This window comes from Azospira sp. APE16, assembly GCF_047901315.1.
Taxonomy (GTDB): Bacteria; Pseudomonadota; Gammaproteobacteria; order Burkholderiales; family Rhodocyclaceae; genus Azospira; species Azospira oryzae.
The window spans coordinates 3583103-3694205 of record NZ_CP179682.1; the positions used below are offsets into that span (position 1 = coordinate 3583103).

Below are 111103 nucleotides of genomic sequence, written 5' to 3' on the forward strand. Positions count from 1 at the left end.
GATCCGGGTACCCATCCACAGCCCCCTGCACTACAACAATCTGGAATGCCTGGAAGACGCCATCCTCGCCGGCCAGGGCATCGGCATCCTGCCCGACTTCCTGTGCGCCCCGGCCCTGGCCGACGGCCGCCTGATCCGGGTGCTGCCCGACCACGAACCCCAGGTCCGCTTCGGCCGCCACCTCTACGCCTGCTACACCCCCAGCCGCATCCGCCTGCCCAAGGTCAAGGTCTTCCTGGCAGAACTGGAAGCGGCCCTGACGCCGGTACCGCCGTGGCGGCAGGGGCGGAAATGAAAAAGGCCAGTCGCGGAGGACTGGCCTTTTGAGTATCCGGTGGAGCGGGCGATGGGAACATCATCGTGTCCCTAACTCGTTGATTGATAACGAGTTTTCCGCACTCGGCGAACCGAGATGGGCATAATTATGGACTGAAAAACCACCCTTGGTCAACGCACGCTCCGAGCAGGTCCAGTGCGAGCCATGGACAGCCAGCGATTGCCAATGTACCCGAGCACTCAACGTCACGAGGCCGGTTCATCTCCCTTTGGCAGGAACTCCTCGCGGGCGCGCTGCAGAAACCGCTTCATGGGCTCAGAGGGTTCGGCGCTGCGGCGCAGCAGGTAGGTGGACAGCATGGGCGGCGTGCCGGCCAAGGGGCGAACGGTTATGTCGGGGCGGTTCAGGGTCTGCACCTGCGAGGCAATGGCGAAACCTAGGCCATAACCGGCACCGACCAGAGTCAGCATCACGCCTAGGCTCGTCACCTGATCTACCAGCTTGAGCGGCTTGGACGCACCTTGAAGCACCGCCTGGATCTGGTGGTGGCAGCCCGATCCCGCGTCCGGATGGCACAGTACCAACGGAAACTTCAAGGCTTCATCCAATGGCACTTCCGCGTGCGCCAACAAGGGGTGGCGCACGGGCACAATCACCGACAGAGGATCGGTCCACACGGGCTCGGCGACAAGGCCTTCGCTCACCGCGTCCGACAGCGCAAAGCCGATGTCCAGCAGATCGTTGTGCAGGCCCTTGAGCTGCTGCGCGCCAGCAAGGTGGCAATGTGGGGCTGCGCCAAGCTGTCGCAGATGGCGATGCGCAGATAACCCTGATAGCCCTGCGCCGCCGCCTTTGCGGCACTCACCGCCTGCTCCACGGTGGCCAGCACACGCCGGCACTCACCGAGGAACACTTGACCGGCCCAGGTCAGTCGCGTCTAGTGCGCGCTGCAGTCGAACAACTGCACGCCGAGCGTGGCTTCGAGATTGCGCATTGCGCGCGACACAGGCGATTGTTCTACGCCAAGGCGCTCGGCCGCTCGCGCGAAATGCAGTTCTTCCGCGACCGCAACGAAATAGCGCAGTAGTCTGAGTTCCAATGCGGCCTCCTGTTTGCCTCGTTCCTGGCCTGCGTCCACCTCATGCGGATTGCGCCTCGCTTTCTCCTTCGATGATTGGCAAGAGGTTCCGGCGTTGCATGCTTGCCTATTCGGATAGGCAGATCGCATCCGAAAATTACGGAGGTTGAGGCGGAACGCTACCTGGCCGAAGACCTGAGAACCTCAATCGCCGCGACGCTGCACTACCGCCTGACCCACAGGTTCAGTTCAATCAATTCCCGGGTTGCAGCTCCACACGCACCTCGCGCGATTTGCCGGCCCGTTCCACTGACAAGACCACCACATCGCCGACCTTCCTGTCGTCTAGCCGCGCGAGCAGCTTAGCCACATCGTCCGTCGCCTTGCCATCAACACCGATGATGCGGTCGCCGGGCACGATGCCTTGTGGGGTAATCTCGACCCCAGCGAGCCCGGCTTTGTGCGCTGCCGAGCCGGGGGTGACACGCAACACGAACACGCCCTTGCTTCCCGTCAGCGCAAGCAGGCGCTGATTGAGCTGTTCGTCCACCTCGATGCCAAGCGCCGGGCGGATGTATTTGCCGGTCTTGATGAGTTGCGGCACTACCCGCATGACGGTGTCCACCGGCACGGCAAAACCGATCCCAGCCGAGGCGCCGGAGGGGCTGTAGATCGCCGTGTTGATGCCGATGAGCCGCCCCGCCGAATCGAGCAAGGGGCCGCCCGAGTTGCCGGGGTTAATGGCGGCGTCGGTCTGAACCAGGTGATCAATGGCCGGGCCGCCCGCTTCTCCCGGTAACGAGCGGTCGAGCGCGGAGACGATGCCGGTGGTGAGCGTCCAGTCCAAGCCAAAGGGGTTGCCGATAGCAAACACCTTCTGTCCTACCTTGAGGTCGGCGCTGGTGCCGACCGGCACGGCCGGCGGGCGCTTGAAACCGACGCCGATCTTGAGCACGGCGATGTCGTGCGCTGGGCTCGTCGCCACCAGCGCGGCCTGGTAGTCGCGGCCATCGGCGAGTTTGACCGTGGCTTCGGACGCGCCCTGGATAACGTGGAAGTTGGTGACGACGTGGCCGGCGTCGTCCCAGATGAAGCCCGATCCCGTGCCACGAGGCACGGAGAAGACATTGCGCGTCCAGACGTCGCGCACCAGCTGCGCGGTGGTGATGTAGACCACCGAGGCGCGTGATTTTTCGAACAGTTCGATGGTGGCCTTTTCGTCCGCCGCCAAGTCGCCGCGCGCCGTCACGGTGCGCTCTGCCGCCTCGCGCGGACTGAACCAGGCCTCGATGGCGGGCAGGAACTGCCACAGCAGCATGAGCGCAGCAATGCAGGCGGTGATGAAGAGCCAGCGCCGGATGAAGGGATCCGGTGCGGGGCGTGGATACGGGTTAGGGTAGGCCATGAGAAGTCTCCTGTTGAAAGGCAATCAGCGCCATAGCCCGCTCGGGCGCCAGCGCGGCGGGCGCGGCGTCACAGCGGATTCCGGCAAGAAATGGGGCGCGTGAAACGGCAAGGCTGTTGCTGGTCCAGGCGCCAACGTCAGCAGGCGTGAGATGCGATCTTGCGTTGCCGGATGGGTGCGCAACCAGGAAGGCTCGGGATTGCCCCATCCCGGCCACAGCCAGGCACGCCAGGAGCGACTGACCCGCTCGATCTTCGCCAGCGCGGACGCCAGCCCTTGCGGGTCGCCGGTCAGTTCCGCCGCGAGGCGGTCAGCGTCGAACTCACGCACGCGAGACAAGCCGAGCTGTGCGAGCAGGGCCAGCTGGGGCGAGGCGGCCAGCAGAAGCAGTCCAGGCCAATTGACCGCCACCGCGCCGGCCAGCAGTGCGGGCAAGCTGAACACAATAGCGATCTGTCCGACCATAGCCAGCAGGCTCGTGAGGCGACTGACGGAATCCGCCAGCCCCATGACACGCAGATCCTCATTAGCGATGTGCGCGACCTCGTGCGCGAGCACACCCGCCAGTTCGCGCGAACTCAGGTTGCGCAGCAGGCCATCGGTAAGGGCGATCGATGCATGCTGCTTCGAGCCGGTGGCGAAGGCGTTGACGACGGCACTTGGCACGTAGTGCGGCACCGGCGTGGCGGACAAACCGGCACGGGCGGACAGCTCGCGCAACAGGGCCCAAATCTCGGGGGCTTCGTGCGGGTACAAAGCCCGTGCGCGGTACAGGCGCAAGGTCAAGACGGATGCGGCTGCCGGTTCCAGCAACAGCGTGCCTGCAACTGCAAACAGCGTGAGCCACAGGCCGCTTTCCCCGAACAGCAGGCTTCCTGCGGCGGCTGCGATCCCGACCAGGGTCAGGATCAACAGCCCGGTCTGCAGGCGGTTGAGCCAGCGGTGTTGCAACAACGCCGCGCGCGGGTCATTGGGATGATGACGGATCATGCTCAGATGTCTCGGCGGAGCGGTCGTCGCGCTCGCGCAGCAGCCAGTAGGTCGCACCCAGAGCCAGCGTGGCGCCTGCCAGCGCGGCTATCTTTGCGGGGCTCGCCTCGGGGTCGAGGATCACGAACTTGCGCGCCAGCGCGATCAGGCCGATGAGGATCACGGTCTTGACCTGGATGATGCTGTCCCGACGCAGCGCCACGCGCACGATGGAATGCTTGAACTCCATCGCGATCAAGAGCGTCATGATCATGCCGAACACACTCTGGAATACCTTGTGATCCAGGGGATTGAAGGCATCGAGGACCAGCAGCGTGAAGACGATGGCGATGAGCTGGAACAGCGACACCACGATGATGACGGCAATTACCGCCGACAGAACGAGGGCGACGACCTGCTCGAAGCGCTCGTAAACCGTCATCAACCGCCACTGGGAGCGCATCTCGTCAAGGGTCGTGTGGCCAGATTCTTTATGCATAAGCGTTGCTCTCTCTTTCAATGAAACGTTAATGGAACGGGGAGTCCGAGAAGACGACTCGATTACAACTGGATTGCCGAGGCAATTGCGAAGCCACCCAGCGCATAATGTCCTGCGCGCCCGTGGCGCCGCCGATGGGTGGATCAGCCTCTTGCACGTCAACCCTTTGTCCCATGCATGGCATCAATCCGGCTTCTGGTCTGGCGGCAGCAATCCCAGCAGATCCGCCTGCAAATGTTGCAACTTGTCGATGCCAGCCCTCAATGCCTCGACACGGCCGGCATTTTTCATTTCACTCAGGGTGTGCGCTAACTGCTGGATGCTCTGATGCAGGACATCGACCTGATCATCAGGATCCTTGCCGAAGAACGTAGGGCGGCCACTTTGATCCCGCCAGTATTGGAGTGCTTCGGGTTGAGGCGGCACTTGGGTCTTACCTGACAGATAGTCGATCATCTGGGAAATCCAGACCCGGTGGTCGGCGTATGTGAACGGCACGGGCAGCGCGGAGCGACTGTCAGGTTTGAATCCCTTCCAGGATAAGGGTACCTGCCAGGTGTGTAGCCATTGCTCGAATTCATGCGCCGGCATCGGATGCCCGATGGCATAACCCTGGCCCCACTCGCATCCCAGACGCAGCAGCATTTCACCATGCTGAATGGATTCGACTCCCTCCGCGATGCAGTTCCTGCCAAACGACCTTGCCAGTGCCAGTAGCGCATCCAGGATGGCGATATCGTCCGGATCCTCGAGCATGTCGCGTATAAAACCTTGGTCGATCTTGAGCAGGTGCGCGGGCAGGCGCTTCAGATAGGTCAGCGATGAATAGCCGCTGCCGAAATCGTCGAGGGCAAAACGCAATCCCATCCTCTCGCACAGCGCCATCAACTGAGACACTTGAACGAAGTCCTCCACGGCGCTGGTTTCGAGGATTTCCAGTTCAAGGTCTTGCGGCTGGGCGCCGGGATGTCGTGACAACATACCCCGTAGATGCATGATGAAGTCCGGTTGCAGCAAGTGCCGCGCACCGATATTCACGCTGATCGGGACATGAAGGCCGGCCTTGCGCCAAACTTCGATCTGGGTCAGCGCAGCCTCGATGGTCCATTTCCCCACGTCAATCCCGAGCGGATGGTTCTCAATGATGGGTATGAAGGAGGCAGGAGATAACAAGCCACGCGTCGGATGTTGCCAGCGGATCAAGGCTTCGGCGCCCAGCACCTCACCGGTGCGCATGTTGACCTTAGGTTGGAAATAAAGCAGAAACTGCCCATTGGCAAGTGCATTCTCTATGCTGTCAAATCCTTCGTGACGGGTGCGCAGCGTACGATCCTTCTCCGTATCGAAAACGTGATATCGATTCTTGCCGGCTTGCTTGGCACGATACATAGCCTGATCTGCCTGCCGCAGCAGTTGGTCGGCGTCGATATCTTCGCCTTGCGGGTAGTAGCTCACACCGATACTCGCGCTCACCTCGCACAGTGCGTCACCAATCGGTACGGGCTGTGCAGCCACCTCGATCAGGCGATCGAGAATCGGTACGCTGATGGAAATATCCGGCAGGTCGACCAGAATAGCGACAAACTCATCACCACCAAGACGGGCCAAGGTATCGTCTTCGCGCAACACCTGCGTCATACGCCTGGACAGGACGGAAAGCAATTTGTCGCCGACTCCGTGGCCGTGCTGGTCGTTGACCTTCTTGAATCCATCCAGATCGATGAAGACAACCGCCAGGTGCATGCCACGCCGACGTGTCTGACGAATGGCCTGCTTAAGGCGGTCTCCAAGCAATAGTCGATTTGGCAAGCCGGTGAGCAGGTCGTAATGAGCAACGCGTTCAAGCTGTTGCTGGTTCTCCTTCACCGCTGTGATGTCGGAAAACATGGCTGCGTAATGCTCGATATTGCCCCGCATATCCGGGACTGCACTGATCGTCAGCAGCGCGGCAAACTGACTGCCGTTCTTGCGTCGGCACCAGAGCTCTCCGTGCCAATAGTCGTGCTCACGCAGAGCCTGCCAAGCGGTCTGATAGAACTCATCGTCATATCGATCGGACTCGAGCAGACGAGGTGTCTGACCCATTACTTCCTCCCGCGCATAACCAGTGATCACGGAAAACGCCCGATTGACGTTGACAATGTGGCCTTGAGCGTCCGTAACGAGGATGCCCTCTCCTGCGTGCTCAAAAACTTTAGCCGCAAGGCGAAGCTCTTCCGCGGATCTTCTGCGTGAGGTGACATCATGGATATAGCCGTGCCAGAGGATGCTCCCATCAGGCATCGCTTCAGGCGACGCCTCGCCTTCGACCCAGATCACCCGACCGTCTGGAAACTGCACTCGGTACTCGTCATGCCAAAGCGCGAGTGACTGCCCCGACGCCTGTATGGTTTCATGCACACGGTCGCGGTCTTCAGGATGGAGCGCAGCGAACGCAGGAGTGGCATCTTCAACAACATCCTCCGGTGCAACCCCGTATATTTCCTGTATCCTCGCGCTGGCATAAGGGAAGTGCGAGCTACCGTCTGGACGAAGACGGTATTGGTAAAGCATACCGGGAACGTGGCTGGCCAACTCTTCTCGCTGTCGGCGCATCGAGTTCAGCGCCTGCTCGACCCTCTTGAGATCGGTGATGTCCTCTACCGTCCCGTCTGCCGCTCTGGGCCGACCAGAGGCGTCGCCCTTGAATGTTGCCCGCAGGTGTATCCAGCGAACCTGCCCTCCGCTGACGATGCGATACCGCAGATCAAGGGACTTTCCGCACATGGCAGCATCCCATGCCCTATCGAAGAGGGGGCGGTCTTCAGGGTGAATGCACTGCAGGAATCGCTCGAAGGCTATTGGCGCACCAACATCCAGGCCGAGCAGGCGGCAGGCTTCATCGGAGCAAGTGAGGAGTTGCGAGCCAAGATCGAGATGCCAACTGCCAAAGTGGGCATTCTGGTTAATCTGGCCACAGTGTCGGGCTGAGATTTGAGGAGTCTCGTTCAAAGGTGACGCTCCTTATGGGTGAAACAGAGGTTCCAAAGTTTCTGCAATTGGGAACGCATTTCGTCAAAGATTGTGTGGTTGGGGTCGCTATGCATCGCGGCTACGCACTTTCTTCAAGGATCGAACAACTGATAAGCAGGGTGGTTTGCGCCGGGTCATTGCGGCAAGCGGGATGTCACCCAGCGCATAATGTCCTGCGCGCCCATGGCGCCCGCCTGACGTGCAACCTCATGTCCCCCTCGGAACAAAATCAGGGTTGGAATGCTGCGAATACCGAACTGGGCGGCCAGGTGAGGCTCGGCCTCGGTATTTACCTTGGCCAACCTCACCTTGGGTTCAAGCAGGGAGGCTGCCTGCTCGAACTGCGGCGCCATCATCTTGCACGGCCCGCACCACGGCGCCCAAAAGTCAACCAGCAGCGGCAGGTCACTGCGCTCCAGATGACGGGCGAAGGTCGCTGTGGTCAGATCAATGGGTTCTCCGGTGAACAGCGGGTGCTGGCACCGCCCGCAATTGGGCTTCTCTGCCAACTTGTTGGCTGGCACGCGATTGATGGATTGGCAGTGTGGGCAGACGATATGAATGCTGTCACTCATGAGGTGGCTCCTTGGGACACAGAGGAAGTAATGGCTCCGGCAGTTGGGCCGCTGTGACATGGGGATTCGAGCTGTAGCCCTTGCGTCAGTTGCCGGATGCTGTATTCATCCAGCGTTTCCCGTGCGAGCAGTTCGCGCGCGCACCGCTCCAGCACTTCTCGGTTAATTTCGAGAATTCGGTATGCACGATCAAACACACCCATCACGATGTCACGGATGGCTTGGTCGATGCGTGTCTGAGTCGATTCGGCTACCCGGCAGCCACCCTGTACCAGTTCAGGCGCATCAAGAAAACGCGGCCTCTGTGCCTCAAAAGCAACGTACCCCAAGCCCTCATCCATGCCGAAGCGCGTAATCATGTCGCGGGCGATGTCGGTGGCCCGCGCGAGATCGTCTGAAGCCCCTGTGGACAGCTCGCCAAACACGAGCTTCTCAGCCGCGCGCCCTCCCAGGAGCACGGCGATCTTGTGCTCCAGGTCGGCACGTGTCATCAGAAATCGGTCTTCGGTGGGCCGCTGCAGGGTGTAGCCGAGTGCACCGATGCCACGCGGAACGATTGAAATCTTGTGTACCGGATCGGTGCCGGGCAGCGCCAGCGCCACCAGCGCATGCCCCATCTCGTGATAGGCCACGGTTTCCCGCTCCTTCGGATTGAGCACACGGTTCTTCCTTTCCAGGCCGGCCACGATGCGCTCGATGGCGGCGGTGAAGTCTTGCAGTTCCACAGCCTGCGCCTTGCGCCGCGTCGCGTTCAGCGCTGCTTCGTTCACGAGATTGGCCAGATCAGCGCCGGAAAAGCCGGTGGTCAGCGCCGCCACCTGTTCCAGATCTACACCGTGGGCCAGGGTGATCTTCTTGACATGGACCTTCAGGATATCCAGGCGACCTTTCTTGTCGGGACGGTCCACCAGCACCTGACGGTCGAAGCGACCGGCGCGAAGCAAGGCCTGATCGAGGATCTCCGGCCGGTTGGTGGCTGCAAGGATGATCAGCCCGACCGAGCTGTCGAAGCCATCCATTTCGGTGAGCAACTGGTTCAGCGTCTGCTCACGCTCGTCGTGTCCACCGATCGGTCCTCCGACACCGCGCGCGCGGCCCAGCGCATCGAGCTCATCGATGAAGATGATCGCCGGCGCCTGCGCACGCGCCTGTTCGAACAGGTCGCGCACACGGGCCGCACCCACGCCGACGAACATCTCGACAAACTCTGATCCGGAGATGGAGAAGAAGGGCACCGCCGCCTCGCCGGCAACAGCCTTGGCCAGCAATGTCTTGCCGGTGCCCGGTGGGCCGACCAGCAACACGCCCTTGGGAATGCGCGCCCCGAGCCGTCCATACTCCTGCGGATTCTTGAGGAAATCGACGATCTCAACCAACTCCGCCTTGGCTTCATCGACGCCAGCGACATCGGCAAAGGTCACGCCAGTGTTCTTCTCCATGAATACCTTGGCACGGCTCTTGCCGATGCTCAGGAAGCCACCCATGCCCTGCTTCTCGGCGAAGCGGCGGAACAGGAAGAACCAGACGCCGAAGAAGGCCACCGCCGGCAGAATCCAGGAGAGCACATCACGCAGCCAGGTGCTTTCCACCACCCGCGCATAGGGCACGTCGTACTTGGACAGCCGCTCGGCCAGGTCGGGTTCGACACGGGTGGCCACGATGGTGGTCTTGCCCCGGCTGTCCGGCGATTTCAGGCGCCCGGTGACCGTGCGGTCCGACACCAGCACTTCGGCGACGCGCCCCTCGGCCAGCGCCTTCTCGAATTCGCTGTAGGGCACGGGCTCGACGGTCTTGGCCGCCTGCCAGTAGTTCTGCAGCGTCAGCAGCAACAGGCCGGTGACGATCCAGTAGCCAATGTTCCATTGATCTTTCTTTTCCATGGGCAATGTTCCTCGCAAGTCGTGTCGCTAGAGAATGGGGGTGAACAGACGGGCCACCCCGTCGCGCAAGCGGATGGCCAGCGGGCGGGCGCGCAACGCCTTCGCCGATATCTCGCCCGACGCATCACGAGCGGCATCAAAAAGGGATGACAGCCGCGTAGACAACGCGGTGTCGTACACTTCCACATTGAACTCGAAGTTGAGGCGCAAACTGCGCGCATCCCAATTGGCCGAACCCAGGCAGCACCACGCTCCGTCTACCAGCATCAGCTTGCTGTGGTCGAACGGGCCAGGCCGTTCGAAGATGCGCACACCGTGCTCCAGCACCTGCCAGTAGTGGGCGCGCGCGGCCCATTGCACCGTGGGATGGTCGCCGTTTGCGGGCGTCAGCACGTCGATACGCACGCCGCGCAACGCGGCCGTGCTTAGCGCCGCGATCATCGGCTGATCGGGGACGAAGTAAGGTGTCCAGATGCGCACCGAATGCTTCGCGGCGCTCAAAGCGCCCATGAAGGTCCAGCGCATCCGGTCCAGGGCCTCATCGGGACCGGCCTCGATGCCGCGCGCCCAAGAGGTTCCTTGCTCATCAGCCGTTACGGGCGGTTCGCCCCAGTAACCCTTGCTGAGCCGCTCGCCCGTGGTATCGCACCAATCATCGGTGAAGCACCGCATCAGATGCGCAATCACCGGCCCGCGCAGACGAAAGTGCAAATCGTGACAGGCCTGGCCCGGCGCATCGGGCCGCCAATACGGGCTGAAGATGTTCATGCCGCCGGTGAAACCCGTCTTGCCATCGATCACCAGCAGCTTGCGGTGATTGCGCAGATGCGCGCCATACAGGCGCGCGGGAATCAACGTCGGGTTGAACGTCGCCGCCGGAACGCCGGCGCGTTGCAAGGCGCGGTAGGCGCTGCTGGGCGTCCACCGGGCATAGACATCGTCGATCAGCACCCGCACTTGCACGCCGCGCGCATGGGCCCGGCTCAGCGCATCGACGAACTGCGCCCCGATGCCTTGGCTGTCGAAGATGTACGAGGCCAGGGCGACGCTGTGCCGCGCCGATTCGATGGCAGCGAGCATGGCCGGGTAGGCCTGCTCGCCATCGACAAGCGGCTCGATGCGGTTGCCGTCGGTCAGCGACTGGCCGGTGGCGCGTCCCACCAGGTGGGCCAGATCGGCAAGCGGCGGCGATACAGCCTCGGGCATCGTGGGCGAGAGGTCCTGCCGAACAGCAGGATCTGCCCCCGGGAAGAGCCGCCGCGCCCGCCGCTGGTAACGGTTGATGCCGAACAGCCCATACAGCAGCGAACCGCCCAGCGGCAACAAGGCGATCAGCAGTACCCACAGCGTGGCCGATCGAGGGTCACGCTTGTAGATGACCGCGTGCCCCGCCGTGGGGACAGCGACCGCGAGCGACACGAGGGTGGCTGCCCATGTCAGCCCGTTGGGGTCGGACACGACAGCCCCCATCGCTCAAGATTCGCCGCCCGCTGACTTCTTCTTGCGCGCAGGCTTGCTCTCGTCGCTCGGCGGCGCCTCGGCCACGTTCGCGGCAACGGGCTTCTCATGCTCGGCCGGCTTCGCGGGCGGCTCCTTGCGCTCGAAGACCACCCGTTCGGCCTTGTCATCCCAGCGGGCGCTGGCGTGATCGGCCTTGCCGATGCCACCACCGAGCATCTCGCGTGCCAGCGCGGTTTCCAGCTCGCTGCGGATCAGCCGCTTGAGCTCGCGCGCGCCGAACTCGGGTTTGTAGCCTTCCTCCGCGAAGTGGTCGATCAAGGTCTGGTCGAAGGTCAACGTCACGCCCTGGCTGGCGGCGTTGCGGGCCACACGATCGAGCTGCAGGCCGACGATATGGCGGATCTCCTCCTTGCCCAGCGCATGGAAGACGATGATCTCGTCGATGCGGTTGATGAACTCGGGGCGGAAGTGTCCGCGCAGCACGTCCATCACTTCGGACTTGGTCTTCTCGTATTCCTCGCCGGCGGCGCTACGGGCCTTCAGCCGACGCTGGATGATGTCCGAGCCCAAGTTCGAGGTGGCGATGATGATGGTATTGGTGAAATCCACCACCCGGCCCTTGCCGTCGGTGAGCCGCCCGTCGTCGAACACCTGCAGCAGGATGTTGTAGACGTCGGGGTGAGCCTTCTCGATCTCGTCCAGCAGCAACACGCTGTAGGGCTTGCGACGCACCTTCTCGGTGAGCTGGCCGCCCTCGTCATAGCCCACATAACCCGGAGGCGCGCCCACCAGGCGTGCCACGGTATGGCGTTCACCGTACTCGGACATGTCGATGCGCAGCAGCGCACCTTCATCGCCATAGATCGACTCGGCCAGCGCCTTGGCGAGCTCGGTCTTGCCCACGCCGGTCGGCCCGAGGAACAGGAAAGTAGCAACCGGCTTGCTGCCCTCGCGCAGGCCCGCCCGCGACAGCCGCACGGCATCGGCCACCGCGCGCACCGCTTCGTCCTGGCCCACCAGGCGCTCGTGCAGCCGCTGCTCCAGATGCAGCAGCTTCTCGCGTTCTTCCACCGTCAGCTCGTTGACCGGAATGCCGGTCAGGCGCGAGACGATCTGTGCGACATGCTCGGCCTTGACTTCGGCGCTGCCCGAGGCGCGCTCGCGTTCCCATTCCTCGACGAGCTTCTTGAGTTCAGTCTCCTTGGCCTCGATGCGCTTGCCCAGCTCGGCGGCCTTGTCGTACTGCTTGCGCGAGGCCACATAGTCCTGCTCACGCCGCAGCTGGTGCAGTTCGGACTCCAGCTCTTGCACCGCCACCGGGCGGGCCGTGGCTGACAGCTTCACGCGTGCGGCCGCCTGGTCAAGCAGGTCGATGGCCTTGTCAGGCAAAAAGCGCGCGGTGATGTAGCGGTCCGACAACTCGGCGGCGGCGATGATCGCATCCTCGGTGATGCTGACCTTGTGGTGCGCCTCGAAGGTGTCACGCAGGCCGCGCAGGATCATCATGGTCTGCGCTACCGTCGGCTCGGGCACCATCACCGGCTGGAAGCGACGCTCCAGCGCGGCGTCCTTCTCGATGTACTTCTGATACTCGTTGAGCGTGGTGGCGCCGATCAGGTTCAGTTCGCCGCGCGCCATCATCGGCTTGAACACGTTGGCCACGTCCAGCCCGCCTTCGCCGCCACCCTGGCCTGCACCGACGATGGTGTGCACCTCGTCGATGAAGAGAATCAGCTCGCCCTGGTGCTCGGTCACTTCCTTGAGCACCTTCTGCACGCGCTCCTCGAACTCGCCGCGGTACTTGGCGCCTGCCACCATGGCGTTGATGTTGAGTTCGACCAGACGCTTGTCGCGCAGCGTCTCGGGCACTTCGCCGGCGACCATCCGCTGCGCCAGCCCTTCGACAATGGCGGTCTTGCCGACGCCGGGCTCACCGATCAACACCGGGTTGTTTTTCTTGCGCCGGGCCAGCACCTCGATGGTGGTCTCGATCTCCTGCGCACGGCCGATGACTGGATCGAGTTTGCCCTCGCGCGCCATCTTGGTGAGGTCGCGCGAGTATTTATCCAGCTCGGGCGTGTTGGTCGGCGTCTCGGCGCGGCCATCCTCGGCCCCTTTGCCGACCACCTTGCTTACCTGCTGGCGCAGCGCTTGTGGCGTGAGGCCGTAACGGCGCAGCAGGTTGGCCGCCAAACCTTCGCCTTCCTCGGCGAGCCCGATCAGGAAATGCTCCGGCCCGACATAAGAGTGGCCGAGTTCGTTGGAGGCCACGAAAGCACGGCTGAGCGCGTCCTTGACCCGGGGCGACACGCCGATCTCGCCCTCGAACGGCTTATCGCCGCGCTTGGCTTCGGATTCGATCTGGCGCTTGAGGTCATCGACCTTGATCTTGAACTGCCCCAGGATGGTCTTGACCACGTCGCTGTCGGATAGCGCCAGCAGCAGGTGTTCGGTATCGACTTCGGCGCGCCCGAACTCTGCAGCGTGTCGGGCGGCCTCCTGCAATAGGGCCTCGGACTGTTCGCTGATACGGCTGGCGAGCCCACTGCCGCGACGGCGCGCGGTGCCCGTACCGGCCGGGGCGGGTTCGCCGAACGAGGCATCGACGACCTCGTCGGTATCGGCCGCCATGGACGGTGCGTCGTCACCGATGCGGAAGAAGTCGCTGCCAAGGAAGTCTTCGAACAGCCCGCTGCGCGAGCCGAACAAGGCTTCCAGCGGTGAGACGGTGCGCTTTTGCTGGCGCACCAGTTGGCGATAGTGATCGTCACACAACAGCATGGTGCTATGACGACCATTGAGATTGGCTTCCACCCGCACCGTGGCGGGCTGGCCGCAGACCTGGCATTGTTTTCTGGCCATGCTCATGCTCCTTGAGAGGACTGATTTGACGAGACGCCGAAGGTCACGGCGCCTCGCCATTCACTTGGTTTTTCTGTAGAGAACTAGCCGATCGGCGTCAGCCGTTGATCGGGATCGAGCGGCCCTGCTTGGGCGCACTGGCCTCGCGCTTTTCCATCGTGATCGTGAGTACGCCGTTCTTGAAAGCGGCCTTGATCGTGTCCTGGTTGGCATCGGCCGGCAGGTTCAGAGCGCGCTGAAAGCTGCCGTAGGAGCGCTCCACCCGGTGGAAACCGCCGTCTTTCGTTTCCTGCTCCTGACGCTTTTCACCGCGCACCAGCAGCACGTCGTTGTCGAGCGTGATCTGGATGTCTTTTTCCTCGACGCCGGGTACTTCCAGGGCGATCTTGTACTGCTTGTCGGTCTCCTGGATGTCCAGCGCCGGCTTCAGCATGCCCGGCCAGTCCGACGGCCAGCGTGGCATGGCCAGCGTCGGGAAACCGAAGCCTCGAAACGCGTCGTCGAACAGGCGGTCGATCTCGCGATGCAATTGCAGGATGGGACTGACGGGCCCACCCGCCACCGGCAGGTCATTGCGCTGCACCGGCAGCGAGGCAGTGCTCTGTTGTTCTTCCTGCTCCTTCTTGAACCAGTTCCAGGGAGCCAATTTCTTGAAATCAATGTCCATGTCACACCTCCAGAAGAAAAATTGAAGACTCTCGCTCACTCCGTTTGCCTGCGGCGACGGACAGCGCGCCCAGACGACACGGAGTGTTCCGCTGACTTTGGCTGCTCATCTGTGCGTATCACCTCCTTCTTTCTGCCTGCTTGGATCTGATCATTGATCCATCGATCGATTTCACTTTGACGAAACCGCCACGTCCCGCCGACCTTGAAGGCCGGAATCTCCCCGTGCGAGGCGAGCCGGTAAAGCGTCCGCTTGCCGACTTTCAAGTAGGCAGCCAACTCGTCGAGTGTGAAGATCGCCTGCTGGTGCGCTGTCATACCACCCCCACAAGTTCCGTCGTCACGCGGCCTCGCCTGAGGAAATTCTTGCAAGACTTTGCAAGATATTGCGCTTAACATGCCGAAAGTCAAGAGTCAACATCCAGCGATCTGCTGGCCGATTGATGTGACTCAATCGTAAGCAGCCAGGAAACAAATGTTGGCTGCCACCGCGATGGTGCTCCCCAAGCCATCAATCTGCAGCCATGTGAAAGGGGAAGTCCATGAACGAGATTGCCCGAGTCGGGGTGGATCTGGCCAAGCGGGTTATCTAGGTGCATGCGGTGGATGCGCGCGTGGGGGTTGCCAAGGCGCTGGCCGCTGACAAGTTTGCGGCCTGGTGCGCGGAGCTGCCTCCCGGCTGCCTGGTGGCCCTGGAGGCCTGCGGCGGTGCGCATCACTGGGCACGCAAGCTGCGCGGCTATGGGCTGGATGCGCGGCTGATTGCAGGCCACTTCGTCACGCCCTACCGCATGGCCGGTAAGGGACGCAAGAACGGTGCGGCCGATGCCGCAGCGATCTGCGAGGCGGCAACCCGCCCGCACATGCGCTTCGTGCCGGTGAAGCCGCCGGCGCAGACGCTGCTGACCAGCCATCAGCTACGCAAACCTCCCGATTCACTCACGCAGCTGATTCCTGCTTGCCTAGGGACGACCATGTAAGCGGCAGATGGTCGGAGTCCTTTGCGACCAGCACCTACGCGAGCAGCCCGGAGGTGGGGATGCCCTTGGCGATGATCTCCGCCGGGACCGGCGCCTGGGTCAGCGTTCGGCACCTGTGCGCAGGTCCACTTGCCGTGGATGTGGCACTCGACCGTGAACACGCCCGGCGTGTAGTCCAGCTTCTCGCTGATGCGCTTGAGCGCACAGCCGCACGCGCAGCGGGTGTTCTCGGGCTCGTGGTGGCAGTCCACGCGCGGCAGGTCCGCCGGCAAGGCGGTGCGCTTAGGCATCGCGCCAGGCGTAGCCGGCGGCTTCTTCTTGCCCAGCAGTTCCTGGAGCTGCGCCTCAGCCGCGGCAAGGTCGGCGTCCAGAGCCTCGTCGAACAGCGCGCGTTGTTCGGCATCGAGCTGCTCGCTCTTCTTGCCGAACTTCAGGCGTCGCAGCTGGGCGATCTCGAACGAGAGCTTCGCCGTAGGCGCTGACATGGGCGAAAAGCATCCGAGCATCACCCCCCAGGATGGCTCTCATCTCGATACAGAGGTGAATCCTCCGCACTATTCGGCTCCCTACGATGATATGGACTGATCACATCGGTAGGGAGAAAGCATGAACTTACGCCATCTTCGCTGCTTCATCGCCGTAGCCGAGGAACTGCACTTCGGCCGGGCTGCTCGACGGCTGCACATCGAACAGTCTCCACTGTCGCGCACGATCCGCCAGATGGAGGCGGATTTAGGGGTGCCGCTGCTCAACCGCTTGCCACGCAGTGTTCGTCTCACACCGGCGGGACAGGTCTTCCTCGAAGAAGCCCGGCGCGTACTGCTGGCCTTCGAGCAAGCGCAGACCAAGGCACGCGCCGCAACGAACCAGCGGAACACGCTGCGCATCGCACTATCTGGTGACATGGGGCAGGCCCGCTTGTCGGCGTTGCTTGCGCTTTGCCGCGAGGAGGCACCACAGGTCGGCATTCGGATATTTGAAACGCCACTGGCGCAGTTGGTGACTGGACTGCGCAACGACTTGTATGACGCAGGTTTTGCATTGGCTGGTGAAATGGACGCCGGCATCGTCGCCATGCCGGTGTGGCGAGACCCGCTGGTGGTGGCTTTGCCCGCCAGGATGGCGGACATGGCCGGCGGCCAGGCCGGGTGGGATCAGCTCGCCGAAGGTTTCGCGCTGCGCGATGCGGTGAGCAGCACCGATGCGGTGTCCGCCGTCGAGCAGGCCGAATCGAACAAGGGCAACAACGGCGTGCCCTGGGTGGGCGGCGGCAATGCGGGCGGCTCGGGCCAGGGTTCCATCAAGGTGGTCGGCGACGTGACCCGTGCCGGCTACAACCTGCTCAACAGCCGCGGCGTCAGCGACACCTCATCCATCCCGCGCGCGTCCTGCGGCAACCGGCTGACCTGCCAAACCTGGTCCTCGCCGCAGGCCGCAGCGGACTTCGCAACCCGCGTGCTCGGCGAGCGCGAGCAACGCACCTGCGAGACCTGCACCAAGACGCAGACCACGCCTGGCGTCGGCCTGACGCCGGTGATCCAGGAAGAGTACGAGACCAAGCTGCAGGCACTGCAGGGCCTCGTGACGGGCTCGACGCCGATGACGGTGGCAAACCTCGAAGCCGCCGGCAGCAACTCGCTGCCGATCACGCGCGGCGTGATCGAGGCGCTGCGCGACGAGCCCGATCAAGACCTGCTCGGCAAGCGCCTGGCGTCCGAAGCCGCGCTGTCGAGCGTGCTGGAGAAGGCCCTGCTGTTGCAGCGCACGCTGCTGACCGGCAAGAAGGAGCCGAACGTCGCCGCCAACGAGCTGGCCGTGAAGGCGGTCGATCAGGAGAACAACGCGCTGGAGAAGGAGATGAACAACCTCAAGACCGAGCTGGAGCTGCGGCGCACGCTGGCCGGCAATTCGGCGATGGCGATCGTGCAGCGCCACGGCACCCGCGCTGCGGGCTCGCGCGGCATCTTCGAGGGCGACACGACGCGCGACCGGCTCAAGGAAGTGCAGAAGCCGCGGAGCGGGCCATGACCAGCCGGGCCTGGCTGCGGCCGGCACGGCTGCTCGGCCGCCGCGTCGGCATCGTGCTGCTGTGGGTGCTGCTGGTGGCGGGCATCGCGGTCGGCGTGAACGTCGTCGGCCTCCACATCGTCGGCAGCATCGACGGCTGGGAGCAGTGGCTGCGCGAGCACTCGGGCCACTTCCTCGTCTGGCGGCTGCTGCTCTACGCGGCGACGGCCTACGGCTGGTGGTGGATGCGTCGGCGCCTGCGCGAACGCGAGCCATTGGCCGAGACCCATCAGCGCCTGCTGCGCGCCGAGATCGCGGCCGTCGCCACCCTCGTGCTGCTCGAAGGCAGCCAGCTACTGCGCAATGGCTGAGCCCCGGAGAACGCCATGACGCTCAACACAACGGACTACCTGGAGTATTACCTGACCCTGGTCGGGTGGATCGTCAGCAACGGCATCTGGAACATCCTCGTGGCCAGCGGCGTATTCGCGCTGCCCTTCGTGGTCATGGTGGTGCAGGAATGGCTGCGCGCGCGGGCCGAGGGTGCGGACGAGGGCAACAAGGGGGTGCTGTCATCGATGCGCATCGAGAACCGCGTGTGGGTGGCGATCGTCGTCATCCTGTTCGCCGGCATCCCCTTCATTCCGGTCGACCTCAGCACCATCAAGTTCGACACGACGCGCTCCGCGCAATGCCAGGTCAGCGTCCCGCAGCCCACCGACACGGGCTGGTCGAACGCCTACACCACGCTCAACAACCAGAGCGCGCTGGTGCCGGTGTGGTGGTTCTTCATGCACGCCATCTCGAAGGCGGTGGCGGGCGGCGCGGTGGCGGCCATCCCCTGCGGGACGGATCTGCGTCAGATGCGCATGGGCGTGGATGCCACGCGCATCGATGACCCGGTGCTGGCCCAGGAGGTCGGCGACTTCGTGCATGACTGCTACGGCCCCTCGCGCGCCAAGCTGTTCATGTCTCGGCCCACGCTCTCCGACGAGCAGATGAATGACGTGACCTGGATCGGTTCGAGCTACTTCCTGAACAACGCGGGCTTCTACGACACCTACCACTCGAACACGCCACGCACGGCCTGGCCCTACGACGCGACGCGCGATGCGGGGCTGGCCCAGGTGGATAGCGGCGGGGGCTACCCCACGTGCCGGCAGTGGTGGTCGGACGGCGGCAGCGGCCTGCGCGCGCGCCTGCTGGCCCAGGTCGATCCCGACCTGCTGACGCGCATCGGCCGCTGGGCGGGCTTCCTGTCGCAGAGCGAGGTGAACGACTCGGTGATCCGCGCCGTGGTCTCGCCGCGGCAGCAGAAGATGAACCAGGGCTCGGTCTACACCGACTACGGCGGCCAGATCGAGAAGACGCTGCCCAACGTCGTGACGCGCGGCGCCGGCGACCTGGGGCTGACCATGGGCTCGCTGGGCTTCTTTCCGGCGATGGACGTGGTACGCCAGGCGCTGCCGATGGTGCTGTCGCTGCTCAAGATGGCGCTGGTGATCTGCATCCCGCTGGTGCTGGTCTTCGGCACCTACGAGCTGAAGGCGCTGGTCGCGGTGAGCTGCGTGCAGTTCGCGCTGTTCTTCGTGGACTTCTGGTTCCAGCTCGCGCGCTGGCTGGACAGCACGATCCTCGACGCGCTCTACGGCTGGGGGTTCGGCGCGAACCGGCCGCACAGCAACTTCGATCCGCTGATCGGCCTGAACAACGCCTTCGGCGACATGCTGCTGAACTTCGTCATGGCGACGATGTTCATCGTGCTGCCTACCTTCTGGGTGGCTGCGCTGGGCTGGGTAGGCGTGCGCGCGGGAACGGCAATTCAAGGGCTGGCGGCAGGGGTGCGGGTGTCGCTATGAAAGCAGCGAAGTAACGCCTCTAGGCTTGCTCGTCTTCTGGATCGTGGGGGTCGATCCGGTAATCGTCATGGGTGTAGAGGCCGTACCCGGCAGGGCCGTATCGCCATTCCGGCTTGTGTTCCTCGTCGTAGCTCCCATCGTCGTTGCGGACTACCCAGGCGCCGACCAGCGCGAACGCAAGCAGCAGTGCCAGCCAGAACGCGGTGTAGAGCAGGACACCGATCGCAGCGAGCTTGACGGCCAGCAGCGCGGCCTTGGCAATGCCAGGCGCCCATCCCCGCGCGAGCAGCCAGCCCTGCGCCCGCCGATCCAGACGCGCGCAGCCTCTCCACGCCCGGCCCAGTGTCCGGCCGAGGCGTTCTGCGAAGGTGGTCTGTGCGGCGGTCTTCATGGTGGCTACCTCATGTTCATCCTGTCGTGTGGCTGTGATCCCTGTCCGTGTCGCGATTGAAACCTGTGCTGTTCTTCAACCGCGGTCTAGTCCTTGTCTGCTGCGCGCCAGTCGGCCTGGCTTGCGGCCACCAGCGCCGCCCAATCGTCCGGCGGGTTGCCGCGTCCCAACATCTTCTCGAACACCGCATAGGGGTCGGACTTGCTGCCCGCCGACCGCAAGGTCTGCTCGTCGTTGACCCAGGCGAACACGATCGCCTTGGCCTTGGAGTCGTAGCGGAAGAACAGCCGGAACCGCCTCCCGATCTTCGCGCGCCGCCAGTGCCGGTAGGCCGGCCCCAAGGTGTTGCCCTGGCGGAATTCGTCGCGCGCAGGATCGCTCGGCACGACATCCATGATCAACTGGCTCAACGCCCGGAACAGCTTGACGTTGGCGTTGCTCTCGAACCCCTGCGGGTCGTTCTGTTCGGCCCGTTCCGCGGCCGCGTGCAGCTTGCGCAACTGCTCGATCACGCCCTCATGGAACAGGAGCGTCCAACCGTGCCGCTGCATCAGAGCGCCACTTCGCCTTCGATGTCTTCATCGAGGTTCACCGCGTGGTGCGCGTTGGCCAGCATGGCCCGCGCCAGATCGTCCGGCAGGGACTGGACGTGCCGTCCGGCCCGGATGTCCGCTTCCAGCAGCCCCAGGAAGGCGCCGATGGCCGGGTCTTCATGGTCGGCGTCGGCGCGGGTCACGACGACTTCGCCGCCGCGCAGGTCGAACGCCACCTTGCCGCCGGTGTCCACGCCCAGCGCTTGCCGGATGGACTTGGGCAGCGTGATCTGACCCTTGGAGGTCAGCGTCGCGACTTCGTGGATTTCGGGCATGGCGGCACTCCTGATGGCAATGCCTGGATAGTAAGGAAATTTCCTTACCTTGTCAATCTGGGTGTGCATGGTGCTCCGTCAGGTCGATGAAACGGCTCCATCGTACGGGCGGCACAGCCAGCCTTCCCGCATCAATCCGACTTGGGCCAAACCCGCATTGGTTGTGGTTCGGCAGGCGTCGTTGCCCTATATCCAAAGGTTTCCGTAAAGGCCAAAGGGCTGGGGAAGGGGCAAGGGAATGGGGCCAAGGGGAAAGGCCCTACCCGAAAAGGCCAAAAGGCTCTCCCGACCGGCCCGCCGTCCGGGGTTCGCCATGCTCTCGCTGTTCCAACGCAAACGGGTGCCACCTGCCGCCAGTGCGCCACCGCCCAAACCTCCCGCCGAGCCCGGCAAAGGGCTGATGCGGCCGGAGCCGGCCGCATCGCTGCTGGCGATGCCGCGCCGGCAGAAGCTGCTGGAACACATCTGGCAGCGCACCTCGCTGTCGCGCCGGCAGTTCGCCACGCTGTACCTCGCCCCGCTGGAACGCTACGCCGAGCTGGTCCAGCAATTCCCCGCGTCGGAGGCCCATCACCACGCCTATCCGGGCGGCATGCTGGACCACGGCCTGGAGATCGTCGCCTACGCGCTCAAGCTGCGGCAGTCGCATCTGCTGCCCGCCGGCGCCACGCCGGAGGCGCAAGCCGCCCAGGCCGAGGCCTGGACCGCAGGCACCGCCTATGCGGCGCTGCTGCACGACATCGGCAAGATCGCGGTCGACCTGCACGTCGAGTACGCGGACGGCACGGTCTGGCATCCCTGGCACGGCCCGCTGCGGCGGCCGTACCGCTTCCGCTACCGCAGGGAGCGCGAATACCGGCTGCACAGCGCCGCCACCGGGCTGCTCTACGCCCGGCTGCTCGATCCGGGCATCTTCGACTGGCTCGCCGACTACCCCGACCTGTGGGCCGCGCTGCTGTACGTCCTGGCCGGCCAGTACGAGCACGCCGGCATGCTCGGCGAACTGGTCGTGCAGGCGGACCAGGCATCCGTCGCCCAGGAACTCGGCGGCGATCCGAGCAAGGCCCTGGCAGCGCCCCGGCACGCACTGCAGCGCAAGCTGCTCGATGGCCTGCGCTACCTCCTGAAGGAAGAATTCAAGCTGAACCAGCCCCAGGCCTCGGATGGCTGGCTGACCCAGGACGCGCTCTGGCTGGTGAGCAAGACCGTCTCGGACAAGCTGCGCGCGCATCTGCTGTCGCAGGGCATCGACGGCATCCCGGCCAGCAACACGGCGGTGTTCAACGTGCTGCAGGATCAGGGCATCGCCTTGGCCACACCGGACGGCAAGGCGATCTGGAAGGCCACCGTCACCAGCGATGCCGGCTGGTCGCACAGCTTCACCTTCCTGAAACTGTCTCCGGCCATGGTCTGGGATGCGGCCGACCGGCCGGCGCCGTTCGCGGGTCGCGTGCAGGCCGACGAGGAACAAGGGGCGCCGACGCCACAGGCACCGGCATCCGAACCGCCAGGCTTGGAAGGCGCCGACACGGCGCCACCAAGCATCGCGCCGACCGTCCCTATGCCCACCGACAACGGCGTGGCTGCGCTGCTCGATCTGCTGAGTGACACGGCCCCACCCGTAGCGCCGGAGGCCCCGAGCGAACCCGAGCCTGCCTCGCCACCGGCGCCTACGGTGCTGCCGCAGATAAGCCTCGCGCCATTTCAGGATCGGCCGGAGCCATCCGGCGAGCATTTCATGGCCTGGCTGCGTCAGGGCATCCAGACGCACAAGCTCATCGTCAACGACGCCAAAGCCTTGGTGCACAGCGTCGCCGGAACGGCCTACCTGGTGAGCCCCGGCGTCTTCCAGCGCTATGCGCAGGAACATCTGCAAATCGCCGCACTGGCGAAACCGGAGAACCTGGAGGGATGGCAGTGGGTGCAGAAGCATTTCGAGAAGCTAGGCCTGCACCGCAAGCAAGCCAGCGGGCTGAATGTCTGGACCTGCGAAGTCACAGGGCCGCGCAAATCCAGGCGACTGCACGGCTACCTGCTGAGCGCTCCCGAAGCGCTGTTCCAGGAAATGCCTCCGGACAATCCATACCTGCGCCTCCTCGCCGAGGCCGTAAAGCGCGAAAATTCAGCCGCCGGTAATAAGAACGACAACGAACAGGGGTAGACAAGGAGCCACGGCGCGGGCCGGCTTCAGTCCGCTGATTTAGGCGGAGCCGTCTCTGCCAGCTTGGCTTCAGTCAGCGCCATCAAGTGGGCAGAACTGCATTTCAGCGCACGGGCGATTTTGAGAATGAGGGGGAGCGTGGGGACATGCTCGCCACGCTCGATCTTTCCCATGTGCGAACGCTCGATTCCTGACAGATGAGCCAGCGTTTCCTGGGCGATGCCTTGACTGGTTCTTTCTTCGCGCACGGAGGCCCCAAACGCGATGGCTGGTTCCGCTTCGTAGGTTGTTGTGCCGGTGAGCTGGCCTCTTTGAATCGAACGCTTTTGCATTGCCAAAAGCGTCGAGGATTGACACGATATAAACCACGTTAAACTTAACTCAAGAGAAGCGACTTCATCGGTCGCCGCGAGTTCACTGCCTGGGGGAACTGGACGTGAAATCGAGCGATGCCTCCACTGAAATCCGGGGGGCTGTGCTCGGCGAGTGGGTGCCTTCACCGCTTGCCGACTTGCTGGCGTTGCAGCGCGCCGAAGAGCCAGAGACCGCCACCGCCTTGATCGGATGCAGTGCCACAGCGCAGGCGCAGGAACTGCCGCACGATAACTTTGACTTGGCCCTGTCCACAGCCGCCTGGGAGTGGCCAGGCTGAGTGTGCGAGCCGTTGTGGCATGACTCGCTGGCAGTCGCCGTCGCCAAGCGCTCGCACCTGCTGTCCTACCGTGAAGTGCCTCGCCAAGAGCTGCTCAAGCAGCCGTTGATCTGCGCGCAGTCAACGGCCGACGAGCCGTGGCGCGCGGTGGCGCATGGCCTGGTCGAGGATGCACCGCAGGGCCATGAGCAGACCGTCAGCACCTTCGACATGGCGATGACGCTCGTCTCCGCGGGCTACGGCATTGCCGTCGCACCCGCCGCGAGACTGACCTGCTACCTGCGTCGCGGCATCGCCGCGCGGCCATTGGCTGGCGCACCCATCATCGTGATGGCCTACCTGCTTCGCCCGTCCTCGTCCTTGACCGAGCCCCAGGAAAGATTCGCCCGCCGCGCGCGCTCCGTGTCCTGAGACAGGGGCGCGCACTGCTGGGCGCTGGCGCGCTACGCAAACGCCACCTGCAGCGGGGACCACTCGCTTTCCTTCACCGTCGTGCTCACCGCCATGATGATCTTGTCGAGATTTGTGGCACTGACGCTTTCCAGGGCCGAGCGGCCGCGCAGCTTCGCGCGCGGCTGCAGGAGCGCGTTGTAGATCTGCCAAGGGTCGGCGCCCCTGGTCAGCTTGAGGACCGCCTGGATCAGCGCGTGCTTGACCGGATCGAGATGCCAATCCGGCACGCGCTGACCACGGTTGCCCAGGTTCAGCGCCAGCAGGTTGCCGGCCTTGATCTCGTAGCTGATCCACCGGCGGGACTTGCCCGCCATCTTCGCGTACTCGGCGACTGGCAGGTTGTGCGGTGCCTCGAAGACATCGACCAGTTCCATCCGCTGGCGCTGTATGTCGGACAGCGGTTCCTCCATGACGGAACGCGGCAACGGCACTGCGGGCAGCCGATGCGTCTCGGCTGACACCAGTGGCATCGCGTCTCCCGGCCTGGTCACGATCAGGAGCGGCGCCGACGCGGCCGCTGGTTTGGGTGGCGCACTCGCGGCTTCCTGATCCGAGAGGACGGGCACGCCCTCCAAATGAATGGTGAGCGGCATGCTCGCTGCCTCGACTATGTTCTGCTCGAAGAGATCGAGCCGGTCGGCCCAATCCTGCATCATCCGCCGCCGCTGCTCGACGTACTCGGCGTGGTTGTAGGTGGCACTGACCTTGTTGGGATCGACGTGCGAGAGTTGCGCGTCCACCCACACCTTCGGGTAGCCGATCTCGTTGAGCGCGGTGGACATCGTGCCCCGGATGCCGTGCCCGGTCAGCAGGTCGCGATAGCCCATGCGCTTGAGCGCGCCGTTGAGCGTGTTCTCGCTCATGCGCTTCTTCAACTCGCTGTCGTGGCGGAACAGATAGTGCTGGGCCGGTTTGAGCTGTTCGAGCAGGTGCCGGACGATCTCGATGGCCTGCACCGACAGCGGCACGATGTAGGGTGGAATGTCCTTGGGCAACTGGCGCTTCCTGCGCATGTCCACCTGGAGCTGCTTCACGACCTCGGGCGGGATGATCCAGAGGCCCCGATCGAGGTCGAACTGATCCGGCGTCGCCAGGCGCAGCTCGCCCGTGCGCACGCCGGTGAATAGCAGCAGCCGCAGACCGAGCTGGGTCTGCAGCCGGCCACGATACTTGCGCAGGCGCTGCAACAGCTTCGGCAACTCGGCCATGCGCAGGAACGGGTTGTGGTTCACCGGGGGCAGCGGCAGCGCCACCACGTCGAGGTCGGAAGCCGGGTTCTGCTCCAGGCCCGGCACGACCACCAGCGCGTAGCGGAACATCTGGTTGAACCACGTCCTGACTTTCTCGGCGACGGAGAGCGCCTTGCGCCGCTCGATCCTGGCGATCACTTCCAGCAGGTCAGGGCGTTTGATGTCGTAGATCGAGCGCTTGCCCAGCAAGGGCAGCACATCCTTGGCGAAGACGCGAGGGAGGATCGAGAGGGTGGTCTGCCGGCCCTTCTTGAGGCCGAGTTCGCGGTGGGCAAGCCACTTCTTGTAGATCGCCTCGAAGGTGTTTCACCGGCGAGTTTGACCGCGGCGCGCTTTTGCTTGCGGTGAAGGCGCGGGTTGATGTCCTTGGCCACCAAGGCGCGCGCCTCGTCACGCAGGGCGCGTGCCTCACGAAGGGAGACCTCGGGATAGGTGCCCAGCGACATGCGCTTGGGCTCCTTCATCCAGTAGTAACGGAAGTGCCAGCTCTTGCTGCCCGTGGCCGTCACGGCCAGGGAGAGACCATCGATGTCTGGAAGTGTGTAGGCCTTGCCGGTGGCTTTGGCTTGGCGGACCACCAAGTCTGAGAGTGCCATGCTCTAGCTCCTGAACATGAGTCAGGAACCAGATGCTTAACCCATCGACCTCAGCGCCCTAGCAACAATCCGGAAGCCGTCGTGCCCGCAAAAATGGACACAAAAATGGACATAAACGTCGTGGCTTCAGGTGGATTTCCGTGGAGCCCACTGGAACATCGAGGTGTCGAAAACTCAACCAGAATCAACGACTTACGATGCCTCTTGGACTTCCTCAGAATTCCCTGGAACGATGCAGTGGAGCGGGCGATGGGAATCGAACCCACGGCTCTAGTCGGGTAAGGAGGTGACCTCGCGGCCACCCCCTCCCCTAAGAACCGTACGTGCAAGTTTCCCTGCATACGGCTCAAGCAACCCTTAAACACCCCTACTGAAACATAGAGATGCCGGCAGGGCCGTAGTTCTCAAGTACGTGGTGTTGCCTGTGACAATTCGGATGTAGCAGAACCAGATTGGTTAGCTTGTCCGAACCCCGTTCAGATCGTTTGATTATGTGGTGAAGGTGCCACCCAGTATCTCTCGTGATCCTTTGCTTGCATATGGGGCATGAGCCTTCCTGCCACCACCACAAGAAACGAAGCTTGCGGCGCCCCTCGAGTGTCTTGTCCATCTTCTGTGCCAGCCGTTTGGAAAAGTACTCGTCACACATTGGGTCGTATGGATTTGCTTCACCTTTGATCTTGGTATGGGGCCGTTTCCGGTACTCCACCAAGTTCGGGAGCAGCTTGTCCTTATCCGCAAATCGCCAATTGCGCCCCTTGAGGCACTTGAAGTAACGCTGTTTGATCCACCGCCTACCTTTTTGGGGATGACGACGGCACGCCCAGCGCCACAGTGCTTGCCAGATTTGATGATCACATCTTGCAAACGTCTGGGATGCCATTTGACTTCGATGATAGTTGGCCCAACCCCTGATAACAGGGCTCAGCTTTTCGATCACTTCTGTTTGTGAGGCTCCCTTCCGTTCACGCAGCAGGTTGCGGATTTTCCCCAGAAACGCTTTGACATTCTTCTTCGATGGTTGAGTAAACAACATTCGATTGAAATGCCTGACGTTCCACCCCAAGAAGTCGAAGCCCTCCGTCACGTGAGTGATTTTGGTTTTCTTCTCCGAGAGGATGAGGCCCCGAGTGGCTAGGAATTTCTCCACCAGAGGTTTGACCTTCTCTTCCAGGTACTCCTTCGAGCTACCGGTGATAATGAAGTCGTCCGCGTATCGCACTAGATTGACTTTGGCTTCACGACTATCTCGCACTGTTCTAAACAGCTTGGTCAGTTCGTGTTGCAGCCCATCCAGTGCCAGATTCGCCAAAACCGGGGAAATGATGCCTCCCTGTGGCGTCCCTGCTTGCGTCGGGAAGAGTTTTCCCGTTTCGATGAACCCTGCTTTCAACCACTTCCGAAGGATGCCTTTGTCCATACAGACATTGGCAACCAGCCAGTCGTGGCTGATGTTGTCAAAACAACCTTTGATGTCCCCCTCCAGCACCCATTGCGGGGAAGCTTTTCGTCCAAGCACATTGCGTACTTGTTCGATGGCATCCGCAGTGGAGCGCTCACGTCTAAAACCGTATGAATGGGGATCACCGATGGTTTCGGCTACAGGATCCAGCGCCAGTAAGTGCAGCGCTTGCATCGCACGATCGCGCATAGTGGGTATGCCCAGAGGGCGTTTGTCACCATTTGCTTTCGGGATATAGATGCGACGTAGAGGTAGCGGCCGGTATCTCCTACTGCCGAGATCGACTACCGCGTTCCACTTCGCGTCCGGCGTGTCCCAGGTTTGCTTATCCACCCCAGGAGTTTTCCGGCCTTGATTCTCCGTCACCCTTTTCACAGCCAGAGCTTTCGCCCCGGTGGATTTGGTTAGGAGTCGTTGCAGGGCGCGAACCTTCCGCCATTCCCCTGCTTTTGCTGCCTTCGCAATTCTTGCCTGTAGCCTCGCGACAACTTGATAAGCCTTGACCCATGAAACATCGTGCCAAGACTGCCAAGCTGTGGAGGCGACATCACAATCGTGTTGACTTGCGTCCATATCAACCTCCGGTTGAATGGAGCGGGTGAAGGGAATCGAACCCTCGTATGCAGCTTGGGAAGCTGCCGTTCTACCATTGAACTACACCCGCTCTGTCCCGGAAGGGATAGACGCACTTCTCCCCAGGCCGGGGATTGTACATCATTCCCGCCGGGTGCGATTTACAGACCCGTCTTGCGACAGATCACCAGATGGAAGTCAGCACGCTTTCGCGTCAGGGCAATCGTTTCATCCCCTATCCCCACCATTACAGTGAGGCATTCGCTTTTTCCATCATCCTCTACCCACTACAGCAGCAGATAACCTTGCGATCATCCTTGTCTGCCAAATTGGCCAGACGCTGTGTTGGGCTTACCTCGTTCCATATAAGTAACAGAGTTGGGAAGGTTCCGCTTTTTCGCCGGTGATACTACGTCAGCGTGCCTGCACCAAGCAGACAGACATCCGATCACATGCCGTTTTGGCAGGGCCCGATACTGCAAGTTGTGTTTGGCCCATCAAGCTTGACGACGTTTATTAGCGGTTCACTTACGTTAACCAACCAACTCAGCCTAGCGCCTCATCCGGGTACAACTCCCGAAATCACGCCAGGCCCCTCGCGGGGTATGACGTACCCCTTAAGGTGGCTACATTGTCGGAGCGCTTAGCACCTCACCGTTACCAGTGACGCACCGCTCTTAGGCTACCGAGGGCTGAACCCCGGGTCCCGTACTCTCATTGCTAGAGTGGGACAATTACTCATACGGCCTTCGCCGTTCCTCACCGCAATGGTTCGGATTTGGTACTGCTGCGTTTTGCACAAACCCCACCGCAATGGTGGTGATCCCGCAATGGGATCGGCGTGGTGCAAGGCTACAGCTCACCTTCGACTCGAGTCGCACGCTTGGGAAGCTAGGGTATTACCATTATACGACGCCCGCTCGGGCTGATTTGGCGGCTCCGGGAGCGGAACCGAGGTGGCATTCTACGCCGCCGCCTGCCGCAGGGGCAACCGGCGGGGTACGAAACTCAATCGGCCAGGCGGCGGTAGCGGCCGCCCTGGAAGACGAGGGGGGGCTGGGCCGGGTCCTGGGCGAAGCGTTCGACCTGGCCGATGAAGATGAGGTGGTCGCCGCCAGCATGGCGGGCGACGTTGGCGCATTCGAAGCTGGCGCAGGTGCCGGCCAGTACCGGGGCGCCGCCCAGGCCGGGCTGCCAGGCAACGCCATCGAACTTGTCTTCGAGGCGGGAGGCGAAGCGGTTGGAGACTTCTTCCTGCTTCGCTGCCAGCACGTTCACGGCGAAGTGGGAGGCACTCTCGAAGATGCCCAGGCTGGGGGAGTTGGCGGAGAGGCTCCACAGCACCAGGGGCGGCTCCAGGGAGACGGAATTGAAGGAGCTGACGGTGAGGCCCACCGGGGTGCCGTCGGCAGCCATGGCGGTGACCACGGTGACGCCGGTGGCGAAGCCGCCCAGGGCGTTGCGGAAGGCGCGGCAGTCGAAGGGGGCCGGAGTGGCGGCGGCGTCGCTGTCGCAGGTGTTGCAGGGCAGGTCGAGGGCGGAGTTTTGGCTGGAAGTCATGAAGTCGTCGGAGGCGGGCTGCGTGCTAACATGCGCGGACTTTTTGCCGTCCGGGGTGGCGCCGCTGTGGCGGTCTGCCCCTGCAATGCCCTTATTTTCAAGGAAGTGATGCTATGAGAATCGGAACGCCCCTCTCCCCTTCGGCCACCAAGGTGATGCTGCTGGGGGCGGGAGAACTGGGCAAGGAGGTGATTATCGCCTTGCAGCGCCTGGGTGTCGAGGTCATCGCCGTGGACCGCTACGCCGATGCGCCGGGCATGCAGGTGGCCCACCGTTCCCACGTCATTTCCATGACCGACGGGGCCGCCCTGCGCCGCCTCATCGAGCTGGAGAAGCCCCATCTGGTGGTGCCGGAGATCGAGGCCATCGCCACCGACACCCTGGTGGAGATCGAGGCCGAGGGCCTGGCCCAGGTCATTCCCACGGCCCGGGCCGCCAAGCTGACCATGAACCGGGAAGGCATCCGCCGCCTGGCCGCCGAGGAACTGGGCTTGCCCACCTCACCCTACCGCTTCGCCGACTCCCTGGCCGAGCTGCAGGCCGCCATCGACGGCACGGGGGAGGAGAAGGGCATCGGCTATCCCTGCGTGGTCAAGCCGGTGATGTCCTCCTCCGGCAAGGGCCAGTCCCTGCTGAAGGGCCCCGCCGACGTGGAGAAGGCCTGGAACCATGCCCAGGCCGGCGGCCGGGTGCAGCAGTCCCGGGTCATCGTCGAGGGCTTCGTCAAGTTCGACTACGAGATCACCCAGCTCACCGTGCGCGCCGTGGGCAGCTCGGGCCAGGTGGAGACCTTCTTCTGCGAACCCATCGGCCACATCCAGGTGGACGGCGACTATGTGGAGTCCTGGCAGCCCCAGCCCATGAGCGAGGCGGCCCGGGAGAAGTCCCGGGAGATCGCCGAGAAGGTCACCAGCAACCTGGGCGGCCGCGGCATCTTCGGCGTCGAGCTGTTCATCAAGGGCGACCAGGTGTGGTTCTCCGAAGTCAGCCCGCGCCCCCACGACACGGGCCTGGTGACCCTGACCAGCCAGCGCCTCTCCGAATTCGAACTGCACGCCCGGGCCATCCTGGGCCTGCCGGTGGATGCCAGCCTGCGCACTCCCGGCGCCTCCGCCGTCATCTATGGCGGCCTGGAGGAACAGGGCGTGGCCTATGAAGGCGTGGCCGAGGCCCTGCAGGTGCCCACCGCCGACCTGCGTCTGTTCGGCAAGCCCGAGAGCTTCAAGAAGCGCCGCATGGGCGTGGCCCTGGCCACCGGCGGCAGCATCGAACAGGCCCGGCAGCGGGCCAGCCTGGCCGCCAGCCGGGTGACGCCGGTTTCCGGCAAGCCCGCCACCAAGAAATAAGCGGGCCGTAACGCAATGGATACGGGCCAGTGGCTGCTCCCTACCCTGGGGGCCGCACTGGCCCTTCTTCTTGGCCGTGCCGGCCTGCACTGGGCCATCCGGCGCGGTCTGCAGGCACCCATGGTCCCGGAGCTAGGCAGTCCGGGCGACCTGGGCCTGCCCTTTCGTGAGTGCGCCATCGCCGGGCCCCGGGGCAAGCGCCTCTTCGCCTGGATGATTCCCGCCGCCACTGCCGCCGCCCCCACGGTGGCGGTGCTGCACGGCTGGGGCGGCAACGCGGAAATGATGCTGCCCCTGGCGGCGCCCCTGCACCGGGCCGGCTACGCCGTGCTGCTGCTCGACACCCGCAGCCACGGCCGCAGCGAGGCCGACACTTTCGCCTCCCTGCCCCGCTTCGCCGAAGACCTGGAAGCGGCCCTGGACTGGCTGCCCGGCCAACCGGAGGCGGATGGCCGGCGCCTGGCGGTGCTCGGCCATTCCGTCGGTGCCGGCGCCGCCCTGCTGGTGGCTTCCCGCCGCGACGGCCTGGCCGCCGCCGTCAGCGTCGCCGCCTTCGCCCACCCGGCGGCCATGATGCGGCGCTGGCTGCGGGCCCTGCACATCCCCTACCTGCCCCTGGGCTGGTACATCCTGCGTTATGTGGAGCGGACCATCGGCCACCGCTTCGATGCCATCGCCCCCATGCGCAGCATCGCCCGGGCCCGCTGCCCGGTGCTGCTGGTCCATGGCGACGCCGACGACACCGTGCCCCTGGCCGAAGCCCGGGCCATCCTCGCCGCCCGGGGCGACACCGCGGCCGAGCTGCTGGTGGTGCCCGGCAGCCACGACAGCTACGGCGAGGTGGAGGAGCAGATGCCCCGGCTGCTGGAATTCCTGGCCGCCCATCTCCATCCGGGCGAAGCGGGGCCGGCGGCTCCCGGCGCCAGTTAGTCCGTCAGCGCCCGGAAGATGCGCCGGTAGGCCTGGCGCATGGCTGCCAGGGCCTGGGGCCGGGGCTCCCGGCCGCTGTAGCTGACGATGTCGAAATAGCCCGTCAGTACATGCAGGTCCTCGGCCAGATCCGGGTAGCGGCGGTGCAGCTGGCGCCCATATTCCCGGGGGCCCTGGGCGGCGGCCCGGGGCTCGCCGTAGTAGGCGAAAAGCCGTTCGGCGGCATGGAAGTACTGGCGGATGCCGCGCCCCCCTGCCCCGTGGCGCCCGCCCAGGCCCAGGCGCAGATAATCGAGGCGGGTGCGCAGCCAGGCCAGCGGCCCCGTCTCCCGCGCCAGCAGCCAATAGGCCAGCACCAGGGCCAACAGCAGCAGCGCCAGCAGGATCTGGACCACTTCCTGCAGGTGCTCCTGCATCCATTGCTTGAAGCGCTCCCACCAGTCTTCCACCGCCTCGCAGGCCGGGGCCGTGGCCTGCGTCAGCTGCTCCAGCCAATCCGCCAGATGGTTGATGGCGCTGGCCTGCCACTCGGGCATGCCGGGCCGGCGGGCGGCCAGGCGCATTTCTCCGGGACCGGGCCAGGCGGAACGGAGCGGACCGGCCTCCCCGGCGCCGCCCCCGCCACTGCCGCCGGCTGCCCCATGGCCACCGCTGCCGCCCCCGGCGCCGCCGCCGGCCGGACTCTCGCCCAACTGCACCCCGCCGGGCAGACCGTGCTTCCAGGAGAGGTCGGCCCAGGAAACCTGGGGCGTGATGGCATAGAACAGGCCCGCCAACCCCAGGATCACCAGGGCGGCGGTCACCGCCGCCAGGCCCTGGCCGGCAACGCGGCCATCGCCCAGGGCCAGGGCCTGGACCTGGCGGGAGCGGCGATCCACCTGCTCCGCCACCAGGCTCAGCACCACCGCCAACACATAGGGCAGCAGATAGAAGAGCATGGTCCAGTCGGCCCGGTAGTGGGCGGCGGCAAACAGCACCAGCACCGCCGACACCAGCAGGCCCATGTAGAAATGGCGGCGGCTGACACTGATGCAGTTCTGCGCCGCCTGCATGCCGCACAGCAGGTAGAGTCCGCCCCGGGGCATGCCCCAGACGGGCAGGAGAATGAGGAAGAAGAGCACCCCGGCCATGACCAGCACCGCCTTCTGCCAGCCCCGGCCCAGCTCGCTGGCCACGCCCTGCTGGCGCCAGCCGAGGAACAGGGTCAGGCCGAACAGCAGGGCCCACAGCGTCACCTCGAAGCCGAAATGGCCGTACTGGATGTCGAGGAAGCAGTTGCACATGACCCCCAGGGTCAGGCAGGCGTACAGCCCCAGGTAGGCGGGGCCGTAGGTGAGGGGCGCGGGGGCGGCGGCAGGACGGGTCATGGATTGAACAGGGCCAGCAGATCATCGCCCCGGCGCACCGGCAGCACCCGGGCGCCCAGTTCCATGAGGCCGCCGGTCAGGCCGTCGCTGCCCCAGGCGGTGGCGCCGGTGAAGCTTTCGGGGACGAAGCGCAGGGCCAGCAGATGGGCGCCCCGCTGCCGCAGCTGGGCCAGGGCCCCCAACGTCGCCTGGCCGCCCCCGGGCACGGCCGGCTCGTTGTGGAAGCTGATCACGGTCTCCCCCGGCGTCAGGGCCGCGGCGGCCTGCTCCAGCACCTGGGCGTAGGGCGTGTCGCCGTCCGCCGCCACCACGGCGAGGGCATCCAGCATTTCCTGGAAGTGCAGTTCGCCGCAGCCGGCGGCGATCTCCAGGGGCTGCCGGCCGGCGCCCAGGAGCCGCACCGGCAGGCCGTTGCCGGTGGCGTAGCGGGCCAGGGAGGCAGCGATGCGCACCGCCACCTCGAAGCTGGAATCCCGGCCCCGGCCCAGTTCCAAGCCGGCCTGGCAATCCAGCACCAGGCACAGGCTGGCGGAGGCCAGGGGTTCGAATTCCCGCACCATCAGTTCGGCATTACGGGCGCTGCTGGGCCAGTGGATGTGGCGCGGGTTGTCGCCCCGGCGGTATTCCCGCAGGCCGCAGAACTCGCTGCTGCCGGCCCCCTCCGGCAACTGCAGGGCGCCCCGGTGGATCAGGGTGGGCGTGCCGCGCAGGGGCAGGGCGACGATGGGGAAGATCCGGGGATAGATGACCAGGGAGGTGAGCCCGGCGTTGCGCCCCTGGCGGGCCTCGGCCAGCCCCAGGGGAAAGCTGGAGGCCAGGCCCACCGGGCCGAGCTGGTAGCGGCCACGCTTTTCCGCCTGCAGGGTGACGCTGAACTGGCGCGTGCCGCCCCCCGGCACCCAGGCCACCTGGCCCAGCACCACCTCGGCCAGAGGCGCGCCAGCCGCCGCGCCGACGAAGGGCAGGCGGTCCACCAGTTCCACCATGAAGCGGGGCAGCAGGCCCCGGTTGTGCACCGTCACCGTCAGTTGCAACGGCTCGCCCTCGGCGGCCCGCACCGGGCCGCTGCGCTCCGCCGCCAGACGGCGCACCAGCCAGTGGGGCCAGACCACGCCGGCCGCCAGGGTGGCGAGGAACAGGGCGGCCACAGCCCACAGCAGGGCCTGCACCCGGTTGAGGGCGGCTATGTAGGCCACCAGGGTGAGACCGGCCAGAATCAGGGCGCGCCGGCGCCGCCCCAGCCAGCCGGCCAGGGGCCGGCCGTCGAACGCCAGGGGCAGGGGCGTCTCCGGCGCCCGGGAGTCGCTCATACGGGGGCCGGCACCTGGTTCAGGATGTCCGCCAGCACCGCTTCCGCATGGCGTCCCTGGGCAGCGGCCTGGGGCCGCAGGATGAGGCGGTGGGCCAGCACCGGCCGGGCCACCGTCTTCACCAGCTCCGGGCTGACGTAGTCGCGACCCTGCAACAGGGCCAGACCCTGGGCCGCCCGGCACAGGGCCAGGGTACCCCGGGGACTGGCGCCCAGGCGCAGGTCCGGATGGACCCGGGTGGCCGCCACCAGGCGGGCCACGTAGTCGGCCAGGGAATCTTCCACATGCACCTCGCTCACCGCCTGGCGCGCCGCCAGCAGTTCCGCCTCGCCGAGCACGGCCTGCAGCCGCTCGATGGGATGGCCGTGGGCCTGGGCGCGCAGGATGCGGGCTTCCTCCGCCGCACTGGGATAGCCGGTGGACAGGCGCATGAAGAAACGGTCCAGCTGGGCCTCGGGCAGCACGTAGGTGCCGGCCATCTCGATGGGGTTCTGGGTGGCCAGGACCATGAACACGGCTGGCAGGGGGTAGGTGTGGCCGTCCACGCTGACGTGGAATTCCTCCATGCACTCCAGCAGGGCCGACTGGGCCCGGGGCGTGGCCCGGTTGATTTCGTCGGCCAGGAGGATGTTGGTGAACACCGGGCCGGGGCGGAATTCGAATTCCGTGGTCTTCTGGTTGAACACCGGCACCCCGGTGACATCGGAGGGCAGCAGGTCCGGCGTGCATTGCAGGCGCTTGCAGTCGAGGGCCACGGACTTGGCCAGGGCCCGGGCCAGCATGGTCTTGCCGGTGCCCGGCACGTCCTCCAGCAGCAGGTGGCCGCGGCAGAGCAGGGTGACCACGGCCAGTTCGATCACCGGGCGCTTGCCGATGATCACTTGTTCCACGTTGTCGATGAGGGTCTGGATGGTCTGCATGAGGCGGCAGCGTTCATGTCGTTGGAATGGGCCGCAGTGTAGCCCGCCGGCATGGCCCCGGGCAATCCGGCGGCGGGCGGTAGAATGGCGCCCTTGAACGCTTTCCCATCAGTCCCGAGCAGCCCGTGCCCAAGACCGCCCCCGATCCCATCGCCGAATTCGCCCCCCGCCTGATCGCCTGGCAGAAGCGCCACGGCCGCCACGACCTGCCCTGGCAGCAGACCCGGGACGCCTATCCCATCTGGCTCTCGGAAATCATGCTGCAGCAGACCCAGGTGACCACGGTGATGCCCTACTACGCCCGCTTCCTGGCCGAGTTCCCGACCCTGGCGGACCTGGCGGCGGCGCCCGTGGAACGGGTGCTGGAGCTGTGGGCCGGCCTGGGCTACTACGCCCGGGCGCGCAACCTGCACGCCTGCGCCGTGCGGGTGATGGCGGAACACGGCGGCCGCTTCCCCCGGGAGCCGGAACGCATCGCCGAACTGCCGGGCATCGGCCGCTCCACGGCGGCGGCCATCGCCGCCTTCGCCTACGGGGTACGGGGCGCCATCCTGGACGGCAACGTCAAGCGGGTGCTGTGCCGCTGTTTCGGCGTCAGCGGCTTTCCCGGCAACCCCAAGGTGGAGAAGGGCCTGTGGCAGCTGGCCGAATCCCTGCTGCCCCACGGCCCGGGCGAGATCGAGATCTACACCCAGGGCATCATGGACCTTGGGGCCAGCCTGTGCAGCCGGGGCAAGCCCAGCTGCGCCATCTGCCCCATGCAGGAAATCTGCGTCGCCCGCCGCGAGGGGCGCCAGGAGGAACTGCCGGAGGCCCGGCCGGGCAAGGTCATCCCGGAGCGCCGGGTGACGGCAGTGATCTTCAGCGACGGCCCGCACCTGCTGCTGCAGCGCCGCCCCCCCAGCGGCATCTGGGGCGGCCTGCTGGCCCTGCCCGAGCTGGCACCGGGGGAAAGCGCGGCCAGCCTGGCCCTCGGCCTGGGCCTGCAACTGCAGGCGGAGCAGGCCCTGCCGCCGATCCGCCACACCTTCACCCACTTCCGCCTGGAACTGACGCCCCTGCTGTGCCAGGTGGCACCGGTAACCACGGCTGGGGAGCCGGGCTGGGAATGGCTGCCCTGGCAGGACATGGCCACGGCGGCCCTGCCGACGCCCCTGCGCAAGCTGCTGCAAGCACCGCTGTTCTAGTCTGGGCGCCGCTTCCCGGCCAGCTCCCGGTCAGCTTTCGTCAGTTCAATCTATTAACTAGTGCATAACGGCGGGGCCTGGGGGCGTGTTAAAAAGCGCCCGGCTTCGCGGTGCAGGGAGGTGTTCATCCGCGAGGCTTTCCAATAACAAACAAGAAGCATCGCCGAGCCTTTCATGAAAAATTTCCCGTTATCCAGGCAGATCCTGGTGGCAGCCGCCATTGCCGTGGCCGTGATGGTTGCCGTATTGAGCAGCGTCGTCACCTACCTGGCCCGCGAGGCCGCCATCAAGCAGACCGAGCAGTCCCTGCAGGAGCAGACTGCCCTCATCGTCACCACCCTGGAATTCGCCCAGGAGACCCTGAAACTGCGGGCCCTGGACAACCTGCGGGTGTTCGAGCGCTCCCTGGACGGACACATCCGGGCCAGCGGCCGCAGCATCGCCACCGGCAAGGAGCAGCTGCCGGAACTGCTGCTGGGCAATACGCCCATCAACGGCAACACCCCCCTGCTGGAGGCCTACCGCAAGGCCAACCCGGGCCGGGAGCCGTCCTTCGTCATCCGCAGCAGCGAGCGCTACTACCGGGGGGCCACCCTGCTCAAGAACGCGGCCGGCGAATCCCGCAACGGTGAGGCCCTCTCCGACAAGGAGGAGTACGTGGCCTACCTCAACCGGGGCGAGCCCTACGCCGGCACCATCCAGCGCAACGGCAAGATGTACGCCCTGGCCGCCATGCCGATCAAGGACGACAGCGGCAAGGTCCTGGGGGGCATCACCCTGCGCCTGGACGCGGAGGACAACATTGCCCTGCTGAAGAAGAAGCTCTTGGGCCTGACGGTGGGCAAGAGCGGCTACCCCTACATCATTTCCCAGCCCTACGGCGACCAGACGGAGAGCGTCTACATCATCCACCCCACCCTGGAAGGCAAGAAGACCGGCGAAGCCGGCCCCATGGCCAAGCACGTCACCGACCTGCTCAACGCCAAGCGCAACGGGGTGGTGGAATACAAGTGGAAGGACAAGGAGGGCCGGGAGCGGGACAAGATCGTGGTGGTCAAGGAACTGCCCGAGCTGCACTGGATCGCCGCCATCGGCTCCTGGACCGACGAATTCACCGAAGACACCCTGGCCCTGCGCAACCAGGTGCTGGCCCTGGCCCTGGTGCTCGGCGTCGCCCTCATGCTGGCCATCGCCCTCCTCGCCCAGCAGCGCCTGAAGCCGGTGACCGCCGTGGTGGAAGCCGCCAACCGCCTGGGCGAAGGCGACCTGTCGGTGCAGCTCCGGGGCGCCGAGGTAAGCCGCAACGAGGTGGATGTGCTGTCCCGCGCCCTGGGCCAGGCGATCACCGCCATCCGTGGCCTGATCGCCAATCTGCAGAGCACCAGCCAGACCCTGAACGGCACCGCCGCCGAAATCTCCGACGCCTCGGGCGAACTCAACGGCGCCACCGCCAGCCAGAGCGAAGCGGCCGCCTCCATGTCGGCTTCCGCCGAGGAGCTTTCCGCCAGCATCCACCTGGTGGCCGAGAGCGCCCAGGCGGCCCTGGCCCTCACCGAAGAGGCACGCCAGGTGGCCGACTCCAGCCTGGGCACGGTCAGCCAGGCGATCAGCGCCATGGGCCAGACCGCCGATGCCGTGCGGCATTCGGCAGAGCAGGTAGGCGAGTTGGGGCGTCGTTCCCAGGAAATCGAGCACGCCCTCTCCGCCATCAAGGGCATCGCCGAACAGACCAACCTGCTGGCCCTCAACGCCGCCATCGAGGCGGCCCGGGCCGGCGAAGCGGGGCGCGGCTTCGCCGTGGTGGCCGACGAGGTGCGCAAGCTGGCGGAACAGTCCGGCCATACCGCCCAGGAAATCTCCAGCATCCTCTCCCAGGTGGGCGTGGGCGTGAACACGGTGCAGGACACCATCGCCCAGGCCGTGACCCGGGCTGCCGACTCGGTCCAGGCCTCCCGCCAGCTGGAGGAGGCCCTGACCCGGGTTTCGCAGCGCTCGGCCCAGGTCAGCAACGCCATCCAGGACATTGCCGGCGCCACCCGGGAACAGTCCGGTGCAGCCCAAAGCATCGCCCGGGAAATCGAGCAGGTGGCCAGCATGGCCGAAGAGACCGGCTATGCCGCCCAGGCCAATCTGGAGCGGGCCGCCAAGCTGGTGGCGGCTGCCGACAATCTGCAACGGGACACCCAGCGCTTCAGCCTCTGAGGCATGTCTGTGCTCCCGACCAAGCCCGGCTCCGGCCGGGCTTTTTTGTACCGGTCCCGGGAACGGCGGCCAACCGGCGGCGCCTGCAACAGCCCCGCCCGGCAAGGCCTGCATTGGTGCGGGATGCCGGCCATTCTTGACAAATCCCAATAGAATCAATATAGTGCGCACATCGCCGCTTCGCGGCGTTATTTTTTTCAGTCGGTCCCTTACCCGCCTCCCCTCTGCTGAGGCGACTGCCCTTCCCTCCAACCGGGCCGACTGCGGAGGCGCTTCTGCCGCCTCCCGATTTCTTGAACCCCACTGTCACCGTATTCGCGTCCCGAGGTTGTCGACGCGGTGGCCACAGGAAAGGAGAGAGAGCGCATGTCTTCCACCTTCTCGCTCAAGTACATGTCCCGGCGCGTCAGTTGCGCCTTCAACCTGCTGCAGGTCTGTCTGGTGGTGGCCGTCCTGGCCCTGCTGGTGACGGCCAGCCCCTTGTTCGCCGAAAACGCACTGAACGGCGCCGAAAACACGGCCGAAACCGAAACCGAGGCCGGCGTTGCCGCCGCCGAGGTGATCCAGGCCCCGGCCCTGGCCGCCGTCGCTCCCGACCCCGCTGCCGACGAGCCCCTCAGCCCCCGCATGCGGGCGGCCCTGGGCTATGTGGCCCAGCGTTACCGGGTTTCCGCCGATGCCCTGCGTCCCATTTTCCACGCCGTGCAGAGCACCAGCCAGGAACTGAGCCTGGACCCCCTGCTGATCGTCGCCGTCATCGGCGTCGAATCCCGTTTCAATCCCTTCTCCCAGAGTGTCATGGGCGCCCAGGGCCTGATGCAGGTGATCCCCCGTTTCCACAAGGACAAGCTGCCGGCCAACGCCGGCAAGGCGCCCCTGCTGGACCCGGTAACCAATGTGCGGGTCGGTTCCCTGGCCCTGGAAGAGGCCATCCGCCGCAACGGCGGCCTCATGGAAGGCCTGCAGCAGTTTGCCGGCGCCACCCGGGACGAGGACCAGACCTACGCCACCAAGGTCCTCTCCGAGAAGCAGCGCCTCGAGGATGCGGCCAACCGCCGCCTCGGCCGCGGCTGAGGCCACGCCGTCCCCACCCCACCGGGCCTGACCTTGCGTCAGGCCTTTTGCATTGGGGCGTGCCTTTCTTCAGGCTCAGGTCGCCGCCGGCCCCTTTTTATCCACCAGGCCGATGCTGAGCCGGGCCAGGCCGATGCCCAGGGCCAGGGTGACGAAGCCGGCGCTCCAGCCGCCGACCCCGTGCCGGCCGAAGGCGTCCAGGGCCATGCCGAAGGCCACCGGGCCGACGAAGCCGCCGGCGAAGCCGATGCAGGCGTAGAGGGCCAGGGCCTTGCCGCGCCGGTCCGGCGGCGTTTCGGTGAGCAGGCCGGCGGTCATGGCGGCCGAATCCAGGTTCATGGTGGCGGCGTAGGCCAGCAGCAGCACCATGGCCCACCAGCCGTGGCCGCCCACATTGCCCATCAGCGCCACCAGCAGGGCCATGGCGGCGGACAGGTTCATCACCCGGCGCAACCAGACGGTGCGGCCCCAGCGATGGGCGCCCTCGTTGCCCAGGATGCTGGCCGGCACGGCGAGGAAGGTGGCCAGGGCGGCGACGATGCCCGGAGCCGCCGTCAGGGCCGAGGGCGTCTGCAGGTGGGACCAGGTGAGGTAGGCCACCAGCCAGGAGCGGAAGCCGAACAGCTCCCAGTTGTGGCCGCAGTAGGCGCCGCAGAAGGCCAGGATGCGCCGGTCCCGCAGCACGCTGCGCCAGCCGCCGTCGCCGCTGCCGGCGGCAGTGGCAGGCAGCTTGGGCGGCAGGGCGAAGGCGATCAGGGCCACGGCGGCAGCCACCGCAGCAGCCGCCAGGGCAAACAGCAGGGGCCAGGGCAGCAGGCGGCCCAGGCCTTCCAGCAGCAGGTAGGAAAGGCCGGCGCCGGTACCGAAGGAAGCGGTGTAGAAGGCCGTGCCCCGGGACTGGAAAGCCACCGGCAGGCGGTCGGTAAGGGCCCGCAGGCCCGGCATGTAGGTGCCGGCCAGGCCGAAGCCGGCCACCAGCCAGCACAGCAGGCCGGGCACGAAGCCCCGGGCGAAAAGGGCGAAGGCGGCCAGGGCCAGGGCGGAGAGGCTGGCCGCCAGGAGGTAGATGCGGCGGGCGTCGTAGCGGTCGGTGAGGCTCACCAGCAGGGGCACGGCGGTGATGTAGCCGAGGAAGAAGACGCCGCCGAGCCAGCCGCCCTCGGTGGCGGAGAGCCCCCATTCGGAGGTGAAGGTGGGCAGCAGGGTCGGCACCAGGGCGAAACCCAGCATGGTGAGTATCTCGGCACCGCAGCAGAGCAGCACCAGACGCCAGGGGAAAGCGGCAGGAACGGTCACGGCGACGACGGGGGCGCCCTAGGACACCAGGCCCTTGGGCGCCAGATACTTGTAGAGGATCTCCAGGCGGGACACCGGGTCTTCCAGTTCCAGCAGCTTCTGCTGGGCCAGGGGCTGCACCGGCATGACCTCGGACAGGCGGTAGCCGACCCAGCTGGCGTCGTCGAAGGCGTGGGGCGGCGGCAGGCGCTCCGGCCCCAGGTCGGCGGCGATCTGTTCCAGCAGGGGCACCAGGGGCGCCAGCCCTTCCGGCACCGGAGTGAAGGGCGCCTCCTCCAGCACTTCCACCCGGGCCCGCAGCAGGCCGTCGGCCTGGGTTTCGCGTTCCAGGATGCGGAAGCGGTGGTCGCCGGCCACGGTGAGATGCAGGATGCCCAGCTGGGGCATGTCCCACTGGCGGATGAAGGCCAGGGTGCCGACCCCGTGGGGCGCCGCCGGGGCGCCCACTTCCTTGCCCTCGGCGATGAGGCAGACGCCGAAGGGCCGTTTGTTCTTCATGCAGTCGCTGGCCATGTCCAGGTAGCGCTGCTCGAACACCTTGAGGGGCAGCACGCCGCCGGGAAACAGCACCGTGTGCAGGGGAAAGAGGGGGATTTCCAGCACCTCGGGGGCAGCCTGGCCGGCGGGTTCCTTGCCCAGCAGTCGTTCCAGCCAGCCCATCAGCCCTCCTCCCCGGCTTCGCCCCAGCGGGCCATGAGCCGGTGCGGCACCGCCAACTGGTCGAGGATGCGGGCGACGACGAAATCCACGATCTCCTGCACGCTCTGCGGGTGATGGTAGAAGCCCGGATTGGGCGGCAGAATCACCGCCCCGGCCCGGGACAGGCGCAGCATGTTCTCCAGGTGGATGGCGGAAAAGGGCGTCTCCCGGGGCACCAGCACCAGGGGCCGGCGCTCCTTCAGCACCACGTCGGCGGCCCGCTCGATGAGGTTGTCCGAGAGGCCCTGGGCGATGGCCGCCAGGGTGCCCATGGAACAGGGGCAGACCACCATGGCGTCCGGCGGATTGGAACCGGAGGCCACCGGGGCAAACCATTCCTCCCGCCCGTACACCTCCAGGCGCCCCGGCAGGTCGGCATGGTGCTGGCGGAAATAGGCCGCCACCTCCTGGGGCCGGGAGGGCAGCTCCAGGTCCATCTCCTGTTTGGCGACGATCTGGGCAGCCTGGGAGTAAAGCAGCTGGACGCGGCAGCCGGCGGCAAGCAGGCATTCCAGCAGGCGCACCCCGTAGGGCAGGCCGGAGGCGCCGGTGAAGGCGAGGCAGACGGTCTTAGACATGGGCGGGCTCCGCGGCGGCCGCTTCGGCCGCCAGGGGGGTGGAGAGGAAACGGGCGGCGATGAGGCCGTTCACCGTGCCGAAGAAAAGGGCGGCGCAGGCGAACAGGGGCGCCAGGAGAAAGACCCCGTCATGGGGGATGAGCCAGGCCCGGGCCAGGAGGATCTGCCCGGCCATGTGGGCGAAGGCGGCAATCACCGACAGGCTGACCGGGCCGAACCAGCGCCCCGGCAGGTGCCGCGCCGCCCCCAGGGCCAGCAGGCTGAACAGGGCGCCGGTGGCGGAAAGGAAGAAGCCGGGGGCCAGGAACTGGCCCAGCAGCAGGCTGCCGGCCAGCACCCGCAGGCCCGTCACCCAGGCAGCAGCCCGCCAGCCGCAGCGGGCCAGGACGATGAGGGTGACGATGTTGGCCAGCCCCGGCTTGACCCCGGGCAGGGGCGTGGGAATGGCGGCGTCGATGAGGGAGAGGCCGATGGCCGCCGCCGCCAGGCGGGCGATGCGGTGGTCCTCGGCGCTGAGGGGAATGCGCAGCACCCGGCGGCGGTCCGCGTCAGTAGCTGAGGGAGTCATAGGCGGAAGTGCGGCCGGCGATCTGCAGGCTGACGTGGTTGGGGGCGCAGATGGCGATCTCGCCGGGACGGGCCAGCCAGCCCTGGCGCACGCAGTACTGGCGCGGCCCGGGGTCGGCGGCGACGCGGGCCCGGCCGGGCTCCACGGCAATGACGGTACGGCCCAGGGGGCCGGGCACTTCCAGGGTGCGGCGCTGTTTCAAATCCACTTCGGCAAAGACCTGGCCGCCGCTGCGCACCACCGCCTTTTCCGCCGCCCCGCCCTGCCAGGCCAGGGGAAAGAGGCCGGCGCAGAGCATGGCCCCCAGGCCCAGGGTAAGCCAGTCGCCGGGACGCAGCAGGTGGCGCCATTCCTGCCAGCGCTGGCCCAGGGAGGGAGCGGCCGCCGCCGCCGGCTCACTTGGCGGCATCGGACAACTGCCGGTGACGCAGCAACACCCGCAGGCCGTCGTTGCCGCCCTCGTCTTCGCCGTCGCGGAACTGACGGGCCAGCCACTCGGCCAGGTACACGGAGCGGTGCTGGCCACCGGTGCAGCCCACGGCCACCGTCAGATAGCTGCGGCTGTCGCGCACATAGCTGGGCAGCCACTGGGAAACGAAATGGAAGATGTCCGCCGCCATGCGGCCCACGTCCTCCTGGGCTTCCAGGTAGTCGATCACCGGCTGGTCGCGGCCGGTGAGGGGGCGCAGGTCCGGGTCGTAATGGGGATTGGGCAGGCAGCGCACGTCGAAGACCAGGTCCGCGTCCAGGGGAATGCCGTGCTTGAAGCCGAAGGACTGGAACAGCAGGGTCAGGCCGTGGCTGGCGTCGGCGGCGATGAACTGGCGCACCCAGTCGCGCAGGGTGGCGGCCTTGAGGTCGCTGGTGTCGATGTGGTGGCCGAGCAGGGCGATCTCTTCCAGCAGCTCCCGCTCCTCCCGGATGGCCTCCACCAGGGTGCGGGACTCGGTGGCCAGGGGATGGCGGCGGCGGGTCTCGGAGAAGCGCTTGAGCAGGGTCTCGTCCTTGGCGTCGAGGAAGAGGAAGCGCAGCTCCACCTTGGCCTTGAGGCTATCCAGCAGCCGCGGCAGCTCCCGGATGCCGGCGCCGCCGCGCACGTCCATGGCCACCCCGACCTTGCTGTAGCCCTGGGCGGAAAGGGAGTCGATGAGCTGGGGCAGCAGCTCCGAGGGCAGGTTGTCCACGCAGTAGTAGCCGCCGTCTTCGAGGACGTTGAGGGCGATGGACTTGCCGGAGCCGGAGAGGCCGGAGATGAGGACCAGATGCATGGGGTGGAGAGCAGTCGGAAGGCGGATGGATAAAGGGCGGGCCGGCGCGGGCGCCCGGTCCCCGGAGCATAGCGGCGGGGGCTTTCGCGATCAAGCCGGGGCGGCATACACTGTTGGGCCCCGGTTCGATCACCGACCGTCACGCAAGTTCATCGCCATGCACCTGCTCAGCATTCCCTTCCTGCCCGAACTGACCGCCCTGCGCCGGGACATCCACGCCCATCCGGAACTGGCTTTCGACGAGAGCCGCACCGCCGACATCGTGGCCCGGGAACTGGAACGCTACGGTATCGAGGTGCACCGGGGCATCGCCAGAACCGGCGTGGTCGGCGTCCTCAGGAACGGCAGCTCCAAGCGCGCCATCGGCCTGCGCGCCGACATGGACGCCCTGCCCCTGGAGGAGAAAAACGAATTCCCCCACCGCTCCCGCCATGAAGGGAAGATGCACGCCTGCGGCCACGACGGCCACACCGCCCTGCTCCTGGGGGCAGCCCGCTGGCTGGCGGAGCAGCGCAACTTCGACGGCACCGTGGTCTTCATCTTCCAGCCCGCCGAGGAGTCGGAAGGCGGCGCCGCCGTCATGATCGAGGACGGCCTGTTCGAGAAATTCCCGGTGGATGCGGTGTACGGCCTGCACAACTGGCCCGGCATTCCCCTGGGGGAGATGGCCATCATGCCCGGCCCGGTGATGGCCGGCACCTGCGCCTTCGAGATCGCCATCCGCGGCCACGGCTGCCACGCCGCCATGCCCCACCAGGGGGTGGACCCCATCGTCGCCGGCAGCCAGCTGGTGCAGGCCCTGCAGACCGTGGTCAGCCGCACCCTGCATCCCTGTGAATCGGCGGTGGTCTCGGTCACCCAGTTCCACGCCGGCTCGGCCTGGAACATCATTCCCGACGACGCCATCCTGCGCGGCACCATCCGCACCTTCAAGCCGGAAGTGCAGGAAACCGTGGAGCGGGCCATCGAGCGCCTGGTCAGCGGCGTCGCCGCCGCCACCGGGGCCCAGATCGGCGTCACCTTCGACCACCGCTATCCGCCCACGGTCAATTCCGGCCCCGAAACCGAAGTCTGCCGCCACGCAGCCCGGGCCGTGCTGGGCCACGAGCGGGTCATCACCGACGCCCTGCCCTCCATGGGCGCCGAAGACTTCGCCTACATGCTGCGGGAAAAGCCCGGCTGCTACGTCTGGCTGGGCAACGGCCCGGGCACCGGCGGCTGCACCCTGCACAACCCCCACTACGACTTCAACGACGAGGCCCTGGCGGTGGGTATTTCCTACTGGGTCAGCCTGGCCGAGACCGCCCTCAAGCCGGTCTAGGCCGCCGCCCCGTCCTGGCCGGCGCGGAAGACCACGTAACGTTCGCTGATGAACTGTTCGAGGGCCCCGGTCAGATCATTGCCGGACAGGCCGGATGCCAGTTCCCGGGCCCGGGCGACAAACTCATCCTGAGCGATGCCGGCCCCCTCGGCCAGTTGCAGCCACAGGGAACGCTGGGGCGTCACCGCCTCCGTCACTTCGGGCATTTCCAGTCCTTCCTGCTGCCAGCGGGTCTTCCAGCCGGCCATGGGGTCCCAGACCCGGGGCGTGTCGTCCCCGGCCGCCGGCTCCGCTTGCGGCTGATCCGCCATCAAGACACCCATGGCTCGGGAAATGTCCAGTTCGCGCTGGGCGTCGGCTTCGGTCATGGGCGCCTTCCAGCCGTCGATCTGGACCTTCATCGACAGATTGAGCAGGCGGTTGAAGCGGGCCTGCTTTTCCGGGTCCGGATTGTTGTGCCCGATTTCCTTCATCTCCTGGCGGAACTGCTGCAACAGGGCCTCGTTCTCCGGCAGCAGGGGCAGGTTGGCGACGCTGTCCGGCAGATAACTACCGCCGGAGGCCGGCTGACGCTGCTCCAGCCGGGCCCGGGCTTCGGCCATGATGTCCTCGGGAAAGTCCCGGCTCATCCAGTAGTCCGCATCCGGCAGCTTCAGACCCTGGCCGGCGTCATTTCTTGCCACCTCCCGGGCGGCGCTGGAAATGGTGACGCTGGCACTGGCCGCCGCTGCCGCCGGGGTGGAGGCGGCCTCTGCGGTATCCCGCTGGCGGCCCAGGGCTGCGGCGGAAATACGGCTAATGCCGGCATAGCCGCTGACTGCGGCAAGGGCAGAGGTGGTGCTCATCGATCGTCTCCTGGCGGCGCGGCAAAGTCTGCCGCGGGGTGGCTCATGCCCAGCTTCCATGCAGAAGCCATGCCAGAAAGGTAAAGTTAGGTTAACGCGCCACCAGCCAACCCTCTTCCTCCTGCAGCACGCCGGCCCGCAGCAGGTCGGCGGTGAGCCACTCCGCCGTTTCCTCCTCGTCCATGGCCAGGTAGCGGGCGGCCACGGAGCGGGGGAAGCTGAGGCTGGCGATGAGGCCCGGCAGTTCGCGGCGCTGTACCCGGCGCTTTTCCAGCAGGTAGAAGACCAGCATCACCTTGAGAGCGTGACGGGCCAGGCGTTCGATGGAACTCTCGAAGCCGGCCAGGCGGGAATAGGCCCGCTCGAAGCTTTCGCCGATGTCGGCAAAGGGGGCGCCGTGGCCGGGAATGACCGCCCGGATGGGCAGGGCGGCCAGCATGTCCAGGGTCTGGCGGGTGGTGCGCAGGCCGTCGCCTCCCAGCAGTTCGGCGAAGATGACGCCAAAGCCGTCCTGCCACAGGGCGTCGCCGGAGATGAGGATGCCCTGGTCGGCATTGAAATAGGCCAGGGCGTCCATGTCGTGGCCGGGCACGGCCAGGGCCTGCCATTCCAGGCCGCCCAGGGTCAGCCGGTCGCCGGCGGCCAGAGTGGCATCGTGCTGGAAGCGGGCCGCCTGCTGGCCCAGGGGCGAGAGCAGCAGGGCCTCCTCGTCCCACTCGGCGATGGTCGCCGCCATGCCGGCGGGCACCAGCACCCGGCAGCCGGTGGCGTGCTTGAGGGCGGCATTGCCGCCGATGTGGTCGGAGTGGGAGTGGGTGTTGATGAGGCGGGTCAGGCGGCGGCCGTCCAGGGCCTTTTCCACCAGGGCCAGAGTCTGGGCGGCGTGGGTGACGTAGCCGCTGTCCACCAGGGCCGCTTCTTCATCCTCGATGCAGAGGACGTTGTTGGAGGAGAGCCAGCCCCGCTCCAGCACCAGCAGGGAAGCGGGCAGTCGGGGCGGCGGCGCCACGGATCGGGAGGATGCCATCAGTCGCTGCCCGGGCCGAGTTCGGCCTGCACATTGGCCGGCAGGGGCGCCTCCGGCTCAGCCGGCGGCAACGGCTGGGGGACCGGCACCGGCTCCCCGTCGCCGAAAATCTCGGCCTCGCTGCGGCCGCAGCCGATGCAGTAGCCGTCCTCCATGGTGCAGATACCGATGCAGGGATTGTCCTGTTCGCTCATGGCAGGCTCACTGATGGCCGCTGCCGGCGGCAGCAGCTGGGGATTCCTGAGCCTGCCGGCGCGCTTCCACCGCGGCCAGCACGGCCAGGCGCGCTTCGTCCGCAGCGCCGGCCCAGGCGGCGATTTCCTCCAAGGTGCGCAGGCAGCCCCGGCACAGGCCGGAGGCGGCATCCATCTGGCAGATGTTGATGCAGGGTGAGGCAACGGCCATGACAGTCTCGTCCGACAAAAAAGGGGCCGGGGTAGACCCGGCCCGCTACGGGGAGTTCCGTTTCAGCCGGCGCACTTGGCCAGCAGGGCCCGGGCGGCCTTGGAGGCGGACTCCCGCCCCAGGTGGGCGGAAATGAAGGCGCCGGCTTCCACCAGCCGCTGCAGGTCGATGCCGGTGCTGATGCCCAGGCCCTCAAGCAGATAGACCACGTCTTCCGTGGCCACGTTCCCCGAGGCGCCCTTGGCGTAGGGGCAGCCGCCCAGGCCGGCGACGGAGGCGTCGAACACCGCCAGGCCCATCTGCAGGGAAGCGTAGATATTGGCCACGGCCATGCCGTAGGTGTCGTGGTAGTGGCCGGCAAGCTTGTCCATGGGCACGTGGCGGGCGCAGGCCTCCAGCAGGCGGGAAACGCTGGCCGGATTGCCGACGCCGATGGTGTCGCCCAGGGAGACTTCGTAGCAGCCCATGTCGTAGAGGATCTTCGCCACTTCGGCGGCCTTCTCCGGCGCCACGGCGCCCTCGTAGGGACAGCCGACGACACAGGAGACGTAGCCCCGCACCTTGATCTCCAGGGCCGAGGCGGCGGACACGATGGGCTCGAAGCGCTTCAGGCTTTCGGCGATGGAGCAGTTGATGTTCTTCTGGGAAAAGGCCTCGGAGGCGGCACCGAAGATGGCCACCTCGGTGGCCCCGGCCTCCACCGCCGAGTCGAAGCCCTTCAGGTTGGGGGTCAGCACCGGGTAGGCGACCCCGGGCTGCTGGCGGATGCCGCGCAGCACCTCGCTGTTGTCCCCCATCTGGGGCACCCACTTGGGGGAGACGAAGGAGGTGGCCTCCACCGCCGGCAGGCCGGCGGCGGCCAGGCGTTCGATCAGTTCGATCTTCACCGCCGTGGGCACCACCTGCTTTTCATTCTGCAGGCCGTCCCGGGGGCCGACCTCGACGATCTTGACGTGGGTGGGTAGGGGCATGGTCAGTCTCCGCTAGGGTCAGGCCGGCTGGGGCGAAAGGAAGGCCTCGCCGGAATCGCCCCTGGGTCGCCGCTCCAGCAGGCCGCCAGCCGTGGTGGCCGGCAGGGGACGATGGAAGTAATAGCCCTGGTAGGCGGTACAGCCCAGGGCGGTGAGGAATTCGAGCTGTTCCCGGGTCTCCACCCCTTCGGCCACGGTGGCGCAGCCCAGCACCCGGGACAGGGACAGGATGGATTTGACGATCAGGGCCTTCTTCTCCTGGCCGGGCAGGTCGGCGATGAAGGAGCGGTCGATCTTGATGGCGGAGACGGGGAACTCGTTGAGCTTGGAGAGGGAGGAATAGCCGGTGCCGAAGTCGTCGATGAGCAGGGCGAAGCCCCGCTCCCGCAGGGCCTGGGCATTCTCCACCGCCAGCCGTTCGTCGCGGATGAGGCCGGTCTCGGTGATCTCGATCTCCACCAGGGCCGGCGGAATGTGGTGCCGGGCCAGGGTCTCCCCCAGGCGGTGCACGATGTCGGGACGGACGATGTCCAGGGCCGACAGGTTGATGGCCACCGGCAGCAGGCGGCAGCCTTCGCCCTGCCAGCGCTGGAGCTGGCGGCACACCTGCTCCAGGACGAAATCGGTGAGGCGGTGCATGAGGCCGGTGCGCTCCGCCAGGGGAATGAACTCCGCCGGGCTCACCGCCCCCAGGCGCGGATGCTGCCAGCGCAGCAGGGCCTCGAAGCCCAGCACTTTGCCGTCGGCCAGGCACTTGGGCTGGTACACCAGCTCCAGGCCGCTGTCGTCCAGTTCCCGCAGGGCCAGTTCCATGTCCAGCTGGCGGTGGTGGCGCTGCTCCATTTCCTGATCCAGCACCGCGACGCTGCCTTCGGGCAGGTTGCGCGCCAGCTCCAGGGCCGTCTGCACCCGCTGCAGGGCCTCGTCCGCCCCCTCATCCAGCCGCGCCGCGGTGACGCCCACGGCCACCGGCACCGGCACCGCCAGGCCGCTGTCGGGCAGGGCCAGCTCCCGGGGCAGTTGCTGCAGCAGGCCCCGGGCCCGGGCTTCGGGCGCCTCCCCCGGCTCCAGGGGCAGCAGCAGGGCGAAGGTCACCCCGGCGGTGCGGGCCAGGAAGGCGTCGGCCGGCAGGTGCTCCGCCAGGGCCTGGCCGTAGGCCCGCAGCAGGGCGTCGCCGATGGCCGGACCGAGGCGGTCGTTCACCGCCCGCAGATTGGTCAGGCGCAGGTTGAGCAGCGCCCAGGCCCGCTCCTCCCCCGCCTGGCCCAGTTCCTCGAAACGCTGGCGCAGGTATTGCCGGTTGGGCAGGCCGGTGAGGGTGTCGTGCAGTTCCAGGTAGGAGGCGTTGGCGGCGCTGCGGGCCAGGGCCAGCTTGGCTTCCCGCAGGGGGGTGTCGTCCCGCAGGATAACCAGGAAATTGCCGTCGTGCTCCAGGCGCCGGGGCTGCACCGTGACCCAGCGCAGCTGGCCGTCGGGGCGCCGCACCTGGCGCTCGCCCCCCAGCTCTTCCGGCTTGCGGCCCCAGATACCCAGGTAGCGCTGCATGTTCTGCCCCTCTTCCAGCTGCTCGCTGCTCACCCCCAGGAGCTGGGCCGCCTGGGTGTTGGCCTTGATGATGTGGCCGCCGCGGCCGCAGATGAGCAGGGCCATGCCGGAGTGGTCGAACATGTCGCGGAAGACGCTGTTACTGCGGGACAGCCGCTGGTTGCTCACCGCCAGCTGCACGCCGCGGAATTCCAGAGCCTGGAGGGCGCGGAAGACGGCCAGGGGCACGCACAGGTTGAAGAAGAGGAAGACCAGGGTCTGGATGTAGGCGTGGCTCTCGGGCAGGGTGATGGAGTACTGGGGTCCCAGGGGATTGAGCAGGGGCTGGTTGCGCAGCAGCACCGCGAAGAGCAGGGTGTTGAGCAGCATCATGAGCACGGCCGAGCGCATGCCGAAGAACAGGCGGGCCACCAGGGGCGCGCTGTAGGCGAAGATGATGCCGAGCTTGGCTATCTCGAAAACGTCGACGAAGAAGAGGATGTGCAGGCTGGCGGCATAGATGGTGAGCAGCAGGAAGCCGGCACCCAGGCGCACGTTGCGCAGGGCGGCGTAGATGGCCGCGGCCAGCAGCAGGTAGAAGCCGGTGACGATGACGGGGATGTGGTACAGCCCGAGGCCGATGGCCTGCCAGGAACTGTGGGCCGCCACCAGGAACTCGAGGCAGATGCCGGAGATGAGGATGATGCGCAGCGCACTCTGTCGCCACACCGGCTCGCCCAGTTCGGGCGCTTCCGGCTCGTGGAGGAGGAACAGTCTGGCAAGTTTTTTCAGCATGGTGGCGGCATACCTGAGGAAACCTGAACGGCTCAAGGGGCGGGCGGACCAGGGCCCCGTTCCTGGGGTGCAAAACCGGCGAAGACTATCCGCCATCATAGCAGCCCCGGGACGCGCGCCAAGCCTTATTGTTGCGGCACTATCCCCGGAGAATGGCTACTGTCGCCGATCTCCGGGGCATGCTCCGTTCAGGCCGCCGCTTCCGGCGCGAAATCCACCAGCTCGGCCCCGTCGGCCACCTGCTCGCCAACGGCATAGCGGAAGCCCTTGAGATTGCCCTGCTTCGGTGCCGTGATGGTGTGCTCCATTTTCATGGCCTCCAGGATCAGCAGGGGCGTTCCCTTTGCCACCGGCCCCGGCTGGGCCAGCAGGGCCACCACCTTGCCCGGCATGGGGGCGGTGAGGCCGCCGCCCTGGGCGCCACCGGCTTCCACCAGGTGCAGGGGATCGTGGCGCTCAATGACGTAGGTGCCGCTGTTGAGGAAGACGTGGCGTTTCTCAGCCACGGCCACCACGCTGGCCATCAGGCGCCGGTCTTCCAGCTCCACCGCCAGCCGGTCGTGGGCCAGCAGGCGGCCCCGGGCCAGCAGCGTGTCGTTGCGCAGGGTCAGCTGCCAGTCCTCGCCGGCATAGGCCACGCCCACGTCCACCTGGGTCTCGCCGACCCGGAAGCTGACGGTGCGGCGGGCGGCAATGTTCATGCGCCAGCCGTCGCGCCGGTTCCACGGCGACCAGGGGTCGCCGCTGCGCCGACCCTGCTGGGCCGCCTGTTCCCGCTCCCGCAGCAGCTCGGCCACGGTGGCGGTGAGGATGACGTCCCGCGGCACTTCCGGGCTCTCGGGAAAGAGGAAGTCCTGCTGCCGCTCGATCAGGCCCGTGTCCAGGTCGGCGCCGGCGAAGGCGGGGCAGGACACCAGGCGGGAGAGGAAGTCGATGTTGGTGGTGACACCCACCACCCGGTAGTCGGCCAGGGCCTGGCGCATGCGGGCCAGGGCGGCCTCCCGGTCCTCGTCCCAGACGATCAGCTTGGCGATCATGGGGTCGTAGTGGGGCGTGATCTCGTCGCCCTCCTCGACGCCGGTGTCCACCCGCACATTGAGGCCCTCGGCCGGCGGCACCAGGTGCAGCAGGCGGCCGGTGGAGGGAAGGAAGCCCTTGCCCGCGTCCTCGGCGTAAATGCGGGCCTCCAGGGCATGGCCGCGGATCTGCAGCTGCTCCTGGCGCAGCGGCAGGGCTTCGCCGGCGGCGACCCGCAGCTGCCATTCCACCAGGTCCTGGCCGGTGATCATTTCGGTGACGGGGTGCTCCACCTGCAGGCGGGTGTTCATCTCCATGAAGTAGAAGGAGCCGTCCTGGTTGGCGATGAATTCCACGGTGCCGGCACCGACGTAGCCGACGGCCTTGGCGGCGGCCACCGCGGCCTCGCCCATCTGGCGGCGGCGCTCCGGCGTCATGCCCGGCGCCGGTGCCTCCTCCAGCACCTTCTGGTGGCGGCGCTGCACCGAGCAGTCCCGCTCGAAGAGATAGACGCAGTTGCCCTGGCTGTCGCCGAAGACCTGGATTTCGATGTGGCGCGGCCGGGTGATGTACTTCTCCACCAGCACCTGGTCGCTGCCGAAGGAGGAACGGGCCTCCCGCTGGCAGGAGGCCAGGGCGGCGATAAAGTCCTCGCCCTTGTCCACCAGGCGCATGCCCTTGCCGCCACCGCCGGCGGCGGCCTTGATCAGCACCGGGTAGCCGATGGCGTCGGCCTGCTGCTTGAGGAATTCCGGCTCCTGGTTGTCGCCGTGGTAGCCCGGGGTGAGGGGCACGGCGGCTTTTTCCATGAGGGCCTTGGCGGCGCTCTTGGAGCCCATGGCGCGGATGGCCGAGGCGGGCGGGCCGATGAAGACGACGCCGGCGGCGGCACAGGCCTCGGCAAAATCGGCGTTCTCGGAGAGGAAGCCGTAGCCCGGGTGGATGGCCTGGGCGCCGGTGCGCCGGGCGGCGTCGAGAATCTTCTCGGCCACCAGGTAGGATTCCCGCGCCGCGGCCGGGCCCAGCAGCACCGCCTCGTCGGCCAGGCGCACATGGCGGGCGTTGGCATCGGCCTCGGAATAGACGGCCACGGTGCGGATGCCCAGACGGCGGGCGGTCTTGATGACGCGGCAAGCGATCTCGCCGCGGTTGGCAATCAGGATCTTGCTGAACATCTTGTCTCCTCCGGGCCCCCGTCTAGGCGCGGGGGCTTGGGCATGTTGGGGTGGGGTGCGGCTTCAGTCGGTGATCCAGTGGGGCTTGCGCTTCTCCAGGAAGGCGGCGATGCCTTCCCGGCCTTCCGCCGAGGCCCGCATGGCGGTGATGCGCCGGGCGGTGTCGGCGATCACGGCATCGTCGATGGGCTGGTTGGCCACGGCCCGGATCAGCTCCTTGCTCGCGGCCTGGGCGGCGGGGCCGTTCTTCAGCAGCTTGTCCACGATCTCGCCCACGGCCTCGTCCAGTTGCTCCTCGCTCGGCACGATCTCGTGCAGTAGCCCCAGGCGGTAGCCTTCGGCGGCGGAAAAACGTTCGGCGGTGAGGAAGTAGCGGCGGCACTGGCGCTCGCCCAGGGCGGCGATGACGTAGGGGCTGATGACGGCGGGGATGAGGCCCAGCTTCACTTCCGTCAGGGCGAACATGGCGTCGTAGCTGGCCACCGCCACGTCGCAGGCGGCCACCAGGCCCACTCCGCCGCCGTAGGCGGGGCCCTGGACCCGGGCCACGGTGGGCTTGGCCAGGGTGTTGAGGGTGCGCAGCAGTTCCGCCAGATTGCCGGCGTCGGCCAGGTTCTGCTCCGGGGTGTAGCCGGCGGCCCGCTTCATCCAGTTGAGGTCGGCCCCGGCACAGAAGCTCTTGCCGGTGGCGGAGAGCACCACCACCCGCACCGCCGGGTCGGCTTCCAGCTGTTTCAGGCCGGCGGTGATTTCCGCCATCAGGGTCTCGTCGAAGGCGTTGTGGCGGTCCGGCTTGTTGAGGGTGAGGATGCCGACGGGGCCGTCCACTTCGATGAGGATGGAGCTGAAGGTCATGGTCATGTTCTCCCTGTGCGTTACATGCGGAATACGCCGAACCGGGTCTCTTCCGCCGGCGCATTCATGGCCGCCGAGAGCCCCAGGCCCAGCACCCGGCGGGTGTCCGCCGGATCGATGATTCCATCATCCCACAGGCGGGCGCTGGCGTAGTAGGGATGGCCCTGGGTCTCGTACTGTTCGCGGATGGGTCGGCGGAATTCCTCTTCCTCCTCGACACTCCAGGTCTTGCCCCCGGCTTCGAGACCATCCCGCTTCACGGTAGCCAGCACGCTGGAGGCCTGCTCGCCGCCCATCACCGAGATGCGGGAATTGGGCCACATCCACAGGAAGCGGGGCGAGTAGGCACGGCCGCACATGCCGTAGTTGCCGGCGCCAAACGACCCGCCGATGACCACGGTGAACTTGGGCACCTTGGCGGTGGCCACGGCGGTCACCATCTTGGCCCCGTCCCGGGCGATGCCGCCGTTTTCGTACTTGCGCCCCACCATGAAGCCGGTGATGTTCTGCAGGAACACCAGGGGGATGTTGCGCTGGGCGCACAGCTCGATGAAGTGGGCGGCCTTGAGGGCCGATTCGGAAAAGAGGATGCCGTTGTTGGCGACGATGCCCACCGGGTAACCCCAGATGCGGGCGAAGCCGCAGACGATGGTGGTGCCGTAGCGGGCCTTGAATTCGTCGAAGTCGGAACCGTCCACGATGCGGGCGATGATCTCGCGCACATCAAAGGGCTTCTTGGTGTCGGTGGGGATCACCCCGTAGAGTTCCTCGGCGGCGTAGAGGGGCTCCGCCGGCTCGCAGAGGCTGACCGAGGGCTGCTTCTGCCAGTTGAGGTTCTTGACGATGCGCCGGGCGATGGCCAGGGCGTGCTGGTCGTTCTCGGCGTAATGGTCGGCGACGCCGGAGACGCGGGTATGCACGTCGGCCCCGCCCAGATCCTCCGCCGTCACCACCTCGCCGGTGGCGGCCTTCACCAGGGGCGGACCGCCGAGGAAGATGGTGCCCTGCTCCTTGACGATGATGGACTCGTCGGACATGGCCGGCACGTAGGCGCCGCCGGCGGTGCAGGAGCCCATCACGGCGGCGATCTGGGGAATGCCCTGGGCCGAGAGATTGGCCTGGTTGAAGAAGATGCGGCCGAAGTGCTCCTTGTCCGGGAAGACCTCGTCCTGCATGGGCAGGAAGGCGCCGCCCGAATCCACCAAGTAGATGCAGGGCAGGCGGTTCTCCAGGGCGATCTCCTGGGCCCGCAGGTGCTTCTTCACGGTCATGGGGTAGTAGGTGCCGCCCTTCACCGTGGCGTCGTTGGCGACGATCATGCACTCCACGCCATTGACCCGGCCGATGCCAGCGATCACCGAGGCAGCCGGCACATCGCCGCCGTACATGCCGTGGGCCGCCAGCTGGCCGATCTCCAGGAAGGGAGTGCCCGGGTCCAGCAGGGCGCTGACCCGCTCCCGGGGCAGCAGCTTGCCCCGGGCGATGTGCTTCTGCCGCGCCGCCTCCGGCCCGCCCAGGGCGATGCGGGCCATCTGCTGGCGCAGGTCCGCCACCAGCCCCGCCATGGCATCGGCGTTGTGCTGGAAGTCCTCGGACCGGGGATTGAGTTGGGTTTTTAGTATGGTCATGTCTCCTCGCTTCTTATAGTTCGGGGTGGATGCGGACAAGTTGCAGCCCCGGCCAGGAGACAGCCTCCGCTCCATTTCGGCACGGCCCCGACAAGGCGGCCGGCAGGGAAAGGGCGCGGAGCAGGCTCATGGCTAGAGCTGACCTTCCTTTTCCACCCACTTGATGACGCTGGGGGGTTCATAGGCGGCCATGCGCTTGAGCAGGACGGCGGGATCGGTATCGGCCAGCAGCAGGTTGCGATGCACTTCCCGCACGAAACCCTCGTCCCGGGCCCGGTCGCACAGGGCCAGCAGCGGCGCGTAATAGCCCGCAACGTCGAGGATGGCGGCGGGCTTGCCGTGGAAGCCGAGCTGGGCCCAGGTGAGGATTTCGCACAACTCCTCGAAGGTGCCGAAGCCGCCGGGCAGGGCGATGAAGCCGTCGGCCAGCTCGGCCATGCGGGCCTTGCGGGTGTGCATGGAATCCACCACCTCCAGGCGCGTCAGCCCCGGATGGCCGACCTCCTTGTCCATCAGGGACTGGGGAATAACGCCGGTGACGCTGCCACCGGCGGCCATGCAGGCATCGGCCACGGCGCCCATGAGACCCACGTTGCCGCCGCCGTAGACCAGTTCAATACCCTCCCGGGCCAGCAGGGTGCCAAGGCCTTCGGCGGCCTGGCGGTATTCGGGACGGTTGCCGAAGCTGGAACCGCAAAAGACGCAAATTCGTTTCATGTACTTTCCACCTTGGATGAAGCCAAAGCGGGCAAGCATAGCGCGAGGCGGCAGGTAGGGGCCATGGCGGAAGCAGTTGCCGGGGGGTAGAAAGTCATGACGGACACGACCAATGCTCAGAAGGCGCCGTGGGCCAGCCAGCGTTCGATCTGGGGCAGGCGGTCGGCGCCCCAGAAGGGCTCGCCGTCGATGAAGATGAAGGGGGCGCCGAAGACGCCGCGGGCGATGGCGGCATCGCACTCCTGGCGCAGCCGGGCCTTCATTTCCTCGCTCTGGATGGCGGCAGCCAGGGCCGCCGGATCGGCGCCGGCCTGCACGGCCAGCTCGGTCACCACGGCCATGTCGGAAATGTCCCGGTCGTGCACGAATAGGGCGCGGAAGACGGCATGGGCAAAGGCCCGGGCCTGGGCACAGTCCTGCTGGTGCAGCCAGTAGTAGGCCCGCGCCGCAGCCTGGGTAGGCAGGGGGAACTTGCTGGGAAAGCGGAAAGGCAGGCCGAGGTAGCGGGCCGAGCGGTCGAAGTCCCGCCGGGAATAGTCGCCCTTGAGGGGAATCTCGGTCAGGGGGGCGCTGCCGGTGGCCCTGAAGACCACACCGAGCAGAATGGGCCGCCATTTGACCTGGCGCCCGTACCGGGCAGCGAGAGCGTCGATCTGCTCGCTGGCCAGGTAGGCGTAGGGAGAGGAGAAGTCGAAGTAGAACTCCAAAGGCTCGGCCATGGCCATGCTCCTGTTGTTGCTCCGCGGGGTTGGGGTGCGGGGCGCCGTCGTTATTGTAGGCTGGCGCCCCGGTGTTGCCGGTACTGCTTACTCCTGGGCGATGCTGCGGCCGATCACCAGACGCTGGATGTCATTGGCGCCTTCGTAGATCTGGCTGATGCGCACGTCGCGGTAGATGCGCTCCACCGGGAAGTCGCTGGTGTAGCCGACGCCGCCGTGGATCTGGATGGCGTCGGAAGCGATCTTCTCGGCAGCCTCGGAGGCGAACATCTTGGCCATGGAGGCTTCCTTGAGGCAGGGCTTGCCCGCATCCTTCAACGCGGCGGCGCGCCACACCATGAGGCGGGCGGCGTCGAGCAGGGTGTTCATGTCGGCCAGGCGGAAATTGACGGCCTGGTGCTCGATGATGGGCTGGCCGAAGGTGACCCGCTCCTTGGCGTAGCGCACGGCGGCCTCGAAGGCGGCCCGGGCCATGCCGATGGACTGGGCGGCGATGCCGATGCGGCCGGCTTCCAGGTTGGAGAGGGCGATCTTGTAGCCCTCGCCTTCCTTGCCCAGCAGGGCGGAGGCGGGCACACGGCAATCCTCGAAAATGATCTGCACGGTGTCGGAGGCATGCTGGCCCATCTTCTCCTCGGTGCGGCCGACGATGAAGCCCTTGGTGTCGGTGGGCACCAGGAAGCAGGAGATGCCCTTCTTGCCGGCGGCCTTGTCGGTGACGGCGAAAACGATGGCCATGTGGGCGTGCTTGCCGGTGGTGATGAACTGCTTGACGCCGTTCAGCACGAAATGGTCGCCGTCCCGGTCGGCCCGGGTGGTGATGGCGGCCGCATCGGAGCCGGTGTGGGGTTCGGTCAGGCAGAAGCAGCCCAGCTTCTCGCCCCGGGCCAGGGGCTTGAGCCATTCTTCCTTCTGCTGGTCGGTGCCGTACTTCTGGGTGATACCGCAGGCCAGGGAGTTCTGCACCGAGACGATGGTGGAGGTGGCGCCGTCGCCGGCGGCGATTTCTTCCAGGGTCAGCACCAGGCTCATGTAGTCCATGCCGGCACCGCCCCACTCTTCGGGCACGCACATGCCCATGGCACCCAGCTCGCCCAGTTCCTTCAGGGCTTCGGCGGGGAAGGTGTGGTTCTTGTCCCATTCGGCGGCGAAGGGGGCCAGACGCTCCTGCGCGAAGGCGCGCATGGAGTCGCGGATCATTTCCTGTTCCTGCGTCAGAATCATTTGCTACTACTCCGTCTTGTCGTTTTCGGCGCGGCGCCCGTCCGGGGCGCCGCGGTTTGCATCAATGGGACAGGCTGGGCCCGTCTCAGAACATTTCCACGCCAACGGCCACGGCTTCGCCGCCGCCGATGCACAGGGAGGCGACGCCCTTCTTCTTGCCGTACTGCTTCAGGGCGCCGATCAGGGTCACCAGGATGCGGGCGCCGGAAGCACCGATGGGGTGGCCCAGGGCGCAGGCGCCGCCGTGCACGTTCACCTTGGCCGGGTCCAGCTTGAGGTCCTTGATGGCGGCCATGGTGACCACGGCGAAGGCTTCGTTGATTTCCCACAGGTCCACGTCGGCCACGTTCCAGCCGGTCTTCTGCATCAGCTTTTCCATGGCGAAGACGGGGGCGGTGGTGAACAGGTTGGGTTCCTGGGCGTGGGTGGTGTGACCGACGATCTTGGCGATGGGGGCAAGGCCCAGGACCTTGGCCTTGGATTCCTTCATCAGCACCAGGGCGGCGGCGCCGTCGGAGATGGAGGAGGAGTTGGCGGCGGTGACGGTGCCATCCTTCTTGAAGGCGGGCTTCAGGGCGGGGATCTTTTCGATCTGGGCCTTCAGGGGCTGCTCGTCCTGGTCCACCACCACATCGCCCTTCTTGCCGGCGATGGTGACGGGAGCGATTTCCCACTTGAACAGACCTTCCTTGATGGCCTTCTGGGCGCGCACGGTGGACTGGATGGCCCACTCGTCCTGGGCTTCGCGGGTGAAGCCGTAGGACTCGGCGCATTCCTCGGCGAAGGTGCCCATCAGGCGGCCCTTCTGGTAGGCATCCTCGAGGCCGTCGAAGAACATGTGGTCCAGCAGCTGGCCGTGGCCCAGGCGATAGCCGCCGCGGGCCTTGGGCAGCAGGTAGGGGGCGTTGGACATGGATTCCTGGCCGCCGGCGACGCCGATCTCGTAGGAGCCGGCCAGCAGGCTGTCGTGCACCATCATCACGGACTTGAGGGCGGAGCCGCACACCTTGTGGATGGTGGTGCAGCCGGCGGAGAGGGGCAGACCGGCGCCCAGGGCGGCCTGGCGGGCCGGGGCCTGGCCGACGCCGGCTTGCAGCACGTTGCCGAACACCACCTCTTCCACCTGTTCCGGCTTGATGCCGGCCCGTTCGACGGCGGCCTTGATGGCCGTGGCGCCGAGCTGGGGTGCGGTCAGGCTGTTGAAGTCGCCCTGGAAGCCACCCATGGGGGTGCGGGCAACGGAAACGATGACGATGGGGTCAGACATAGTGCTCTCCTAGGTTAAAGAATCTCCGACCGCCCGCCTGGCACCGCCAGGCCGACGGCCGGATTCAGTTTCATGCCGTTTCGGCAAATAGCTCCCGGCCGATCAGCATACGGCGGATTTCGCTGGTGCCGGCGCCGATCTCGTAGAGCTTGGCGTCGCGCCACAGGCGGCCGGTGGGGTATTCGTTGGTGTAACCGACGCCGCCCAGGGTCTGGATGGCGTCGCCGGCCATCCAGGTGGCCTTTTCGGCGGAATAGAGGATGGCGCCGGCGGCGTCCTTGCGCAGGCTGCGGGCATGGTCGGCCCGGTCGCAGGCCTGGCCCACGGCATAGACGTAGGCCCGGGTGGCCTGCCAGGTGGAATACATGTCGGCCAGCTTGCCCTGCATCAGCTGGAATTCGCCGATGGCAGTGCCGAACTGTTCCCGTTCGTGCAAGTAGGGCAGCACCACGTCCATGCAGGCCGCCATGATGCCCAGGGGGCCGCCGCAGAGCACGGCCCGCTCGTAGTCGAGGCCGCTCATCAGCACCTTGGCGCCGTTGCCGACGCCGCCGAGAACGTTCTCCTCCGGCACCTCGCAGTCGTCGAAGAACAGGGGGAAGGTGTTGGAGCCGCGCATGCCCAGCTTGTCCAGGTGGGTGCCGTGGCTGAAGCCCTTGAAGCCCTTTTCCACGATGAAGGCGGTCATGCCCTTGGCGCCGGCGTTGAGGTCGGTCTTGGCGTACACCACCAGGGTGTCGGCATCGCCGCCGTTGGTGATCCACATCTTGGAACCGTTGAGGACGTAGCGGTCGCCCTTCTTCTCCGCCTTGAGCTTCATGGAGACCACGTCGGAACCGGCATTGGGCTCGGACATGGCGAGGGCCCCGACCTGCGTGCCGGAGATCAGGCCGGGCAGGTACTTGGCCTTCTGGGCCGCAGTGCCGTTGCGGCGGATCTGGTTCACGCAGAGGTTGGAATGGGCGCCGTAGGAGAGGCCCACGGAGGCGGAGGCCCGGGAGATTTCCTCCATGGCCACGATGTGGGCCAGGTAGCCCATGGCAGTGCCGCCGTATTCCTCCTCGGCGGTCATGCCGAGCAGGCCCAGGTCGCCGAATTTCTGCCACAGGTCGGCGGGGAACTCGTTGTCCCTGTCGATCTGGGCCGCCCGGGGGGCGATTTCCTTGGCTGCGAAGGCGCGCACGGTGTCGCGCAGCATCTCGATGGTTTCACCGTGACCGAAGTCCAGGCTGGGAATGTGCATTTGTCTCGCTCCTTTGGATTTTTTCCTTTCCCAGACCACCCGTGGCTTTGTCGCCTTCGCCTCGCCGTGCTGTTCGCACTGTCTTCGGCTTGGCTTCGCGCCACGAGCGGCCTGGAAAAGGAATTGTTTTGTGATGCCGCTTGTTACGGCTTATTCCTTGTGGCTTGTCTCATGTTTTTCTTTTTTACCGTGCATGGTCATGATGGTCTGCTGCATGACCGCGCACAGAGTCTTCTTGCCGTCTTTCACCGCAAACACCTCGCCCCGGGTCACGGTCAGGGTGCGGCCGTATTTCAGCACCGTACCCTGGGCGATGAGCAGTTCCCCGTCGGCCGGGGCCAGCAGGTTCATCTTGTATTCCACCGTCAGCACGCTGGCGTCGGCGGGCGTCAGGGTGTTGGCGGCATAGCCGGCGGCGGAATCGGCAATCATGCCGACCACGCCGCCGTGGATGAAGCCGTGCTGCTGGGTCACCTCCGGCTTGTAGGGCAGGTGGATCTCCGTGTAGCCCGCCTCCACCACCGGCATGGTGGCCCCGATCAGGGCCATGGCCTGCTGGCGGTGGAAGCTGTCCCGCACGCGGGCGGCGAAATCCGGATCGCTGGGGTGGTGCATGTCGTCTCCTCCGGCGCATTGTTGCGCTCTCTGGGATGCTATTGAATGTTACGTTGACGTAAACGTCAACTACCGCTGAAAACCTTCAGCCGGCCGCCTTGCCGGCGCTGGCCGCTCCCTGGCTGCGGCCGGCCTTTTCCAGGGCTTCGGCCTCCACCAGATGCTCGCGGCAGACGGCTTCGATGGTCTCGATCTCGGCCAGAACGGCCTCGATGTCCTCCCGCTGCTGCTCCAGGGCGGCCCGCCGTTCCGACAGCACATCGAGCAGGCGGGTCAGCTGGTCGGTCTCGTCCCGGGCCACGTCGTACATGTCGATCAGGTCCCGGATCTCGGCCAGAGACAGGCCCAGGCGCTTGCCCCGCAGGGCCAGCTTGAGGCGGGTGCGGTCGCGCTTGGTGTAGACCCGGTTGCGCCCTTCCCGGTTGGGCGCGAGCAGGCCCTGGTCCTCCCAGAAACGGATGGTGCGGGGCGTGATATTGAACTCCCGGGCCAGGTCCGAAATGGTGAAGGTCGGGGTGGCGGCAGCAGGCTCGGCCGCTTCGCTAACGGTGCTCACGTCGGCGCATCTCCGGAGAAAGTGGGGCGGGTTGGGAAAAGTGACGGGAGAGTTAAACAGATGCCCCGCCATTTTTCAATCGATACGACGGATACCCGCCGCCGCCAAAGGCCGGCCGGGATCGCCCCGGGACCAGCCGTCTGTCATGTTGGCGTAAGGGAACTGGGCTTCAATGGCCCTTGTCCCGGGGTATAGTTAAAAACTCCAATAACGCCCCTGCCACCCCACTCCTGTCCATGAAACCATCGCTGCACCTGCCCTTTTCCGAGCCCCCGGCCCCCGGCACCACCCTGGAAGTGGCGCCCGGCATCCTCTGGCTACGCATGCCCCTGCCCTTCGTCCTCAACCACATCAACCTGTGGCTGCTGCGGGACGGCGACGGCTGGGTGGTGGTGGACACCGGCTTCGGCCTGCCCGACATCCAGGCCATCTGGGAAACGGTCCTGGCCGGCCTCGACGGCACCATCGCCGGCATCGTCGTCACCCATTTCCACCCGGACCACCTGGGCCTGGCCACCTGGCTGCAGGAGCGCTCCGGCGCCCCGCTGTACATGACCGCCGGCGAATACCTGACCGGCCACGCCGTTTGGCACGAAATCGGCGGCCACGGCACTGCCCCCATGCTGGCCCAGTTCCGCCTGCACGGCCTCGACGCGGAACGCTGCAGCGCCCTGGAGCAACGGGGCAACGGCTATCGCAAGGGGGTGCCGGCCATGCCCCAGACCTACCATCGCCTGTTCGACGGCGACACCCTGGAGATCGGCAGCCGGCGCTGGCAGATCATCGTCGGCCACGGCCATTCGCCCGAGCACATGTCCCTTTACTGTGCTGATTCCAACGTGTTAATTTCAGGTGACATGCTGTTGCCGAAAATTTCCACCAACATCAGCGTTTATGCGGTCACCCCCCGGGACAACGCCCTGGAGCATTACCTGGATTCCCTGACCCGCTTCGCCCGGGAATGCTCCGACGAATCCCTGGTGCTGCCCTCCCACGGCCTGCCCTTCAAGGGCATCCGCCAACGGGTGGACGACCTGCACGGGCATCACGATGAACGCCTGGCCGTGCTGGAGGAGAACTGCAGCGAACCCCGTAGCGCCGCCGAGTTGCTCGCCGCCCTGTTCCCGCGGGCCCTCGACACCCACCAGACCATGTTCGCCATGGGCGAGGCCATCGCCCACCTGAATTACCTGGAGCAATCCGGCCGCCTCACCTGCCAGCAGGGCGCGGACGGCATTCTCCGGTATGTCCGGAAACAAACCACGCATTGACCAAGAAGGGGATTCACGATGTCGCAGCAGACCCAACAGGAAGACCACAACCTCCCCAACCCGGCCGAGCTGGCCAAGTCCTACGCCGAAGTGGCCCAGCGCGCCTCCCGCCTGCTGACCCATTTCATGGAAAAGAAGGCCGCCGAGGGCATCAATCCGCCCAGTGACGAGATGGGCATCGCCAAGGCCTTCATGGACCTGTCCTCGCGCCTCCTGGCCAATCCCTACAAGCTGGCCCAGACCCAGATGAACATGATGTGGGACTACTTCTCCCTGTGGCAGGGCTCCATGCTCAAGATGATGGGTATGCCGATCCAGCCCATCGCCGCACCGGCCAAGGGCGACAAGCGCTTCCACGACGAGGACTGGGAACAGCATTTCCTCTTTGACTACATCAAGCAGTCCTACCTGATCGCCTCCCGCCACATCCACGACACCGTGTGCTGCGTCGAGGGCCTGCCGGACGAAGCCCAGAAGAAGGTGGCCTTCTACACCCGCCAGTATGTGGACGCCCTGTCCCCCTCCAACTTCGCCTTCACCAATCCGGAAGTGTTCCGCGAGACGGTGAAGAGCCACGGCCAGAACCTGGTCAAGGGCCTCAACAACCTGCTGCAGGACATCGAAGCCGGCGACGGCCAGCTGCGCATCCGCATGACCGACACCAGCGCCTTCGAGCTGGGCAAGAACGTGGCCACCACCCCGGGCAAGGTCGTCTTCCAGAACGACCTGTTCCAGCTGGTGCAGTACGAGCCCACCACCAAGGAGCAGTACAAGAAGCCCCTGCTGATCGTGCCGCCCTGGATCAACAAGTTCTACATCCTGGACCTGCGCGAGAAAAACTCCCTGGTGAAATGGGCCACCGACCAGGGCCACACCACCTACATCATCTCCTGGGTCAATCCGGACGCCCACCTGGCCCAGAAGACCTTCGAGGACTACGTCACCGAGGGCACCCTGGCGGCCATCGCCGCCGTGGAAAAGGATACCGGCGAGAAGCAGATCGACGTGGCAGCCTACTGCATCGGCGGCACCCTGCTGGCCACCACCCTGGCCTACATGGCGGCGAAGAAGGACAACCGGGTGGCCTCCGCCACCTTCTTCACCACCATGATCGACTTCTCCAACCCGGGCGAGCTGGGCGTCTTCATCGACGAGCAGCAGGTCTCCAGCCTGGAGCACAAGATGGCCGAGCGGGGCTATCTGGAAGGCAGCGAGATGGCCATGACCTTCAACCTGTTGAAGGCCAACGACCTGATCTGGTCCTTCGTGGTGAACAACTACCTGCTGGGCAAGGACCCCTTCCCCTTCGACCTGCTCTACTGGAACAGCGACTCCACCCGCATGCCCTACGCCATGCACAGCTTCTACCTGCGCAATATGTACATGGCCAACAAGCTGAAGGAGCCGGGCGGCATCAGCATCGCCGGGGTGCCCATCGACATTTCCAAGATCAAGGTGCCCGCCTACTTCATCTCCACCGTGGAAGACCACATCGCCCCGTGGAAGAGCACCTACCTGGGGGCCAAGCTGTTCTCCGGCCCGGTGCGCTTCGTTCTCGGCGGCTCCGGCCACATCGCCGGCATCGTCAATCCGCCGGCCGCCAACAAGTACGGCTTCTGGATCAACGACGCCGCCAAGCTGCCCGCCACCGCCGACGACTTCCTGGCCGGCTCCACCCAGCATCCGGGTTCCTGGTGGACCGACTGGAACGAATGGGTCACCGGCCTGGACGGCGGCAAGAAGGTGGCGGCGCGCAAGCCCGGCGCCGGCAGCCTCAAGGTGCTCGAGGAGGCCCCCGGCTCCTACGTCAAGTTCCGGCTCGACACCCAGAAGAAGGAATCGGCCTGATCCTGGCAGGCCGCAAAAGCAAAGGGCGCCGACGGCGCCCTTTTTTTTCAGCCGGCGTGCCGGCCGGCTCCGCCTACATCTGGGCCACCTGGTTGCGGCCGTGGCGCTTGGCCTGGTAAAGGGCGCTGTCGGCCCGGGCCAGCACCGCATCGAAATTCGGATCGCCGGCCCGGAAGCCGGTGACACCGATGCTGACCGTGTAGGCGATGGTGAGGCCGTTGCAGTGGGCCGGCTGGCCGGCGATGGTCTGGCACAGGCGCTGGCCCAGGGCGAGGCCGCCGTCCTGGTCGGTATCGGGGGAAAGGATGCAGAATTCCTCGCCGCCGATGCGGCCGAAGAGGTCCACCTGGCGCAGCAGGATGCCGGTGCGGCGGGAAAAGTCCCGCAGCACCGCATCGCCGACACCATGGCCGTAGGTGTCGTTGATGTGCTTGAAGTAGTCCAGGTCCAGCATCAGCACCGAGGCCGGATTGCCGGCCCGGTTGAAGCGCGCCATCTCCTGATCGGCCAGGCGCAGGAAGCTCTGCCGGTTGCATAGCCCGGTTAGGGCGTCGGTGGTGGCCAGCTGGCGCAGTTCGTCCTCCAGCTGCTTGGCCTGGGTGATGTCCAGCATGAAGCCGCTCCACACCGCCGACTGGCCCGGTTCGATGACGTTGGGGCGAGACGAGAGGCGCAGCCACTTCTGCCGCCCCGAGGGAGTGAGGATGCGGATCTCGCTGCTGAACTGACTGGCACTGCGGTTGGCGGCCTGTTCCTCCTGGCGCAGGCGGGGCAGGTCCTCCGGATGCACCAGCTGCCAGAAGCACTCCATGTTGGCCATCAGCACCTCGGCCGGCACTTCGAAAATCTCCTCGCAGCGGGAATTGAGGTAGAGGAAACGGCTGTCACCGTCGCCGTGCAGGATGTAGTCGTAGAGCACGCAGGGGACGGTGCGGGCAAGGCGCTCGAAGCGCTCCTGGCTGGCGGCCAGCTCCCATTCGGTGCGCTTGCGCTGGTCGATGTCGGCAATGTTGCCGACCAGGCCGGTGGTGCGGCCGTTGGCGTCCACCAGGGCCTTGCCGGTGAGGTTGCCCCAGAACTCGCTGCCGTCCCGGCGCCGGTAGAGGCGCTCCACGTCCACATGGCCGACACCCCGGGCCATGGTGTTGAGCATGTTCTGCCGCCCCGCCTCCCGTTCCTGGGGATGGATCAGGCTCACGTACTCGCTGCCCACCAGCTCGTCCAGGGTGTAGTGGAAAAGGTCGGCCATGCGGCGATTGGCATGGACGATGCGGCCGCTCATGTCGAGCAGGAAGATGCCGACGCTGGAACTGTCGTAAATCGCCTGCAGCAGCGAAGTGTCATCAGCGATGCGCTTCTTCATCCGTGGGGGCCCCTTCTTTGCGGCTGCCTTTATAAAGAAAGCGACAGCCTGGGAGCATGGTATTCCTCCTGCCGGGTTTCTGCACGGCCGGCGCTACCGTGCTAGCCTGAAGGCAAACGGCAGCATGGAAATACCCCACATGTACCTTCCCGACTACGATGGCGGCAGCATCGCCAACCTCATGGCCTCCCTGGCCCGGGCCTGCGGCAGCTGGGCCAGCCCCTGCCCGCCCCTGGCCGAACTGCCCCCGGCCCGCCTGGCCGCCGTCAGCAACCTGGTGCTGATCGTGGTGGACGGCCTCGGCTACGATCTGCTGGCAGAACGCCCCGGACCACTGCGGCCCTATCTGCGCGGCCATCTCACCTCGGTCTTTCCCAGCACCACCGCCGCCGCCATTCCCACCTTCATGACCGGCCTGCCTCCCAGCCGGCACGGCCTCACCGGCTGGCACATGTGGCTGCGGGAAGTGGGCGCCCTGCTCGCCATCCTGCCCCTCAGCGCCCGTCCCGGAGCGCCCCTGGCGGAGCCCCTGCCGCCCCGGGCCGAGCTGCCCCAACGCCTGTTCCGGCACGACACCCTGTACCAGACCATGGACCGCACCAGCTACGTGGTGTCACCCCATTTCATCGCCGACAGCCCCTTCAACCGCTACCACAGCCGGGGCGCCGTGAAGCAGCCCTACCACGGGCTCGACGGCCTCTTCGCCGCCCTCGGGCAGCTCACCGCCAAGGCCGGCCGCAAGTTCGTCTACGGCTACTGGCCCGACTACGACAGCGCCGCCCACGAACACGGCTGCCGCAGCCCCCAGGCCCTGGCCGCCATGGATGCCTTCGCCACGGCCTTCTGCGCCTGGCTGGAGCAGATCCGGGGCAGCGACACCCTGGTCCTGATCACCGCCGACCACGGCTTCATCGACTGCCCGCCGGAGCGGCAGATCGCCCTGGCCGACCATCCCCTGCTGGCCGAATGCCTGGCCCTGCCCCTGTGCGGCGAGCGGCGGGCCGCCTGGTGCTACCTGAAGCCGGGCAAGGCCCCCGTGTTCGAGGCCTACGTGCGCCAGCACCTGGCCCATGCAGCCCGGGCCGTGCCCCGGGAACAGCTGCTGGCCGAAGGCTGGTTCGGGCCCGGCCCCTGCCACCCCGAACTGGCGGCCCGCATCGGCGACTACGCCCTGCTCATGGCCGACGACTGGGTCATCCACGACACCCTGCCCGGGGAAGCGCCCTACACCCTGATCGGCCACCATGGCGGCCTCAGCCCTGCGGAAATGCGGGTGCCCCTGCTGGTGGCCCGGCCCTAGGCTGCGCCCATGCACGCGTGGAACCTGAGCCCGGCCCAGGCCCGGGCGCTGCAGCTGGAACTGGCGACCCGGGTGGAACGGCAGGACCGGCTCGGCCCCCTGCGACGGGTGGCCGGGGTGGACGTGGGCTTCGAGGACGGCGGCGCCGTCACCCGGGCCGCCGTGGCGGTGCTCGACTTCCCCGCCCTGACGCCGGCGGCCCAGGCGGTGGCCCGGGTGCCCACCACCTTTCCCTATGTGCCCGGTCTGCTCTCCTTCCGCGAAGGGCCGGGGGTGCTGGCGGCCCTGGAGCAGCTGGAGGCCCTGCCGGATCTCCTCCTGTGCGACGGTCAGGGCATCGCCCACCCGCGCCGGCTGGGCATCGCCAGCCACCTGGGAGTGCTGCTTGATGTGCCCAGCATCGGTGTCGGCAAAAGCCGGCTCACCGGCTGGCACGAGGCCGTGGGGCCGGAGAAGGGGGACTGGGTGCCCCTGTGGGACAGGCGGGGCGGCAGCGAAGTGATCGGCGCCGTGCTGCGCAGCCGCCGCGGCTGCCTGCCCCTGTACATCTCCATCGGCCACCGGGTCAGCCTGGCCACCGCCATCGAGCTGGTGCTGGCCTGCACGCCCCGCTACCGGCTGCCGGAAACGACGCGTCAGGCCCACCGCCTGGCCTCGGGCTGAGGCCGGCGCCGTGCCGCTGCAAGGGGAAGGTGAAAGGGAAACGGCGCCGGGCGGCTAGTCCCGGGCCGGCTGCTCGGCATCGTTGAGTTCGTAGGCGTCGGCCACGTAGCCGTGGCCCTTCATCAGGACCACGATGATGCAGGCGATGGCCAGGGTGAACACCAAGGTCCAGTGCAGGACGACGACGCTGATGGCCAGGATGTCGGCCGTCTGCAACTGCTTCCCCACCTGGGCCAGGGAGCCTTCCAGGGGCACCAGGCGCATGGCCAGGGCGGCCAGGGCCGGCAGCAGGGTGCCGATGAGGGCGATGCGGGGCAGCTTGCGCAGCAGGGTCCATTCGAAGCCCGAGGCTTCCCGCCGGCTGCCCGGCAGACGATGCAACATGCCCATGATGCCCTCCCGCAGAAACGGTGCCGCCGGCCGGCGGCACCTGTTCCTGAGAATAGCAAAAGGGGCCGGGGGTTCCCCGCGACCCGTTGCCGCAAGCCTCAGTCGGTGACCAGCCCGGCCACCGAGTCGGTCAGGCCCACGGCCAGGGTGCCCAGCTCGGCCACGGCCTGGCTGGAGGCGCGGATGGCGGCGTGGTTCTCCTCGGCCATGTCGGCGATCTCCTGGATGTTGCGGGCGATCTCGGTGCTGGCGTCGCGCTGGCCGGCGGTGGCATCCACGATGTCGCGCACGTGCTCGGCGGAACGGCCCACGGCGTGGCGGATTTCCGCCAGGCTGCGGGACAGCTCCTCCACCCGGCGGGTGCTGCCGTCCACCCGGGCGCTGTTGTCGTCCATGCCGGCCACGGCTTGATGGATGTCCTGCTGGATGGCGCTGATGGTGCTGCCGATCTCCCGGGTCGAGACGCCGGTGCGGTCGGCCAGCTTGCGCACCTCATCGGCCACCACGGAAAAGCCGCGGCCGTGCTCGCCGGCCCGGGCCGCCTCGATGGCGGCGTTGAGGGCCAGCAGGTTGGTCTGGTCGGCGATCTCCTGGATGGTCTGCACCACCTTGCCGATTTCCCGGCTGCGCTCCTCCAGGCTCTGGATCAGCTGCACGCTCTCGCGCACGCCGCTGACCACGCCGGCCATGTCGGCGGCGGCGGCCTCGGCCTGGACGGCGCCGCGGCCGGCAGCGGCGTCCGCCTCCTCGGTCATGCGCGCCGTCTCCCGGGCGTGTTCCGCCACTTCGGCGACGCTGACGCTCATCTGCTGCACCGCCGCCGCGGTGCGGGCGGCGGCCTCGCTCTGGCGGCCGGAGGCATGTTCCACCTGCTGGCTGGCCCGGGCCAGGTTGTCGCTGGCCTCCACCACGGCGCGGGCCGCCTGGCCGTTGCCGCGGATGAGGCCGGCGAAGGTTTCCGCCATGTGGTTGAAGCTGTGCCCGGCCTCGGCCACCTCGTCGCCGGAGACCAGTTCCACCCGGGCCCGCAGGTCGCCGCCGGCCATCACGGCGGCGGCGCCGCGCAGGCTGTGGATGCCGCGCATGATGGAGATGTAGGCGCCGGTAAAGCCGTAGACGATCACCAGCAGCAGCAGGGCGAGCCCCCCCAGCACCAGGTTGCGCACCAGCAGCAGCCTGCCCTGGCGCTCCGCCAGGAGACCGTCGATGGCCGGGGTCAGGGCCCGGGCCAGGTCCAGCACGGCGGCCATGGCCACGTCGCCCCGGGCGGCGTATTCGGCGGCGCCGATGTCGAAGTCGGTGGTGTCGATGACCTTGGTGGTGAGCACTTCCTGCAGGCCCAGGGAGGCGGTGCCGACATTGCCCGCCGGGCCTTCCAGGCCGGCCTTCAGCCCGGGCCGCAGCTGGGCGGCCTTGTCCACGTTCTCCAGGGTCCAGCCGATGAGGGGCTCCAGGCCGCCGCGCACCACCGTCAGCCGGTTGCGCAGGCCCGACTTGAGGCGCTTGCGCGCCACCGCGCCGAGGCCCGCATCCCGGGCCAGGCCCAGGCTTTCCACCAGCAGCGGCAGCTTCACCGAGAGGGTGTCCACCAGGGCGGCAGCGGCCACGTCGCCGTCCCGGCGCAGGCGGCTGCCGTCGGAGATCTGGCCGAGCCACTGGCGGCTCAGCTGGGACAGTTCCAGATAGGCCTCGAGACCGCCATCCGCCTCGTCTTCCGGGCGCAGGGCCGCCACCGCCTGCCAGCGGCCCTGCAGTTCGGCCCAGGCCGGGGCGGGACCGAGGGCGCCGGCCTGTTCCTGGGCCAGCTTGCCGACCCGGGCCAGGGCCTGTTCCACGGCGGCCCGGCGCTGGGGCAGGCGCTGCTGGAAATCCGCCTCGCCGGCGGCGGCGCCCTGGAAGGCGCCGTGCAGGTCATGCAGCGCCAGCATCAGTTCCAGGGCCGGCAACTGCAGGGCCAGCCCGGCCCGTTCCTGCTCCAGCTCGGCCAGGGCGCTCTGGCGGTCCGCCAGCAGCAGGCCGCCGAGGAGGATCAGGGGCAGGGCGAACAGGGCGCCGGTGGCCAGAAGCTTCTGGCGGTAGGAGAGGCGGCCAACCAGCCAGGCGGCGGGGGCGAATAGCGCTTTCATGGAGTCCGGTCCGAAAAAGTGTGACTTTTTTCAGGTTAACGGCCCAATGTGTCACGCCGATGAAATGCGTTTGTAATGATCACGGGCGCAGTGCCCGTCTGTCAGCAAAGAGGGACGGGCCTCTTCAGGACCCCTACCCCATGGTTCAGCACGGACGCGGGCCCGCGGGCATGGCAGCCGAAAAACCTTGCCCCCATTGGCTGACAGCCGGGCATCGTCTCAGTCGCCGGTGGGGGAGATGCGGAACTCCAGCAGGCCGTTGCCCTGACGCAGATGTTCGGCCAGGCGCTCAAAATTGTGCTTGCCGTAGGTCTTGATGATCATGCGGTACTCGTACACGGCGCCGGACTCGGACAGGCGGTAGCTCATGTTGGCGATACTGAAGCCGAAGCCCTGTAGCAGCTGCCGCACCGTATCCTCCACCGGGGCACCGCTGCCCGGATAGCGCAGAACCAAGTGGGCATAGGCCTGGCTCGGCACCCGGTACTCGATCCAGCGGAACAGGGCCAGGGTGCCCAGCACGGCGGCGGTGGAGATGAGGGCGGGAAAGTAGAAGCCGATGCCGTAGAGGATACCCAGGGCGGCGGTGATCCAGATGGAGGCGGCGGTGGTGAGGCCGCGCACCGTCAAGCCTTCCTTGAAGATGACGCCGGCGCCGAGGAAGCCGATGCCGGTCATGATGCCCTGGGCCATGCGGGTGGGATCGGTACGGATGGCTTCCAGGGGCATGGCGGTCATCCAGCGGCCCTGATAGGTGGTGACCACCATCAGCAGGGCCGAGGCCAGGCACACCAGGGCGTGGGTACGGAAGCCGGCGGGCCGGCCGTGGAAGCTGCGCTCCAGTCCCACCAGACTGCCGGCGACCCAGGCGCTGCCCAGGTGCAGGATGATTTCCAGGTAGTCGTTGGACATGGCATTCCTCCCTCTGGCTCAAGGGGAAAAAATGCCACCGCGCCGAAAGCGGGGCAAGCCCGGGTTTACCCCGGAGCGTGCTGGGGACTCAGGCCGTGCGGCCGGGACGGGGCAGGCCGGCAACCAGGGCGGAGAGGCGCTCCAGGCCGGGAATGCGGCCGACGCTGGGGGGCCACTCGATGGCGTCGAGCATGTTCTTCACCACCAGGCCCAGTTCGGTGTCGCCTTCGATGGAGAGCTGGCGATTGAAGAACAGGGTGTCCGGGTCCTCCTGGCGGCTGACCAGCTGCAGGTAGGCGGAGAGGTCGGCGCGGAAGGTCAGGTCGGGCTCGCCGGCGGCGCCGAAGACGGGACGGAACCAGCCGTTGGCGTAGGTGAAGCGGGCTTCGCCGCCGGTGTCGTTCACCGCCACCAGGAAGGTCTTGCCCGCCAGGCTCTGCAGGCTGTCTTCCGGCAACAGCTTCAGCTTGGCCGCGGTGTTGAGGCCGGAGACCAGGGCCAGGGCGTGGGGCCACTGGGGCAGGCGGGCACCGATCTTGGCGACGAACTCGGGCAGCTTGAAGGTGGGAATGGTGAAGTGGCTCATGTCAGGCTCCTGCATGCAGTTCGGTGGTGGCCGCCGCTGCCAGATCGATGCCGGCGCGGCCGAACCAGTAGCCGTCGCACAGGCCGTGCTCGGCCCACTGGGGCTGTTCCGCCACCTCTTCGCCGCGGCGGGCGCGCTCGAAGGCGGCGACGATGGCGGCAGTATGCGCCGGTTGGGGGCTGATGCGCACGGCGTCGATGCCCATCTGCGACAGTTCGGGCATCAGGTGCAGCAGGCTGTAGGTCTGGGCCGACATGGTCTGGATGCCGTTGATGACCAGGAAGGGCTGCTTTTCCCGGGTCAGCAGGGTCAGGCCCTCGCTGTGGTCCAGGCACTTGAACTGGCAGTCGTCCTTGTTCAGGTTGTAGTGCCGGGCGGTGAAGCAGCGGGCGGAGAAGGCCAGGGGAATCTTGCCGAAGGCGAAGACCTCCGTCTCCATGCCTGCCGGACGCGCCTGGTGCAGGGTCTGCACCAGTTCCCGGGTCGCCTCCAGGGGCGGCACCCAGCGCTTGGCGCCGAGGCCGGCGAAGTAGGCCAGGGCCGATTCGTTGTAGATGTTGAGGTGGGGGCCGCAGACGAAGGGCAGCTGCTTTTCCCGAGCCAGGCTGACGGCGCCCAGGTCGTTGGCCTCGAGGGAGCAGTTGCCCTCCTCCACCAGACGGCGCAGGGCCTTCAGGTCGCTTTCCGATTCCAGCAGGGCCTGGGCCGAGATCACCACCTCCTTGCCCGATTCGGCCAGGTCCCTGGCCAGGCCGATCCAGTCGCTGGTGCGCAGCTGCTGGCGGCGGGAGCACACCACTTCGCCCAGGTAGATGCGGTCCAGGGGCGTCTCCAGCATGGAGGCGTAGAAATTCATCACTTCCTGCTTGGGCCAGAACCACAGCAGGGGGCCGAGGGAGAGTTTCATGGTCATGTTCGTGCTTTCCTCTCTCAGCGCCAGGGCCGGTTGTAGGCGCCCAGGGTGGCCTGGTGGCCCTCGGAAACCTTGGTCAGTTCGGCCTGCCAGGAAGGCTTGACGCTGTAGCGGTCGTTGCCGTCCTTGAGGCTGTCCAGGGCGGCGCGCAGGGTGCGGGTGACCTGGGCGACGTAGGCCGGGCTGCGCTGGCGGCCTTCGACCTTGATGGCGCGGACGCCGATCTTGACGATCTCCGGCAGCACCGAGAGGACGTTGAGGGAGGTGGGTTCCTCCAGGGCGTAGTAGGTCTCGCCCTGGACCTCGAAGCGGCCCTTGCACAGGGTCGGGTAGCCGGCGTTTTCCTGGTCGCCGTAGCTGTCGATGAGGATGCCGTTGAGGCGGGCATCCATGCGGCCCGGATTCTTTTCCCAGCGCACGTACTTGGCCGGGGAACAGGCGCCGACGGTGTTGGGGGATTCGCCGCAGGCATAGGAAGAGAGCCAGCAGCGGCCCTCGTTCATGACGCAGAGGCTGCCGAAGCCGAACACCTCGATCTCCACCGGGGTGTTCTTGATGACGTGCTCTACCTGGGCCAGGGTCAGCACCCGGGGCAGCACGGCGCGGCGGATGCCGAATTCCTTGTGGCAGAAATTGACCGCCTCGTAATTGGTGGCGGAGCCCTGCACGGAGAGGTGCAGGTTGAGGTCCGGGTACTTCTCCCGGGCGTAGGCCAGCAGGCCCACGTCGGCCAGGATCAGGGCGTCCACGCCGAGGCCAGCGGCCACGTCCACCGCCTCCCGCCAGGCCTGCACGCGGCCGGGCTGGGCATAGGTGTTGAGGGCCAGCAGCACTTCCTTGCCGCGGCTCTGGGCGTAATGCAGCCCTTCGGCCATGGTCTTCTCGTCGAAATTGAGGCCGGCGAAGTTGCGGGCGTTGGTGTCGTTCTTGAAGCCCAGGTAGACGGTGTCGGCGCCGTTATCGACGGCAGCTTTGAGCGCCGGCAGGCTGCCGGCGGGGCAGACCAGTTCGGGCAAGGGATTGTTCGACATGGCAAAAATGGGGAATCCGGGGAAGCCGGGAGTATAGCCCCGCCCCCGCGCAACCCCTTGATTTCGGTCAAACAGGGGGCAGGGAGCGCCCGGCGGACTGCAGCCGGGCCGGGACAAACGTGTAAGCTGATGCGCTCCCCATGCCCCGAATGAATCCCATGAAGTGCGTCGATGCAGCCTGGAAAGCCCACGAGGCGGAACTGATGCGGTTCATCGCCGCCCGCCTGCCCGACCGGGAGGAGGCCCGGGACCTGCTCCAGGAGGTGTTCCTGCGGGCGCTGCGGCAACCCGATGCCCTGTGCGGAGTGGAAAATCCCCGGGCCTGGCTGTTCCAGGTGGCGCGCAACCTGCTGATCGACCGCTTCCGCCTGCAGCGGCAGCAACTGCCCCTGGACGAAGACTGGCCCGCCGCCGAGATCCCCGAAGTCCCCCCGGTGGACAGGCTGGCCGACTGCCTGCCCCGGGTTCTCGGCGAACTGGCGGAGGCCGACCGGGAGGCCATCCGCCTGTGCGACATCGAAGGCCTGAGCCAGCAGGAATTCGCCCAGCGCCAGGGACTCTCCCTGGCCGCGGCCAAGTCCCGCGTGCAAAGGGCCCGCCGCCGGCTGCGGGCCCGCCTGGTGCAGGCCTGCCAGGTGCGTTTCGACGGCGAAGGCCAGGTCTGCTGCTTCGTGCCCCGGCCGCCCCTCCTTCCCCGGGACTAGCTGCATCCTTTTTGCCCCTGCTTCGTCTTCTGTGCGAGATGCCCCGTTTCCGGCCACGGCCGGGGCCACCACCGCCTTTCGCGAACAGGAGTGAAGATGAATGTGGAAATGAACACGGTGGCCCCGGCAAGGGGCCTGGGATGGCGCTGGCTATGCGGCACGACGGCAGCCGCCGGACTTTGGTTCTGGCTCTACGGCAATCTGACGGCCATGGCCGATTTCGTCGTTGCCGCCCTGGGACAGAGCCGTCAGACGGCCCTGGGCGAAGCCCTGCACTTCTTCGTCTATGACACGCCCAAGGTCCTGCTGCTGCTGACCGGCATCGTCTTCCTGATGGGCGTGATCCAGACCTTCTTCGCACCGGAGCGCACCCGCGCCCTGCTCTCCGGCAGGCGCACCGGGATGGGCAACGTCCTGGCGGCCGGCCTGGGCATCGTCACGCCCTTCTGCTCCTGCTCCGCCGTGCCCTTTTTCATCGGTTTCCTCTCGGCGGGCGTGCCCCTGGGAGTGACCTTTTCGTTCCTCATCGCCGCCCCCATGATCAACGAGGTGGCCCTGGCCCTGCTCTTCGGCATGTTCGGCTGGCAGGTGGCCCTGCTCTACCTGGGACTGGGGCTGCTGGTCGCCATCCTGGCCGGACTGGTGATCGGCCACCTGAAGATGGAGGCCCACCTGGAAGACTGGGTGCGGGCGATCCAGGCGGGCACCCCCGCCAGCTTCGCCGGCGGCGGCATGAGCTGGGTGCAGCGGGGCCGCGCCGGCCTGGACCATGTGCGGGACATCGTCGCCAAGGTGTGGCCCTATGTGGTGGCCGGCATCGCCCTGGGCGCGGGCATCCACGGCTACGTGCCGGAGGACTTCATGGCCTCCTTCATGGGCAAGGACGTGTGGTGGGCGGTGCCGGCCGCAGTCGTGCTCGGCGTGCCCATGTACACCAACGCGGCCGGCATCATCCCGGTGGTGGAGGCCCTCATCGGCAAGGGTGCGGCCCTGGGCACGGTCCTGGCCTTCATGATGAGCGTCATCGCCCTTTCGGCGCCGGAGATGATCATTCTGCGCAAGGCCCTCAAGCCCCGCCTGATCGCCACTTTCGCCGGCGTGGTGGCCCTGGGGATCCTCCTCGTCGGTTACGTCTTCAACGCCGTTCTATAAGGAAGCATGATGAAAGAAGTGAAAGTCCTGGGCACGGGCTGTGCCAAATGCAAGACCCTGGTGGCCATGGTGGAACAGGCGGCCGTGCGTACCGGCACCGCCATCGACCTGGAAAAGGTCGAGGACATGGCCCGCATCATCGGCTACGGCGTCATGGCGACGCCGGCCCTGGTGATCGAGGGCCGGGTGGTCCATAGCGGCAGCCTGCCGGAGGCGGGGACGATCGACCGGCTGCTGCAGGAATCCTGACATTTCCGGTCCGCCAATCCCGGTCCGCCAGGTATCGGCGGCGTACCAATGAAAAACCGGCTCCGGGTCGCCCCGGGCCGGTTTTCTCTTTTGATTGTTTCTCTGTTGGGGAGGTACGGAAGCTGGGAGAGTTACACCCCCGTACCGGTGCGACGAAACCGTGCAAGCTTTGCTGTCACGACCCGCCTTCGCTCCCCGTCGCACGGGAGAGTCGGCAGACCGGCGCTCAGAATTTGACCGCGATGTCCTCGTCCAGCAGCATGTACTGGCAGGCCAGGCGCCAGCCCGGGGCCAGGTCCTTCACCACCAGTTCGTCCAGCTCGGCCTGCTTAACCTTGCCGGCCAGCACCAGGGCGGTCTTTTCCTTTTCCGTCAGGTGGGCGGCCATGGGCTGCTTGTTGCCCAGGTGCAGCACTTCCACGGCGCAGGAGCCGCAGTTGCCATCCTGGCACTCGAAATCCACGGGGATCTTGTGTTCCTTGGCCAGGCCGAGGATGGTGGAACGGTTGCCGGCCACGGCATACACGGTCACGTCCTTCTTCTGCTTGGGGGAGGAAAACGTCACGTTCGGCATTGAATCACTCCTGTAAAAAAATCCCGCCCGCCATCGAAGACCTGATGGACGGGCGGGCAGATCGTCACCGCACGACGTCGAAACTGGTGCCCTTCGGATCCTTGTCGAGCACGTCGAAGATCTTGTCGAGGATCTTCACGAGCACGTTGAGGCCGCCCTGGTAACCCCAGATGGGGAAGCGATGGTGGTGGTGCCGGTCGAAGATCGGGAAGCCGATCCGGATCAGGGGCACGCCCGTGTCACGCTCCAGGAACTTGCCGTAGGAGGAGCCGATGAGGAAGTCGGAAGGCTCGGTGGCGAGTAGGGAACGCATGTGCCACAGGTCCTTGCCGGCGTAGATCTTGGCTTCCTTGCCGAAGGGGCTGGCTTCCAGCAGGGCGCCGAGCTTGGTCTCGAAGTCCTTGGTGGAGTTGGTGACCACGATGTGCTTGGGCTCGGCGCCGACTTCCAGGAGGAAGCTGACCAGGCCGTAGACCATGTCGGGGTCGCCGAACAGGGAGAAGCTCTTGCCGTGCAGGTAGGCCTGGGAGTCGGCGATGGCGTCCACCAGACGGCCCCGTTCCTTTTCCAGCTCGGCCGGGATGGCCTTGCCGGTGACGCGGGAGACTTCCATGAGGAAGGCGTCGGTGGCGGTGACGCCCACCGGGTTGTGGAAGGCGACGACTTCCTGGCCCTTTTCCTTGATGAACTCGCCGGTCTTGGCCGTGGAGAAGCCCTGCAGCAGGAAGGTGGCCTTGGCATTGACGGCGGCGATGCCGTCGTCGATCTTGGTGCCACCGTCGTACATGCGGAATTCGCCGTCGGCCGGAGTATCGAAGACGTCGGAGGGATCGGAGAGGACGGTGAAATCCACACCCATCAGGCCCAGCAGGCGCTTGATTTCCCGGTTGTTGCCGACGCAGTAGCCGTCGAAGCCGCCGTTCACGTTGATGGCGGCGCCTTCCTTGCGTTCCTGGCCGGCCCACAGGTTGGTCAGCACGCCCTTGAGCATGTTGTCGTAGCCGGTGATGTGGCTGCCGACGAAGGACGGGGTGTGGGCGAAGGGCACGCGGAAGTCTTCCGGGATGGAGCCCTTCTGCTTGGCGTTCTTGATGAAGCCGTCCAGGTCGTCGCCGATCACCTCGGCCATGCAGGTGGTGGAGACGGCGATCATCTTCGGCTTGTACAGCGCGTGGGCGTTTGCCAGGCCGTCGATCATGTTGTTCAGGCCGCCGAACACGGCCGCGTCTTCCGTCATGGAGTCGGAGACGCAGGAGGAAGGCTCCTTGAAGTGACGGTTCAGGTGGGAACGGAAGTAGGCGACGCAGCCTTGGGAACCATGCACATAGGGCAGGGTGCCTTCGAAGCCGGAGGCGCAGAGGACGGCGCCCAGGGGCTGGCAGGCCTTGGCCGGATTGACGGTCAGGGCTTCGCGCTTGAAGTTGATTTCCCGGTATTCCCAGGACTTGGTGAAGGCCTCGACTTCCTTGACCTTGTCGGCGGAAGCGCAGTCCTCGAACTGCTTCTTGCGGGCCATCAGGTCCTGGTATTCGGGCTGTTTGAACAGCTCGTTGTGGTCGAGCACTTTCTCAGCGGATTGCGGCATTTTGAATCTCCTTTTTACGCGCCGGGCGGTCATCCCCGCACCGACAGCGCTTCAAGTTTCCGGCTCCCCTAACCCGGCACCGGCAGGCGGCGGGCATGAGAGACGGACTCACTGCTTCTGGTACTGGATTTCGTTCACCGGCCATTCAGGACGCGAAGACGAGCCGAAGACAGTACGAGTAGTACGGCGAGGCGATGTCGACAAAGTCATGGATGGTCCGGGGGACGAAATCACTTCTTCCAGGGGGCCTTGGTCATGTTCCAGACCGGGCTGTTGATAGCCATGTCCATGTCGCGGGCGAAGATGGCGAAGCCGTCGTAGCCGTGATACGGGCCGGAGTAGTCCCAGGAGTGCATCTGGCGGAAGGGGATGCCCATCTTCTGGAAGATGTACTTTTCCTTGACGCCGGAACCCACCAGGTCGGGACGGATCTTTTCGGCGAACTTCTCGAACTCGAAGCCGGTCACGTCGTCGTAGATCAGGGTGCCGTCTTTGACGTAGTGGGTGGTGCGCTGGTAGTCGTCGCCGTGGGCGAATTCGTAACCGGCACCGACCACTTCCATGCCCAGGTCCTCATAGGCGCCGACCACGTGACGGGGACGCAGGCCGCCCACGTACAGCATGACCTTCTTGCCCGTCAGGCGCGGCTTGTACTTGGCGATGATGCCGTCCACCATGGCCTGGTACTTGGCGATGACCTTCTCGGCGTTTTCCTTGATCGTGTCGTCGAAGTGGGAAGCGATTTCCCGCAGGGAGGCAGCGATCTTGGAGGGGCCGAAGAAGTTGTACTCGACCCAGGGAATGCCGTACTTCTCTTCCATGTGCCGGCTGATGTAGTTCATGGAACGGTAGCAGTGCAGCAGGTTGAGCTTGGCCTTGGGGGTCTTTTCCATTTCCGCCAGGGTGCCGTCGCCGGACCACTGGGCGATCACGCGCAGGCCCATCTCTTCCAGCAGGATGCGGGAGGACCAGGCGTCGCCGCCGATGTTGTAGTCGCCGATGATGGTGACGTCGTAGGGGGTGGATTCGAAGCCCTTGTTGTCGGCCTTGTCCAGGACCCAGTCGCGCACCATGTCATTGGCGATGTGGTGGCCCAGGGACTGGGAAACGCCGCGGAAGCCTTCGCAACGCACCGGCACGATGGTCTTGGAGATTTCCTTGGTCTTCTTCTTGGCCACGGCCTCGATGTCGTCACCGATGAGGCCGATGGGACATTCGGACTGGATGGAGATGCCGCGGGCCAGGGGGAAGATTTCCGTGATCTCGTCGATCACCTTGTCCAGCTTCTTGTCGCCGCCGAAGACGATGTCCTTCTCCTGGAAGTCGGAGGTGACCTGCAGGACGGTGAAGTTGTCCACGCCGACGGTGCCGGAGGCGTAGTTGCGACGGGTGCCCCAGGAGTACTGGCCGCAGCCCACGGGACCGTGGGAGATGTGCACCATGTCCTTGATCGGGCCCCACACCACGCCCTTGGAGCCGGCATAGGCACAACCGCGGATGGTCATGACGCCGGGCAGGGACTTGATGTTGGACTTCACGCCGCAGTCGGGCTTGCCCTCTTCGTACACGTTGAGGTGCTTGGCGCGCTTCTTGGCGGCCTTCTCCGGGTAGGCTTCGAGCACCTCCTGGATCAGCGCCTGGTTGCGCGTTTTGTCGTCGAGTACCGCACTCATGTGATTCTCCTAAATTGCGTATTCGCTCAGCGGAACCCGGCCGCTCCGGAGGGAGCCCTGCCGGTTTCCGCGCCGGTGATCCTTAAGCGGCGCTCTTGGACTTGCCGACGATGGACTCGTCTTCCTTGCTCATGATGCCGAACTCGAGCAGCAGGTCTTCCAGCTCGTCCATGGAGATGGGGGTGGGGATCACGCCGTTGCCGGCATTGGCATGGACCTTCTGGGCCAGGGCGCGGTATTCGCCGGCCTGCTTGGACTCGGGGTCGTACTCCAGCACGGTCATGCGGCGCAGTTCGGCGTGCTGCACCACGTTGTCGCGGGGGACGAAGTGGATCAGCTTGGTGCCGAGCTTCTTGGCCAGAGCGTCGGCCAGCTCGTATTCCTTGTCGGTCTTGCGCTCGTTGCAGATCAGACCGCCCAGACGCACGCCGCCGGCATTGGCGTACTTCAGGATGCCCTTGGAGATGTTGTTGGCGGCGTACATGGCCATCATTTCGCCGGACATGACGATGTAGATTTCCTGGGCCTTGTTCTCGCGGATGGGCATGGCGAAGCCGCCACACACCACGTCGCCCAGCACGTCGTAGGAAACGTAGTCCACGCCGTCGTAGGCGCCGTTCTCTTCGAGGAAGTTGATGGCGGTGATAACGCCGCGGCCGGCGCAGCCGACGCCGGGTTCCGGACCGCCGGACTCAACGCAGCGGATGTCGCGGTAACCCACCTTCAGCACGTCTTCCAGTTCCAGGTCTTCCACGGAGCCGGCGTCGGCAGCCAGGGAGAGCACGGTGTCCTGAGCCTTGGCGTGCAGGATCAGACGGGTGGAGTCGGCCTTCGGGTCGCAGCCGACGATGAGGATCTTTTGGCCCATTTCAGCCAGGGCCGCCAGGGTGTTTTGGGAGGTGGTGGATTTGCCGATGCCACCCTTGCCGTAGAAGGCGATTTGACGCAATGCACTCATTTCATTTCCCCTCGATGGTTGAAGTCACAAAATCAATCCCGGCGGTGCCAGGCTTGACCTACTATGGCAAGGGCCGTGCCAGGTCCTCGTTTGCGCCGCAATGCCTTGATACGACTGGAAAATGTGTTTTGTACCGGGCCCTCGCGGCCATGTTGCGAACACGACAAAGGCCCCCGCCCCTGTCGTAAAGACCGCATTCCCCGGCCCCGGACGACGCCCCCAAAGCGGACCGAGCCAGGAGGCGCGCCGGATGGACCTCGCCGCCACCCCACGGCCGGGAGGTCCGTCCCTCCTGCCTCCCCGGCCGGGCATCGCCCAGGCCGCCGCCCTCGCCGGCCGGGTGCGCCAGAACGGGGAATAGATGTTGCTTATGTGCCGGGCATGAAGCCCGACCTGCCCACCGTCCCCCTCGCCCCGCCGCCCCCCGGCCACAGCACCAACCTGGTGGGCGTGCCCTCGGGCCTCCTCGCCAGCCCCGCCTTCAACGAGCACCCCCTGCGCCTGCACATCAGCGGCGTGCGGGAGACCAGCCCGGCCCTCTTCCGCATGCTGGAGGATTCCACCTGCGCCGAGGAGGCCATGGACGCCTTCCAGAAATACATGGCGGCCGTGTTCGGGGTGAACGAGGGGCCGGAGCGACGGCCCCGGGACGACGGCACAGCGCGGCCCGGCCCCCGCCTGTTCCGCTCCAGCTACCGGCGCCTGCTGCAGGGCTGGGGTTTCGATGCCAACAACCCGGAAGGGGCGGTGCTCAAGGGCTGGGTGGAAAGCCGCTTCGGCCTGTTGCCCACCTTCCACAAGGAGCCCCTTGGCCGCTATCCCTCCCGGGCCTGGATGACCTATGTGGAAGAGAAGATGTGCGCCCGCTTCCACAACAACTCCATCCAGCTGCAGCTGGACCTGCTCTACGAGTACTGCCAGTGGATGCTGGCCCGCTACATCTTTCCCAGCCGCCGCCACCTGACCCTCTACCGGGGCGTTAACGACCTCTCCGAACACCACGTGGTCAGCACCCTGTCGCGGCGGGAGGCCATCGTGCGGCAGAACAACCTGATCTCCTTCACCGACGACCGGGAGGTGGCCGACCAGTTCGGCGACACCATCCTGGAAGTGCAGGTGCCCCTGGTGAAGATTCTCTTCTTCAACGGCCTCCTGCCCGGCCCCGTGCTCAAGGGCGAAGGCGAATACCTGGTGATCGGCGGCGATTACCGGGTGCAGATGAGCTACTACTGAAGGAGCCTGCGCCGTGTTCCTCACCCAGCCCCGCCATCCCCCCGCCCCGCCCGGCTCCCTGCTCGACCGGGTGCGGGCCGCCTACCTGGGCTTTGCCATCGGCGACGCCCTCGGCGCCACGGTGGAATTCCTCACCCCCGGCGAAATCGCCGCCCAGTACGGCGTGCATGAACACATCACCGGCGGCGGCTGGCTGCGCCTGAAACCCGGCCAGATCACCGACGACACCCAGATGAGCCTGGCCCTGGGCGACGCCATCCTGGAACACCCGGAATGGAACCTCACCTGCGTCGCCGAACACTTCCTCGCCTGGCTGAAAACCAAGCCCATCGACGTGGGCAACACCTGCCGCCGCGGCATCGTCCGCTACATGCACAAGGGCACCCTGGAATCCCCCTACAGCGACGGCGACGCCGGCAACGGCGCCGTCATGCGCAACCTGCCGGTGGTCATCGCCACCCTGGGGGACGACGACGCCTTCGCCCGCTGGAGCCTGGAACAGGCCCACCTGACCCACAACCATCCCCTCTCCGACGTGGCCACCCTGACCCTGGGCTGCATGACCCGGGCCCTGCTGCGGGGCGAAGGCAAGGAGCGGGCGCGGCAGCTGGCCGACGCCCTGGTGGCCGGCCACCGCAACTTCCGCTTCGATCCCTACCCCAAGCGGGCCACCGGCTATGTGGTGGATACCCTGCAAACCGTCTGCCACGCCTTCTTCAGCACCGACAGCTTCGAGGCCTGCCTGGTGAAGACGGTGAACCTGGGAGGCGATGCGGACACCAACGGCGCCCTGGCCGCCATGCTCGCCGGCGCCCACTACGGCGAAGCCGCCATTCCCTTCCGCTGGCTGCGGCGCCTGGACCGGCACGCCCGCATGGCCGTGGAAGCCCAGGCAACGGGCCTGCTGGCCCTGTCCCAGCGCCGCGCCGCCCCCTGAGCCATTCCCCGGGCACCCCTCCCGGGGGTCGGCAGCCGGCGCCATATGCGCTATGGTTACGTCTCTTACGGCGCAACCCCCAAGGGCATTTCCCATGACCACCGGCTCCAGCGATCAGCACCAGGTATTCGAACAAATCGGCAAGATGACCCGGGACCTGCACGAAACCCTGCAGGCCCTGGGCCACGACAAGGCCCTGGAACGCACCGTGGACGCCATTCCCGACGCCCGGGAACGGCTCAACTACGTGCTCTCCATGACCGAACAGGCCGTCTCCCGCGTGCTCAACGCCGTGGACAGCATCAGCCCCACCCAGGACCGGGCCCAGGAAGGCGCCCGCCAGCTCCTCGCCGACTGGGAGCGGGTGGCCGACAAGCGCAAGGATTCCCGGGACTACCAGGAAACCCTGGCCCGCACCCGGGCCTACCTGCAGCAGAGCGACGCCGAGGCCGCCGCCAACAAGGCCCAGCTCACCGAAATCATCCTGGCCCAGGAATTCCAGGACCTCACCGGCCAGGTCATCAAGAAAATCGTGGACCTGGCCCAGGACATGGAAAGCCAGCTCCTCACCCTGCTCGCCCGCACCGCCCCCGGCGAAGGCAAGCAGCCCAAGGACGGCCTCCTCAACGGCCCCGCCATGGATTCGGACAAGAACCAGAAACAGGCCTTCGGCTCCCAGTCGGAAGTGGACAACTTCCTCGAAAGCCTGGGGTTCTAGAACGGGGAAGCTCCACCATGCCGACCGGGAATGATTCGCCGGCCGACCCAAGAAAAAAGGCTGCCCGAGGGCAGCCTTTTTCATATCGCCACCGCTGGGGCGAGCACTCCTGATAAATGGGTGCTTTCACAGCAGTTCCCGGATGGCGTCGCACACCTCCCGCCGGGGTGCCAGGCCCAGGACGGACTGGAGCTTGGTGACGGGATAGCGGGTGCGCACCCGCATGGCGTCGATGCGCTCCGGCGTCAGGGGCAGGCGCAGGAAGGGGCTGGCCAGGGCGACAATGCGCCGCACCAGGGTTTCATTGAGGCGCAGGCGGGGACGGCGGACCCCTGCGGCATCGGCGATGGCATTGACCAGATCGCCGTAGGCGCAATCGTTGGAGAGATTGAAGACATGGCCCCGGGCCCGGGGATCGCAGCCGCAGGCCAGCAGCGTCTCCACCACGTCATCCACATGGATGTAGGTGGCCACCACGTCGTCCGGGCCGATGTAGAAAAACAGGCCCTTGCGGATGAAGGCGATCATGGAGCGGAGGGACTGGTTCGGCATGTCGGCGCCGAAGACGTTGGCCGGACGCAGCAGGGTGCAGGTGATGTAGCCTTCCCGGGCGGCATCCAGCACCAGCTGGTCGGCCTCGGTCTTGGTGACTTCGTATTCGCCCACCGGCGCCGGCGCCGTCTCCTCGTCCACGATGCGGAGCTGACGCCGGTCCGGCCGGCGGTCGGGCCCGTAGGCGCCGACGCTGCTCAGTTGCACCCAGTGCAGGGGCTGGCCGCCGGCGGCAAACTGCTGCCTGGCGGCCGCCAGCAGACGGGCCGTGCCATCCACATGAAGGGGGCGCATCCGGGCTGCGTCGTTGATTTCGCCGGCGCAGTGGAACAGCACCCGGGCCCCGGCCAGGAATCCGCCCAGCGCCACCTGGGGATCGGTCAGGTCCCCGGGGTGAAAGCTGAGGCCCTGGGGGGCGCCGGTCACCCCGGCGCTCTTGCGGGTCAGGGAGCGAACCTGGTCGCCCCGGGCCAGCAGGGCTGCTGTCAGGCGCTTGCCGATGAAACCGGAGCCGCCGGTGATGCAAACTTCCAAGGGAAGGGTCCTTTCCACAAGAGGGGCGAAATGCTGATCAGGCGCAAGCATACAAGACGGAGCCGCCCTGAGGTCGCCCGGGCACTCCCGGCCGGCCCGGAGAGCTGTCGGAGGGCGGCCCGTCAGTCCCCTGGCGACGGGGCCGGCGATGGCCGGGAGGAAGGACAAATGGAGGATTTTTTTGTATCTTTGCCCTTCCCCATCCCGCCCGCTCCGCCCATGTCGCCCCTCTTTCTCGACGACCTAGCCCCCGGCCAGCGTTTCACCACGCCCGGCGTCACTCTCACCGAAGCTGAGATCATCGACTTCGCCTGGCGCTACGATCCCCAGCCCTTCCATCTGGATGTGAACGCCGCCGCGGAATCGCCCTATGGCGGGCTCATCGCCAGTGGTTTCCAGAGCCTGGCCCTGGCTTTCCGCCTGTTCATCCAGAGCGGCATCTTCAACCGCTCGAGCATCGGCTCCCCGGGCATCGACGAGCTGCGCTGGCTGGCGCCGGTGCGGCCCGGCGATACCCTGCATACGGAAATCGAGGTGCTGGAGGTGAAGCCCTCTTCCTCCAAGCCGGACCGGGGCATCGCCCGCCTCAAGTACGTGGCGGCCAACCAGCGCGGCGAGGCGGTGCTGAGCTTCATCGTCATGCACCTGCTCAAGCGGGCCAGCGCGTGAAGCCAGAGGACCTGCAACTGCTGGTGACCCGGGAGATGCCCTTCGGCAAGCACAAGGGCACGCTCATCGCCGACCTGCCGGGCAACTACCTCAACTGGTTCGCCCGGGAGGGCTTTCCCCCCGGCGAGATCGGCCGGCTGCTGGCCCTGATGCAGGAGATCGACCACAACGGTCTCTCCCATCTGCTCCAGCCCCTGCGCCAGGGGCGCTAGCGGCGCCACAACACAGGGCCCCGGCGGGGCCCTTTTCTTTTCAATGGATGTTGAAGCAGCCCGCCGTCTCGGCGTCGTCGCCCAGGCGCGCCAGTTCGCGCCGGATGTGGCGCAGCAGCTGGCTGCCCACGGGCAGGCAGTCCTTCGGCCGCACCTGCCAGCCGTCGGGACCGGGGCTGATGTCGGCCACGGTCTCCGCCAGCATTTCCGGGATGCCGTCCTCAATGCCGTAGTAGCGCTCGATCCAGCGGATGCGATGGAAGGGGGCGGCGGCCAGGAGGGCTGGATGCTGGGTCAGGGCGGCGGCGATGACCCGGTCGATGGCGACGGAAATGGAGACGCCCGGGTTCTCCGGCAGTTCGTGCAGGATGGCCAGGATGCCCTCCCCCTCCGGCGGCGCCGCCAGGGTCAGGCCGCACAGGGAGGGCCGGCCGCCGAGGCGGTAGCGCACCAGCAGCATGGGACTCAGGCCACCGCGCAGTCCAGGGCGGCCTCCAGGGCCGCCGCCACTTCGGCCAGGGGCCGGTCGATGACCGTGATGCCCTGCTCGGCGATGAAGCGCAGTTCGTTGCGGGTCAGCTCCGCAGCCGGCAGCACGGCGAAGTGGGGGCCGGCGGAGCGCTTCATCACCTGGCGCGCATAGGTGCGGGTCAGCTGGTCGCGGAAGCGGCAGCCGAAGAAGACGAAGCCCCGGCTGGCGCGGCGGCTTTTCACCGCCTCGGGGATGGGGGTCTGGATGTCGATCTCCGTCAGCACTTCGACGAAGTCGGAATCGGAGATGATGAAGTTGCCTGCCGGCTGCACCCCGCCCAGGGGCTTGTACACCAGGGTGCGGCAGGCCGCCGCCCCGGCCTCGGGGAGGGGGGCACCGGCGGCGTCGTAGCAGAGATACCAGCCTTCCCGCACCTCGGCCCGGCTGACACCCTGGATCTGGGCCCAATCACTGTTGCCGGCGAAGGCGCCGGCCAGCGCCGTGTCGTAGCCCGTGTCCACCACCAGGGGCGGCGCCAGGCGGGCCAGCAGGCGGTAGAAGGCGGGCACTTCGGCCGGGGTGGCGAAGGCCTCCAGCATCAGCTTGCGCAGGGTCTTGCGATGGCGGAAGTTCTCGATGTACTGGGCCGTGGCCGTGGGGTTGCGACGGATGCGCGAAGGCACCGTGGCCCGCTTGGAGAGGAAGGCGGCGAGAGCCTCCGGCGCCAGGGGCAGGGCAGCATTGGCCGGTGCCAGCAGCACCGCCTCGGCCCCCAGGTAGGGAATCAGGGCGCCGCTGCCAAGACCGTCGGCAACGGTGGCGAGCAGACCGTCGGTGCTGTCGGCGCCCATGGTATTCACTCCTCGCTCAGCTTGGCGGCTTCGATGGTGATGGGCATGGGGGTGTCCACCGCCATCTCCGGCAGCTGCAGCTTCCAGCCGTTGCCCAGGGTGATCTGGCCGCCCCACAGGGTGGCCTTCTCGGTGAACACCACGTCCTGCTCCAGGTCCTTCTTGGGGACGTAGACCGACAGGTTGCCGTTCTTGTCCTTGCGCAAGGTGATTTTCATGTTGCCCTCTCCCACTTGGTCTAAAGATTCGATTTCGCGTCCCTTCATGCCGACCAGGCAGCCCCGGTCCACGAAGTCCACGCCGTAGATGTAAAACTGCTGCAGAAAGGTGCCGATACTGGTGACGTAGCCCACGTCCCCCTTGTGCACCAGCACCTCGCCGATTTCCCTGAGGGGATAGGTGCCGTCGTTCTTCACATACTTCCGGGCGACGACCTTCTCGCCGAAATGGAACTGGGGCGGGCCATCCAGTTCCACCACATCGCTGTCCCGGGCCGACATGATCCCGGCCTCAGCCCTTGTGGCTGGAGCAGCCAGCCATGGCACCCTGGGGCGCCTGGTCCCGCTTCATGAAGGTGACCACGCCGACGCCGCCCGCGGCGGCACCGTCACCGGCCCCGCAGCCGCAGACGTGGGGGCCGTTGGGGTTGGTGAAGGAGAGGCCGGAGGAAGAGGGGCTTTCCTTGAAGTCGATGGTGTAGCCGTGCAGCAGGCTGCAGCTCTCGGCGGTGAGGAACAGGAGGGCCCCGTTCTGCTCGATCACCGTGTCGCCGGGCGTCGGCGTCTCGGCCACGGTGAAGCTGGAATCGAAGCCGGAACAGCCGCCGGGCTTGACCGAGAGGCGGAAACCGGCGGACGCCGAGCCTTCGCCGAAACGCACCATCTGGCGCATGTACTTGGCGGCGCGAGGGGTGATGTTGACGCACATATCCTTACCTCCGGGGGTTGGGGTTTTTTTGTTTAGCCACAGAGGGCACAGAGAACACAGAGCAACGTCGACAACTTCCCGCGCTGCCGGCCTGACCTTCGGGCACAGCGCCCAGGGATTTTCCCTCTGTGTTCTCTGTGTCCTCTGTGGCTGTCTTCACGCCTGGTAGCGCGGCACGCTCTTGTCCACGACGATGCAGTCGGCCGGGCAGGCGGCGATGCACTGGGGATCGTCGTAATGACCGATGCACTCGGTGCAGCCGTCGGCCTTGATGGCGAAGAGGCCGTTCTTCTCGTAGATGGCGTCGTTGGGACATTCCTGTTCGCAGGCACCGCAGGCGGTACAGGCGGAGGCGTTGATCTTGTAGGCCATGATGGGCTCCTTGTCTTAGGGGGTGACGGATGGGTTGGATGGCCTCAGGCGACCAGGCTGGTGGCGCCCTGGCGCCGCTCCAGGCGCTGCTGGAACCAGGCCAGGGCCGAGGCTTCGATGTATTCGTGGGCGTAGTCCTGCACCGGCTCGATGCCCGCGGCCTGCAGTTCCTTCATGGGGCAGTGGCCGATCTTGGCCACCAGCACGGCGGCGCAGTCCTGGAGGGCGTCGAGGATGGAGGGCATGGCCTCCTCTTCCTCGTAGCCGCCGGCACAGTAGTGCTCCACCTTGCGATGGCCGACGAACTTGGCGCCGGCGGCGGAGACTTCGTACACCTGGAACTCGCTGGCGTGGCCGAAGTGCTGGTTGATGCGGCCGCCGCCCTTGGTGGCCACGGCCACCAGGGCCTTCTCCGAAGCGCCGGCCAGGCCGGCCTTCTTCTCCGCTTCGGCGGCACGCTGATCGGCCCGCTCCTTCTCGACGAAGTCCCGGTAGGCCTGGCGGGCGGTGGGGTCGTAGGTTGCGGCAATGGCGTCCAGCTTGTCGCTGGTGAATTCCTGGCTGCGGTCCTCCCCCAGCATGCCGACGGCGTCGGCACGGCACTGGCGGCAGTGGCGCATCAGCTTCATGTCGCCCTCGCACTCGTCCTGCAGGGACTTCAGTTCGGCGGCGGTGGGGCCGCGCTGGCCGGTGAGGCCGAAGTGGGTGCCGTGGGCCGGGTCGGAAATGAGCGGCATGATGTTGTGCAGGAAGGCGCCCTTGGCCTTCACCACCTTGTTCACTTCCTTCAGGTGATGGTCGTTGACGCCCGGGATCAGCACCGAGTTCACCTTCACCAGGATGCCGGCGGCGGTGAGCATCTCCAGGCCCAGCATCTGCCGCTCGTGCAGGATCTTCGCCGCTTCCAGGCCGTGGTAGCGCTTGTGGTTGTGGAAGATCCAGGGGTAGATGTGCTGGCCCACTTCCGGGTCCACCATGTTGATGGTGATGGTGACGTGGTCCACGTTGAACTTCTTGATGGTCTCCACGTGGTCCGGCAGGGCCAGGCCGTTGGTGGAGAGACAGAGCTTGATGTCCGGCGCGCTCTGCTGGATCAGTTCGAAGGTCTTGAAGGTCTTGGCCGGATTGGCCAGGGCGTCGCCCGGGCCGGCGATGCCGACCACGGAAAGCTGGGGAATCTCGGCGGCCACCGCCAGCACCTTCTTGCCCGCCATTTCCGGGGTCAGCTTCTCGCTCACCACGCCGGGGCGGGATTCGTTGGCACAGTCGTACTTGCGGTTGCAGTAGTTGCACTGGATGTTGCAGGCCGGGGCCACCGCCACGTGCATGCGGGCGAAGTGGTGGTGGGCCTCGCTGCTGTAGCAGGGATGGTCCTTCACCTTCTCCCAGATGTGGGCGGGCATGTCGGCCGGACCTTCGCCGGAGCCGCAGCTGGAGGAGCTGCAGCCACCGGCGGACGCGGCGCCGCTGTGGGCGGAGGCGATGGGGATGATGCGGCGGGAAGCCGGGGCTCCTGCCGCCGTTCCACTCATGCCGCTCATGCCAGTTTGGGCGCTCGGGTTCTGCATGGTCCGCTCCTGTCGGGGTTGGGGCTCGTTGTCTCGGGGCCCTTGACTGCAGGCCCTGCAACACCCCTAGAGCAACCCATGTGCCAGGTCCGGAATTTCCATTTTTATTGCGCGTAAACAGTCACTTGGGCAACCGGTGTCGGCTTTTGCCCTTTGTCGCGGACACGACGCCCCTGTATCGAAGCCGACAATGGCCCGGGACGCCGAGCGCCCCTCGTCGTGCCGCCGAAACCCGCGTGGATAGGGCATCTCCAAGGCATGACCGGCACTGGCACAGTTCTCGCACTGGTGGTGGCGTCATTCAATCCAACCTACTTATCCCTTGAGGCTGCCATGACCCAAAACGCCGTACTCTCCAAACTCTCCGGCAAACTGCTCTCCCCCCTCATCAGCGGCCCCACGGGCAAGGCCGGGCGCTTCGGCTTCCGCGGCGAACTGGGCCTGGAATTCCCGGAAAGCGTCGCCGGCGAAGCCCGTCCCCCCATCACCAAGGCCGACCAGGTGATCCTGGCCGCCGAAGGCGAACAGCTGGTGTTCTTCGCCGCCCACGTGGACTCCCTCGCCCACCTGGATCACATCGTCGCCATGATGGGCGATTCCCTGGTGCCCGCCGGGAAGTACTTCCTCTTCGCCGGCAACGTGGACTTCTCCAAGAAGTACGCCGTGGAAGTGGGCGGTGTCAGCTGGAACGTGTATCCCCTGGACGAAGCCACGGTGTGGAATGAACTGCTGGACCTGCTCTACCTGGAACGCAGCGACCTGAAGAAGGCCTCCGCCGAAGCCAAGGTGGATGCGGTGGTGGATGCGGCAGCCAAGTACAACGGCAAGCTGCCGGTGATCCCCTACGCCCAGGCCCTGGCCGAAATGGGTCCGGTGAAGGTGGCCGAGAACCGCCCCGTCTGATCTCTCCTCGGTCCGCACCCTGCCCCCGGGGCGCGGACCTTTTGCTTACGTCGCTCCCGCCGGCGGCCGTTCCCAGCCACGGGTGCAAGCCAGGGCCGGCCTTCCGGCCGGGAGTGGCGTATCCCTTTTTGACGCTTTCCGACGGCAACGGCCATGGCCCACGTCATCTTCTACGAAAAGCCCGGCTGCGGCGGCAATGCCCGACAGCGGGCCCTGCTCCAGGCCGCCGGCCACACCCTGACGGTGCGCGACCTGCTGGGCGAGCCATGGACGGCAGCCACCTTGCTGGCCTTCCTCGAGCCCCTGCCGGTGAGCGAGTGGTTCAACCGGGCCGCTCCCCGCCTCAAGAATGGTGAAGTGCAGCCCGAAACCCTGGGCCGGGATGATGCCCTGGCCCTGCTGCTGGCCGAGCCCCTGCTGATCCGCCGCCCCCTGTTGCAGGTGGGCGAGGAACGGCGGGTGGGCTTCGACACGACCGCCATCGCCCAATGGATCGGCCTGGAAGGCGCAGGGGATAAGGATGTCGGCGAGGGCTGCCCCAAGGGCGAAGAGCACCGGCCCTGTCCGCCGCCCACGGCCTAAAATCGCCGTCCCATAAGGCCCTCCGGGCATCTCCCGGATGAGCCGCACCCTACCCGCGCCCCGCCCTAATTCCGCCAACGACCCGGCCCGGGGTGGCGAACCACCCGGCCGACCTGGCGCACCGATCACTATGGACGAGGTGCGCCGGAAGCTACAGGCGCTTCACCTCGATATTGAATTTCTTCAGGGCGTAGCCGATCTGCCGCGGCGTCAGGTTGAGCAGCCGGGCCGCCTTGGCCTGGACCCAGCCGCAACGTTCCATGGCCTCGATCAGCCGTTCCCGTTCTGAGACGAAGGCGTCGCTGCCTTCGGCCAGGTCGTCGTCGCCGTAGTCGGGCGGTGCCGCCGCAGGCATGGCCGGCCGCGCCGGCGCCGCCACCACCGGAATGGGGTCGCGGAAGTGAACCGGCTGGGATTGGGGCTGGATCGGCTCCCGGGCCGGGAAGGTGGTGTGGCCGCCGGGATGGGTGCCCGGCATGTCCATCACCGGATGGCAGGCCCGGGAGGCGGAGGATTCGAGCAGCACGGAGGAGAAGCACTGGCCCTTCTGGCAGCGCATGTCCGACTCCCGGATGAGGGCGCCCCGGGTCATGGTGGCGGCCCGCTCGATGCAGTTCTCCAGCTCCCGCACGTTGCCCGGCCAGTTGCAGTGCTGCAGGATCTCCACCGCACCGGGCGTGATGGTCAGCTTGCGGTTGTTCTCCCGGTTGAAGCGGGAAAGGAAGAAGTCCACCAGCAGGGGGATATCCTCCTTGCGCTCCCGCAGGGGCGGCAGCAGGATGGCCACCACATTGAGGCGGAAATAGAGGTCGGCGCGGAAGTCGCCCTTCTGCACCATTTCCTCCAGGTTGCGGTTGGTGGCGGCCACCAGGCGGAAGTTGGCCTTGTGGGTCTTGTTGCCGCCGACCCGCTCGAACTCGTGCTCCTGCAGGACGCGCAGCAGCTTGGCCTGGAAGGAGGAGGAAATGTCGCCGATCTCGTCCAGGAACAGGGTGCCGCCGTCGGCCATCTCGAAGCGGCCCTTGCGCTCGGCAGTGGCGCCGGTGAAAGCGCCCTTCTCGTGGCCGAAGAGTTCGGATTCGAGCAGGGTCTCCGGCAGGGCGGCACAGTTCACCTTGACGAAGGGGCCCTTGGAACGGGGCGACAGATAATGGATGGCGTGGGCGATGGCCTCCTTGCCGGTGCCCGACTCGCCCCGCAGGAGGATGGTGGAGTTGCCCGGTGCCGCCTGGTGCACGTCGGCGAACACCTCCTTCATGCGCTTGGAGCGGCCGATGACGTTTTCCACGTCGTACTTGCCCTGCAACTGCTTCTGCAGGCGGTGGGTCTCCAGCATCAGCTGGGCCCGCTCGGCGGCAATGGCCTGGTGCAGCTTGAAGGTCTGGCCCACCAGGCTGGCCACCAGGGACAGCAGGCGCACGTCCCGGTCGAAGCTGGCGGGCTTGGAGGCGCCGGGAGGCCGGTCCACGCTGAGCACGCCCACCACCTCGCGGCCGATCTTCACCGGCACGGCGATGAGGGCCACCCCGGCGCACTGGGACAGGTCCCGGCCGGTACGGTTGATGAAGACCGGGTCGGCGGTGATGTCGGGCACCACCATGGGGCTGCCGTGCTTGAGCACCTGGCCGACGATGCCGCTTTCGGCGTCGAGGATGATGTCTTCCTGGACGGCAAAAGGCACCCCGGCTGCACCAAGTACGTGCAGTTTTCCTTCGCCCTGCACCATGCTGACCATGGCATGCCTCATGTGGAGGTGGGTCAGCATGACGTTGAGCGCCTCCCGCACCGACTTCTGGAAGTCCAGCGAGGAGGTGAGAATCTTGCTGATCTCATAGATGGTGACCAGTTCCAGGTCAGCATCCCGATCCAGTTTTGTTGCCGTCATAACCAGCTCCTGAAGAGTTCTTCTGCCTCCCCCGCGAACTCTTTTTCTTGTGCCTGAATCAGAGCAGGTTCCATGCCACGATCGTGACCTAATTCACGCTTGGCCCCCGTCGCCGCCGCCCACCACCTCCACCCGGTTGCGGCCGCCCGCCTTGGCCCGGTACAGGGCCTGGTCGGCCCGGGCGATGAGGGCATCGGCCTCGTCCCCCTCGCCCCGATAGCTGGCCAGGCCGACGCTGACGCTGACCGCAATCTCCAGCACCACGTTGCCGGGCAGCACCACCCGCACCGGCGCCGCGCCGACGGCCGCCCGCAGGCGCTCGCCCACGGCCGCCAGGTCCTCCTCCCGGGTCTGGGGCAGGATCACCAGGAATTCCTCGCCGCCGTAGCGGATCGGCACGTCGGCCTTGCGGATGGTGTCCATCAGGCGCCGCGCCGTCTCCCGCAGCACCTGGTCCCCCGCCGGGTGGCCGTGGCTGTCGTTGATGCGCTTGAAGTGGTCGATGTCGAGCATGGCCACCGCCAGTTCGATCTCGTGGCGGCGCGAGGCGTAGGCCGCCTCGTCGAGCCGGGCCAGGCCGTAGCGGCGGTTGCGGCAGCGGGTCAGGGGATCGGTGACGGCGCCGGTGTAGTTGCGCGAGTTTTCCACCGCCAGGGTCAGGTGGCCGCCCAGGTTGGCCAGCAGTTCCTCGTCGGCCTGGACCCGGGAAGCCCCTTCCATACTGCACACCAGGAGGCCGGAAAGGCGGCCGCCGCTGCCCAGGGGCACGGCGAAATGCAGGGCGCCGCCGCCCACGCCCAGTTGCAGTTCCAGGCTGGCCACCGCCGCCTGGGCCATGGACAGGGGAAAGCCGTCCAGGGCCTCCCGGGCCAGGAGCTCCTGGCCCAGCAGGGCCGGCGCCAGGGCGCCTTCGCCGGTGAACAGGGCATCGCTGCGGTCACTGGCGCAGACCCAGGTGCCGTCGGCCGATTCGGCGAAGAAGGCGACGAAGGCCGGCGCCAGCTTCTGTTCCAGGACCCGCACCACGGTGGAGGCCACCGCCGACATTTCCATGTTGCGGGAGACCTCCACCACCAGGGTGTACAGCAGGCCCGACTCCAGGTTGGAGGATTCAAGACGGGCCACCTGGTCCTCGATGCGGTCCACCATGTGGTTGAAATGGGCCGCCAGATGGCCCAGTTCGCCCCGTTCGGCCACCGGCGCCCGGGCCTGCAGGTCGCCGCCGGCCAGGCGCCCGGCCGTATCCACCAGCACCTCCACCGGCTCCAGCACGGAGCGGCGGAATAACCAGTAGATCAGCACCAGGGACACCAGGCCGCAGGCCAGGCCGATCAGCAGCAGGCCGCGGCGCCGCTCGGCGGCAGCCTGATTGAGGGGAGTCAGGTCGAAATCCACCAGCACCAGGCCCCGCAGCTTTTCCCCCGGGTCCTGGTGGCAGCCCTTGCATTCGGGCCGGGCCGGCACAGCGCTGACCACCCGCAGCCAGTGCTGGCCCGCCGCATCCACCACGGCCCGGGTGACGGGAAACTGTTCGGGCACCATGCCGTCGCAGCCGGGGCAGGCCGGGTTGCCGGCCACCTCGATGCTGCCGCCGCGCAGGGACGGGTCAGTACTGGCCTTGACGCTGCCGTTGCGGGCCAGCACGGAAATGCGGCCGACGCCGGCCGTCTCGATGTAGGTGGAAGCTTCCCGGGTGACGCCGTCCCAGGCCGCGGCACCGCCGCCGGCCAGCATGCGCCGCACCAGGCCCTCGGCCACCAAGCTGGAAATCTTGTGGGCGTGGGCCGTGTGCTGTTCGCCGTAGAGGCGCTCCTCCTGCCGGGTCACCAGCCAACCCACCACCACCAGGGCCGCCACCAGCACCAGCATGGCGCCGACGCCGATGCGCACGGAAATGCGCTGCCACCAGGGCACATGTCCGGGCACCTCCCGGCCGGGGTACGCTCCTGCCACCACGATCCCACCTCCCTTGATCCCGCCGGGTTGTTCCCGGTTCTAGGCGTTTGGCATTGTACGCCGGCCGCAGCGCGGGAGGGTCATGGCAGCACGGTGGTCAGGCGCCCTCCGCCTCCGCCAGGTGGGCCAGCAGGGCATCCACCACCCGGGCATCGAAACGGCTGCCGCGGCCCAGGGCCAGCTCCCGCAGCCCCTCTTCCCGGGAACGGGCGGCCCGGTAGGGGCGGTGGGAAATGATGGCGTCGAAGACGTCGGCCACGGCGATGATGCGGGCTTCCAGGCAGATGTCCTCGCCCGCCAGCCCCTGGGGATAGCCGCTGCCGTCCACCCGTTCGTGGTGCTGGTGCACCATGTCGGCGATTGGCCAGGGAAAATCGATGCCGCACAGGATTTCGTAACCCACCTGGGGGTGGTAGCGGATGATTTCCAGTTCCGGCGGCGACAGCTTCCCCGGCTTGCCGAGAATGTCGAGGGGGACGGATATCTTGCCGATGTCGTGGATACGGGCGCCCAGCTGCAGCCCCTGGCGCTGCTCTTCATCAAGCTCCAGGCGGCGGGCGATGGCCTCGCACAGGGTCGCCACCTGGTTCTGGTGGCCGGCGGTGTAGGCGTCCCGCTTCTCGATGGCCAGGGCGATGGCATCCACCGTCCGGCTGAAGGAGGCCGCCAGCTGGGCGCTGTGGTGCAGGGCCGCTTCCTGGGCGGCGCGCAGGGGCGTCAAATCCTCGTGGGCCACCACGGCGCGGATCGGGCCGCCGTCGTCGGGGAAAGGGGAAACGGTGAGCAGGAACCAGCGCCGCTCGGTGGGCGAGTGGCAGGGATACTCGATCTGGAACTTGGGCGACCGCCCCTTGAGCACGGCCCGGATGCCGCCGGCAATGCGGCGGGCCAGCTCCATCTCTTCAGCACTGCACCGGGCACAGGGCTGGCAGCCCTGCATGCCGTCAAGCAGCTGCAGGTAGTTGAGGCCCAGGCCGTAGCCGGGGGAACGGCCGCAGTTGCTGTCGGCGAAGCGTTTCCAGGCCTCGTTCACCGCCACGATGGTGCCGGCTCCGTCGAGCAAGGCGATATGGGCGGTCATGGCGTCCATGATGGGCCGGAAGCGGGCTCCGGCTTCCTCGAATGGCGGCCTGGCAACGGGGTCCCCCAGGGACGGGAGGGGTTCGCAGAGTGTCATGATGGCTTGGCCTATTACTTATGGCTTAGTTCATCATACGCCTTTGATGCGGCCAAACCAGCCCTTGCGGTGGCCGCCCGGCGGACTAGAATGCGGCCCGTTGCCCGGCCGCCCGGCCGGCTCCCCAACCTGCCCGGCAGCACCCGGAGAACGACCATGAAGATCAACGACATTCCCCTCGGCGGACGTTTCGTCCTGGAAGGCCAGACCTACGTCAAGACCGGCCCCATGATGGCCCGCGGCGAAGGCGGCGAAACCCGGGTGGTGCCCCGCTACATGGTGCTGCAGGCCGCCGACGGCGCCGTTGCCGGCACCCCTGCCGCCGCGGCGCCGGCGGCGGACCGGGCCGCCCTGGGCCAGGCCTGGTCCCGCTTCTACGCCGAATGCCGCCAGCTGGTGCCGCCCCAGGCCCAGGGCCAGCTGGAAGCCGCCCGGCAGCGCTTCCTCGCCGCCAGCGGCCTGGAGGACGGGCAATAGGGCCGGCCGCGGGAAATGCCGGGAGCGGAAACAGGACGGAAGGGAAAAGGGACGGCGGAAATGAAAATGGACACCCGGAGGTGTCCATTTTCTGAAACTTGGCGCGCCCGGCGCGATTCGAACGCACGACCCCTGCCTTCGGAGGGCAGTACTCTATCCAGCTGAGCTACGGGCGCAAAAGGGACGGCAAGAATACCCGGTTTTTCCCCGGGCGTCCATGCCCGCCCTTGGGATCACTCTGACTTTGCGGATATAATTCGCCCCTCGCACCCTCCCCCCGGCATGAAATAAAAGGAATTTTCCCCATGGCTGACCAACAAAACCACTCCAGCAAGTCCATCATGTACTGGTCGATCGCGATTGCGATCGTCCTCATGGTGGCCCTCGTTCCCCTGTCCAAGCTGGGCAAGGGCACCGCCGGCGGCGCCAGCGCCGAAGACGCCGATGCCCGCATCGCTCCCGTGGCCAAGGTGGCCCTGCAGGTGGCCAGCGCCGCCGCTCCCGCCGGCCCCGTCGATCCCAAGGCCACCTACAACGGCGTCTGCGCCGCCTGTCACGCTTCCGGCGCTGCCGGCGCTCCCAAGGCCGGCGACAAGGCTGCCTGGGCTCCCCGCATCGCCGCGGGCAAGGACACCCTGTACAAGAACGCCATCGGCGGCAAGGGCGCCATGCCTCCCAAGGGCGGTTCCAGCCTGAGCGACGACGACTTCAAGAAGGTGGTGGATTACCTGGTCGGCCTGTCCAAGTAAGCCGCGACGGACCGGAGCTTTCCGGTCCCGCAAAAAAGGGCGCCGGATCGCAAGATCCGGCGCCCTTTTTTCATGCTGCAGCGGCCTTCGGGTTGGCCGCGTAAACCTTACTTCTTGGCGGGTTCGGCAGGCTTTACTTCGGGCTTGGCGGCCTCGGCCTTTTCAGCCTTCTCGCCGGCCTGCTCGGCCTTCTTCTCCACCTTCTTGTGGCCGTGCTTCACGGCCGGCTTGGCCTCGGCCTTCGCTTCCGCCTTCACTTCGGCCTTCGGTGCTTCCACCGCAGCCTTGGCCGGTGCGGCAGCAGGCGCCGCAGGCGCCGCAGGAGTAGCGGGGGTGGCCGGCGTGGCGGGAGCCTGGGCGAAAGCGGTACCGAAAGCAGCGAAGAGGGCAACAGCGATGAGGTTCTTGGTCATTTCTCTATCTCCTGAAATTTGGCTTGTCCTTCCGGTCGCGAAACCATTTCGCTCCCTTGAGGGCAATAACGCCAACCACCAACTTCCGGTTTGCAGGTGAACGGTAACTCCCCGTAACGCCGTGTAACGCGGCCGGGAGCAGGAATAGGGAAAGAGACGGGACGGGCTCAGCTTTCGCCGCTGCCCAGCATGTTGCGCAGGTTGGCGAAGCGGGCCTTGCTGGTGGCCTTGTCCGGCTCGGCGGCCGCCTTGCCGCCGCTGATGCGCAGGTCGTTGCCCATTTCGGCGATGAAGCGGGAGGGTTCGCAGGGATACATTTCCTTGCCCTGCTTGCGCTTCTCGCACCAGGAGAGGTGCAGGTGCTGCCGCGCCCGGGTGATGCCGACGTACATCAGGCGCCGTTCCTCCTCCACCGTGCCCGACTCGACCGAGCTGCTGTGGGGCAGGATGCCCTCCTCCACCCCCACCAGGAAGACGTTCTTGTATTCCAGGCCCTTGGCGGCGTGCAGGGTGGACAGCTGCACCGCGTCGAACTCGCTGTCCTCGTTCTGCTTCTCCAGCATGTTGATGAGAGCGATGGTCTGGGTCAGGTCGATGAGGGTCTTTTCGTCCTTCTCGCCCTTGCCCGCCAGCCACTGGGAAAACTCCCGCACGTTGCCCCATTTGCTGTCGGCGGCCCGGGTCTCCTCGTGGTCGTAGAGCCAGGCCTCGTAGCCGATGGCGGTGAGCATGTCGTTCAGCACTTCGCCGGCGGGCTCCCGCAGTGCCCGCTGCTCGACCCGGTTGATGAACTCGCAGAACTGCAGCAGGGGCTCCAGCTGGCGGTGGCTGACGCGCTGGGCGAAGCCTTCCTCGAAGGCGGCGGCGAAGAGGGAGATGTGGCGTTCGCCGGCATAGGTGCCGAGGGCCTCCAGGGTGGTGCCGCCGACGCCCCGCTTGGGCGTGGTGACGGCGCGGATGAAGGCCGGATCGTCGTCCTGGTTGGCCAGCAAGCGCAGGTAGGCGATGACGTCCTTGATCTCGGACTTCTCGAAGAAGCTGGTGCCGCCGGACATGACGTAGGGCACCCGGTTGTTGCGCAGGTGGGTTTCGAACAGCCGGGCCTGGTGGTTGGAGCGGTAGAGGATGGCGTAGTCGGAGAACTTGCTGCGCTTCTCGAACTTGTCGGCTAGCAGCTTCATCACCACCGACTCGGCCTCGTGCTCGTTGTCGCGGCAGACGCTGCCGCGGATGGCCTCGCCGTGGCCCAGGTCGGACCACAGCTTTTTCTCGAACAGCTTTTCGTTGTTGCCGATGACGTTGTTGGCGGCCTGCAGGATGCGGGCGGTGGAGCGGTAATTCTGCTCCAGCATGATCAGCTTCAGGTTGGGATAGTCCCGCGGCAGGCCCCGCAGGTTTTCCACATCGGCGCCGCGCCAGCCGTAGATGGCCTGATCGTCGTCGCCCACGGCGGTGAACATGGCCCGGGGCCCGGTCAGCAGCTTCAGCAGCTGGTACTGGCAGGCGTTGGTGTCCTGGTATTCGTCCACCAGCAGGTAGCGCAGGCGGTTCTGCCACTTGTCGCGGATCTTCGGGTGTTCCTGGAAGAGCTGCATCGGCAGCAGGATCAGGTCGTCGAAATCCACCGCCTGGTAAGCCTTGAGGGTGGCGGCGTAATCCCGGTAGGCCTTGGCGGCGAGGACCTCGATCTCGCTCTTGGCCTCGGCGGCGGCCTGGTCCGGCGACTTCATGGCGTTCTTCCAGCCGGAGACGAGCCACTGGATGCTGCGGATGGTGGCCTTGTCCACGCTGGCCGAGAGGTCGGCGAAGATGCTGTAGCAGTCGGTGGAATCGAAGATGGAGAACTTGGGCTTGTAGCCCAGGGCCTTGGCCTCCTCCCGCAGGATGCGCACGCCCAGGGAGTGGAAGGTGCAGATGGTGAGGCCGGCGGTGGAGCCGCCCTGGAGCAGCTGGCCGACCCGTTCCTGCATTTCCCGGGCCGCCTTGTTGGTGAAGGTGATGGCGGCGATGTTGGCCGGGTTCATGCCGCATTCCTGGATCAGGTAGGCGATCTTCTGGGTGATCACCCGGGTCTTGCCCGAGCCGGCGCCGGCCAGGACGAGCAGGGGGCCGTCCAGGTAGTAGATGGCTTCGCGCTGGGGCGGATTCAGGCTGTGCAGGGGAACGGGGCTGGACACGGGATCAGGGGGCTTTCGGCAGGGCAGAAACGCCGCGCCCCGGCAGAGCGGGGCGCGGGTGATTCGGTGGGGCAGATTTTAGTCCATTTCGGAGCGGCCTGTGCCGCGCCGGGAGGCATTGCCAGGAAGAAGGAGGGACGCCACTCTCCGGCATGCACCGCCGGAAAGCCGCGTCCCTCCTGACTCCCGGGCCGGGTTACTTGAGCAGACTGCCGAAGACCTTGCCGATGACCTTGCTGCCGGTGCCGATGGGGTCCTTGCGGATGGCCTTCTCCTGCTCGGCGATGATCAGGTAGAGGCCGTCCAGGGCCTTGCGCGTGACGTAGTCGTCCAGGTTGGCGTCCTTGGCGTCGATGAGGTGGAACTTGGCGGCCTTGCCGGCGAACTGGTTGTACTTGTCCGCCAGCTGCACCTTGGCCGTGGCCTTCTTGACGATGGGCAGGAACTTTTTGGCCAGGGGCTCGGAGGTGCTGCGCTTGAAATACTGGGTGGCCGCATCGTCGCCGCCGCCGAGGATGCCCTGGGCGTCCTTCACGCTCATTTCCTTGACCGCCTTCACCAGCAGGGGCTTGGCTTCCACCACCGCCGCCTCCGCCGCCCGGTTCATGGTTTCCACCAGCTGGTCGGCCTGCTTGCCGGCGCCGAATTTCTTCATCATCTCGGCGGCATCCTCCAGGGCGCCGGGCAGGGGAATGCGCACCTTGTCGTTGCCGAGGAAGCCGTCGGTCTTGCCCAGCTGGCTCACCGCCACCTCGGCGCCCCGGGTCAGGGCTTCCTTGAGACCGGAGACGGCCTCGCCGTTGCTCACCTGGGCGGCGGCCGGCATGCTGATGACAAGGGCCGTCAAAATGCCCACAATGCAGCGTCCGCCGAAGCGATTGATGACCGTGTTCAATTCCATAGCCTGCTCCTGATGATGATGTCCCGGGGCCACAAGCTTATCCTGCTGCTCGCCGTGCTCGCAATGAGCGGCGCCATGCTGACCTTTCTCGGCAAGCGGCAGGCCGCCCCGGCGGTCGAACTGAAGGTGCTGGGCGCCCCCGGCGTCAGCCTGGCCCAGCTGCGCGGCAAGGTGGTGATCCTGCAGTTCTGGGCCACCACCTGCGGCGACTGCGACCACACCCTGGCCGAACTGGCCCAGCTGCACCGCCGCTACCAGGCCCGGGGCCTGGAGACCCTGGCGGTGGCCATGGTTTACGACCAGCCGCGCCAGGTGGCCAGCTACGCCTACGCCAACAGCCTGCCCTTCCGCGTCGCCCAGGACGATGGCAGCGCCGCCCGGGGTTTCGCCCTGGGCAGTGCCAATCCGCCCCTGACCTTCCTCCTCGACCGCAGCGGCCGCATCGCCCAGCGCCTGCCCGGCAAGCCCGATCCCGGCCGCCTGAGGGCCATGGTGGAAAAGCTGCTGGCGGAACGGCCTTGAGGAAACCCCCCTGGCCACAGAGGGCATCCCCCAACGGGACTTCCTTCAGGGCGCAGAAATCACAGCGGGGAAAAACCCTGGGCGGCACGGCCTGATGCACCCCAGGCGTGATGGTGGCATTGTCTTTCCTCTGTGATCTCTGTGCCCTCTGTGGCTAAAAGCAAGCCCTCACCGCCGCAGCTTGCGGTAGAGGGTCCGTTCGCTGACTCCCAGGGCCGGGGCCAGGGTGCGCACGTCGGCGCCCGGGCGGGCCATCAGCCAGGCCAGATAGCGCTGCTCCAGTTGCGCCAGGGGCAGCGGGCCCGGCACCCGGAAACTGTCGTCCGCCCCGCCGCCCACGCCCTCCGCCAGGGCCTTGCTCTCGCCGCCGTCATCCGCCACCTCGGCCAGCTTGGCGGCGCTGATTTCCTCGCCGTCGCTCATCAGGGTGGCCCGTTCGATGAGGTTGCGCAGCTCCCGGATGTTGCCTTCCCAGTTGCGGCCCGCCAGCCAGGCCAGGGCCTCGGCGGAGAAGTGGCGGCCGGGCCGGTGGTCCACCCGCTCCAGCAGGGAGGCGGCCAGCAGGGGAATGTCCTCCCGCCGTTCGGCCAGGGACGGGGTGTGGATGGGAAAGGTGTTGAGCCGGTAGTAGAGGTCGCGGCGGAAACGCTCCTGGCGCACCATTTCCTTCAGGTCCCGGTGGGTGGCGGCCACCAGGCGGAAGTCGGCGCGCAGGGTGTCCACGCCGCCGACCCGACGGTAGGTGCCGGTCTCCAGCAGGCGCAGCAGCTTGACCTGGAGGGCCGGCGGCAGTTCGCCGATCTCGTCCAGGAACAGGGTGCCGCCGCTGGCCGACTCCACCAGACCCAGCTTGCGGAAGGCGGCGCCGGTGAAGGCGCCCTTCTCGTGGCCGAACAGTTCGCTCTCGAACAGGTTTTCGGTGAGGCCGGTGCAGTCCACCGCGACGAAGGGACTGTCCCGCCGCCCGCTGGCCTCGTGCACCGCCTGGGCCACCAGTTCCTTGCCGGTGCCGGTCTCCCCCAGCAACAGCACCGTGGCCTGGGCCGGCGCCACCCGCAGCACCTTTTCCAGCATCTGCTGGAAGGCCGGCGAGCGCCCCACCAGGCCCTGGGCGGCGGGCCGGCTGCTGGCCTGCTGCACCATGCGCAGGGTTTCGACGAAGTAGACGATGCGCCCTTCCTGGTCCCGCACCGGCGTGGTTTCCACGTCCACGTGCTCCTCGCCCCGGGGCGTGTGGTGCAGGTGCAGGACGCGGCGGGAGGCGCCCTCCTCCTGGGACAGCTTGAGGGGGCAGGATTCCCCGGCCTGGTCGCAGGGCACGGTGAAGTGGTGGGAAACCTCGTAGCAGCGCCGCCCCAGGATGGAGGCGACGCCGCCGCTGCCGCTGCCCGCGTATTCCCGGCGGTAGGCCTTGTTGGCGGCGACGATGCGGTAATCCGCGTCCATCACGATGCGGGGCTCTGGCAGGCCGTCGAGGAAGGAGATAAGCTCGTTGAGCTGGCTGGCCGAATAATCCATGGGCGAATCTTCTGCCGATTCTGTCAGTTGTGCAATTATTTGCCGCCATATTTGGCAGGCGATGGCCCGCAAGCGCCCGCCCCGAGCCCCGGACAAAACACAAGCCATTGATTAAATGGGAACTCCAGGCAGGCGCCGGGGCTGGCACGGCTCTTGTTATGGAATGGACAGGAAACCGGTTTCAAGCCCCGTCCGCAGCCTCTCCGACACGGCATCCTCCCCTCCCGGGCGTGGGACAAGACTCCGGTTTCCACCACTTTCCAACCAGGAGTCGTTTGTGTTCATTTTCCGGCAGCTGCGGGACAGCAGCAGCGCCACCTACACCTACCTGATCGGCTCCCGGGCCAGTCGGGCAGCCCTGCTGGTGGACCCGGTGGCGGAGCAGTCGCCCCTCTACCTGGGCCTGCTGGGCGAACTCGAACTGAACCTGGCCTGCGTGGTGGACACCCACCTGCACAGCGACCATCTTTCCGCCGCCCCCACCCTGATCCGGCATACCGGCTGCCTCTACGCCGCCGGCCTGTGCAGCGGCATCGGCGGCACCGACCGGCAGCTGGCCGACGGCGACAGCCTGGACCTGGCCGACCTGCACCTGGAAGTGCTGGCCACCCCGGGCCACACCCCCGGCTGCATCACCCTGCTCTGGGAAGACCGCCTGCTGACCGGCGACGCCCTGCTCATCGGCAGCTGCGGCGCCACCGGCGAACCGGGCGGCAATGCCGGCACCCATTACGACAGCGTCACGCGAAAACTGCTGCCCCTGCCCGACGAACTGTTAGTCTTCCCCGGCCACGACCGGGACGGCCGCCGCGTCAGCTGCATCGGCGACGAGCGCCAGGGCAATCCCCTGTTCTGCGGCATCAGCCGCGACGAATTCATGGCCCAGGACCGTTCCCAGCCCATGGGCGAACGGGCCGAGGCCATGCTTGCAGCCAATCGCCAGGGCGGCGGTTCGGTCCTGCGTGAACGGTCGCCCGTATCTCCAAATAACTAAAGCCCGAGAGGAAATGATCCATGAGCGCTAACGCCCCAGAGCAGCCGCAGCCCGACAACGGCGATACCGGCAGCCTCTACGAAAAGCACAAGACGATCCACGCCCGCACCGCCCACGGTCGCTTCGCCAACTGGCGGATCTTCCTGGTGCTGTTCACCCAGCTGCTGTTCTACGGCACCCCCTGGCTGATGTGGAACGACCGCCAGGCCGTGCTGTTCCACCTGGTGGAGCGCAAGTTCTACATCTTCGGCCTGGTGCTGTGGCCCCAGGACGTCTTCTACCTGGCCATCCTGCTCATCATCTCGGCCTACGGCCTGTTCCTGGTGACCGCCGTCGCCGGGCGCCTGTTCTGCGGCTACGCCTGTCCCCAGACGGTCTACACGGAAGTGTTCATGTGGATCGAGAACTGGATCGAGGGCGACCGCCCGGCCCGCATGAAGCTGGAGAAGGCGCCCATGGACGCCCGCAAGCTCCGCATCAAGGCCACCAAGCACGCCCTCTGGCTGATCCTCTCCGTCTTCACCGGCTTCACCCTGGTGGGCTACTTCACTCCCATGAGCGAGCTGCTGACGGAGCTGAAGACCTTCAGCTTCGGCCCCTGGGAGACCTTCTGGACCTTCTTCTACGGCGGCTTCACCTACATGATGGCCGGCTTCATGCGCGAGCAGGTGTGCAAGTACATGTGCCCCTACGCCCGCTTCCAGAGCGTCATGTTCGACCCGGACACCCTGATCATCACCTACGATCCCGAGCGCGGCGAACCCCGGGGCACCCGCAAGAAGGGCGCCGATCCCAAGGCCCTGGGCCTGGGCGAGTGCGTCGATTGCGGCATCTGCGTCCAGGTCTGCCCCACCGGCATCGACATCCGCAACGGCCTGCAATATGAGTGTATCGGCTGCGCCGCCTGTATCGACGCCTGCGACGAGGTGATGGACAAGGTCAATTACCCCCGGGGCCTGATCCGCTACTCCACCGAAAACGCCATGGCCCGCCATCTCACCAAGAAAGAGATCCTGGGCCACGTGGTGCGGCCGCGCATCCTCCTCTACTCCGTGATCCTGGCCGCCATCACCCTGACCACCGCCTGGTTCATCGCCCACCGCATCCCGCTCAAGGTGGACGTCATCCGCGACCGCGGCGCCCTGGCCCGGGAAACGGACATGGGCCTGATCGAAAACACCTTCACCCTGCGTTTCATGAACACCGACGAGCAGGCCCACCGCTACCGCATCAAGGCCACCGGCCTGGATGGCCTGGAAGTGGGCGGCGCCGCCGAAGTGGACGTGCCGGCAGCCACCACCACCTCCCTCATGACCTCCCTGCAGGTCCAGCCCGACGCGGGCAAGAAGGGCTCGAACCCCATCATGTTCGAGATCGAGGCCATGGATGGCTCCAACATCCGCATCCGGGAAAAAGCCGTCTTCATGCTTCCCTGAGAGCCTCTGACGAGGCTTCCATTCGGCCGGGTCGGCATCAGCCTTCCCGGCCTTTTTTTTGCCCGCAATTTGTCGAGAAATGCCAACTATTTCAGGGTTTCCCCTCTGCCTTTTGGCGTAACTTGGCCCCCATGCTGCAATGCAGCGGTGTGAGCCAAATAACAAGACAGGGGGTTGCATCATGATTTACCGGCTGCTGATGATGGGTCTGGTCCTTTCCTGGGGTGCCGTGCAGGCGGCCGACAACAGCGCTTCCGCCGCCCGCGCCTTCTGCGACAGCGGCAAGCTGGCCAAGGGTGCCGAAATCGCCGTGTTCCGCGGCTGCCTGGGCTGCCATACGGTGGACAGCAAGCGCATCGGCCCTTCCTACCAGGAGATCGCCAAGAAGTACCCCCACACGCCGGACGTGGTGGCCCAGCTGGCGAAGAAGATCCGCGACGGGGGCAAGGGCAACTGGGGCGAACTCTCCATGCCGGCCAACCCGGTGAGCGAGGCCGAAGCCCAGACCCTGGCTGAATGGGTCCTCTCCCTGGACGAGCCGCCGGCGCGCTACAGCAGCAATCCCTGAGCCCTAACTCCGGGGCCCGAGCATGGCCTCGGGCCGCACCCAGGCATCGAACTCCTCGGCCGTGACGTAGCCCAGGGCCAGGGCCGCCTGGCGCAGGGTGCTGCCGTCGCGGTGGGCCTGCTTGGCCACTGCCGCCGCCCGTTCGTAGCCGATGTGGGGCGCCAGGGCCGTGACCAGCATGAGGGAGCGTTCCAGCAGCTCATCCATGCGCTCCCGGTTGGGCACGATACCCACCACGCAATGGCGGCTGAAGCTTTCCATGGCATCCCCCAACAGGCGCGCGCTCTGCAGGAAGTTGTGGGCCAGCAGGGGCTTGAACACGTTCAGCTCGAAATTGCCGGAGGCGCCGCCGATATTGATGGCCACGTCGTTGCCGAAGACCTGGGCGCAGACCATGGTGAGGGCTTCGCACTGGGTGGGGTTCACCTTGCCCGGCATGATGGAGCTGCCCGGCTCGTTTTCCGGCAGGGCAATCTCCCCCAGGCCAGAGCGGGGACCGGAAGCCAGCCAGCGCAGGTCGTTGGCGATTTTCATGAGGGCCCCGGCCAGGGTCTTGAGGGCGCCGTGGGCAAAGAGCAGGGCCTCGTGGCCGGCCAGGGCGGCAAAGGGATTGGCTGCCGGCACGAAGGGCTGGGAGCAGCCATGGGCGAGCTTCTCCGCCACCCGTGCCCCGAACTCCGCATGGGTATTGAGTCCCGTGCCCACCGCCGTGCCGCCCGCCGCCAGTTGCCGCAATCCGGGCAGGGAGGCCTGGATGCCGCGCTCCGCCTGCTCCAGCTGGGCGACGTAACCGGAGAACTCCTGCCCCAGGGTGATGGGGGTGGCGTCCTGCAGGTGGGTGCGGCCGATCTTGATCAGGTCAGCGAATGCCTCCGCCTTGGCCGCCAGGGCCTGGCGCAACTCCGCCAGGGCCGGCAGCAGGCGGCCGTCCACGGCCAGGGTGGCCGCCACGTGGATGGCGGTGGGAAAGATGTCGTTGGAGGACTGGCCCAGGTTCACCTGGTCATTGGGATGCACCAGGCGCCCTTCGCCCCGGGGGCCGCCGAGCAGCTCCGAAGCCCGGTTGGCCAGCACCTCGTTCATGTTCATGTTGCTCTGGGTGCCGGAGCCGGTCTGCCACACGGAAAGGGGAAATTCCGCCGGGTGCCGACCCGCCAGCACCTCATCCGCCGCCGCCGCGATGGCCCCGGCCACGGGCGGGGGCAACAGACCCAGTTCACCATTCACTTGCGCCGCCGCCTGCTTGACCAGGGCCAGGGCACGGATCAGTTCAGGCGGCATGGTCTCGCTGGAAATGGCGAAGTGTTCCAGGGAACGCTGGGTCTGGGCGCCCCACAGGCGTTCCGCCGGCACGGCGATGGGACCGAAGGTATCGTGTTCGAGACGCTGGGACATGGGCCTTGCTCCGCTTGCACTGCCGGATTGGACCGGTGCCGGGCCGGAGGGTTGCGGCGCGGAGCTTCAGCCGGCGGCCCGCAGCCAGTCGGCCACGGTGCCGGCGGTGGGAATGCGGCCGGAGGACACCAGCTTGCCGTTGATCACCAGGCCCGGCGTCTGCAGCACGTCGTGGGCGATGATCTCGCCCATGTCGGTGATCTTCAGCACCTCCGCCTCGACGCCGGCCAGGGTCACCGCCTGCCGCGCCACCTCCTCCAGTTTCTTGCAGTTGGCACAGCCGGGGCCAAGCACTTTGATGGTCAGCATGGTCACACTCCTTTTGCGGAAAAACGGTTGGCCGCCGCCAGCAGCAGGCCCAGGCCGGCCATGGCGCCACCGATGCCCAGGACCAGCAGCAGGGGCGGGGCGCCATCCACCCAGGCGCCGTAGGTGAGGCCGGCGGCAGCGCTGAACAGGGCCACCAGGCCCACATAGGTCCAGGTCTTGGTGCGGCCGATGATGGCGGTGATGATGAGGATGCTCTGCAGGGACAGTTCCGGGTCCGACATCAGGTAGGCCAGCAGGGGGCCCCGGTGCATGCCCAGGTCGAGGAACATCTTGGCGATGGGCACCTCCTCCAGGGTGGGGAAGTACATGAAGACGCCGAAGCCGACGCCAGCCAGATTGCCCAGCAGGGTGTTGCTGCCGGCCACCATCTCGATCCATTCCGGCCGCAACACCACCCGGATCATGCCGACGACGAAGACGCCGATCACCAGCAGGGGGAATATCTGTTTGACGAAGCGCCAGGACTCCCACAGCCAGGCCCGGCGATCCTCCGCCGTCAGGTGGCGGCTGCCCAGCCAGGTCAGTACGGCCAGAGCCAGGGCGACGCCGAGGAACTTGCCGCCCAGCCCCAGGCGCAGGCCGCCGGGCACCGCCTGCACCGAGAGGGCGGCCACCAGCAGGGTCAGGGCCACCAGGGAGAGGCACAGGCGGGTCCAGCCGTTGGCCCCGGCCTCGATGTTCTCCAGGCCTAGGCGGGCGCTGAGGCCGATGCCGCCGAGCAGGCCGATGAGCAGCACGCCCTGGAGGGAGACGCCCTCCTCGCCGCGGCTGGCGTCATAGGGCACCAGGCGGTCGAGCAGGGCCTGCCAGTCGGCGCTGCCGGCCCAGGCCAGATCGAACTGCCACAGGCTGCCGGTGAGCAGGCCGACCTTCAGGGTACCGGCCAGGAGCAGGCCGATCCACACCAGGAGGAAGGCCAGGGCGCCCCGGGACAGGCCGGCGGCGGCCTGGGCGCTGAACAGGGCGTCCGTGGCCCGGTCCCGGGCACTGTCGTCGGCGCGGAAGAGCAGGGCCATGATCAGGCCGATGCCGATGGCGAACGTCAGGGACAGCAGCAGCCGGGCCACGGCCAGGTCCACGCCGATGATGCCGCCGGTGTAGACCAGGGCCAGGATGTTGGCCGCCGGCGCGAAGAAGAGGAAGGTGGTGGCCGGGCCGAGGCCAGCCCCCTTGCGGTAGATGCCGGCAAAGAGGGGCACGATGGTGCAGGAGCAGACCGCCAGCACCGAACCGGCGGCGGCGGCGGCCGGGTAGGAGACCGTCTTGGGTGTCTGCCGCCCGAGAAAGCGGGTGATGGTTTCCTTGGGAATGAGGGCCGCCATGGCCCCGGCAATGCAGAAGGCCGGCAGCAGACAGAGCAGCACATGAGCCGCCAGGTAGGCCGCCAGGTTCCCCAGGCCGCCCCGGATCAGGGCCGGCAACAGCGACAGCAGGTCTTCCAAGACTTTCCTCCGCCAAGGCTCACCCTCCAATGGTACGCCCCGCGACGGGCCGAGGTAAGCGGCGGCGGCTCAGGGGCGGGCGGCCCGGGCGGCCACCTTCTGCCGCCAGCGGCGCAGGCCGGTGTAGAACAGCAGCAGGGGCAGCAGGCCGGCCAGGGCCGTCAGCAGGCGTCCGGGCAGGCCGAAGGCCTCGCCGTTGTGCAGGGGATGGAGCCAGTTGAAAAGGCTGTCGGCGACGCTGCCCTGCTCCGGCCGGCGCAGGGCCAGGACTTCACCGCTGGCGGCGTCGATCCACATCAGGGTGTGGGGAAAGCGCCGGCTCGGGTCCCCCGGCTGGTAGATGCGCAGGCGGTAGTTGCCGCCGCCCGCCGGCGGCGTCTCCAGCCAGCGCACCTCGCCCCCGGGCAGGTGTTGGCGGGCGATCTCCAGGGCCTGCTGGGGAGCGATGAGGATGGCGCCGGATTCGGCCGCAGGGGCCGGCAGCGCATCCACGGGCGAGAACAGGGCGAGGACGGGCTTGAACCAGGCCGGCTGCTCCAGCATGGCGCCGCTCAGGGTCAGCAGCAGCAACAGGGGCAGGCCGTAAATGCCGCCGAGGACGTGCCAGTCGTAGATGCGGCGCTGGCTGCTGCGCCCCGCCCCCGGCCGCAGGGCCGCCCCCAGGCGCCTGGGCGACGGCCACCAGAGATAGACGCCGAGCCCCAGCAGGAGCAGCAGCAGGAGGGAAGCGGCGCCGAGCAGGGTGCGCCCGCTGCGGTCCAGCAGCAGGGTGAAATGGAGGTCGTAGAGCCAGGTGGCGGCGAAGTCGCCCCAGAAGCGCTGGCTGGTGATCTGCAGGCGGTAGGGGTCCACCGTCACCAGCAGGGGGGCGAAGCCCAGGCCGGCCTTTTCCTCGGGCTGGTAGTAGCGGGCCGTCAGCGGCTGCCCGGGGTCCATGGGCAGTTCCAGGCGCCAGCCGCCGTTGCGCCCGGGATGGGCCGCTTCGAGCAGGGCGTAAATCCGGTCCAGGGATTGGGGCTGGCAGGGAGTGCCGGCGGGAGACTGGCACGGCGGCGGCGCCACCACCAGTTCCGGGTTGAGCAGCCGGTCCCCTTCCACATAGAAGACCAGCAGGGAGCCAGTGAGGCCGAGCAGGCAGAACAGCAGGCCCAGGCTCAGGCCCAGCCACTGGTGCAGAGCCAGCAGCCAGG

101 protein-coding genes, 2 tRNA genes and 5 pseudogenes (2 of these 108 cut by a window edge) are annotated in these 111103 nt (G+C 66.7%); 33 read left to right on the forward strand and 75 right to left on the reverse strand.

The features are described 5' to 3' along the window. Nucleotides 1–295, forward strand: the end of a protein-coding gene (locus ACLSSQ_RS17045; RefSeq protein ID WP_416243336.1) for a LysR family transcriptional regulator. 626 nt of this gene lie to the left of the window's left edge; 295 of the gene's 921 nt are visible here — the last part of the coding sequence; the start codon falls outside the window, past its left edge; it ends in the stop codon at nt 293–295. Between the two features lie 227 nt (nt 296–522). Here ACLSSQ_RS17045 and ACLSSQ_RS17050 read toward each other — a convergent pair. From ACLSSQ_RS17050 to ACLSSQ_RS17100, 11 genes and pseudogenes are all read right to left on the reverse strand, one after another. Continuing rightward, nucleotides 523–1376, reverse strand: a pseudogene (locus tag ACLSSQ_RS17050) (LysR family transcriptional regulator). Between the two features lie 232 nt (nt 1377–1608). After that, nucleotides 1609–2760, reverse strand: coding sequence for a S1C family serine protease (locus ACLSSQ_RS17055; RefSeq protein WP_103738920.1), 1152 nt, complete (start codon nt 2758–2760; stop codon nt 1609–1611). A gap of 24 nt (nt 2761–2784) precedes the next feature. Beyond that, nucleotides 2785–3750, reverse strand: a complete 966-nt coding sequence (locus ACLSSQ_RS17060) for a zinc metalloprotease HtpX (RefSeq protein ID WP_261530818.1) — start codon at nt 3748–3750, stop codon at nt 2785–2787. Next, nucleotides 3728–4228, reverse strand: a complete 501-nt coding sequence (gene psiE-GI / locus ACLSSQ_RS17065; protein WP_416243337.1) for a heat resistance protein PsiE-GI — start codon at nt 4226–4228, stop codon at nt 3728–3730. Before psiE-GI ends, ACLSSQ_RS17060 begins: the two co-directional genes overlap by 23 nt. Before the next feature lie 183 nt (nt 4229–4411). After that, the gene (locus tag ACLSSQ_RS17070; RefSeq protein WP_416243338.1) at nt 4412–7219 is read right to left on the reverse strand and encodes an EAL and GGDEF domain-containing protein; all 2808 of its coding nucleotides are present in this window, start codon (nt 7217–7219) and stop codon (nt 4412–4414) included. Nucleotides 7220–7374: 155 nt separating this feature from the next. Continuing rightward, complete coding sequence (trxC, locus tag ACLSSQ_RS17075) at nt 7375–7815, reverse strand: thioredoxin TrxC (protein WP_103259721.1); 441 nt, start codon at nt 7813–7815, stop codon at nt 7375–7377. Next, nucleotides 7812–9695 carry an ATP-dependent zinc metalloprotease FtsH gene (gene ftsH, locus ACLSSQ_RS17080; protein ID WP_416243339.1) on the reverse strand — a complete coding sequence of 628 codons (1884 nt, stop codon included), beginning with the start codon at nt 9693–9695 and terminating at the stop codon, nt 7812–7814. The genes trxC and ftsH overlap by 4 nt, the downstream gene beginning before the upstream one ends. A 27-nt stretch (nt 9696–9722) precedes the next feature. Next, nucleotides 9723–11153 carry a cardiolipin synthase gene (gene cls, locus ACLSSQ_RS17085; RefSeq protein ID WP_416243340.1) on the reverse strand — a complete coding sequence of 477 codons (1431 nt, stop codon included), beginning with the start codon at nt 11151–11153 and terminating at the stop codon, nt 9723–9725. 15 nt (nt 11154–11168) lie between these two features. Continuing rightward, nucleotides 11169–14018, reverse strand: a complete 2850-nt coding sequence (gene clpK, locus ACLSSQ_RS17090) for a heat shock survival AAA family ATPase ClpK (RefSeq protein WP_416243341.1) — start codon at nt 14016–14018, stop codon at nt 11169–11171. Between the two features lie 97 nt (nt 14019–14115). Then, complete coding sequence (locus ACLSSQ_RS17095) at nt 14116–14685, reverse strand: Hsp20/alpha crystallin family protein (RefSeq protein ID WP_236213254.1); 570 nt, start codon at nt 14683–14685, stop codon at nt 14116–14118. Nucleotides 14686–14720: 35 nt separating this feature from the next. Then, nucleotides 14721–15002, reverse strand: a complete 282-nt coding sequence (locus ACLSSQ_RS17100; RefSeq protein ID WP_273685311.1) for a helix-turn-helix domain-containing protein — start codon at nt 15000–15002, stop codon at nt 14721–14723. 344 nt (nt 15003–15346) lie between these two features. On the opposite strand from ACLSSQ_RS17100, the pseudogene ACLSSQ_RS17105 reads away from it, so the two are divergent. Beyond that, a pseudogene (locus ACLSSQ_RS17105) lies at nt 15347–15580 on the forward strand (IS110 family transposase); the annotation flags it as partial. A gap of 121 nt (nt 15581–15701) precedes the next feature. Here the strand turns inward: ACLSSQ_RS17105 and ACLSSQ_RS17110 are convergent. Then, nucleotides 15702–16131: pseudogene (locus ACLSSQ_RS17110) on the reverse strand (IS66 family transposase); the annotation flags it as partial. 139 nt (nt 16132–16270) lie between these two features. Between ACLSSQ_RS17110 and ACLSSQ_RS17115 the strand changes: the two are divergent. The 3 genes from ACLSSQ_RS17115 to ACLSSQ_RS17125 are packed head-to-tail and all read left to right on the forward strand — an operon-like array spanning nt 16271 to nt 19530. Continuing rightward, the gene (locus ACLSSQ_RS17115; RefSeq protein WP_416243342.1) at nt 16271–17692 is read left to right on the forward strand and encodes an integrating conjugative element protein; all 1422 of its coding nucleotides are present in this window, start codon (nt 16271–16273) and stop codon (nt 17690–17692) included. Continuing rightward, the gene (locus tag ACLSSQ_RS17120) at nt 17689–18042 is read left to right on the forward strand and encodes a hypothetical protein (protein WP_004265620.1); all 354 of its coding nucleotides are present in this window, start codon (nt 17689–17691) and stop codon (nt 18040–18042) included. The genes ACLSSQ_RS17115 and ACLSSQ_RS17120 overlap by 4 nt, the downstream gene beginning before the upstream one ends. A gap of 15 nt (nt 18043–18057) precedes the next feature. Next, a complete protein-coding gene (locus ACLSSQ_RS17125; RefSeq protein WP_416243343.1) occupies nt 18058–19530 on the forward strand; it encodes a conjugal transfer protein TraG N-terminal domain-containing protein in 1473 nt (490 codons plus the stop codon). Between the two features lie 19 nt (nt 19531–19549). Here ACLSSQ_RS17125 and ACLSSQ_RS17130 read toward each other — a convergent pair whose 3' ends face one another. From ACLSSQ_RS17130 to ACLSSQ_RS17140, 3 genes are all read right to left on the reverse strand, one after another. Beyond that, nucleotides 19550–19921, reverse strand: a complete 372-nt coding sequence (locus tag ACLSSQ_RS17130) for a DUF3742 family protein (protein WP_140222775.1) — start codon at nt 19919–19921, stop codon at nt 19550–19552. A gap of 86 nt (nt 19922–20007) precedes the next feature. Continuing rightward, complete coding sequence (locus ACLSSQ_RS17135) at nt 20008–20472, reverse strand: type II toxin-antitoxin system YhaV family toxin (protein WP_416243344.1); 465 nt, start codon at nt 20470–20472, stop codon at nt 20008–20010. Further along, the gene (locus ACLSSQ_RS17140) at nt 20472–20789 is read right to left on the reverse strand and encodes a type II toxin-antitoxin system PrlF family antitoxin (protein WP_003454724.1); all 318 of its coding nucleotides are present in this window, start codon (nt 20787–20789) and stop codon (nt 20472–20474) included. The genes ACLSSQ_RS17135 and ACLSSQ_RS17140 overlap by 1 nt, the downstream gene beginning before the upstream one ends. A 313-nt stretch (nt 20790–21102) precedes the next feature. Here ACLSSQ_RS17140 and mobH point away from each other — a divergent pair, with 313 nt between their 5' ends. Further along, nucleotides 21103–22950 (forward strand): MobH family relaxase, encoded by a 1848-nt coding sequence (gene mobH / locus ACLSSQ_RS17145; protein WP_416243345.1) that lies wholly within the window; start codon nt 21103–21105, stop codon nt 22948–22950. 26 nt (nt 22951–22976) lie between these two features. On the opposite strand, the gene ACLSSQ_RS17150 is transcribed toward mobH, so the two are convergent. After that, nucleotides 22977–23282 (reverse strand): helix-turn-helix domain-containing protein, encoded by a 306-nt coding sequence (locus ACLSSQ_RS17150; RefSeq protein WP_416243346.1) that lies wholly within the window; start codon nt 23280–23282, stop codon nt 22977–22979. Nucleotides 23283–23386: 104 nt separating this feature from the next. Between ACLSSQ_RS17150 and ACLSSQ_RS17155 the strand changes: the two are divergent. Next, a pseudogene (locus ACLSSQ_RS17155) lies at nt 23387–24013 on the forward strand (LysR substrate-binding domain-containing protein). Between the two features lie 32 nt (nt 24014–24045). Here ACLSSQ_RS17155 and ACLSSQ_RS17160 read toward each other — a convergent pair. From ACLSSQ_RS17160 to ACLSSQ_RS17175, 4 genes and pseudogenes are all read right to left on the reverse strand, one after another. Continuing rightward, a pseudogene (locus ACLSSQ_RS17160) lies at nt 24046–25901 on the reverse strand (tyrosine-type recombinase/integrase). 367 nt (nt 25902–26268) lie between these two features. Beyond that, nucleotides 26269–27936, reverse strand: a complete 1668-nt coding sequence (gene ltrA / locus ACLSSQ_RS17165; RefSeq protein WP_152090287.1) for a group II intron reverse transcriptase/maturase — start codon at nt 27934–27936, stop codon at nt 26269–26271. Between the two features lie 17 nt (nt 27937–27953). Beyond that, nucleotides 27954–28027 (reverse strand) — tRNA-Gly (locus ACLSSQ_RS17170). A gap of 917 nt (nt 28028–28944) precedes the next feature. Continuing rightward, on the reverse strand, nt 28945–29496 hold the full coding sequence (locus ACLSSQ_RS17175) for a flavin reductase family protein (RefSeq protein WP_416243347.1): 552 nt from the start codon (nt 29494–29496) through the stop codon (nt 28945–28947). 113 nt (nt 29497–29609) lie between these two features. Between ACLSSQ_RS17175 and purT the strand changes: the two genes are divergently transcribed. Both purT and ACLSSQ_RS17185 read left to right on the forward strand, forming a co-directional pair. Continuing rightward, nucleotides 29610–30842, forward strand: coding sequence for a formate-dependent phosphoribosylglycinamide formyltransferase (gene purT, locus ACLSSQ_RS17180; protein WP_205230646.1), 1233 nt, complete (start codon nt 29610–29612; stop codon nt 30840–30842). Nucleotides 30843–30962: 120 nt separating this feature from the next. Continuing rightward, entirely contained in the window at nt 30963–31772 is an 810-nt protein-coding gene (locus ACLSSQ_RS17185) for an alpha/beta hydrolase (protein WP_416243348.1), read from the forward strand. Here ACLSSQ_RS17185 and ACLSSQ_RS17190 read toward each other — a convergent pair. Genes ACLSSQ_RS17190 through ACLSSQ_RS17200 form a run of 3 tightly spaced genes read right to left on the reverse strand, consistent with a single transcriptional unit; the run spans nt 31769 to nt 35369 of the window. After that, the gene (locus ACLSSQ_RS17190; RefSeq protein WP_416243349.1) at nt 31769–33139 is read right to left on the reverse strand and encodes a DUF4129 domain-containing protein; all 1371 of its coding nucleotides are present in this window, start codon (nt 33137–33139) and stop codon (nt 31769–31771) included. The two genes, ACLSSQ_RS17185 and ACLSSQ_RS17190, sit on opposite strands and share 4 nt — an antisense overlap. Then, the gene (locus ACLSSQ_RS17195) at nt 33136–34449 is read right to left on the reverse strand and encodes a DUF58 domain-containing protein (RefSeq protein ID WP_416243350.1); all 1314 of its coding nucleotides are present in this window, start codon (nt 34447–34449) and stop codon (nt 33136–33138) included. The genes ACLSSQ_RS17190 and ACLSSQ_RS17195 overlap by 4 nt, the downstream gene beginning before the upstream one ends. Then, nucleotides 34446–35369: an AAA family ATPase gene (locus ACLSSQ_RS17200; protein WP_416243351.1), complete on the reverse strand. Its 924-nt coding sequence runs from the start codon at nt 35367–35369 to the stop codon at nt 34446–34448. Before ACLSSQ_RS17200 ends, ACLSSQ_RS17195 begins: the two co-directional genes overlap by 4 nt. A 125-nt stretch (nt 35370–35494) precedes the next feature. On the opposite strand from ACLSSQ_RS17200, the gene mutY reads away from it, so the two are divergent. The 3 genes from mutY (at nt 35495) to ACLSSQ_RS17215 (ending at nt 39832) form a co-directional block, all read left to right on the forward strand. Continuing rightward, nucleotides 35495–36556, forward strand: a complete 1062-nt coding sequence (mutY, locus tag ACLSSQ_RS17205) for an A/G-specific adenine glycosylase (RefSeq protein ID WP_416243352.1) — start codon at nt 35495–35497, stop codon at nt 36554–36556. A gap of 174 nt (nt 36557–36730) precedes the next feature. Beyond that, on the forward strand, nt 36731–38758 hold the full coding sequence (locus ACLSSQ_RS17210) for a methyl-accepting chemotaxis protein (protein WP_416243353.1): 2028 nt from the start codon (nt 36731–36733) through the stop codon (nt 38756–38758). Nucleotides 38759–39124: 366 nt separating this feature from the next. Then, nucleotides 39125–39832, forward strand: a complete 708-nt coding sequence (locus tag ACLSSQ_RS17215) for a transglycosylase SLT domain-containing protein (protein WP_152090281.1) — start codon at nt 39125–39127, stop codon at nt 39830–39832. Nucleotides 39833–39907: 75 nt separating this feature from the next. On the opposite strand, the gene ACLSSQ_RS17220 is transcribed toward ACLSSQ_RS17215, so the two are convergent. Genes ACLSSQ_RS17220 through rapZ form a run of 6 tightly spaced genes read right to left on the reverse strand, consistent with a single transcriptional unit; the run spans nt 39908 to nt 44241 of the window. Next, nucleotides 39908–41128: an MFS transporter gene (locus ACLSSQ_RS17220; RefSeq protein WP_416243354.1), complete on the reverse strand. Its 1221-nt coding sequence runs from the start codon at nt 41126–41128 to the stop codon at nt 39908–39910. Between the two features lie 18 nt (nt 41129–41146). Continuing rightward, nucleotides 41147–41788: an LON peptidase substrate-binding domain-containing protein gene (locus ACLSSQ_RS17225; RefSeq protein ID WP_130459520.1), complete on the reverse strand. Its 642-nt coding sequence runs from the start codon at nt 41786–41788 to the stop codon at nt 41147–41149. Continuing rightward, nucleotides 41788–42405 carry a flavin prenyltransferase UbiX gene (locus ACLSSQ_RS17230; protein WP_416243355.1) on the reverse strand — a complete coding sequence of 206 codons (618 nt, stop codon included), beginning with the start codon at nt 42403–42405 and terminating at the stop codon, nt 41788–41790. Before ACLSSQ_RS17230 ends, ACLSSQ_RS17225 begins: the two co-directional genes overlap by 1 nt. Next, nucleotides 42398–42973, reverse strand: a complete 576-nt coding sequence (locus tag ACLSSQ_RS17235) for a Gx transporter family protein (RefSeq protein ID WP_416243356.1) — start codon at nt 42971–42973, stop codon at nt 42398–42400. Before ACLSSQ_RS17235 ends, ACLSSQ_RS17230 begins: the two co-directional genes overlap by 8 nt. Next, the gene (locus ACLSSQ_RS17240; RefSeq protein WP_416243357.1) at nt 42954–43382 is read right to left on the reverse strand and encodes a NusG domain II-containing protein; all 429 of its coding nucleotides are present in this window, start codon (nt 43380–43382) and stop codon (nt 42954–42956) included. Before ACLSSQ_RS17240 ends, ACLSSQ_RS17235 begins: the two co-directional genes overlap by 20 nt. Further along, nucleotides 43369–44241 (reverse strand): RNase adapter RapZ, encoded by an 873-nt coding sequence (gene rapZ / locus ACLSSQ_RS17245; protein ID WP_014236096.1) that lies wholly within the window; start codon nt 44239–44241, stop codon nt 43369–43371. Before rapZ ends, ACLSSQ_RS17240 begins: the two co-directional genes overlap by 14 nt. A 157-nt stretch (nt 44242–44398) precedes the next feature. On the opposite strand from rapZ, the gene ACLSSQ_RS17250 reads away from it, so the two are divergent. Beyond that, nucleotides 44399–45562: a M20 aminoacylase family protein gene (locus ACLSSQ_RS17250; RefSeq protein ID WP_014236095.1), complete on the forward strand. Its 1164-nt coding sequence runs from the start codon at nt 44399–44401 to the stop codon at nt 45560–45562. Here ACLSSQ_RS17250 and ACLSSQ_RS17255 read toward each other — a convergent pair. The 16 genes from ACLSSQ_RS17255 to ACLSSQ_RS17330 form a co-directional block, all read right to left on the reverse strand. Further along, nucleotides 45559–46407 (reverse strand): hypothetical protein, encoded by an 849-nt coding sequence (locus ACLSSQ_RS17255; RefSeq protein WP_416243358.1) that lies wholly within the window; start codon nt 46405–46407, stop codon nt 45559–45561. The two genes, ACLSSQ_RS17250 and ACLSSQ_RS17255, sit on opposite strands and share 4 nt — an antisense overlap. Nucleotides 46408–46498: 91 nt before the next feature. Beyond that, nucleotides 46499–47434, reverse strand: a complete 936-nt coding sequence (locus tag ACLSSQ_RS17260; RefSeq protein ID WP_014236093.1) for an MBL fold metallo-hydrolase — start codon at nt 47432–47434, stop codon at nt 46499–46501. Further along, nucleotides 47434–47628 (reverse strand): DUF1289 domain-containing protein, encoded by a 195-nt coding sequence (locus ACLSSQ_RS17265; RefSeq protein ID WP_130459526.1) that lies wholly within the window; start codon nt 47626–47628, stop codon nt 47434–47436. The genes ACLSSQ_RS17260 and ACLSSQ_RS17265 overlap by 1 nt, the downstream gene beginning before the upstream one ends. A 7-nt stretch (nt 47629–47635) precedes the next feature. Beyond that, on the reverse strand, nt 47636–47839 hold the full coding sequence (locus tag ACLSSQ_RS17270; protein WP_416243359.1) for a DUF1289 domain-containing protein: 204 nt from the start codon (nt 47837–47839) through the stop codon (nt 47636–47638). A gap of 62 nt (nt 47840–47901) precedes the next feature. Continuing rightward, nucleotides 47902–48810 carry a hydroxymethylglutaryl-CoA lyase gene (locus ACLSSQ_RS17275; protein WP_416243360.1) on the reverse strand — a complete coding sequence of 303 codons (909 nt, stop codon included), beginning with the start codon at nt 48808–48810 and terminating at the stop codon, nt 47902–47904. Nucleotides 48811–48828: 18 nt separating this feature from the next. Then, nucleotides 48829–51129, reverse strand: coding sequence for a putative bifunctional diguanylate cyclase/phosphodiesterase (locus ACLSSQ_RS17280; RefSeq protein WP_416243361.1), 2301 nt, complete (start codon nt 51127–51129; stop codon nt 48829–48831). Nucleotides 51130–51317: 188 nt separating this feature from the next. Further along, nucleotides 51318–53321, reverse strand: coding sequence for an acetyl/propionyl/methylcrotonyl-CoA carboxylase subunit alpha (locus tag ACLSSQ_RS17285; RefSeq protein WP_416243362.1), 2004 nt, complete (start codon nt 53319–53321; stop codon nt 51318–51320). A 63-nt stretch (nt 53322–53384) separates the two neighbouring features. Beyond that, nucleotides 53385–54176: an enoyl-CoA hydratase/isomerase family protein gene (locus ACLSSQ_RS17290; protein WP_014236087.1), complete on the reverse strand. Its 792-nt coding sequence runs from the start codon at nt 54174–54176 to the stop codon at nt 53385–53387. 20 nt (nt 54177–54196) lie between these two features. Further along, nucleotides 54197–55804 carry a carboxyl transferase domain-containing protein gene (locus ACLSSQ_RS17295; RefSeq protein ID WP_416243363.1) on the reverse strand — a complete coding sequence of 536 codons (1608 nt, stop codon included), beginning with the start codon at nt 55802–55804 and terminating at the stop codon, nt 54197–54199. Nucleotides 55805–55936: 132 nt separating this feature from the next. After that, nucleotides 55937–56521, reverse strand: a complete 585-nt coding sequence (locus ACLSSQ_RS17300; protein ID WP_416243364.1) for a TIGR00730 family Rossman fold protein — start codon at nt 56519–56521, stop codon at nt 55937–55939. 116 nt (nt 56522–56637) lie between these two features. Continuing rightward, the gene (locus tag ACLSSQ_RS17305) at nt 56638–57240 is read right to left on the reverse strand and encodes a 2-hydroxychromene-2-carboxylate isomerase (RefSeq protein ID WP_416243365.1); all 603 of its coding nucleotides are present in this window, start codon (nt 57238–57240) and stop codon (nt 56638–56640) included. 87 nt (nt 57241–57327) lie between these two features. Beyond that, entirely contained in the window at nt 57328–58464 is a 1137-nt protein-coding gene (locus ACLSSQ_RS17310) for an acyl-CoA dehydrogenase (protein ID WP_014236083.1), read from the reverse strand. A gap of 85 nt (nt 58465–58549) precedes the next feature. Further along, entirely contained in the window at nt 58550–59731 is a 1182-nt protein-coding gene (locus ACLSSQ_RS17315; protein WP_014236082.1) for an acetyl-CoA C-acetyltransferase, read from the reverse strand. A 70-nt stretch (nt 59732–59801) separates the two neighbouring features. After that, nucleotides 59802–60974 (reverse strand): isovaleryl-CoA dehydrogenase, encoded by a 1173-nt coding sequence (locus ACLSSQ_RS17320; RefSeq protein WP_014236081.1) that lies wholly within the window; start codon nt 60972–60974, stop codon nt 59802–59804. A 150-nt stretch (nt 60975–61124) separates the two neighbouring features. Then, nucleotides 61125–61589 (reverse strand): PaaI family thioesterase, encoded by a 465-nt coding sequence (locus tag ACLSSQ_RS17325; RefSeq protein ID WP_014236080.1) that lies wholly within the window; start codon nt 61587–61589, stop codon nt 61125–61127. Between the two features lie 85 nt (nt 61590–61674). Next, nucleotides 61675–62145, reverse strand: coding sequence for a MerR family transcriptional regulator (locus ACLSSQ_RS17330; RefSeq protein WP_014236079.1), 471 nt, complete (start codon nt 62143–62145; stop codon nt 61675–61677). A gap of 236 nt (nt 62146–62381) precedes the next feature. Between ACLSSQ_RS17330 and ACLSSQ_RS17335 the strand changes: the two genes are divergently transcribed. Next, the gene (locus ACLSSQ_RS17335; RefSeq protein ID WP_014236078.1) at nt 62382–63416 is read left to right on the forward strand and encodes an MBL fold metallo-hydrolase; all 1035 of its coding nucleotides are present in this window, start codon (nt 62382–62384) and stop codon (nt 63414–63416) included. A gap of 18 nt (nt 63417–63434) precedes the next feature. Continuing rightward, on the forward strand, nt 63435–65264 hold the full coding sequence (locus tag ACLSSQ_RS17340) for a PHA/PHB synthase family protein (RefSeq protein WP_014236077.1): 1830 nt from the start codon (nt 63435–63437) through the stop codon (nt 65262–65264). Between the two features lie 73 nt (nt 65265–65337). On the opposite strand, the gene ACLSSQ_RS17345 is transcribed toward ACLSSQ_RS17340, so the two are convergent. After that, complete coding sequence (locus ACLSSQ_RS17345; RefSeq protein ID WP_014236076.1) at nt 65338–66627, reverse strand: sensor domain-containing diguanylate cyclase; 1290 nt, start codon at nt 66625–66627, stop codon at nt 65338–65340. 124 nt (nt 66628–66751) lie between these two features. Here ACLSSQ_RS17345 and ACLSSQ_RS17350 point away from each other — a divergent pair, with 124 nt between their 5' ends. Beyond that, nucleotides 66752–67927 (forward strand): alkaline phosphatase family protein, encoded by a 1176-nt coding sequence (locus ACLSSQ_RS17350; RefSeq protein WP_043797770.1) that lies wholly within the window; start codon nt 66752–66754, stop codon nt 67925–67927. Nucleotides 67928–67936: 9 nt separating this feature from the next. Then, nucleotides 67937–68590, forward strand: a complete 654-nt coding sequence (nfi, locus tag ACLSSQ_RS17355; protein ID WP_014236074.1) for a deoxyribonuclease V — start codon at nt 67937–67939, stop codon at nt 68588–68590. Between the two features lie 54 nt (nt 68591–68644). Here the strand turns inward: nfi and ACLSSQ_RS17360 are convergent, their stop codons facing one another. The 6 genes from ACLSSQ_RS17360 to ubiU form a co-directional block, all read right to left on the reverse strand. Then, the gene (locus ACLSSQ_RS17360; RefSeq protein WP_014236073.1) at nt 68645–68980 is read right to left on the reverse strand and encodes a hypothetical protein; all 336 of its coding nucleotides are present in this window, start codon (nt 68978–68980) and stop codon (nt 68645–68647) included. Nucleotides 68981–69078: 98 nt separating this feature from the next. After that, nucleotides 69079–71106, reverse strand: a complete 2028-nt coding sequence (locus ACLSSQ_RS17365) for a methyl-accepting chemotaxis protein (RefSeq protein WP_014236072.1) — start codon at nt 71104–71106, stop codon at nt 69079–69081. Nucleotides 71107–71325: 219 nt separating this feature from the next. After that, nucleotides 71326–72018, reverse strand: a complete 693-nt coding sequence (locus ACLSSQ_RS17370; RefSeq protein WP_014236071.1) for an MgtC/SapB family protein — start codon at nt 72016–72018, stop codon at nt 71326–71328. An 88-nt stretch (nt 72019–72106) separates the two neighbouring features. After that, nucleotides 72107–72604, reverse strand: a complete 498-nt coding sequence (gene ubiT / locus ACLSSQ_RS17375) for a ubiquinone anaerobic biosynthesis accessory factor UbiT (RefSeq protein ID WP_014236070.1) — start codon at nt 72602–72604, stop codon at nt 72107–72109. Between the two features lies 1 nt (nt 72605). Further along, entirely contained in the window at nt 72606–73517 is a 912-nt protein-coding gene (locus ACLSSQ_RS17380) for a U32 family peptidase (RefSeq protein WP_014236069.1), read from the reverse strand. Nucleotides 73518–73534: 17 nt separating this feature from the next. Then, nucleotides 73535–74548, reverse strand: a complete 1014-nt coding sequence (ubiU, locus tag ACLSSQ_RS17385) for a ubiquinone anaerobic biosynthesis protein UbiU (RefSeq protein WP_014236068.1) — start codon at nt 74546–74548, stop codon at nt 73535–73537. 140 nt (nt 74549–74688) lie between these two features. On the opposite strand from ubiU, the gene sigZ reads away from it, so the two are divergent. The 3 genes from sigZ (at nt 74689) to ACLSSQ_RS17400 (ending at nt 76653) form a co-directional block, all read left to right on the forward strand. Then, nucleotides 74689–75252: an RNA polymerase sigma factor SigZ gene (gene sigZ / locus ACLSSQ_RS17390; RefSeq protein ID WP_014236067.1), complete on the forward strand. Its 564-nt coding sequence runs from the start codon at nt 74689–74691 to the stop codon at nt 75250–75252. 96 nt (nt 75253–75348) lie between these two features. Further along, the gene (locus tag ACLSSQ_RS17395; RefSeq protein WP_416243366.1) at nt 75349–76404 is read left to right on the forward strand and encodes a permease; all 1056 of its coding nucleotides are present in this window, start codon (nt 75349–75351) and stop codon (nt 76402–76404) included. 9 nt (nt 76405–76413) lie between these two features. Next, nucleotides 76414–76653 (forward strand): thioredoxin family protein, encoded by a 240-nt coding sequence (locus ACLSSQ_RS17400; protein ID WP_416243367.1) that lies wholly within the window; start codon nt 76414–76416, stop codon nt 76651–76653. A gap of 226 nt (nt 76654–76879) precedes the next feature. Here ACLSSQ_RS17400 and ACLSSQ_RS17405 read toward each other — a convergent pair whose 3' ends face one another. The 4 genes from ACLSSQ_RS17405 to nifH form a co-directional block, all read right to left on the reverse strand. Beyond that, nucleotides 76880–77227: a 2Fe-2S iron-sulfur cluster-binding protein gene (locus ACLSSQ_RS17405; protein ID WP_014236064.1), complete on the reverse strand. Its 348-nt coding sequence runs from the start codon at nt 77225–77227 to the stop codon at nt 76880–76882. A gap of 64 nt (nt 77228–77291) precedes the next feature. Next, nucleotides 77292–78812, reverse strand: coding sequence for a nitrogenase molybdenum-iron protein subunit beta (gene nifK, locus ACLSSQ_RS17410; RefSeq protein WP_014236063.1), 1521 nt, complete (start codon nt 78810–78812; stop codon nt 77292–77294). A 230-nt stretch (nt 78813–79042) separates the two neighbouring features. After that, nucleotides 79043–80485 (reverse strand): nitrogenase molybdenum-iron protein alpha chain, encoded by a 1443-nt coding sequence (gene nifD, locus ACLSSQ_RS17415; RefSeq protein WP_416243368.1) that lies wholly within the window; start codon nt 80483–80485, stop codon nt 79043–79045. An 82-nt stretch (nt 80486–80567) separates the two neighbouring features. Beyond that, nucleotides 80568–81443 carry a nitrogenase iron protein gene (gene nifH, locus ACLSSQ_RS17420; protein WP_014236061.1) on the reverse strand — a complete coding sequence of 292 codons (876 nt, stop codon included), beginning with the start codon at nt 81441–81443 and terminating at the stop codon, nt 80568–80570. Nucleotides 81444–81824: 381 nt separating this feature from the next. On the opposite strand from nifH, the gene ACLSSQ_RS17425 reads away from it, so the two are divergent. The 3 genes from ACLSSQ_RS17425 (at nt 81825) to ACLSSQ_RS17435 (ending at nt 84331) form a co-directional block, all read left to right on the forward strand. Beyond that, complete coding sequence (locus tag ACLSSQ_RS17425; protein ID WP_014236060.1) at nt 81825–82676, forward strand: NAD(+)--dinitrogen-reductase ADP-D-ribosyltransferase; 852 nt, start codon at nt 81825–81827, stop codon at nt 82674–82676. Between the two features lie 13 nt (nt 82677–82689). Then, entirely contained in the window at nt 82690–83613 is a 924-nt protein-coding gene (gene draG, locus ACLSSQ_RS17430; RefSeq protein ID WP_287874554.1) for an ADP-ribosyl-[dinitrogen reductase] hydrolase, read from the forward strand. Nucleotides 83614–83707: 94 nt separating this feature from the next. Continuing rightward, complete coding sequence (locus tag ACLSSQ_RS17435) at nt 83708–84331, forward strand: protein phosphatase CheZ (RefSeq protein ID WP_014236058.1); 624 nt, start codon at nt 83708–83710, stop codon at nt 84329–84331. A 126-nt stretch (nt 84332–84457) separates the two neighbouring features. Here ACLSSQ_RS17435 and ACLSSQ_RS17440 read toward each other — a convergent pair whose 3' ends face one another. Beyond that, nucleotides 84458–85417 carry an NAD-dependent epimerase/dehydratase family protein gene (locus tag ACLSSQ_RS17440; protein WP_416243369.1) on the reverse strand — a complete coding sequence of 320 codons (960 nt, stop codon included), beginning with the start codon at nt 85415–85417 and terminating at the stop codon, nt 84458–84460. Between the two features lie 189 nt (nt 85418–85606). Here ACLSSQ_RS17440 and ACLSSQ_RS17445 point away from each other — a divergent pair, with 189 nt between their 5' ends. Beyond that, nucleotides 85607–86086, forward strand: coding sequence for a MaoC family dehydratase (locus tag ACLSSQ_RS17445; protein ID WP_416243370.1), 480 nt, complete (start codon nt 85607–85609; stop codon nt 86084–86086). Next, nucleotides 86083–86298, forward strand: coding sequence for a DUF3820 family protein (locus tag ACLSSQ_RS17450; protein WP_014236055.1), 216 nt, complete (start codon nt 86083–86085; stop codon nt 86296–86298). Before ACLSSQ_RS17445 ends, ACLSSQ_RS17450 begins: the two co-directional genes overlap by 4 nt. A 40-nt stretch (nt 86299–86338) precedes the next feature. On the opposite strand, the gene ACLSSQ_RS17455 is transcribed toward ACLSSQ_RS17450, so the two are convergent. The 6 genes from ACLSSQ_RS17455 to nifB form a co-directional block, all read right to left on the reverse strand. Then, nucleotides 86339–86758 (reverse strand): hypothetical protein, encoded by a 420-nt coding sequence (locus tag ACLSSQ_RS17455; protein ID WP_014236054.1) that lies wholly within the window; start codon nt 86756–86758, stop codon nt 86339–86341. Between the two features lie 5 nt (nt 86759–86763). After that, nucleotides 86764–87621: an SIR2 family NAD-dependent protein deacylase gene (locus ACLSSQ_RS17460; RefSeq protein WP_416243371.1), complete on the reverse strand. Its 858-nt coding sequence runs from the start codon at nt 87619–87621 to the stop codon at nt 86764–86766. Nucleotides 87622–87626: 5 nt separating this feature from the next. After that, a complete protein-coding gene (gene nifT / locus ACLSSQ_RS17465) occupies nt 87627–88121 on the reverse strand; it encodes a putative nitrogen fixation protein NifT (protein WP_014236052.1) in 495 nt (164 codons plus the stop codon). 10 nt (nt 88122–88131) lie between these two features. Continuing rightward, nucleotides 88132–88548, reverse strand: a complete 417-nt coding sequence (locus tag ACLSSQ_RS17470; protein WP_014236051.1) for a HesB/IscA family protein — start codon at nt 88546–88548, stop codon at nt 88132–88134. A gap of 156 nt (nt 88549–88704) precedes the next feature. Beyond that, complete coding sequence (locus ACLSSQ_RS17475; RefSeq protein WP_014236050.1) at nt 88705–88920, reverse strand: 4Fe-4S binding protein; 216 nt, start codon at nt 88918–88920, stop codon at nt 88705–88707. Nucleotides 88921–88964: 44 nt separating this feature from the next. Beyond that, entirely contained in the window at nt 88965–90488 is a 1524-nt protein-coding gene (nifB, locus tag ACLSSQ_RS17480) for a nitrogenase cofactor biosynthesis protein NifB (RefSeq protein ID WP_416243372.1), read from the reverse strand. Nucleotides 90489–90821: 333 nt separating this feature from the next. On the opposite strand from nifB, the gene ACLSSQ_RS17485 reads away from it, so the two are divergent. Further along, complete coding sequence (locus ACLSSQ_RS17485) at nt 90822–91391, forward strand: hypothetical protein (RefSeq protein ID WP_014236048.1); 570 nt, start codon at nt 90822–90824, stop codon at nt 91389–91391. Nucleotides 91392–91544: 153 nt separating this feature from the next. Further along, nucleotides 91545–91973 (forward strand): ArsC/Spx/MgsR family protein, encoded by a 429-nt coding sequence (locus tag ACLSSQ_RS17490; RefSeq protein ID WP_205230608.1) that lies wholly within the window; start codon nt 91545–91547, stop codon nt 91971–91973. Nucleotides 91974–92124: 151 nt separating this feature from the next. Here the strand turns inward: ACLSSQ_RS17490 and nifA are convergent, their stop codons facing one another. From nifA to ACLSSQ_RS17505, 3 genes are all read right to left on the reverse strand, one after another. Then, nucleotides 92125–93858 (reverse strand): nif-specific transcriptional activator NifA, encoded by a 1734-nt coding sequence (gene nifA / locus ACLSSQ_RS17495; RefSeq protein WP_014236046.1) that lies wholly within the window; start codon nt 93856–93858, stop codon nt 92125–92127. Nucleotides 93859–93951: 93 nt separating this feature from the next. Next, complete coding sequence (locus ACLSSQ_RS17500; RefSeq protein ID WP_014236045.1) at nt 93952–95814, reverse strand: sensor domain-containing diguanylate cyclase; 1863 nt, start codon at nt 95812–95814, stop codon at nt 93952–93954. A gap of 97 nt (nt 95815–95911) precedes the next feature. After that, nucleotides 95912–96904 (reverse strand): HD domain-containing phosphohydrolase, encoded by a 993-nt coding sequence (locus tag ACLSSQ_RS17505; protein ID WP_416243373.1) that lies wholly within the window; start codon nt 96902–96904, stop codon nt 95912–95914. A gap of 243 nt (nt 96905–97147) precedes the next feature. Here ACLSSQ_RS17505 and ACLSSQ_RS17510 point away from each other — a divergent pair, with 243 nt between their 5' ends. Then, nucleotides 97148–97468: a hypothetical protein gene (locus ACLSSQ_RS17510; RefSeq protein ID WP_014236043.1), complete on the forward strand. Its 321-nt coding sequence runs from the start codon at nt 97148–97150 to the stop codon at nt 97466–97468. Between the two features lie 99 nt (nt 97469–97567). On the opposite strand, the gene ACLSSQ_RS17515 is transcribed toward ACLSSQ_RS17510, so the two are convergent. Continuing rightward, nucleotides 97568–97644, reverse strand: a tRNA-Arg gene (locus tag ACLSSQ_RS17515). Nucleotides 97645–97773: 129 nt separating this feature from the next. Here ACLSSQ_RS17515 and ACLSSQ_RS17520 point away from each other — a divergent pair. Continuing rightward, nucleotides 97774–98217 (forward strand): c-type cytochrome, encoded by a 444-nt coding sequence (locus tag ACLSSQ_RS17520; RefSeq protein WP_014236042.1) that lies wholly within the window; start codon nt 97774–97776, stop codon nt 98215–98217. A 107-nt stretch (nt 98218–98324) separates the two neighbouring features. Here the strand turns inward: ACLSSQ_RS17520 and ACLSSQ_RS17525 are convergent, their stop codons facing one another. From ACLSSQ_RS17525 to ACLSSQ_RS17535, 3 genes are all read right to left on the reverse strand, one after another. Beyond that, a complete protein-coding gene (locus tag ACLSSQ_RS17525; protein WP_416243374.1) occupies nt 98325–98630 on the reverse strand; it encodes a hypothetical protein in 306 nt (101 codons plus the stop codon). Between the two features lie 167 nt (nt 98631–98797). Then, nucleotides 98798–100807, reverse strand: a complete 2010-nt coding sequence (locus tag ACLSSQ_RS17530) for a UvrD-helicase domain-containing protein (protein WP_416243375.1) — start codon at nt 100805–100807, stop codon at nt 98798–98800. Nucleotides 100808–101003: 196 nt separating this feature from the next. After that, nucleotides 101004–101708, reverse strand: coding sequence for a DUF4197 domain-containing protein (locus ACLSSQ_RS17535; protein ID WP_014236039.1), 705 nt, complete (start codon nt 101706–101708; stop codon nt 101004–101006). A gap of 12 nt (nt 101709–101720) precedes the next feature. On the opposite strand from ACLSSQ_RS17535, the gene ACLSSQ_RS17540 reads away from it, so the two are divergent. After that, nucleotides 101721–102230, forward strand: coding sequence for a TlpA family protein disulfide reductase (locus ACLSSQ_RS17540; RefSeq protein ID WP_050804257.1), 510 nt, complete (start codon nt 101721–101723; stop codon nt 102228–102230). Between the two features lie 168 nt (nt 102231–102398). Here the strand turns inward: ACLSSQ_RS17540 and ACLSSQ_RS17545 are convergent, their stop codons facing one another. Continuing rightward, nucleotides 102399–103748 (reverse strand): sigma-54 interaction domain-containing protein, encoded by a 1350-nt coding sequence (locus tag ACLSSQ_RS17545; RefSeq protein ID WP_014236037.1) that lies wholly within the window; start codon nt 103746–103748, stop codon nt 102399–102401. Nucleotides 103749–104025: 277 nt separating this feature from the next. Between ACLSSQ_RS17545 and ACLSSQ_RS17550 the strand changes: the two genes are divergently transcribed. The 3 genes from ACLSSQ_RS17550 (at nt 104026) to ACLSSQ_RS17560 (ending at nt 106746) form a co-directional block, all read left to right on the forward strand. Then, nucleotides 104026–104742 carry an MBL fold metallo-hydrolase gene (locus ACLSSQ_RS17550; protein WP_014236036.1) on the forward strand — a complete coding sequence of 239 codons (717 nt, stop codon included), beginning with the start codon at nt 104026–104028 and terminating at the stop codon, nt 104740–104742. A 20-nt stretch (nt 104743–104762) separates the two neighbouring features. Continuing rightward, a complete protein-coding gene (gene ccoG, locus ACLSSQ_RS17555) occupies nt 104763–106178 on the forward strand; it encodes a cytochrome c oxidase accessory protein CcoG (RefSeq protein WP_014236035.1) in 1416 nt (471 codons plus the stop codon). A gap of 181 nt (nt 106179–106359) precedes the next feature. After that, nucleotides 106360–106746, forward strand: a complete 387-nt coding sequence (locus ACLSSQ_RS17560) for a c-type cytochrome (protein ID WP_014236034.1) — start codon at nt 106360–106362, stop codon at nt 106744–106746. A gap of 3 nt (nt 106747–106749) precedes the next feature. Here the strand turns inward: ACLSSQ_RS17560 and fumC are convergent, their stop codons facing one another. The 4 genes from fumC to ACLSSQ_RS17580 all read right to left on the reverse strand — a co-directional run. Then, nucleotides 106750–108141 (reverse strand): class II fumarate hydratase, encoded by a 1392-nt coding sequence (gene fumC, locus ACLSSQ_RS17565; RefSeq protein WP_014236033.1) that lies wholly within the window; start codon nt 108139–108141, stop codon nt 106750–106752. 66 nt (nt 108142–108207) lie between these two features. Then, nucleotides 108208–108450 (reverse strand): thioredoxin family protein, encoded by a 243-nt coding sequence (locus tag ACLSSQ_RS17570; RefSeq protein WP_014236032.1) that lies wholly within the window; start codon nt 108448–108450, stop codon nt 108208–108210. Between the two features lie 2 nt (nt 108451–108452). Beyond that, nucleotides 108453–109913 carry a permease gene (locus ACLSSQ_RS17575; protein WP_416243376.1) on the reverse strand — a complete coding sequence of 487 codons (1461 nt, stop codon included), beginning with the start codon at nt 109911–109913 and terminating at the stop codon, nt 108453–108455. Between the two features lie 69 nt (nt 109914–109982). Further along, nucleotides 109983–111103 carry the 3' portion of a PepSY-associated TM helix domain-containing protein gene (locus ACLSSQ_RS17580; protein WP_416243377.1) on the reverse strand. It continues 28 nt past the right edge of the window, so 1121 of the gene's 1149 nt are visible here — the last part of the coding sequence; its start codon lies beyond the right edge, outside the window; it ends in the stop codon at nt 109983–109985.

Bases quoted from the DNA above. Each gene is read 5' to 3' on its own strand.
- purT (WP_205230646.1), top strand. From the start codon at position 29,610: ATGAGAATCGGAACGCCCCTCTCCCCTTCGGCCACCAAGGTGATGCTG.
- ACLSSQ_RS17150 (WP_416243346.1), bottom strand. From the start codon at position 23,282: ATGCAAAAGCGTTCGATTCAAAGAGGCCAGCTCACCGGCACAACAACC.
- ACLSSQ_RS17350 (WP_043797770.1), top strand. From the start codon at position 66,752: ATGGAAATACCCCACATGTACCTTCCCGACTACGATGGCGGCAGCATC.
- ACLSSQ_RS17520 (WP_014236042.1), top strand. From the start codon at position 97,774: ATGGCTGACCAACAAAACCACTCCAGCAAGTCCATCATGTACTGGTCG.
- ACLSSQ_RS17485 (WP_014236048.1), top strand. From the start codon at position 90,822: ATGACCCAAAACGCCGTACTCTCCAAACTCTCCGGCAAACTGCTCTCC.
- ACLSSQ_RS17140 (WP_003454724.1), bottom strand. From the start codon at position 20,789: ATGCCCGAAATCCACGAAGTCGCGACGCTGACCTCCAAGGGTCAGATC.
- ACLSSQ_RS17360 (WP_014236073.1), bottom strand. From the start codon at position 68,980: ATGGGCATGTTGCATCGTCTGCCGGGCAGCCGGCGGGAAGCCTCGGGC.
- nifK (WP_014236063.1), bottom strand. From the start codon at position 78,812: ATGCCGCAATCCGCTGAGAAAGTGCTCGACCACAACGAGCTGTTCAAA.
- ACLSSQ_RS17280 (WP_416243361.1), bottom strand. From the start codon at position 51,129: ATGCTGAAAAAACTTGCCAGACTGTTCCTCCTCCACGAGCCGGAAGCG.
- ACLSSQ_RS17240 (WP_416243357.1), bottom strand. From the start codon at position 43,382: ATGCCGCCAAGTGAGCCGGCGGCGGCGGCCGCTCCCTCCCTGGGCCAG.
- ACLSSQ_RS17315 (WP_014236082.1), bottom strand. From the start codon at position 59,731: ATGTCTGACCCCATCGTCATCGTTTCCGTTGCCCGCACCCCCATGGGT.
- ACLSSQ_RS17525 (WP_416243374.1), bottom strand. From the start codon at position 98,630: ATGACCAAGAACCTCATCGCTGTTGCCCTCTTCGCTGCTTTCGGTACC.
- ltrA (WP_152090287.1), bottom strand. From the start codon at position 27,936: ATGGACGCAAGTCAACACGATTGTGATGTCGCCTCCACAGCTTGGCAG.
- mobH (WP_416243345.1), top strand. From the start codon at position 21,103: ATGCTCTCGCTGTTCCAACGCAAACGGGTGCCACCTGCCGCCAGTGCG.
- ACLSSQ_RS17275 (WP_416243360.1), bottom strand. From the start codon at position 48,810: ATGCCCCTACCCACCCACGTCAAGATCGTCGAGGTCGGCCCCCGGGAC.
- ACLSSQ_RS17200 (WP_416243351.1), bottom strand. From the start codon at position 35,369: ATGCAGACCATCCAGACCCTCATCGACAACGTGGAACAAGTGATCATC.
- ACLSSQ_RS17190 (WP_416243349.1), bottom strand. From the start codon at position 33,139: ATGACCCGTCCTGCCGCCGCCCCCGCGCCCCTCACCTACGGCCCCGCC.
- ACLSSQ_RS17425 (WP_014236060.1), top strand. From the start codon at position 81,825: ATGAAGCCCGACCTGCCCACCGTCCCCCTCGCCCCGCCGCCCCCCGGC.
- ccoG (WP_014236035.1), top strand. From the start codon at position 104,763: ATGAGCGCTAACGCCCCAGAGCAGCCGCAGCCCGACAACGGCGATACC.
- ACLSSQ_RS17545 (WP_014236037.1), bottom strand. From the start codon at position 103,748: ATGGATTATTCGGCCAGCCAGCTCAACGAGCTTATCTCCTTCCTCGAC.
- ACLSSQ_RS17300 (WP_416243364.1), bottom strand. From the start codon at position 56,521: ATGAAACGAATTTGCGTCTTTTGCGGTTCCAGCTTCGGCAACCGTCCC.
- rapZ (WP_014236096.1), bottom strand. From the start codon at position 44,241: ATGCATCTGGTCCTCATCTCCGGCCTCTCCGGCTCCGGCAAGTCCATC.
- ACLSSQ_RS17115 (WP_416243342.1), top strand. From the start codon at position 16,271: ATGAACTTACGCCATCTTCGCTGCTTCATCGCCGTAGCCGAGGAACTG.
- ACLSSQ_RS17175 (WP_416243347.1), bottom strand. From the start codon at position 29,496: ATGACTTCCAGCCAAAACTCCGCCCTCGACCTGCCCTGCAACACCTGC.
- ACLSSQ_RS17475 (WP_014236050.1), bottom strand. From the start codon at position 88,920: ATGGCCTACAAGATCAACGCCTCCGCCTGTACCGCCTGCGGTGCCTGC.
- ACLSSQ_RS17570 (WP_014236032.1), bottom strand. From the start codon at position 108,450: ATGCTGACCATCAAAGTGCTTGGCCCCGGCTGTGCCAACTGCAAGAAA.
- ACLSSQ_RS17345 (WP_014236076.1), bottom strand. From the start codon at position 66,627: ATGAAGAAGCGCATCGCTGATGACACTTCGCTGCTGCAGGCGATTTAC.
- ACLSSQ_RS17320 (WP_014236081.1), bottom strand. From the start codon at position 60,974: ATGCACATTCCCAGCCTGGACTTCGGTCACGGTGAAACCATCGAGATG.
- sigZ (WP_014236067.1), top strand. From the start codon at position 74,689: ATGCCCCGAATGAATCCCATGAAGTGCGTCGATGCAGCCTGGAAAGCC.
- ACLSSQ_RS17510 (WP_014236043.1), top strand. From the start codon at position 97,148: ATGAAGATCAACGACATTCCCCTCGGCGGACGTTTCGTCCTGGAAGGC.
- ACLSSQ_RS17250 (WP_014236095.1), top strand. From the start codon at position 44,399: ATGCACCTGCTCAGCATTCCCTTCCTGCCCGAACTGACCGCCCTGCGC.
- nfi (WP_014236074.1), top strand. From the start codon at position 67,937: ATGCACGCGTGGAACCTGAGCCCGGCCCAGGCCCGGGCGCTGCAGCTG.
- ACLSSQ_RS17125 (WP_416243343.1), top strand. From the start codon at position 18,058: ATGACGCTCAACACAACGGACTACCTGGAGTATTACCTGACCCTGGTC.
- fumC (WP_014236033.1), bottom strand. From the start codon at position 108,141: ATGTCCCAGCGTCTCGAACACGATACCTTCGGTCCCATCGCCGTGCCG.
- ACLSSQ_RS17230 (WP_416243355.1), bottom strand. From the start codon at position 42,405: ATGTCTAAGACCGTCTGCCTCGCCTTCACCGGCGCCTCCGGCCTGCCC.
- ACLSSQ_RS17055 (WP_103738920.1), bottom strand. From the start codon at position 2,760: ATGGCCTACCCTAACCCGTATCCACGCCCCGCACCGGATCCCTTCATC.
- ACLSSQ_RS17295 (WP_416243363.1), bottom strand. From the start codon at position 55,804: ATGACCATACTAAAAACCCAACTCAATCCCCGGTCCGAGGACTTCCAG.
- nifT (WP_014236052.1), bottom strand. From the start codon at position 88,121: ATGTCGGCCCGGGACAGCGATGTGGTGGAACTGGATGGCCCGCCCCAG.
- trxC (WP_103259721.1), bottom strand. From the start codon at position 7,815: ATGAGTGACAGCATTCATATCGTCTGCCCACACTGCCAATCCATCAAT.
- ACLSSQ_RS17095 (WP_236213254.1), bottom strand. From the start codon at position 14,685: ATGGACATTGATTTCAAGAAATTGGCTCCCTGGAACTGGTTCAAGAAG.
- ACLSSQ_RS17435 (WP_014236058.1), top strand. From the start codon at position 83,708: ATGACCACCGGCTCCAGCGATCAGCACCAGGTATTCGAACAAATCGGC.
- ACLSSQ_RS17060 (WP_261530818.1), bottom strand. From the start codon at position 3,750: ATGATCCGTCATCATCCCAATGACCCGCGCGCGGCGTTGTTGCAACAC.
- ACLSSQ_RS17335 (WP_014236078.1), top strand. From the start codon at position 62,382: ATGAAACCATCGCTGCACCTGCCCTTTTCCGAGCCCCCGGCCCCCGGC.
- ACLSSQ_RS17185 (WP_416243348.1), top strand. From the start codon at position 30,963: ATGGTCCCGGAGCTAGGCAGTCCGGGCGACCTGGGCCTGCCCTTTCGT.
- ACLSSQ_RS17370 (WP_014236071.1), bottom strand. From the start codon at position 72,018: ATGTCCAACGACTACCTGGAAATCATCCTGCACCTGGGCAGCGCCTGG.
- nifB (WP_416243372.1), bottom strand. From the start codon at position 90,488: ATGCAGAACCCGAGCGCCCAAACTGGCATGAGCGGCATGAGTGGAACG.
- ACLSSQ_RS17365 (WP_014236072.1), bottom strand. From the start codon at position 71,106: ATGAAAGCGCTATTCGCCCCCGCCGCCTGGCTGGTTGGCCGCCTCTCC.
- ACLSSQ_RS17405 (WP_014236064.1), bottom strand. From the start codon at position 77,227: ATGCCGAACGTGACGTTTTCCTCCCCCAAGCAGAAGAAGGACGTGACC.
- ACLSSQ_RS17120 (WP_004265620.1), top strand. From the start codon at position 17,689: ATGACCAGCCGGGCCTGGCTGCGGCCGGCACGGCTGCTCGGCCGCCGC.
- clpK (WP_416243341.1), bottom strand. From the start codon at position 14,018: ATGGCCAGAAAACAATGCCAGGTCTGCGGCCAGCCCGCCACGGTGCGG.
- nifA (WP_014236046.1), bottom strand. From the start codon at position 93,858: ATGACGGCAACAAAACTGGATCGGGATGCTGACCTGGAACTGGTCACC.
- ACLSSQ_RS17265 (WP_130459526.1), bottom strand. From the start codon at position 47,628: ATGAGCGAACAGGACAATCCCTGCATCGGTATCTGCACCATGGAGGAC.
- psiE-GI (WP_416243337.1), bottom strand. From the start codon at position 4,228: ATGCATAAAGAATCTGGCCACACGACCCTTGACGAGATGCGCTCCCAG.
- ACLSSQ_RS17460 (WP_416243371.1), bottom strand. From the start codon at position 87,621: ATGGGCGCCGACAGCACCGACGGTCTGCTCGCCACCGTTGCCGACGGT.
- ACLSSQ_RS17535 (WP_014236039.1), bottom strand. From the start codon at position 101,708: ATGGAATTGAACACGGTCATCAATCGCTTCGGCGGACGCTGCATTGTG.
- ACLSSQ_RS17285 (WP_416243362.1), bottom strand. From the start codon at position 53,321: ATGTTCAGCAAGATCCTGATTGCCAACCGCGGCGAGATCGCTTGCCGC.
- ACLSSQ_RS17255 (WP_416243358.1), bottom strand. From the start codon at position 46,407: ATGAGCACCACCTCTGCCCTTGCCGCAGTCAGCGGCTATGCCGGCATT.
- ACLSSQ_RS17540 (WP_050804257.1), top strand. From the start codon at position 101,721: ATGATGATGTCCCGGGGCCACAAGCTTATCCTGCTGCTCGCCGTGCTC.
- ubiU (WP_014236068.1), bottom strand. From the start codon at position 74,548: ATGTCGAACAATCCCTTGCCCGAACTGGTCTGCCCCGCCGGCAGCCTG.
- ACLSSQ_RS17490 (WP_205230608.1), top strand. From the start codon at position 91,545: ATGGCCCACGTCATCTTCTACGAAAAGCCCGGCTGCGGCGGCAATGCC.
- ACLSSQ_RS17395 (WP_416243366.1), top strand. From the start codon at position 75,349: ATGAATGTGGAAATGAACACGGTGGCCCCGGCAAGGGGCCTGGGATGG.
- ACLSSQ_RS17225 (WP_130459520.1), bottom strand. From the start codon at position 41,788: ATGGGCTGGCTGGAACGACTGCTGGGCAAGGAACCCGCCGGCCAGGCT.
- ACLSSQ_RS17560 (WP_014236034.1), top strand. From the start codon at position 106,360: ATGATTTACCGGCTGCTGATGATGGGTCTGGTCCTTTCCTGGGGTGCC.
- ACLSSQ_RS17470 (WP_014236051.1), bottom strand. From the start codon at position 88,548: ATGTGCGTCAACATCACCCCTCGCGCCGCCAAGTACATGCGCCAGATG.
- ACLSSQ_RS17310 (WP_014236083.1), bottom strand. From the start codon at position 58,464: ATGATTCTGACGCAGGAACAGGAAATGATCCGCGACTCCATGCGCGCC.
- nifD (WP_416243368.1), bottom strand. From the start codon at position 80,485: ATGAGTGCGGTACTCGACGACAAAACGCGCAACCAGGCGCTGATCCAG.
- ACLSSQ_RS17195 (WP_416243350.1), bottom strand. From the start codon at position 34,449: ATGAGCGACTCCCGGGCGCCGGAGACGCCCCTGCCCCTGGCGTTCGAC.
- ftsH (WP_416243339.1), bottom strand. From the start codon at position 9,695: ATGGAAAAGAAAGATCAATGGAACATTGGCTACTGGATCGTCACCGGC.
- ACLSSQ_RS17210 (WP_416243353.1), top strand. From the start codon at position 36,731: ATGAAAAATTTCCCGTTATCCAGGCAGATCCTGGTGGCAGCCGCCATT.
- nifH (WP_014236061.1), bottom strand. From the start codon at position 81,443: ATGAGTGCATTGCGTCAAATCGCCTTCTACGGCAAGGGTGGCATCGGC.
- ACLSSQ_RS17215 (WP_152090281.1), top strand. From the start codon at position 39,125: ATGTCTTCCACCTTCTCGCTCAAGTACATGTCCCGGCGCGTCAGTTGC.
- ACLSSQ_RS17505 (WP_416243373.1), bottom strand. From the start codon at position 96,904: ATGGACGCCATGACCGCCCATATCGCCTTGCTCGACGGAGCCGGCACC.
- ACLSSQ_RS17260 (WP_014236093.1), bottom strand. From the start codon at position 47,434: ATGGCATCCTCCCGATCCGTGGCGCCGCCGCCCCGACTGCCCGCTTCC.
- ACLSSQ_RS17455 (WP_014236054.1), bottom strand. From the start codon at position 86,758: ATGCTGCTGGTGCGCTACCGCCTCGGCGGCCGGCCCTCCCTGTGCGGC.
- ubiT (WP_014236070.1), bottom strand. From the start codon at position 72,604: ATGAGCCACTTCACCATTCCCACCTTCAAGCTGCCCGAGTTCGTCGCC.
- ACLSSQ_RS17305 (WP_416243365.1), bottom strand. From the start codon at position 57,240: ATGGCCGAGCCTTTGGAGTTCTACTTCGACTTCTCCTCTCCCTACGCC.
- ACLSSQ_RS17270 (WP_416243359.1), bottom strand. From the start codon at position 47,839: ATGGCCGTTGCCTCACCCTGCATCAACATCTGCCAGATGGATGCCGCC.
- ACLSSQ_RS17130 (WP_140222775.1), bottom strand. From the start codon at position 19,921: ATGAAGACCGCCGCACAGACCACCTTCGCAGAACGCCTCGGCCGGACA.
- ACLSSQ_RS17400 (WP_416243367.1), top strand. From the start codon at position 76,414: ATGAAAGAAGTGAAAGTCCTGGGCACGGGCTGTGCCAAATGCAAGACC.
- ACLSSQ_RS17235 (WP_416243356.1), bottom strand. From the start codon at position 42,973: ATGACTCCCTCAGCTACTGACGCGGACCGCCGCCGGGTGCTGCGCATT.
- ACLSSQ_RS17325 (WP_014236080.1), bottom strand. From the start codon at position 61,589: ATGCACCACCCCAGCGATCCGGATTTCGCCGCCCGCGTGCGGGACAGC.
- ACLSSQ_RS17135 (WP_416243344.1), bottom strand. From the start codon at position 20,472: ATGCAGCGGCACGGTTGGACGCTCCTGTTCCATGAGGGCGTGATCGAG.
- ACLSSQ_RS17340 (WP_014236077.1), top strand. From the start codon at position 63,435: ATGTCGCAGCAGACCCAACAGGAAGACCACAACCTCCCCAACCCGGCC.
- ACLSSQ_RS17290 (WP_014236087.1), bottom strand. From the start codon at position 54,176: ATGACCTTCAGCTCCATCCTCATCGAAGTGGACGGCCCCGTCGGCATC.
- ACLSSQ_RS17380 (WP_014236069.1), bottom strand. From the start codon at position 73,517: ATGACCATGAAACTCTCCCTCGGCCCCCTGCTGTGGTTCTGGCCCAAG.
- ACLSSQ_RS17100 (WP_273685311.1), bottom strand. From the start codon at position 15,002: ATGACAGCGCACCAGCAGGCGATCTTCACACTCGACGAGTTGGCTGCC.